This window comes from Bradyrhizobium sp. USDA 4452, assembly GCF_054063575.1.
In genome coordinates this window covers 6086635-6201977 of record NZ_JBSSGK010000001.1, presented here as the reverse complement: position 1 = coordinate 6201977, position 115343 = coordinate 6086635, and the positions used below count along the sequence as shown (strand labels likewise).

The following is a 115343-nucleotide window of genomic DNA, read 5'->3' as shown; positions in this document are numbered from 1 at the left end:
CGCCGTGGCATAACCCAGTGTTCCGGCGATCTTCCTGCCATGCTCGTTAAGGCTCAGCTCCAGGTCGAACTCGATCTGATCGATCTCTTCGGAGGCAGCCTCTATACTCAGCCCCGGCAGGTCCAGTGACCCAACCGCATTGTTCTCCCAGGCCAGCATCACCTGCAACAACGGCGTGTGATCAAGAGCCCGGGGCGGCTGCACGATCTCCACCACCTGCTCGAATGGCAGGTCCTGATGCTCCTGCGCAGCCAGCACCGTGCGCCGCGTCCGCTCCAGAAGATCCGACACGCTCGGCTCGCCCGACAGGTCCAACCGAAGCGCCAGGGTGTTGACGAAGAAGCCGATCAGCTCTTCGATCTCCCGGCGCCCGCGATTGGCGCTCGGCACACCGATCACAAGATCGTCCTGCCCCGACAGACGCGAAAGCACCGCCGCCCAGGCCGCCAGCACCGTCATGAACAACGTCGTGCCATGCTGCCTGCTCAACCGCTTCAGCGCCCGCGTCAGATCCGCATCGATGACGATCGGGACCGTGGCCGCGGCAAACGACTGCTGGGCCGGCCGCGCACGGTCGGTCGGCAAGACAAGACGGGTCGTGCCGGCCAGGGCGCTGCGCCAATACTGCGCCTGCTTCTGCAGCCGTTCCCCCGACAGCCATTGGCGTTGCCAGGCGGCGTAATCCGGATACTGGATTGCCAACGCCGGCAAAGGATCGTCCTGCCCGGCCGCGAATGCCCGGTAGAGCTGGCTGAGTTCACGCAGCAGCACGCCCATCGACCAGCCGTCCGAGACGATGTGATGCTGGGTCAGCAGGAAGACGTGCTCATCATCCGACATCCGCACCAGATGCCCGCGGATCAGCGGCCCGCGCGCAAGATCAAAGGGCGTACGCGCCTCTTCATGGCACAGATCCAACAGCGCCGCTTCCGCATCAGCACTGTGCCGAAGATCGTGGTCGACTATCGGCAATCCCGCATCCGGCGGCAGGACCTCGACGCGGGGCTTGCCTTGCGTCGCGACAAAGACGCTGCGCAGCGCCTCATGACGTGCAAACAGACGGTCAAGGCTGCGCTGCCAGGCGCTGCGATCGAGCGCTCCGCGCAGTCGCAGGGCCAGCGGAATGTGATAATTGGTGCTGTCTTCGTTTAGCTGCGCCAAGAACCAGAGCCGCTGCTGCGCAAACGACAGCGTAAGCGGCTCATGCCGCGACACGACTGCAATCGACGGCAGCTGTTGCGGACCGGAGCGGCTCAACAGCTCGACGATGCTTGCCGCCAGGTCAGTCAGCACCGGCCTTGCGAACAGTGTCGACAGCGGCAGTTCGACCCCGACAGCCTGTGACAGCCGGCTCGACACCTGCACGGCCAGGAGCGAGTGGCCGCCCAGTTCGAAGAAGTGGTCGTGGCGCCCGATGCGCTCGACACCGAGGAGCTCGGCCCAGATCTGCGCCAACGCGGTCTCGACCGCGCCCTGCGGCGGCTCATAGGCCGCCAGCGCATAGGCTTCATCGGCCGGCGCCGGCAGCGCGTTCCGATCGAGCTTGCCGTTCGGCGTCAGCGGCAGCGCCGCGATCGGCACGAACGCCACCGGCACCATGTAGTCCGGCAGCCGGCTACTCAAGTGCGCGCGCAAGGCGCCCGCAAGCCCGCCCCCATCGGCCTCGTCCGCAGCTTCCGGCGCGCAGACTACATAGGCGATCAGATGCTTGTCGCCGGCGCGGCTCTGGCGCGCCACCACCACCGCCTCGCGCACAAAGGCGTGCTCGCAAAGCTTTGCTACGATCTCGCCCGGCTCGATGCGGTAGCCGCGGATCTTCACCTGGTCGTCATTGCGGCCCAAAAACTCAATATTGCCGCCCGGCAGATAACGCCCGAGGTCACCGGTCCGGTACAGCCGATCGCCCTTGACAAAGGGACTGGCGACGAACCGCTCCGCTGTCAGTTCAGGGCGGTTCAAATAGCCGCGCGCCACCCCCGCCCCGCCGATGTAAAGCTCGCCCACCGCGCCAAACGGAACGGGCGCGCCATGGCCGTCCAGCAGGTACACAAGCGTGTTGGCGATTGGACGCCCAATGTGAGGCATCTCGGGCCAACCTGACGGATCAGCTGCAAGGTGGTGCTCGGAAATAACGCTGATTTCTGTGGACCCATATTGATTGATCAATCTCGCTTTCGGGTGTGCTTCGAAGAACGCCCTCAGCGATGGAGTGGCCTGCAATCGTTCGCCGGCTGTATAAAGCTCTCTTAAAGAGGGCAGCTGCACGCGCTGCGTGCTCCAGACTTCTGCAAGATGATTCAATGCCACGAATGGGAGGAAAAGCCGCTCGATTGCCTGCCGCTCGATAAACTCCAATAGGTCGGAGAATCGCCTCCGGGTTTCTTCCCGCAGGAGCACAAGTACTCCGCCGTCCTTCCAACAAATGAACAATTCCTGGCAGGACACATCGAAGTTCAGGGTCGCGAACTGAAGTGTACGCAGTTTTGACGTGCTGATCCCGGCAAGCGAATTCACGAGCGAGCCGTGGGACATTTCCACGCCTTTGGGCGTTCCGGTCGAGCCCGAGGTGTAGATCACATAGGCGAGATGACGCGATGTGAGACCAAGCGTGCGTGGGTCCGGGTCCGAAGGGGGGCGTTCGCACCAGGCCGGGGTGCCAGTATCCAGATCGACCACGCTGACATCGGCGAGCGCCTCGCCGCCCAATGCGGTTCGGCCGGCTGTATCGCAAAGCAGCAGTTGCGGTTCTGCATCGCCGACAATCTGCCGCAGCCGCGCCGGTGGATAGGCTGGATCCAGCGGCAGATAGGCGCCGCCCGCCTTCAGGATCGCCAGGACACCGACGACCATCGCCACGCTGCGCTCCAGACAGATCGCCACCGGCTGGTCCGGCTTGACCCCGCGTTCGATCAGCTGATGCGCCAGCCGGTTGGCCCGCGCATTGAGCTCGCCATAGCTCAATCTCTCCTTCTCATGGACCACCGCCACCGCCTGCGGCGCCTTCTGCACCTGCGCCTCGAACAGCTGATGGATGCACAGCTCCGACGGATACGGCGCCGCCGTCCGGTTCAACTCCTCCAGTAGATATTTGCGTTCGTCGGTCGACAGAATGTCGATGCGGCTGACCGGCTGCCCCGCATCGGCCCTCACGGCATGTAACAAACTTTGCAAAGGCTGCGTCATGCAATCTTCGCCTTGCTCAATATGCCGAGCCTGCCGGGTCATCGAGCTTGTGGCGCTCGGTTCCGTTAAGAGGCGGGTTGAAGATGCTGACGAGGATCAGGTCCTTGTCCCGTCCTCCGCGCAGAAGATGCTTGTCATGCTTGTCGAGCACATACATGTCGCCTTTACGAATGGAGAAGACATTGCCGTCCATGTCCTCGACCTCGCCCTCTCCGGCGATGCAGTAGCAGGCTTCGAGATGGTTCCGGTATTGCAGAAGCGAAACGGTGTTAGCGCGGACCACAGTGTGGCAGACGCTAAAACCCACGCCGTCCCTCTCCGTCAGAAGGCGGTGACTCGTACCATTGCCCCAATCGACGAAGTGATCGGTCGCTTCAACATCGTGCAGGCTACGCACAATCATAGGGTGCGACTGCCGAATACACGTTAAATTCATTGTCGCTGCAGCTGCTGGTGATGTTGCCGGGCAGACAAAGCGGTTTCGGTCGCAGATTTGGCAAGTTGTTTCCTTCCTTCGCTTTTCCTCGCGGCGCGAGTACAGCACCGCAGCCTCTCAGCGAACTGAGCAAACCTCATGCCATGGTCGCACGCAGATTAAGAGATGAATTTGTGGCTGTTTCAGCTGGCTAGCGAGCGAAAATCAGCAGAGCAGTGAAGCCAATCTGACAAACTGGCAACATCAAGCGAACAATTGTCCTTGATGCGCTGCGCGCTGCCTGAGATGGCCAGATGCAGCGCGTTGAGACCGCTGCAAAGGCCAGATGGCTTCACCGCGGACGAGATCAGACGTCGATCAGCGATGCGATTGTCGCTGCGCGCTTAGGGAGACGGCATGAGCCGACCGCTGCCCTCTGCAAAATCAGCTGCCGCCCTGGCATGCAGCCTCGCCGAATCGAACACTGGCAATTGTGTATGTTCGGGACCGATGAGAAGACCAATCTCCGTGCAGCCAAGGATGAGCGCGTCGGCGCCCCGGGCACGACCTCGCGCAATGATATCAATAACTTCCTGGCGCGAGTGATCAGAGACCGTGCCGCAGCACAGCTCATCGAAAATGACATCGTGGATCCGGCTCCGCTCGTCCTCCGCCGGTATGACCGGCGAAAGGCCGAACCGCTGCCGCAGGCGCTCACAATAGAACGGCTGCTCCATCGTATAGCGTGTCCCGAGCAAGAGTGGCCGCGTGACGAAAGCGGCAAGCAGAGCCGCAGCGGTCACATCGACGATGTGGATGAGCGGCACACTCAGCTCGGCAGCAACGATGTCGGCAATCACATGCATCGTATTGGTGCAGATCAGGATGTAGCTGGCGCCTGCATCGACCTACTGCCGGGCGATCCTCGCCAGATGAGCAGCGGCTTGCCTCCATTCTCCCGCCTTCTGAAGGGCGACGATATCGGCGAAGTCAACAGAGCGAAGCAAGATGTCTGCCGAGGCCAGACCGCCGCGGCGCCGACGGACGATTTCATTGATTTCCTTGTAATAGATGGCTGTGCTTTCCCAGCTCACCCCTCCGATCAGCCCGATGGTTCGCTGCACTTTACGATCTCCACTTGATACGAAGGCGACATCGGCGTGCCGCGCCTTCGGCGGCAAATAGTCGGCGTTGTTTCGCGCAATCTCTCTGGAAAGAGCAAATCAAAGGCCTTATCCCTGCGATGGAAAAGCTCTTCTCACCGGAGCTGCGAAGCCGGCTGAAAGGCATGCCGTCGCCTGAACGATTCTGGGCAAGTTGCAGCTCGACGCAACGACTCCCGTGACGCCGCTCGCCGAATCGAGCGGTCGCCTGTTGGCGGTGCATCAAGCACGGTGGAGGACCGCGGTTTGATCGGCGCGTCGCCCTGGTCGAGTGACGCGAAGCCAACGTCCGATGAGTGTGTTCATGGGTCTGCGCCGTCGCGTCACTCGATGGCTGTCTTGAGGATTTCCGTCGTGCCGTTGCGCAAATTCCGAAAATCCTCGAAGCCTCTCGCTTAATCGGCGGAACCGATAGTCTGCTCCGCCTCGTGGTGCCGGCTCTAGAGGTCTTTTGACGCAGTTTACAAGAAACTGATCGCCAGTCTCGACTTTGCTGACGTCAGCTCGTTCACCAGCATGAAGAGCTGAGCTAGGTCCACAGGGCCGTCGACCTATGCTTAGGGTGCGGCTCCTCGTGGCTCGGACGAAAGCCGCCTGGATGCGCATGTATATTCCAGAGCCAAATTTCGCGCATGTTCGATGAGATTGGCTGCGGCGCTGTGCCCCCCATCGGGGTCCTCAAAGTAAAAATAAGGTTGGCCAAGCGCAGCAAGCTTCGCGGCGGCCTTGCGGCCGTGCGCAGGATGGACGCGGTCGTCTTTGGTGGAGGTAAAAATGAAAGGCTCCGGGTAGCTCCTGCCCGGTACTAACTTTTGATAGGGCGAGTAGCCCTCGATCCACTCTCGTTGTTCGGGAATGGCCGGGTCGCCATACTCGGCGACCCAGGACGCGCCGGCGCCCAAGTGGGTGAATCGAAGCATGTCGAACAGCGGCACCTCTATGATCGCCGCGTTGAAAAGGTCTGGGCGCTGGGTCATTGCGGCCCCGACCAGCAGGCTCCATTGACTGCCGCCGATCACGCCGAGCCGGCGCGGACTTGTGACTTTCCGGCGGATCAGATCCTCGGCGACCGCGATGAAATCATCCCATGTCTTTTGCTTCGTTGCCCCTTGGCCAGCCTGGTGCCATGGTGGACCGAACTCGCCGCCTCCGCGCAGGTTGGCAACAACATATGCATTCCCCTGTTCGAGCCATAGCCGCCCCACAGTTCCTGCATAGGAAGGGAGAAGCGGAACCTGAAACCCACCATAACCATAAAGCAGCGTCGGGTTTGACCCGTCGAATCTTGCGCTCCTTGGTCGCACCAGGAAGTACGGAATTTGCGTACCATCGCGGGAAGTTGCCTTGCACTGCTGGACGACATGCTTCGATGCGTCGAACGCGGTAGGTGCTGTCTTCAAGAGCTCGAGCCGTTTGCTTTTGGCATCAAAGTACCAAAGCGACGTTGGCGCGAGATAGTCAGAGACGCTAAACATCATCTCGTCCGCTTGCTGGGAAACGGCTGATAGGCTGACGCTCGCATTCTCCGGCAGCGGGATCGACGTGGCATGCCATCTGCCCTGATCGTACCTGTAGATGAATGCCTTGCTTTGAACATTGTCCAAAATCGTCAGCACCAGGACATTCCTGTTGCTGCCAAATCCGCGGAGTGCCTGCCGGCAATTGGGCCGGAAAACGACAGATGGTTTGGCCCGCAGCGGATCCTGCTTCCATTCGGCGAAGTCATGCGAGATCATTGAGCCGGCCTTGAAGCTGCTCTCGCCGCTGGGCATCCAGTCTTCGTCCAGTTTCACAAGCAGGCGGCCACTCACGATGCCGACGATCGCCGACTTCTTCGGCAGATTGAGCTCGATCGGCCCCGCGGGCCCGAACAGCACATACTGGCGCTCGAAGCCGTTGATCCGACGGTCGACGCCGGTCACATTGATCCTCCCGTCACCAAGCACCAATGGCCCGATTTTAAAGTCGGTGCGCTGGCCACGAAAGACCGCGCGCGCCTGGTCGAGCGGCTGAGCGCGCCTGAGTTCCTTCAATACGAAAGGGTAGCCGGCCTCGGTCGTGGTCCCCTCGCCCCAATCACGTGCAACGAGGACAGTGTCACGATCGAGCCAGCTGACGCTCTGCTTGCCCTCTGGCAGCTCGAATCCACCTGTAACAAAGCTTTTGGCCTGGCGATCGAACTCGCGTATGGATACGGCGTCCTTGCCACCATCGGAAAGTTCGACGAGGCAGCGGCGTCTAAAGCAGCTGTGCCCCTTGTAAACCCAGTTCCTGTTCTCGGCGGCAGCGAGCGCATCGATGTCCAGGATGGTCTCCCATCGCGGATCCTCGCTTCGATAGCTCTCAAGGGTGGTACGCCGCCAGATGCCACGCACATGGCTCTCGTCCTGCCAGAAATTTTCGAGACCTCGTCCTCCCAGCGAAACGTACGGAATCCGGTCTTTTTCCTGGAGGATGGTTAGGGCGTCCCGATAAAAGCGATCATAGCGAGGATCCGACTGCAGCGAGCCGAGCGTCTTTTCGTTCTCGGCCTGGGCCCAGGCCAATGCGCGCGGCCCCTCGGACTCCTCGAGCCAGAGGAACGGATCGTCCGCCGGCGTCGCACCAGACTGGCCGTGGAGCAGCGCGACTGTCAGACATATGATCGAGAGCAAGCCGGCGCGCAGAACGGACTTTTTCACTGTCGTCTCCTCGATGGGCGCACGCAGGGCGAGCCCGCAGATTCTTGCGACCGGGCGACAGTCGCGAAATTCGTGTTTTGAGCGTGCACGTACTATGTCGCGCCGCCCGCACCTCGATTGTGCAAGCAGCATGCCGTCTGGAAAACAGCAGTATCTGACGCGTCGTACCGCATCGCCAGGTCAGCTTCCCGACATTGGGTCTGAAGCTGACAATCAGGTGTCTGCCGGACAAGCTTTCGGCATCAGACAGCCTCGCCTGCCCTTTGAGGCCGCTGGTTCGACCTGGGAAATCAGCAGTGCGATATCGCGGCGGGCTGCTTCTCGTTTGCGCTCGGACAGACGACGCAAGCTGTTAGCCGCCGGAGCTTTGGCGCGTTCGGGGCCAGCCTTTGCCGAGTTGAACCCGCCATAGTTCGGCCTGCCGCGAAGCGATGCGCTGGCGCCAGTAAGAGGATCTCCTGGAAAATGGAAGCGAGCCCGCCTTTTCGCTCGTCTTATGATCCAGACGCAATTCGTTCTTGAACTGCCATCCCTACGTTCAGCGGTCGCCACGTATGCGCAAGGCCGGTGTCCAATATCGCAAAGCGCATTCTGACTTTAGCGACATGAGCCAGACGCTCGCCTGCCTGTCGACACAACGCTAGCCATTGGCGGTCATCGCATCGATATAGGGTTGCATCGCTTTCCACACACCGGCCTTGCGCGCGAAGGCCGCGATCTCGGCAGGCTTGGCCTTGTGGGTACGCAGCACTTCGCGCAGACCTTCGAGCGCGAGATTGAGCCCGGTGCTGTGACGATAGCGTGTCCCGGCCCTCCGCCGATAGCGGAAAAGATCGACGACGGTCTTGGCCGGGCTGAAGATCTTCATCGGGCAACCCTCGATGATATGTGTCTCGACACCTTCCTGAAGCCGCTCCGGACTGAAGCGAACGAACTGCATGGGTGGATGGGTCAGACGCGGTTGCCGATCCTTGGGGCCGATGGCGAGCCAGACCATAGAGGTGATGGTATCGGTCAGATCGTGAAAAGCGAGCGCGGAAATCAGAGCGACGCCTCCTTTGGGTACGCGCTTGGCCGCCTCGGCGAGCGAGTGATGCGTATCGGTGGAAGCGTCCGGCAGTTGGTAGAGCCCACGTCCAAGTTGAACGACAAGGCCCTTTTGCTTCATGCGGGCAATTGTCGCCGCCGTGACGCCTGCCGTGGCAAGCTCGGAAGGGCGCGCAATACCACGCTGGTCAGACTTGGTGAAAAGCTTCGAGAGATTAATTCCATCCTCCGCGGATGGGCATACTACTACCGCTACTGTGCTTATGCGTTCGACGTGTTCACCAGCATCGACTGGTATGTCGGCGATCGAATATGGCGCTGGTTACGGTACAAACGCCCAAAAGCGGGAGCGCACGAGATTCTGGCCTCACGCAGGCCAAGTCGACTTCGGCGCACACGTAAGGTCTGGCAGGACGGACCAATCGAGCAATTTGTGCTCGCATGGACCCCGGTCTGCCGGTACCGCCTTGCTTGGATGGAAACACCTGCCTTCGCCACGACTTCCGGAGAGCCGGATGCGTAACGAAAGACGCAAGTCCGGTTCGGGAAGAGGCGGTGAGAAACCGATCGCACAAACGCGACGCGGCGCTCACCGCCTACTTTTACATATTCTGATTCAGCCGTTCCCCGGCCAGGATGTGAAAACCGGCAAAAACCAGAACAAACCGGCTCATATCAAGTCACGCAAGGACTTCTACGATTGGCTGGCTGGCGAGATCAAGATTGACGGCATCTCAACCGGAGCCGCGATTGGGCTCCATTGCTGAACGAGATACTTATGTGGAGCCTCCGCGATCGCGATCTGGCAAGATATCTATCCGGCTGGCTGCGAGGCCATTTCATCTTTCAGGCCGATCCAACCAACGCGATGGCGCCCGCCGCGCAGCCTCCTCGCCGGCGCAGGAAAGCAGCTTGACTGCCAGTCAACGCTGACTAGCCCGCTTCACGTCGGCGGATCGAACCTGGTCTGCTAATTTATCCCATTCGGATCCGGACCTTCGGGAAGCGGCGCTTCAGTTCGAGGGCGCCGTCTGCGGCACCCATTCTAGTGCTGAACTCGGAATTGAGGATCCCGTCCATCTCGATAGCATAACCGGTCTTTGCTAGTTCGACGTGTCGGCTGGGTATTCTCGTCTGTCGTCCTCGGTGAGCTTGCGTGGTTATGTTGAGGACCGCCGGGTCGGACAATCCCGGTCGCGACAAAAACGAGGGAAAACCATTCGCAGTTTCTCGTCCGGCCGTTTCGCGCATTCTGCCGACGAACCGCTTCGGACTTGGTATCGGGCACTTCACTGCGGGATGCCTCGATTAGACACCTTGCAGTAACGCCGAGAAGTTGTGGTAAGCTTGGGTTGTAAAGCCAGGGTCATTCGAATGAAAGAGATACTGATTGCTATTCTCGGCGTAGCTTCAGCCATTTTCGGAGCCAAATGGTTCAACCCGGACTTCGACCAACTTCCCACATCTGGAAGAACACCGACATAAGGATTTCCAGCGACTTCGTTTACGTACACTTCGATTTTTTCGCCGATCAGCGGAAAGATCAGCCAGTCGATAGCTTCAACGGCATAGCGGTCTTCGACAAAGCCACATATGTCGAGAACGTCGACATGCACCGGACGAGCGCCGCATACGCCATTCGCCTCACCAGCAGCGGAATCGAACCCGAAATCAAGGCGATCGAGCCGCAGGTCCGGCTCAAGACGAAGCGTGCGCCAGGTGAAGACAAGAACACGATCGAGTACACAGTCGAATCGGAAGCGGACCTCGACCAGAACAAGGAATACGCGTTGACCGGCGTGTCCCCTAGCCCGCGTATGATCTACGTCTTCCGGAACGGCTTTCAGGGCGCCAACTCCTTGGGAGGCAAAGACGTCAAGTATCCGACCGAAAAGCTCACCCTAGTCTACGATTTTACCTCGATCCGTTGGTCCGAATACGCCGAAACACCTGCGCCCTCCGCTTGCCTCAAGCACGTGAAAGAAGACGATTCGCGCACGGTGCCTGTCAACTGGCAGAACGGAATCGCGATCGTGGAAGCGATCAAGCTTCAGCCGGGCGATAAAGTTCGAATTTTTTGGACTTGGCGCGGTCAAAGCCCAGCCATTTCCTGCAGTGACGCTCTTTGAGCAATTCCGAGAACCCCAATGATCTCGACCTACATAAAGGACGCCGACGACCTCCTTAAGATGACCCCCGCTGACGTCGGGCGCATCATGCTGATGATCGCCAAACAAGTGCGGCAAGGCGCCGGCTTTACCTATGAGGCGATCACAACCGAGCCGTTCGGCACGGGAATGGCGGCCGAGCGCGGCAGCAACTACCCGTTCTTCAAGAAGGCCCAGATAGACGAACACCTAAACAAGGCATGGCGCCTGCTCGAGCGCGAAGGGTTTATCGAGTCCTCTCCCGGCATCAACGGTACTCATGGCTGGAAGACATTCACGGACGCCGGTCTGGCCGTCGCCAACGGTCACGACTTCGAGGCTACACGCGTGGCGATGCTCTTTCCGAAGGAACTGATCCATCCTGCGATCCGTGACAAGGTCTGGGCAGCGTTGGCAAGAGGCGATCTGGACGAAGCCGTGTTCGCCGCGTTCAAGGCCGTGGAAGTTGCGGTGCGCCAAGCAGGCGGCTACGAAGCTACGGACCTCGGCGCGGACCTGATGCGCAAGGCCTTCGATCCCAGCGAGGCGCCGAAGGACAATCGCGGACGACTGACGAACCTCACGCATCCACCGGGCGAGCGAGAAGCCTTGGCGCATTTGTTCGCCGGCGCGATCGGATCGTATAAGAACCCTCATTCTCATCGGACCGTGAACCTAGGTGACCCGGCGGAAGCGCGTGAGCAGGTCATGCTCGCAAGCCATCTGCTGCGCATCGTCGATGCGCGTCGGCCAACTTGAGAATGTTACGCGCGATCGCGCGCCCCGTGCTCTCGAAGGCGACGCAATGATCGAACGACTGTGGGGCTGCCAACCGGACGCTACTCGCAGTCTTTCATGTGACGAACAAAGGGACTAGCTCACATCACCGAGGGTTTGAATGACAGTCCGGAGCATGCCCGACTGATCGAAATCGCAAGCCGAGGTGTCCCAGTGCTAATGGTCGGCTGTTTCTACAAGCCGATGGGTTTGTCTGCTCCGAACTACAAGCTTACCCGCCGGCCACGCGCCGGGTGATAGGTTCCGCGTCGGTCAGAACAGCTAATCACGGGGGCCGCCATAGGGTCGTACGGAGCCCAAGTGATGCGCCTCGCAGCGGGTGCACCCGAGAAGCGTCACGGTAGGCCGCTGGTGAAGGGCGCGCTCCCGACGATCACCATCACGAAGCCGTTTAGCCTATACTGTCGGAAGCGCTAACCGGGCGAATAGGAGACCTCCGTCCTCGCGATGCCAGAGGCGGGTCTGCCGGTGTCTGTCGAAGTGGAGAAGGACAGCCTCAGTAAGTTTCAGGGATTGCCTGGCCTTCCAATGCCGAACGTGCATTCTCCGCTTCACCGCTCGGGCCAGGATAGCGGTCTGTGGCATCGGCAGGTGCCACCTTCTTGAGCGGCGCGCCAGACGAGGTGTTGAAATCCTCTATCCCCATGTCAGTTGAGCGCCGCATCTCGATATTGCGGCTGTTCGGACTACGGTGTGGGGTTACGGAAAAACCGGATTATCCGCAGATGGAAGGTATTGAGCCATCGGGGCCGGCCGCGCTCGTCGGCCGCCCGAGCCCAGCGCGTGACCCACTGCGCCCCTTGAAAAATGCTATCAAACGCTCGATTTGATATCATCGCTATCGATCCCCGGGAGGATGCTATCATGGCCGCCGTCACCATCCGTAACCTGTCCGAGGAGGCGCATCGCGCCCTGAAAGTCCGCGCGGCGCAGCATAATCGCAGCGCGGAAGCGGAAATGCGCGCCATTCTGGAGGCCGCCGTGCGTCCCGAGGGCCGGCTGCGGCTCGGCACCGCCCTTTCGGAGTTGAGCAGGAAGATCGGCCTCACCAATGCCGATGTCGAGGCGCTCGAGCATGGCCGCGGCACGCATCCCGCCGAGCCGATGCGCGTCGAATGATCCTGCTCGATACCAATGTGGTCTCAGAGGCGATGAAGCCCGAACCACATCCATCGGTCCGCGGCTGGCTCGACGCCCAGGCGGCCGAGACGGTGTTTCTCTCCAGCGTCACCGTCGCCGAACTGTTGTTCGGCATCGGCGCGCTGCCGCGCGGCAGGCGCAAGGACAGGTTGGCAGCTACGCTCGATGGTGTGCTGGACTTGTTCTCGGCCCGCATCCTGCCCTTCGACACCGCCGCGGCGCGGCGGTATGCCGATCTCACCGTCAAGGCGCGCGCGGCCGGAAAAGGCTTCCCCACGCCCAACGGCTACGTCGCCGCGATCGCCGCCGTGCAGGGGTTTGCCGTGGCATCGCGCGACACGAGTGCGTTCAAGGCTGCCGGTCTGACGATAATCGATCCCTGGACCGCCTAACAGGCATCCGGCTGCTTCGGCTGCGGATTAAGCGAATAATCGGACCTGCTCCACACCGTATTCCGAATAGCCGATATTGCCGAGCCTGCCATTCTTGTCGCATAGCCCTAGAAACTCAAGCAGCGCACGACAGTGCATCATCCCGGCTTCGATGCAGGGATTTGTGAAGCCGCGTAAGGTGCCTTCGATCACCAACTTGTCGCCCGCATAGAGTGTCATGGGGGCCGCACCCCAACTAGTGCTGAGATTGAGCGCTAAGTTGAGCGTTTCAATTGCCTGCATCCGATACGGAAGCAGTTCATTCAGAAGGTGACACGGTCCGTATTTGTTACTCCCTCCTGTGTCGCTAGTTGAGGCTAGGTCAGCGTCGGCCGCAGCATGCGGGGCGCACAAGCGATGCTCGCCACGCCCGGTCCAGAGTCTCGTCTCGGGCACTACCGGAACGTGTTGAGGCCAGCAAGATCAATCGATAAAATCGTGCGACTCGGAGGAGGATGACGCTCATTAGCTCGATACGATCAATAGACTTGCGCCTGGTAGATGACCTCGTCGACTTCGTCCGAGGCCCCGGTTTCGTGCTGGACTTTTCCGACGCTAGCTTTGCCGACTTCTTCGCCTCTGAACTTAAGGTCAACATCGACGCCCCCGAATATTCGGTCAACGGACGCTCGAAAGGCAAGCGCCTTCGGTGCTTCCTGCAAAGCTGCGATGACGCCACGGCCGTCCGTACATTGGGGGCTCTCTGGGAACATCGCTCCGAATATCTTGCCCGCACTGCCGGAACAGATCCCGTCGTCAACGCCGAAAGCCGCTACGAAGGTTTAATCAAGCGCCTCTCCGGTGCCGTCATGCCGCAGTCAACAAATGCCGCCGCGACCGCCAACGTGCTCGACCAGCAGAGCCTCGCTAAAATCAAAGCTGATCTCCTCAAAGTGGCGGCCCTCGGTCCACAGGAACGCGGCTTTGCATTCGAGGACTTCCTCAAGCGCCTCTTCGACGCGTTCGGTTTGGTCACGCGCGAACCTTTCCGCCTGCGCGGCGAGCAGATCGACGGCAGCTTCCAGCTAGGCGGCGACACCTATCTGCTTGAGGCAAAATGGCATGGACATCCCATCGGCGTCGCCGAGCTCCATGTCTTCCACGGGAAGATCGAACAAAAGGCGGCTTGGACACGAGGCTTGTTCGTCAGCAACAGCGGCTTTACCGATGACGGCCTGATAGCCTTTGGCCGCGGTAAACGTGTCATCTGCATGGACGGGTCTGGACCTATACGAAATGCTACACCGGGAAATATCGCTCGCCCAGGTCCTGGAACGCAAAGTTCGCCGAGCCGCCGAAACCGGCTCTCCCTTCATCCGGGTCCGCGATCTGTTTCCTTACTGACACGGAGCAAAAATACGTCACGATCTAGCGTTCGGCGCTTGCTCTTATGGCTAAACACAGGGACGAGCGCTTCACGATACAACCCAGACATCAGCGCTGAGAGACTGAGATATGCAAAGCGAACCTGACGTTTCAAATGTCCCGAGTGCGGCATCGAAGCTCATCTCGAGGGCGTCCGAGCAGCAAAATCTTTCGGATCTTCGAAAGCGAATGGCACGTCTCTGCAAACACAAGAGCGCTGATATCTGTCCTCACGTTCAGCGAGGATTAGACCAGATCAGGGACTCGATGGTCCAACGGGATGATCTGTGAACGTTGAGACCGATAGTACAACACCATGCGGTCGGGTGTCGGAATGTGCTCCGGCTCTAGATTGAGATCGCGGTCGCTCCATTTAGGTATCACAATTTTGCATAGCAAAATGGGGCCACGTTTTCAGCCTGTCCTTGTCGCGGGCTGGAACCGCGATTCGTCGAGTGCCTGGTGGATTAGGTGAAGGTATCCAACAACACTGGCGAGGAGTCGAAATGACCATCCAGATCATGGGCGCGGGTATTGGCCCGCTACACGTCGGGGGCCACCCTGGTCACTACGCTTGGCGCGTCAGCTACGAACGGGACGGCGGGCGCTACTTCCACGAGGTCGACAGCCGTCTGGCCCGGGATTCGATGGAGGCGATCGAGGTCGCAAAGCGCGAACTTGGGTTTTCTGACTAGCAGGTGATTGTCATGGAATTATTCCAGGAAATAGCCACGCGCGGGATGCTGCCGCTGCACGAGCTGTTCAAGAGATACGAGGACGGCGAATTCCCCCCGTCCCTATTTGTGCGGCTGTTCTTGGGCCAGGCCGCGCAGCAAGAGGCCGACGACGGAGAGCTTGATCGGTCGCGTCTTCTCGGCTTTGTCGAAGCCACAGAAGATTGGTTTCAGGACAAGATGCGCGAAACTAGACGCCATTCTCTGCTGACGGAACGCCGATTTGCCACCCCGCCTGGCCTCGCCGATGGCGCTTAACGCAACGTGAACTTTTGCGAGGCGCAGCTGCACCATAGCGAGGAAGTTGGCTGCAAGCTTGTCGTAGCGGGCGGCTACCCGGCGGAAGTGCCGGGATAAAGGCTTATTGAGCGAGCTGATCTCACGTTAGCCGGGGCGGAATGCGCAGTTGACAAGGATCCTCCCTTCGCCCGTGCCGCTGCAAGCAGCTTAGCGGCGAACTCAAGTCACCTTTGCGGAGATGCTGATCCCGAGCGATGTCGGTTCCGATATGGGCCGGTTCGCCCCTTACGTGCCCATGATCATGTCAGGTTCTCGAAAGTCAGCCCGAGTAGAAGACCTGCTCGGGTGAGCATGAACATGAGGCTAACGTGAACGCGCAAGACTTTAAGGCATTTAATGTGCCAGCTTCGTCGCAAGTGCAGCACGCGGTCCCCGAAGCGTCGCAGACGGACGAGGCCGTGCAATTTGAGCAGCACTTGGCCGAGGCAAGCCAAGCCTCTCCCATCGCCAGCAGGGACCCCGCCTATCCCAATCTGTCCACAGAAGACCAGAGCCTTATCGAGAGCGTGATTACTCAATATGCGGCTCAGAAAAAGCCAACACCTGGAACGGTTAGACACTATACGCAGGTACTTCATCGACTGGTGAATGATCTCCGCGCGCGCGGCCAAACGACCGATCTAGCAGACCACGAGTCCCTGCTCGAATACGCAAATACTTATTTTCCGAACGACTCAAATATTAAGGCGGGACTGAGCGTCCTTGGTGCGTATCATGACATTGACTCCAACTACCCTTGCCTGTCTCCGGAAGACCGGAGCCTTATCGATAGAATGATTACTCAATATGCGACTCAGAAAAACGTACAACCTGCAACGGCTACATATAATTCTACGGCACTTCGTCGACTAGCGAATGATGTCCGCGCTCGCGGCCAAACAATCGATCTAGCGGACTACAAGTCCCTGCTCGATCACGCTAATACTTACTTCCCGAAAGACGAATATATGAAGAGAGGGCTAAGCGTCCTTTGTGCGTATCATGGCCTCGACCCCGCCTATCCCAATCTGTCTACAGAGGACCGAAACTTTATCGATAGCGTGATTACTCAATATGCAGCTCAGAAAAGCCCAAAACCTGAAACGGTAAAACGTTATACTCGGGCGCTTCGTCAACTGGCGAATGATCTCCGCGGTCGCGGCCAAACGACCGATTTAGCGCACCACAAGTCCCTGCTCGAATACGCAAATACTTATTTTCCGAAAGACGGGCATATGAGGTCAGCGGTAGGAGTCCTTCGTGACTGTTATGCCCCTAATTCTGACGCCGCTCCTTCGAGAGCAGCGAAGAGACTGAGGACGCCGAACGATCTGGAAGAGGTTGTGGCAAACCGACAACCAAGTGCAAACGTCGCTTCAGAAGTAAGTAGCGCAGCACCGCAGGTTGCCTCAACAGGCGTCATAATCCGGGGGCAGTCGGACAAGCGGCCTTTTTATTCCGAGGATGCTGCCGCCGTCTTCGGGCTTGAGCAGGCCCTTATCCGGGGCGGCATGACCTCCAAATCGGCAAGGCAGCTTGGAAACGGCCTTGTTGGCTTTAGCCGTTGGCTGTTCGAAAACAACAGGCCGAGCATTGTTGCTCGGCTGGACAGCAAGTCGCTGAGCGACGATGAGGCCCTGTTCAAGTACTCCGGAGGGATTGATGCAAATCTCCTCAAAGCTTTGGAATATTTCCACACCTTTCGGAAAACGGGAGTGGTCGCGCCCACGCAACCTGGCCGCGCGAGCGCTAAGCTTAAGGCTTCCCACCAGAACGTGGCCCTCAATCCCGAAAGCGCTGTGCAGATGGTACCGCGTCGCACCGACGACGCCGCTGCGCAGCGCAGCGCGCGGCACGAAGCGAGTACTCGGCTAAAGGAGCTTCGGGAGGAACAGGACGGTCAACCCGCCGCCTCGCCTTTCGTTCAGGAGCAAGCCGCCTTCCATTCAGAGCAACTCCCTCAGGGGGAGCTTCGGCGAGTGCTGGATCATTCGGGTAATCAAGCCATGCCGTCCGCAGTCTCCGACTTTTCAGAGGAGCGACTGGAAAAGCAGTTCCATGACGAGTTTCAAGGATTAGGAGATAATCATCCTGCTCTGTCGTTTCCCATCGATCCGGAAGACCTTACTTTGGATCGCGAGCTGTTCTTTCCAGAGGAGCTCCTGCTAGCGTTTGATGACGAGCCAGCAGAGGAGCTTCAGGAATGGCGAGATGATCACCTCGCCCCATCGGCTTTTATGCAGGAGCAAACCGCATCCTGTTCAGAGCAGCTCCCTCGGGGAGAGCTTCGGCGAGTACTAAATCATCTGGAAGATGAAGCCACGCCGTGGGCAGGCGCCGCCGCTTCGGAGGAACTCCAGCGACTGGAAAAACAGTTGCATGACGAGCTTCACGGGCTAGGAGACAATCATCCTGATCTGTCGGTTTCCATCGATCTGGAAGAGTTTACTTGGGAGCCTGAGCAGTTCTCTCCACGGGAGCTTCGGCGACTACTTGATGACGAGCCCGCAGAGGCGCTCCAGGAATGGCGAGATAATCACCCGCGCATGTAGCGAATGACCGGCGCGACATTGCCCGATACGATCCCGTCTATAACTTCCGGCCCAGCGCAGAAATGCGGCGCGCTGATCGGAGCAGGCCGGGGGTCGCGTCACCCGCTCTGGGAAAGGCCCTGGTAGGACCAAAAGTGTTACAGCTCTGCGGGATGTTCGGCTCCATCCACGTATTCGACAACGGGGGCGAGCCCCAGGCCGACATCTATGACGAGCCGAACTCTCTCGGCTTCCGAACGGACGCGGCGCTCCGATGGTCCTTCAAGAACTTCCAGCCGGCCCACCGATCACGCCGATGCGCCGCCCAAAAGGGACGTCCTTTTTGCTGTCCTTTCCTGTCCCAAACCTCCGTCCGCTCGCGTTGCCGTTGATCGTGAAGGCCGGGAAGTCGATGACGAAATCGGCCTGCTGCTCCTGGCCGTCGACTTCGGCGGGGACAGCATTTCGAACGGCGCCCACGGCCGCAGGTCGCCGGCGCGCAGTCCAGTGCGGACGGCGTCCGGCAACTGCGGATTGGCGCCGCCTTCTTTCATGAGCACCGAGAATATTGGTGTGCCGTCGTCATAGTGCCGGCGTGACTAGCTGGAGCTGAAGCGCGGCCAGAACGCTGATGTCAGTGCGGTGTTCGATGGCCTCGCCCGCATCCTGGGCGGCTTGTACTAGGGCGGCCTCCTTGCGTTCGATCATCAATTTGTCAGCTTCGATTCTGGCCAGCTGCTTTTGACGCTCATCCGCCGGGACCGCGGCGGCATCGTCGCTGTTGGTGTCGATCAGTTCGTTCACCTTTTCGGTCAGAGTGTCACGAAGGACCCAACAGATCAGCCCGATCACATCGGGAACCTGGCCAGACGCTCTGCCCACAACCCGCGTGCCCGCATCGAGGACGGCAGCCATCAGATGGTGCTCCTGGAGGGTGACCGGCCATTTGATCTCACTCGCGTTATCATCAATCATAGCCGTGATACACGGCGCCCCACGTTCCGCCAGCCGTGCGATCAGCGCCGCCGCGTCTCGCTTCTTTGCCTCACTGGGAAATGGCGCATTGCGGATCCGGTGCGCCTCGGCCTCGAGTTCGCCAAGGTGCAGGCGCAGGCGGTTGAGAGCCTCACTGATCGGCTCGTCTCGATTTAGAATCTCCGACAGCGCGATTTGCGAGACCGAGGCAAGACGCATGCCCGACGGCAGGCTACCGCGAACCAGAAAGGCCCGGCAGCGGGATGCCAGGCTCCCACAGCTCCGCATGCGGGCGCCAGCGGTCGCCTCCCGACCGATGAGGCAACGCAACTTTTCAGCGAGTCCGGCGGCTTGCACGTCGAGGTCACGGATTTGCACGTCCTCCTCGTCCGCGCCGGGATCGCCGGCGGTGCGGGCCAATATCAGCCGTTTGCGGCGGGTCTCGACGCGATGAAGCTCGCCACGAGTCGCTCGCATCTCCTCGTCAAGCGGCACCCACGTTGATCGCGCATCCGCCGCACGATCCACAATCGCATCGAACCGCTGCCGAGCGCCCTCATCGGGCAGCAGGTCGACAGGGTCGATTTGAACGCAGCTTTTGGAATCTATGTGGTCATTCACGTGTCGTCTCGCAGTGTCGGATACCCAAGTATTGCTGGCATTGATTCGCAGCAGGCAATTTTTGCGTCGGCGCAATCGCGCGCGAGAGCGCCCGATGCAGCGCTCTGACGGCCGGCGTTCTTGGCTTCAGCAGCCGCCAGGCCTTCGCCCCGCAGCGCTTTCGCATACGAAACTTTCGGGTCTTCTCCTCCGGTTGGACGCAGGTCGATCTACAGATCTAACGGTCCAGAATCGGATCTAGAAGAAAGCGGGATCGAAATGAGTCCGGTCGTTTTGTCTCAGTGCAGGGAACCGAGCACTAACAACCAAGAGGACGTACCCCATCCGTTTGCGTCGCCACCACCCAGGCTCGTAGCGGGCATGGACATCTTGTGCGGCCGCTGCGATCGAGAGGTCGGAAGCAAGCCGCGGTGCAGTCTCGGCCATCGCGCGGCACAAGACCCGCAATGTCGAAGCCGTGCGATCGCGCGGGTCGCGTGACAAGCAGTGCTGGGCCATCGCCGGCGCGTAAGCCGCTTTAAATTCAACTCTTTACGTTGCCATCAACACCCACGCACCTTAAGCTCAATGGCCGTCGCATCAGCATTTCGCACAATGAAGACCTGACGAAGTCGCCCTCATTGCTGGACCGAGAGCGGACTTTCTAGGATGAAAAAGCGCCGGCAGAAGCGCTGAAGGAGTTGTTACAGTGAGAGGCGGAGCCGCGCTGGCCGCGTTGAAGCTGCTCCCTTCCAATCTCGATCGATATGTTCGGATCGGATGCGGAAACTCGGATTGTCGAACCCATGCTAGGCGAGGTAGCTGACGAGAAGCTGACAGGACGCCAAGTGTCTATGGCGCCGCTTTTATTGGGACCAGCTAGCGCGATCGCGCCAGATCAGTTACCGGCAATCAATCGCCCGCTCGCCGGATGCGACTAGCCCCCAGAATGACGAGAGACCCTTATCGAGCGCCAGAGACCGAGGGCAAATAGTCGAGACGCTGTGCGGCTCAGCTTCATGAGAGCACGGCGCAAGCCACACGCGCAAGAAACAGCGTGAAGCGAAAACTCTCAAGCAACTGGAAGTCGGTAGGCGGCGAAAGCCCATCGAGACCCGCATTCTCGATCGACAACCAGGCCCGACCTGCCCCTCCAAGGAGCGTCGCGCGCAGGTGCTGTCTAGGATGCCGCTGCACGCGCCACCGGCGGAGCCGGCGCATAGCGTCCTAGACAGTGACGAGCACGGCGCGACGGTTGTTTGGTCGGGTCGATGCGTTCAAATTCCAGTTGAAAGACAAGACGGTGTTTTTTCAGGCGACACCTGCGTTCCTTCCGCCGCTCGCTGACTTCGCGAAGGGAGCCAATTATCTCGTGCACGAAGCGTTGTACGAACGCGGTCTGGACGCCGCTGCGCGCCGCGTGCCGAACGCCGAAAGGTTGAAGGCCAGTATTCAGAGCCATTACACCCGCGCGGATGCGGTGGGCTGCATCGCAGCGATGGCGAACGTTAAAACACTTGTTCTCAATCATTTCGTGCCTGCGGGTGATAACAACGTGGCACCCGAGGTATCGAGGGACGCGGTTCGGACGACATTATGGAGGCAACATCGTTGTCGGAAGAGACCTGCTTCAGCTTCCGCTGTAAGTGAGAGGCTGGAGGACACTGGCCTTTTTCAACTTCCGCATGAAGCTCAGGGCTCGGGCTCCGCGCACCAGCATAACAAAGGACATGAACGCGGCGACAAGGAAAAACCCCGGCATTGGTGCCGGGGTTCTGTAATTCTCGTATTCTTCGATGCGGCTGGATCAGAAGTCCATGCCTCCCATGCCGCCCATGCCGCCGCCCGGGGGCATGGCCGGGCCGGCTGCGGCTTTCTTCGGCAGCTCGGCGACCATGGCCTCGGTGGTGATCAGCAGCGCCGCCACGGAGGAGGCGTTCTGGATCGCCGTGCGCACGACCTTGGTCGGGTCGATGATGCCCTTGGACACCAGGTTGCCGTACTCGCCAGTCTGCGAGTCGAAACCGTAGGCGTACTGTTCCTTCTCGAGGATCTTGCCGACGATCACGGAACCGTCTTCACCGGCGTTGATCGCGATCTGGCGGGCCGGCGCGGACAGCGCCTTGCGTACGATCTCGACGCCGGTCTTCTGGTCGTCGTTCTTGGTGCGCAGGCCCTTGAGCTGTTCGGCGGCACGGAGCAGAGCGACGCCGCCGCCTGGGACGATACCTTCCTCGACCGCCGCGCGGGTCGCATGCATCGCGTCATCAACGCGATCCTTGCGCTCCTTCACCTCGACCTCGGTCGCGCCGCCGACGCGGATCACCGCGACGCCGCCCGCGAGCTTGGCGAGACGCTCCTGCAGCTTCTCACGGTCGTAGTCCGAGGTGGTCTCCTCGATCTGCGCCTTGATCTGGGTGACCCGCGCCTCGATGTCGGCCTTCTTGCCGGCGCCGTTGACGATCGTGGTGTTTTCCTTGTCGATCATCACCTTCTTGGCGCGACCGAGCATGTTGAGGGTGACGTTCTCGAGCTTGATGCCGAGGTCTTCCGAGATCGCCTGGCCGCCGGTCAGGATCGCGATGTCCTGCAGCATGGCCTTGCGGCGATCGCCGAAGCCCGGAGCCTTGACGGCCGCGACCTTCAGGCCGCCACGCAGGCGGTTGACGACGAGGGTGGCGAGCGCTTCGCCTTCGACGTCTTCAGCGACGATGACCAGCGGCTTGCCGGTCTGCACCACGGCCTCGAGCAGCGGCAGCAGCTCGTTCAGCGAGGAGAGCTTCTTCTCGTTGATGAGGATGTAGGCGTCGTCCATCTCAACGCGCATCTTGTCGGCGTTGGTCACGAAGTAGGGCGAGATGTAGCCGCGGTCGAACTGCATGCCCTCGACGACGTCGAGTTCGGTTTCGAGCGACTTGGCTTCCTCGACCGTGATCACGCCCTCGTTGCCGACCTTCTTCATGGCGTCGGCGAGGAACTTGCCGATCTCGGCATCGCCGTTGGCCGAAATGGTGCCAACCTGGGCGATCTCCTCGTTCGAGGTGACCTTCTTCGAGTTCTTCTGGAGGTCGGCCACGACGGCCTCGACCGCGAGGTCGATACCGCGCTTCAGATCCATCGGGTTCATGCCGGCGGCGACCGACTTGGCGCCCTCGCGGACGATCGCAGCCGCGAGCACGGTGGCGGTGGTGGTGCCGTCGCCGGCCGCGTCAGCGGACTTGGAGGCGACTTCGCGCACCATCTGGGCGCCCATGTTCTCGAACTTGTCGTCGAGCTCGATCTCCTTGGCGACGGTGACGCCGTCCTTGGTAATGCGGGGAGCGCCGAACGACTTGTCGAGCACCACGTTGCGGCCCTTCGGACCGAGAGTGACCTTCACCGCGTTGGCGAGGATGTCGACACCACGCAACATGCGGTCGCGTGCGTCTACGCCGAATTTGACTTCTTTGGCTGACATATTGGTTTCCCTGAGTTGTCTTGGTCCCACCCTTGGCGAGGCGCCCGGCAGGCGCTCCTCAGGGGTGAGCGGTGCGAGCGGTTGGTTAGGCGGCTTTCTTCTTGGAAGCGGGGACGTCGAGCACGCCCATGATGTCGCTTTCCTTCATGATCAGCAGGTCTTCGCCGTCGATCTTGACCTCGGTGCCCGACCACTTGCCGAACAGGACGCGGTCGCCGACCTTGACGTCGATCGGGGTCAGTTTGCCGCTCTCGTCGCGGCCGCCGGGGCCAACGGCGACGACTTCGCCCTGCGACGGCTTCTCCTTGGCACTGTCCGGAATGATGATGCCACCCGCGGTCTTCTCTTCGGCGTCGATGCGCTTGACCACGACGCGGTCGTGAAGTGGACGGAATTTCATGCAGCCCTCCTAAGCATTTGCACGATTTGAGGATTTTCAGGTATTAGCAATCGATTCCCGCGAGTGCTAATCACGGGCCGAGCTGAAATAGGATTGGATTTTTGCGGGAGCAAGGGACTCTGGCAGAAAAATGCAGCTCACGTCGAATGCGACCCGGTACATGGCGCGCGTCGGCTTCGAATATCCGAACGATGTCGGCAGCCGGCTCGCGCAAGACGGAGTTCCAGCCTTCGCGCATCGACCTGCCGCCGCCTACCCCCTGCTCTCCAGTCGTGCTCGCGGTGAAGGATTCGGCGCCTTACCTTCCGGAGCCTCGCGACGTGATCAAAACCCCGCTTGGCCACCGAGTGACGCAACGTCACATTTCCCGCGGCTACCCTCATCCATGTCCTGTCCGTATTGTTACGATTAACTCCCTGTTTGCATTTGGGATCGGGCGATCTAAGCTTTAGTCGAGTATGGAGCTCCCTTGTCGACTAAGAACAGCTCTGACGAGGTCGCACAGACCTTCCGTCTCTTAACAGCCTTTCGTGCGCTGCGAACTTCTGCCGACCGTCGCCTTCGCACCTTCTATAGCCGGCCACGGCCTGGCCTGAAGTATTCGGAGGAATGGCGCTCTCTGGTCCGATCCAGCGAGCTCGGTGACGATATCAAGAACGCCATTGGCGATCTTCCCATCTCCATCCCGGGACGATCCGCAGTCGACGTCTTCGGTCGTCTGATCTCGATCCGCGCCCTATACGATGAACGAGAAAGCCTACATTTGCGGGAGGTATCAAGCCGAACGTTCTGGGGACTATCGAAGGTCCTCGACAACCGGTCCGACCTCATTGCGGCTTTGCTTGGAATGGCGGAATGTCCCTACCCCGCTCAGCCGATCCATCTGAACATTTATTTTTCGGGAGCTTTTTCCTGGATACTGTTCATCGAGAACAAGGCGTCATTCGAGCGCGCGATCCGCGACGCCAGAGAAGCGCTCACGCATGGACGATTCACTCCCTATGCCGGCGCTGCCTTGATCTATTCTAGCGGCTTCATGGGAACGGCCGGACGGATGCGAAAATCGTCCGGCTCTAGGGCGTTCTATTGTCTGGACGCTGTCTCTGCTGCAACCGAGTTAGAGGCCTTCGACGCGGCCTTCTACAGCGACATCGACGTCGACGCAGCCTTCTGGGGCGACCTCGATCATGCCGGCATGGCCATTCTCTGTAGCCTCCGGACCAACTTTCCTTCCGCGCAAGCGTGGGAGCCAGGATACGCGCCCATGGTAGTTCGCCTCGCTGCCGGGGATGGCCACGCTCCAGAAGAAGCCAAGAAAACTGGCCAAAAACCGATTCTATCGACGGGCTGTAAGTTCGCCGACAGTGTTTTGATTCCCGCCTTGACGAAACACGGTCGATTCATTGACCAGGAATGATTGGCTAAGGCCGCTTGTCGGCCGCAGACCTGCTGCCCTCTCCGGAATTCTTCCGATCGCCGCGGCCGAATTGCAGCGAGAAGCCGCCTCCCCGTTCGGCCATCGCGAACGACCGGCCCGGCGAAAAGTGCAACGACGCAAATTCACTCAACGTGGTTGACGGCTGCATGCCTTCAGATTTGGGTGCCGGCACCTCCGCTGAACTCGAGGAAGAGCGTCGACTGCTGTACGTCGCGATGACGCGGGCGAAGGATCACCTCCACTTGGTCGTGCCGCAGCGCTTCTTCACGCACGGACAGCATTCCCAAGGAGACCGTCACGTCTATGCGTCACGGACCCGCTTCATTCCGGAGAAGCGGCTAAATCTGTTCGAGAGGACGAATTGGCCCAGTATGTCGGCTGCGGCGGCCGCGCGCGGTGCTGGCCGAGGTCCTCGGATCGACATCGGTGCCCGAATGCGCGGCATGTGGCGCTGAGAACGGGCTTGACTGCAGCTTGACGAAACCCTCGCCAGGTCCTGAAAAGATGAGGCTGCATGCCGAGCGCCGCCGTCGACGGCTGCTGTATCGCTCAACGATCGCTTGGTACGCTTCGGACATTTCGGTTCGAGCGGCGAATTTCCCACGAGCGTCTTGGGAGACCGCATTTTGGCTCGATGACGGACTGGATTTGCCTCCCTAGCACTGGTAGCATTCGAAGCGTTTCACAACTTATTTCGCATCCGTAATCCCATTGTCGTACTTGCCCTCCAGACTGAGTGACATTTCCGAGGTCCTCGCATGGCCGAAGCACCCTCCACGACTGCCATTCCGGTAAAACCCACGGCTTTCCAGCACAGGATGTTAGCTCTGTCGGAGCACTTGGCCGGCACCGGCGCGATCAAGATGGTCGCCATAGGTTCGTCCACGACCGCCGGCGAAGGTGACATCGTTCCTTACCCGCAACGTCTCGAGAGCGCCCTGCGCCAGCGGTACCAAGGCCACGTCTTCGACGTCCTCAATCGCGGCGTCGGCGGCGAAGAGGCACCCGATGAAGCGAAGCGATTGCAGAGGGACGTCATCGCCGAGCGGCCGAGCGTGGTCATCTGGCAGGTCGGCACGAATGCTGCGTGGAAGGGATATGACCTCGGCGTAGTTGCCGAAGCGATTTCCGACGGCCTGGCGATGCTCTCGCAGCTCGGCGCGGACGTAATCCTGATGGATCCCCAATACGTGCCCGCGCTACTTACACCGGCCGATACGAAGGAAGCCGGCGAGCGAATGGTTGATCTGATCAAATCCGCCGCCGAAGCCGCGCGCTACCCGGTCAACGTATTCTACGACATGATGCGGCGTTGGCACCTCGTGGAGCACGTCTCCTTCGATCGCATCGTCGATCCGCGGGACGGCGACCGGCTGCATCACAGCGACTGGAGCGCGCGCCGAATGGCCGAAGCACTCGCCGACACGATCGTCACTGCCGCAGCCCGTCAGGCCTGACGTTTCACCAATTTTGACCAACGAACGAGGACCGCCGCATCATGTCGAGACTTGCAGCCACATTGTCGCTCCTGGTCGCCCTTCTGCTCCCGCAAGGGGCGTTCGCGTGGAACGCCACGGGGCATCAGATCGTGGGCTCCATCGCCGACCAGTTGCTGACCGTGAACGCGTCCCGGCAGGTGAAGCTGCTCCTGGGCGTCGGACTGCGCGAAGCAGGTCCGTGGCTCGACTGCGTGAAGAGCGTCCGCAAGCAGCCGGACGGAACCCTGTCCTATTCTCCACCTAAGGAGGAATACGACAAGCCCTGTAAGGCATTTTCGAACGACCATTCCGCGATGATCGACTACGTCGGAAGGAACTGGATGAATTGCGTGTATCCCGAGGTGCCGAACACCAGCGCCAACACCGGCTGCCACAACACGTATCACTTCGACGACGTTGCGGTTCAAAGGGACCGTTTCGACAGGAACTACGTCGGTACCAACGACCATGATCTGGTCGCGGCGATCAACGCCGCGATCGCCGTCCTCCTCGACCGACCCGCGCCGCCGCCGTTCGATATCAAGAACAAACGTGAAGCCCTTTTCATGCTCGCGCATCTTGTCGGCGACCTCGGCCAGCCGCTCCATGTCGCCGCGCCCTATTTGGGACCCGACGGCAGCCTCGTCGATCCGGACGTAACCCACACGATCGATCCGAGCACCGAGACCGCCGGCGGCAATTGGATCAAGGATGGCGCAAGCGACAACTTTCATTCCGAGTGGGATGACAATCCGAAGGACCTGACGGATACGGCGCCCCAAGCCCTGGTCGACGCAGCAAGAGCACTCCCGCCCCAGACCGGCGCGATTGAGGACTGGTCGGTCGCCTGGGCGAGCGACACGATCGCAGTCGCGAAGAGGGCCATGGCCAAGGTGAATTACACCCAGACTGGACCGAGACTATGGTCCATCGATTTCCAGGACGGCCACGACGCGTATTTCCGCGACGCGGACCAGACCAAGAAGGACCAGTACGTCAAATGCGGCGCACGCCTGGCCGCGATCCTCAACAAGATCTGGCCGTAACACCGCCTGGACTTCACGAAAGGATAGACGCAGATGTTCGACGCACCTCAAGGGCTGTACACCGCAACGGAGCTCCTCGACGGGTTCAATCCGGAACACACCCTCGCCTTCACCAAGACCTTCGATTTCTCGGTATTCCGGGCGTTTGTGAAGGAAGGTGGTGCCGTGCCGAAGACGCTGGATATCAGGCGCAGACAAGCGGAGCATGATTCATGCATCGGGGATGGCCTGCGCAGATTCTTGAAGGCGCACGACCGCCCTTTGGTCGGGATCATGGGCGGGCACTCGGTCCCTCGCGACGATGCTGCCTACCGCGATCTGGCACTCCTCGCCGGACATCTCAACGAGCGTGGCTACCTCATCGTGACCGGCGGCGGGCCGGGAATCATGGAAGCCGCGCACTTCGGGGTGGTCTTCTCCGGGCGGAACGCGGCCAAGTTCGACGAAGCGCTCGCTTTGCTGAAGGGTACCCCGAGATTTCCCAATCTTGACGGCCTGATCGACAGCGACGGTAACGTCGCGCCCGATATGGAAGGAAAGCTAATCCAGGCACGGGACTGGCTGGCGGCTTCGCTCAAGGCGAGATCGATGGCCGAAGGCGAGCTCCCCGTCAGCCTGGCCATTCCGACATGGCTTTATGGCGCCGAGCCCACGATGCCGTTCGCAAGCCACTACGGGAAGTATTTCCAGAACAGCATCCGCGAAGAGGCGCTTGTGAACAACTCCCGCGCGGGCATCGTCTACGGGCACGGCGGTGGCGGAACGCTGCGCGAGATCTTCCAGGACGTCGAATTGAACTTCTACGCCAAGGAGCCGAAGGATTTCACGCCGATGATATTCTTCGACAAGGCCGGCTTCTGGACCAGCGAGCCGGACATCAAGGGCACCGTCGTCGTGCATGACAGGATAAAGCTGGATCAGGTCGTACCGAATATCCTGCGCACAGCCCGCCTTAAGATAGATAAGGACGATGCCAAGGTGAAGGAGTGCCTCGACAAGATCTATTTCGGCGACGTCTATGACGACATTGACCGTATCCTGCGGGCCCACGCGCCTACCGCGCAGTCGAACCGCGCATTCGCATTGAACGCCCAGCCCTTGAAGGTTTCGATCTCACGGATCAATCGCGCCTAGGAACACGGCTAGCTGCCCTGAGCGTCAATTGCGAGGATGTCGATGAAGCGTCCTCCGGCGTCAAACTCGACGCCCGTAAGTTCTTCCTCCTCATAGAGACGCAAGCCGGGCTCGATCCGACCGAGGTTCTTAACGAGATAGTTTTGTAAATCGCGTTCGAACGCAAACCCATTCGATGTCTCGACACATCATGATCAAGCTCGTTGCCTGTTTGCGACGTTGGCTCCTCCTTTTCCATGTCCTTCTTGTAGAGAGGAGGGCTATCTATTTCCGAATTCCATAGTCGGTACTGATCCGGCCCCAACTTGTAGAAAAAGATCGTGGCCGCTTCCCGGCTTAACGTTGGAATGGTGTCTGCGATTATGATTGTTGACCGACATACCATCGACATGCATGATCGAGCAGGAGCCAAGCGATCAGAGCGCTCCCCTCATCCGACATCAATGGAACTCTGTTTTTCGAGGGAGAGCTTGGCTAAATAAGGGATGGGCCCCCGAGTATCTGTCGACGGCGTACACGACCATCTCATTCTTATGTCTCCGCCGATATTGACTGGCGCGGGGCGAAAATGGCTCGATTGCGTGTCAGTCACGGAGCGGTCATGCAGTTTCAATCGGGTCCCCAGCAAGCATCGGACAAAAACGCTCGACAGCGTGTGCGGATTCCGCTCGGTGTCGCCCGGCTTTCCGAGATGATCTCGCCCACCTTTCCGATTTGAAGTCGCCCACCATTCCGGGATGATGTCGCCCGGGGTATCGCAAGAGCGAATCCGGGTGACGAGGCCTCTTCTGGCTCCCTTAAGGTCCCCCTTTCGGCTTTGCGAAGGGGGACCCTGGATGCCGACGGAGAGGCTTGTGACGCGCCGTGTGCGCGATGTGATCAGGATGAAGGCGGCTGGACTGCCGAGCCGCGAGATTGCTCGGCGGATGGGCGCGGCGCCCTCGACAGTGCGGCTCACCATCCGGCGGTTCGAGGCCGCAGGCCTGAGCTGGCCGTTGCCCGACGAACTCACGGGTGCTGTCCGTACTTAAGCCCCAGTGTTCTAAGTTGATTTTTGCAGTGTCCTACTTTGGATTAAGCGAACGGAAACCAATACTTAGCCGTTGTTCTCGGTAACTACTGAGTCGCGCGGTGGATGTTCTGCACATAGCAATCGTTATGGTCCGCCAACTGTTCTCCATCCACAGCGATGGAGTGTTACCGGGGTTCTCCGTGGGGGAACGGAGTTCCGACAGAAACAAGTCTCGCGCGTGTGCGTTGATAGGTCGATCAATCCGGGTCACGGCCATGGTTGATAAACGCATCATCAACCGCATCTACCGATCGCACAACTTGGACTCCCGGATAGTCGAGGAAGCGATCAAGGTCTCAGGGCGAGCATTTCAGCTACTCAGGGACAATCCGGCGCCTGACACATTCATCGGTCGCAAGACGCAGGAGCCATTCCCGCAAGAGGAAAACCGGTATGGCTGGACCGAGAAAAGGGCGGCGCAACGACACTTCTTCCAAGCGAGCCCGAGCCAGGTTGCGCGAGCTGATCGCCAAGTCGAAGAAGATCAGGCCGCTTTCGGAAAAGAAGGCCGCGCCGCCCCCTGAGCCGCAGAACGAGCCAGCGAAAGAGTAAGGCCGCCTCAGTTGGCGGCCTCTTTCAGTATGGGGGCGGCTTTATGGGAGATTCGGACGTTTCTTGAGGCCCCTTATCGTCCCTTTTATCGTCGTCCTTCACCTTGAAGCTTCGGTTGGGGTACCACTCCTTAAAACCCCATGTACCGCGCCCCACGCGCACCACGTCACCGACGTCGGCCATACGGCGCGTAAGCACTGAGCCAATCGTATTGGCGGGCTCTTTCGAGTTCATATGAAGCCCACCAGCCTTAAACATCGCGGCAAGTTCCGGATTCTTAAGTGGGGTTCGCTTGGATGCCAGAAGGGCCTTAGCCGCGTCCACAATAGACATGCCAAGGAGGGCTCCCGGGTGCTCTAGGGAGCCATTAGGTACCGCAAGTAGTTGCCGCGACAACCTCTGGTTCTTGCATAGGCCTATGCCACTTTTTCCCGATCCCGTAGTCGCACGGACTGTTTCCCAATGTTTCATCGGCTACGAAGGAGGAACCGGCGCAGTTTGTGGGGACGCTTACATGCCGATCAATCGAGCCAAGCACTGGACTGCTGAGGATGACATTGCGCTGATCGCGCTCACCGGCGTACCCGGGATGACGCAGCGGGAAATCGCAATCCAACTTGGACGCAGCGAGGCTGCCGTTAGCGCCCGGCTAACGACCATCAGGAAAAGCGGCTGCATGAATACCGATCCCCAAGTGTCCTAGTTTGTTCTTCCGAGTGTCCTAACTAGGACAGCACCAACTCACGGACGCGGCCCTGGCGGCCCGCCTGTTCGCCAAGACCGGCAACGGTAATCGGCAGGGTCATCGCCGCATCGCCGAGCCCGACTGGGCGGCGGTGCACCGCGAGCTCAAGCGCAAGCACATGACGCTGTCGATCCTGTGGGAGGAGTACATCGGCGCGAGCCCGGCGGATACCGGTACTCGCGCTTCTGCGAGCTTTACCGCGCCTGGGAGGGACGCTTGTCGGTGACGATGCGCCAGGCGGACGCGGCCGGCGACAAGCTGCTCGTCGACTACGCGGGGGCGTGCCAGTGGTGGTCGACCGCCTCATTGGCGAGCGGAGGAAGCCGCAGATCTTCGTCGCCGTGCTCGGCGCCTCGATCTTCACCTACGCGCAGGCGACGTGGACGCAGGGCTCGCCGACTGGATCAGCGCCCATGTTGGCGCCCTCGCGGCGATCGGCGGCGTCCCGACGCTCTTGGTGCCTGACAACACCAAAGTCGCAGTCATCAAGGCGAGCCTCTGCGACCCGCAGATCAATCGCACCTATGCGGAGATGGACGCGCATTACGGCACGGCCGTCCTGCCCGCGCGGCCGCGCAAGCCGCGCGACAAGGCCAAGGTCGAGCAGGCTGTCCTCATCATCGAGCGCTGGCTGCTCGGCCGCCTGCGCCACCGCGTCTTCTACAGCCTCACCGAGGTCAACGCAGCGATCGGCGAGTTGCTCACCAGGCTCAACGAGGAGCGGCCGGTCCGACGGCTCGGCGTGACGCGCCGCCGGCTGCTCGAGGAGGTCAACCGGCCGGCGGTCAAGCCGTTGCCGGCAAGGCCGTACGTCCTCGCGGAGTGGCGGATCCGCCGCGTCAGCCTCGACTACACGTCGAGGTGGAGAAGCATTATTACAGCGTTCCGCATCGCTTCGCGCGTGCCGTTGACATGCCGCTTCGCTTGGACAACGCCAGGCGTTGCCCACATGCCCACAGCAACCGCAACAGAAGCAGAAGAAGTTCAAGCCGCGATTCCAGGTTGACCACGCGGCTCGCCAAATGCCAGAGAAGCTGCCGCCAGAACGCCTCGTCACCGGGCGAGATCAAATCGGAAAGGTGGGCGACATCGTCTCGGAATCCCCGAGCAACTTCACATCGGTATACCCGGGCGACTTCGTCGGAATCCGCATCACTGTTCTCAGATTCGGCTTCCGGCCCAGGGCAATGTCTGCTCTGGGCCGTCCGTCGGAGACATCTCGATCGCCGCATCAGAATACTGACCAAGATCGGCGACGTATGACCGTCACGCTAACCAGGCGGGTGGGCAACGGCATTTTCGTGTCAGGCCAAGCCCAGCACTGGCTTACGATCTGCCCCGCCGAGTTGGCGGCGCGCTCCTTAACTCGCCAAAGCGGTGGGCCTTCATCTTATCGAGTTCAGCTTCGATACGGTCCAGCGAGAGACCCGTAACGCCAAAGCGTTCAAACAACGACGCAATCAATGGATGAAGCCTGTTGCCAACCGGCAATGAAACCGGCAATTTCATGGACTTATTTTTATATAACCTATTGATTTATTTATATTACAACATGCAATGAAAGCGGCAAAATGACTTCCACCACAGCGATGGAACCTGTTTTTCCGGAGGAAAACAAGGCGCTATCAGACCTTGCAACCGATCTGGTTGCTAGAAGTAATGCCCTGATGGGACGCCTCCATCCGCTCATTCAGGAGGGCATCGGCGATCTGGTCCGCTCGATGAATTGCTACTACAGCAATCTCATCGAGGGCCACCACACCCATCCAGTCGACATTGATAAGGCTCTGGCCGGCGACTATAGCGCGGACCCCGAAAAGCGCGACTTGCAGCTTGAAGCGCGGGCACACATCGACGTCCAGCGGAAGATCGACCTCGGCCTGGCGCCGCAGCCTTCTACCTCCGCCGAGTTCATCCGCTGTGTGCACAAGGAGTTCTGCCAGCAACTGCCGGAAAACCTGCTTGTCGTGTCAGACCCCAAGTCCGGCAAGGAAGTGAAGGTCATTCCGGGCGAACTGCGACAGGTCCACGTACAGGTCGGGCGCCACATTTCACCAGCGCCAGAAGACCTGGCCCGCTTCCTGGCACGCTTTGCGGAGGCCTACGGAAACATCAAGCTTCCCAAAATACAACGCATCATCGGTGTGGCGGCGTCGCATCATCGTCTTTTGTGGATTCACCCGTTCGCCGATGGCAACGGTCGCGTTACGCGCCTCGTCTCGCATGCCTTTCTTAAGGAGCTAGGCATTGGTTCAAGCCTCTGGTCAATTTCACGCGGACTTGCTCGGGCTGTCGACAAGTACAAGGTGGGCCTGCGAGCCGCCGACGAGCCGCGCCGGGGCGACCTCGATGGTCGAGGCAATCTCACCCAAGCTGGCCTGGTGGATTTCTGCACGTTCTTTCTGTCGAGCTGCGTTGACCAGGTAGCATTCATGGAATCGATGGCCCGCTGGGCTTCTTTCACCTTGCCGAGGATTTCTGCCCCGCAACGGTGCTTTCTTGCAGCCGTGGCTTTGGCGCTCTCAATGCTCGCAAATACGAGCTCGTGCTCTATCATTGATAAGCATTCGATCGAACTGACGCTCAAAGCCGTCGCGTCCGTGTATTGAACAGTGTGTTCGGCGATGGTGCGGCCGCTATTTATCAGGGGGGCGGAGCCGGGCTCAACGACACAAAGCGCGGGATGATGCCCGTCAATGGCCTGGGCATACGACGCATGTTACGCAGCATCAAACTTGTTTGTTGCATCTCTTCCGTCCATCTTGCGAGCAGATGGGTGACAGTTGGCGTCAAGCCACTTCATGCTGTACGCCGATCAGACCGGGCCTTCCTGCGGCGCCGCCGCGACCTGCGACGGCGATCGCAGGGAGCAGGATGCGGCTTAGCGGCATCCAACGCCTGCGTATGAACATCGTTGGACGAGGGATCGATGGTTGATTGGGGCCGCTCTCTTTGATCGGCGACCGCTCTTTCGAGCGCAGAGAGGAATTGCCGGCCCTCTTGCGTGATTTGCCAGCCGAGAGCATCGCGAACGACAAACTTCGCCGAAAAGATATTCAGTTCCGGCGCCTGTTCGGCCAACCGCTTCATTCGATCGGTCCAGTCGCGGCCGCTGTTCATCAGGATCTCCACGGCGCGCCGGACTTCGGCAACAGAGGCGCGCCCGGCGGGCTGACCGGCCAGCACTTTCAGGACGGTCAGCTGGAAGGACACTTGTCGTGTCTCCGATAGGCTGTGCGGTGCAGTTCCCTGCAATGGATCAAGGCTTAGGCTGCATCGTCAACAACATGGCGCCGTTAACCTCAACTATTTTGGCTAATCCGGCGCGCCGCGTCCTGAAATCGCGCGCCGGCTCATGCGCGAACGGTCCTCGCGCGGGAACGGATGTCAGCGCCGCAGGCTCGTATCGTCCATAACGGACGAACTCGCCTCGGTAAGTTTCCTTCAGAAGCGACAGCACAGGCTTTGAGCCGTGAGCGATGTCGCGCAGCAAGACGCTGCGGGACATGGGCGGCGTACACCCCCTGCCCGCTCGGCAAGAGCGTACGGTTCGGACCCTTCATAACACCGGGGTTATCGTGTCAGGTCGGCACTGCACCAAGGGCAAAATCCGGAACTTGCCGTGCCATCGGCGAGCGATGCCTCGATTGAAGAGTGCCATGGGGCGCGCGGCAAAGCCTCAGTCGAAAGCGACGGTCGTAAAGGACCGTCCGGCGCACCATATACAAGGCATCGCCGGACAGGTGCGAGATCATAGGTTGCAGGAGGCAGCCCGGAGGTGCACTTCAATCAGCCAACCCGAAGATCCTCAGCTGACGTCTTGCCCGAGCGTCCGGCCTTGAGCTCGTAACTGACCCGAGCTCCCTCTTCGAGGGTGGTGTAACCGGCCTTTTCCACGGCACTGATGTGCACGAACACATCGGCACTTCCGTCCTCCGGCCGAATAAAGCCATAACCCTTGCTGGAATTGAACCACTTCACAATACCCATTGCCACGGCGGCATCTCCATCAGTGAACCTTCGTGATCTAGCGAAGAGTCTCGCAGCCATCAAGGTGGGCGGCAAAACGACGCTCGTCCGCGGCGGCAGTCACGTCCGCAACTTTCCTGCCCGATGACTGCGATGCTGACTCGTTTGTGCAGCGGCTGTAGCAATACCCTGACGTCGGAGATCTTCAGGGGAGCGGGATTCGGATGGCCGTTCAGCCTGCAGCTCAATCATCGCGCGCCACCTTCTTACAGGAAAGTTGCAGAGCCAAGGACGTATCGTGCGCATCCGGAGCCGAGCTGGAATGAATGCTGCGATCCCCCTTGCAGAACCAGGCGACCGCAAACTCCTTTGCGCACCCCGGCGCAGGATCGGCAATCCGTGCCGCCTCTGTACGAAACGTACACCCGTTCTTACCATCACACGCTTCTGCAAGTGCATCCGTGGTGTTGCCGCGCGCTGACATCCAGCGGCAATTGCCGCCATACGTGCCGGAAACAACCGAAATACCCGATTGCGTGATGGCATTGCCGGCCGCACCCCGCAGCGCATATGCGGCCGCCGCGCCAACAAGTGCGGCAAAGCCGACAGTTCCCAATCGCACCAGGAGCCTGCGCTGTCCCGCCGAGGCCGCCTGATAGGCGCCGCGAATTCGCCGCCGGGCCGGTACCTCGAAGCCGAAATGCAACAGGATCGCGGCGCAAGTCGCCAAGGCGAAAGCGAGAGCGAACGCACCGAGATGTCCAAGCAGTTCGCTCGCTGTTTCCCAACGCACCACCGGAAAACGCCGGAAGATGATGATGTGTATAAGATAAAGGGCAAAGCTGGCCTCGCCCAGAAAGACAAGCCACCTTGCCGACAACAGCCGTCCTGCAGTGCTGCCGGGCTGCGCCGCCGCAACAAGGATGAGCGCAACCGGTGCTGCGAGAGCGATATTGTTGCGTGTAATATCGAACAGGCTCATGGAAGCCTCAAATGGCGGCTTGTGGGCGGTAAACCAGAACACCCAGCTAATCGCACTGAGGCCAACAATTGCCGCGATGTCGAGCAGAGCGCGAGACGGCTTGAAGTCCTGCGCCGACCACACCTCATGGAGCCTTGCCAGGCAACAGCCGAGAACGAACTCCCACACCCTGCAAAACGGCGAAAAGTAGACGATCCATAGGATCAGCGTGTTCTTCCAATTCGGCAGGGCCGCCTCGGTGCCATAGGCATGAAGCGCAAACAGGTTGATGCGGCCCTGCAGCATGAGCACCGCAAGGTCGATGCCAAGCTCGATTGCGACGGCTCCGACGGCGCAAACGACCGCGGCGGGCACAGTTCTGATCTGCGCAAGCAGAGGGCAAACGAGCGGAAAAACGAGATAGAAAAACCACTCGGTGCTCACCGACCAGGAGATGATGCCGACCTCCTCGTACTGCCAGACGGGAGCTACTCCGGCGATATTTGCGAAAAACCAGGTTTGAACCATCCCGAGTTGAAACGGGACAAGGTGCGTTGAGAATCCTTCGGCCGGCGGCTCGGTTCCGAGGAGCCACGGCCAGACAAACGGTCCGGTCAGCAATTGAACGAGAAAGAGAACAACAAACAGAGGATAGATCCGCGCTATGCGCGCCACGAGAAAGTCCGGGATCGCTTTCCGCGGGCTGCTCACAATCGAGCTGCCATAATTATATTGAATGACAAAGCCACTCAGCGTGAAGAAAACCGACATTCCGAGCAGGCCGAGTGTCCCGACGCTGATATCGAGCCCGAGGCTCGGTCCCTGCAAGAACACGCTGCCGCCGTGAGACAATGCGACCGCTGCCGCCGCGACAAACCGGATACCGGTCAGCGCGGGTATCTGCTTAACCATCGATGTCGCTCGTCATTTGCGAGGTGGGTACAAATCTTGGCGATCGATGGCACCAAAGGCTGGCGGCTGAACACACCGCTAAAGGCAGGAAGACTGATCGCATCGCGCGAACTTGCCATGCGATCAGCCAAACTCCTGCGGAAGCTCAAATCGGTGATAAGAGCGCCCGTGCAGCTTAGTGGGTATCCGGCCAGCGCTGAAACTCTGACTTCTGGTAGGGCTCCTCGGATCCATATTGCGACCGGTTCTCGCCCAAGCTATGTCCCCTGACTGTCATACTTGAACCGCGCCATTGTCTCACCGGAAGCCTTCCCGAACAAGTTGGCGCCAGCCAATTTGCTCCGCTGCGAAGGGAGCTTAGGGCGCAAGGTCCCGATGAAAGTCCAAGGTCAAAGCAACAGGTTTTCGTCACCGGCAGCCTCACAACGGATACATGCACCGGTTCACGTCCCACGCGGAAAAGCCGCGAGCTATCATCAGCCAGCCAACACGAGATTCGCGTGCAGCGGCGGAGTTGCACAAGGTGCCCATCCTCGCGAGACTTTTACGACGAGGTTCGTCCTTACGCCTCCGCCACCAGCGCGTTCAATCTTTTTGACAGCGACTGCCAAGGAATCTCGCTGCGGATTGGTGCAGCAATTTACTATTCTCGTCCTGCACGACCGGACGCGCTTTCGCTTGAGTCTGGCGTGCCAGAGAAGGAAAGGAACGCGTGATGAAAAAGAAGATCGCTGAGATCAAGACCACGATCCGCACCACCACTCCGTACACGGGTACGCTCTAGGTTGGTGCGACGGATGCCTGGATGCATCTACCTGATGAGAGCATTGCAGCATCGGAGGGTGGTCGTTTCGACCACCCTCTTTTGCGACAGTTCGGGAGAGTAAAATGGTTGATCTGATCCAGCAGCGCGTGGTTTCAGCCATATCGGCATCCGTCGAGCTCAGTGCGATCACGATTTTGAAGGCGGAAGCGGGCATGGCACCAGTGCCAACGATCAAATCGGCACTCGCGAGCTCCAATTCAAATTTCTCGATCACTGACGGCGACTGGCGGACCGGCGGCTATCTTGCTGGGCTGCAACCCCTCATTGACGCCGAACTAAGGTGGGCCACAGAAAATAGGCCCAAACTGGTTGAGGCGGCACAACAATCCTTGAAGCGGCTATTTCCCCTCCTAGAAAGCGGCGCCTTTACCGTGCCGAAGGATCTCACCAATACCTCGAGCAAGGAGGAGCGTACCCGGTTCTATCATCATGAATATCAAAACAAGCTCCTGGTCGGCCTGGCCGAATTCCTGATCAACTGCGCCCGACAGCTCAACGAGCGCCACATCATCGTCATCGATCGGGCGGCGGCCCTGTCCGGCTCGGCCAAGAATCTGATCAAGCTACTCGTCAGGCTGGACGACGATGCGCGGCTGTTTCGGTTTGTCCTGGTCGATTATGAACAGCGCCTCTATTTCCCGGACGCCAACGAGGTCCATTTCGGCAGATATAGCTCGCAAGAGCTATGCTCGATCCTTGACCGAGACCTACCTGCCGAGAATCGACGGCAGATCTACGAGGCAAGTGGCGGCAATCCGTTGATTGCGGAGGCCTTGAGCAAATGCGCTGCGGCAGGATTACCAGTCGTCGGCTATCTCGACCCGACCGCGACCGTGGACCTCTATTTAGCCAGCCTCGATACCGGAGAACGCCACGCTCTTCTCAAATCATACATCGAATCCGACTGCACGACGCCTGACCTGATCGCACAGCGAAACTATGCGACCTTCGAGCCGGCGACCGCAGATCATCTGCACGAGCAGTTGCACCACGCTTGCCTGGAGCGTTATCTGGCGGGCAAGGCGCCTCTCGTTATGCTTCATGCGTTATCGGTACGGGACAAGTACAAGCGTCTGGAGCTGCTTGCAGAACCAAGTCAGATCCTCCAGAGCATTGGCCTGTACGATCTCTGGTTTGGCTATTTCGGAGAGATTTTCGCCGATCCCGCGCTTCGCACCTACGGCTCCGGGGATGCCAGCGTGAATGCCGCCTTCATCAACGCGGCTTTTGTGCTGTACTCACTCGGCTGCGGGCGGGTGTCGGTGCCCTATCTGGATGAATTCTACAAAACGTTCCCAAAGAGCCGATACACGCCCACCGTTCTCTATGCCCAATCCATGACGTATGGGCGCTATCAGCAGCCGGTCAACCTCACGCTGGCCGAAGAGTATGCGTTACGGAATTTGGAGACCATCGAGCGGGATTTCAGGGAGCACGACAAGTACGATTACATCAAGGTGTTTGCCGAGAACGCCTATGCCTACATCAAGGCCAAACAGCAGAAGTACGACGAAGCCCTCGCCCTTTGCGCCGAAGGCCTTGGCAAGATGCTCAAGGCGTATGGCGACGAGCGCTTCAAGCTTCACCAATCGATTCTGGTCTACAACACCAGTCAGGTCTATGAACTCATCGACGAACTATCTCGGGCCGAGAAGCAGCTGCGTGAGGCCATTGCCTATGATCCCTACTATGGAGAGTATCACAACGACCTGGGGAACCTGCTTTCGAAGGTCGCTGGACGGGAAGCTGAGGCTCTGGAGGCCTATGCGCGCGCCATTGAACTTTGCCCACCCTATTATGAAGCCCACCTGAACAGGGCCGCACTTCGCAGCAGAATGGGGGATGCCGCTGGCGCACTCGCCGATCTCGACAGGACACTTGTCGTCAAGCCAAACGAATGGCGGGGTCACTTCGAGAAGGGCAACATCTTGATGCGACAGGACAGGCCGAAGGCTGCTCTGGAGTCCTATCTGGCGGCGGCCGAGATCAATTCCAAAAACCCCGACCTACAGAGCAATCTCGGCCTCGCCTACTCCGAGCTTGGCAAGTCGAGCGAGAGCATCGCGCACTATGTTCGAGCCCTTGAACTCAACCCTCGGCATGCGCTCACCCACAACAATCTCGCCATCGAATACTTTAACGAGGGTCGGCCGGATATTTCATTGAATCATGCGACGGTCGCTGTCGAGATCGGGGGAGATCCAGACTACCTGCTCACCCGCGAGCACATCGAGAAAAGCCTGCAGGCCGACCTTGCCTCGCGGCGGGACCGGGCTTCTGCATCTTCCGCCAAGCCTAAATGAGCTTGGCTCATGGCACTCTTGCCATTCGAGCAGCGTGAGACAGGATCGCTCAGGAGTTGATGGCGGCACCTCAGAGCTTCGGTTTCGTCTAGCGGATGCGTCGCGGCAGGCGCGGCAACAGAGGCTGACCGGCAAGGAAGCGCCTAAGCCGGCCTTGTCGTAGCGACCGAACGCCATCGGGAAGTACAGGGACGTAGATAGGTAAATAGGATGCCTTTTGCCATACCGTCCTGTTGCCAGAGCATTCATAGATGGGCTTGTGGGCTCATCGCACCGATGTCGCATCCCGAAGCCCGCGCCCCCCACCTGTCCATCCGCGTCAAGCGATCCGATGATTCTCGATGAGCTAGGTCAACAATGAGCGGGGCGAGCACACGGCAGTTCATCTATCTCTCGCATCTAATCATCCAGATCGGCGGCTGGGCGTTCCGTATTGGCATCCTGATCGGCCTTCTGCGGTCCGGCATGAGCGCCGCGGGTCTTGGCATTGCGGTCACTTTTGCGCCGATCATGCTTGGCAGCCTCTTCCTGTCACCGTTGGTCGACAGGGGCGACCCGATCTCAGCCATGATGATCGTCAATGCTGTACGCATTTGCGCGCTGCTCGCCATCTTCGGCAGCGACGGGGCCGATTCGTTTCTGAGCTATGCTGCAATGGCCGTCCTGAGCTTGGTCCAGCCGGTCTATTTGTCTGCAGAGATTGCTTTCTTTCGTCGTATTACATCGGAAGACGGCATGATCGCGGTGCTGCGCAATATCGCCAATATCGACTGGCTGACCTATCTTTTGGGAATGTTTGCTGGTGCCATGCTGACCGACCAATTGCACTTGCCTGGCGTCTTGGCCTTCAACATATCGGCGATCATGCTGTCCTTGGTCGTGCTCCTTGGCATCAAGCAGCAGTTCAGAAGGACGCCAGCCGTGCTTGAGGCGCGGCCTTCCGGAACCGTCCTGGACTTGGCGCCCCTCTATCCCGCATTCTTGGCTGTCTTTCTGCTCAACCTAGGCGCCGGCATCATCAACGTCTATCCTGCGATACATGCCACAGCTGACGGCGTTCTCGACAAAAGCGTTCTACTGACGATCGTCATGACGAACGGCGTTTTTGCCTTGCTGGGCGCGCTCGCGGTCAAGCCAATTTACGAACGGATGGGCGCTTTGCCAACCATCTCTGGCGCCGCAGTCCTGCTTGCGGCATGTCTTGGAATGATGTCACTCGATGCGGGCCTGCTCGTGGTGATCGCGTCCAGCAGCGCAATGCTTGGTTTCGGCCAGATATTTGCGGCTGCCGCTCACGCGCACATGGTGTCTGCAGTGGCTCCGGACCGCGCCGGTCGCCTCTCCGGGTTATTTCAATGTTGCACCTATAGCGGCGTTGCGGGAAATGGCATTGCCTTGTCGCTTCTAGGTGATTGGCCTCTTGGAACAATCCTTCTCCTATGCGCGGCGAGCGCCTTTGTTGCCTTCGCCGTTGCGGCCTTCGCGGTGGTCAGTGCAAGGGATACTCAAGCTTCACGTCCCGCCGATCGCTAGATCAGGGATCCACACCATGCCATGGGATCAGCTGTTCCTGTTGGAACACCCTTTTGAGGATCCGGCCTTGCCGGGGCGACAATTCTATTGCTGGCAATGCATGCTATTGGACGGGTTGCTGTCCGCGTTTCCAAGCCGCGCTGCGAGGCTCGACGTTCGTCGGATTTCCTGGGCGAGACCACGAACCGCACTCATCGAGAAGCTTGGCCGGGATCACCAGTCCGCGCCGGTTCTGATTTTGGAAAAGAAAGGCCCTTTACCTGAGAATGCGAAGTACGCCAACGGGCTCGCCTATGTTGACGATGTATTTGCAATCCTTGATCTTCTGGCCGCGCGCCACGGATTTCCGGCGCCTTACCCTCGAACAGTCGGCACCTTTTAAGTCATGCTTTTAAGTCATGGTGGTCATCAACGACTTGATGCCAGCAGGAACCGATCGGGGCGCTTCAATCGAGCGGCTTGCTTGATCTGCCGGGCTGGGGCCTCTAAAGGCGATTGCTGATGATCCCGGTCCAGTATTTCTGACAGCGCCCACCCCTCAAACTGTTTGACGGCGGCGCTGTTACGGGCTTGTCCGCTAACAAACATGTAGATCGACCGATTGACCGGCACGAAGCCGAATGGAGCTATAAGCTCCCCTTTCTCAAGGTTGCTTCTGACCAGAATCTGCGAGGATATTGCGGCTCCCAGCCCACTTTTTGCTGCCTCCATCGTCAAGGAAAATGTATCAAAGATGACCTTGCGCGATTCCCGCAAGCATATTGCAGCTGCGCTGGCCCATTCGCTCCAGGCGTCCAGCCTGTCGGCCTCGTGCAACAGATAGATCGACAGAATATCTTCCGGGTTTTTGATGGCGTCGAGCGCAGCTGGCGCACAGACTGGGCCAATCATCTCATTTGAAGCGTGCACCTCGCGGACGGGAAGCGGCCCCTTCAGCGGGCCGGCGACAAATAATACGTCCAACGCACCAACAGCCAGCGCGTCAAGATCGGCTTCGGTTTCAAAGACAAGGTCAATGTCCGGATAGAGTTTGCGGAATCGACCGATACGGGGGAACAGGCCGTGCGATAGAAACGTGGTCGAGCACCCGACCACGACGAAGGGTCCCGCATGGCGCCTTCGCAGCTCGTAGCACCCCTTCTCGAGCATGGTGAACGCGCTCGCGCAGCTGCGCTTGAGCTGCTCGCCGTCGGATGTCAGCCGCACGCCCGAACTATGGCGCACGAATAGTTTCCTGCCGAACCAATCCTCAAGCAGGCGCATCTGGTAGCTTACCGCGCCGGTGGTCATATTTAGCCGCTCGGCCGCCCGTGAGAAACTTGGAAACTCGCTGACTGCCTCAAACAGATGGAGGCTTTTCAGGATCGGTAGCTTGCGCATCTTTCTTTCCTGCCTCTCTCACTGGGATAGCTGCTGTGGAGCCGTGCAGTGTGTGCCGATTTTCTCCAGCAGCGACGACCGCTGTCGTTCAATGCCGGAACTGGCCACGACGAGACCTCCTAGGTATTGGCCCTGTCACGGCGAACTCAACGACCTGGCTCCCTGCCCAGCCGGTCGACCAGCCGTCGATCTAGGCACATACCCCTTGAAATTCGGTGCCCCTGAGGCACGCTTGGATTCCGTATTCGGTGCAGGGTTCATCGCTGCGCGATCTCTCAAGCAAAGCCAAAACCGAGCTTGAGATTTAGAACACCGACTCATGGCCATTCTGACTCAGCAAAGGTCGATCCTTCATGAGGGGGTGCGCCTTGCCAGTTAAATTGCATGACGAACCGCAAACTGCGGGCTTGTGTTCGAGCACCTCTAGCGCTGCGGCAATTCGTTTAATTCCCGTTGAAATCTGCAGCATCTGGTCCGTCGATTGGCCCGTTCTGTGTATCGCCTCGCATCTCGCCTCGATGATTGAGCTGACAGACGTGGTGACCAGGCATCATGAATGGTCTGGAGCCTGGTTCGATTGGCCCGTCCGCCGGTTTATTCAGAACAATAGCCGCCTCGACGCGTAGGTGTATTCAAGGGCTAGTCGACGCGCCGTTTCGATCAGGTTGGCCGCCGCGCTGTGCCCCCCATCGATGTTCTCGTAATAGAAGTAAGGCTGGCCCAGGGCGGCGAGCTTTGCCGCGGCCTTGCGACCATGCGCGGGATGCACACGATCGTCCTTGGTGGAGGTCAGAATTAGAGGCGCGGGGTATGGCTTGCCCGGCACTAGTTTCTGATAGGGCGAGTAGGCTTCGATCCAAGCCCGCTGCTCGGGAAAAGCGGGATCGCCGTACTCGCCGATCCAGGAGGCGCCGGCACCCAATTTGGTGTATCGAAGCATGTCAAACAGCGGCACCTGAATGATCGCCGCGTTAAAGAGCTCGGGACGTTGGGTGATTGCGGTGCCAACGAGTAGCCCGCCCTGGCTGCCGCCAATGACACCGAGCCGGCGCGGACTTGTGATCTTCCGGCGGATCAGGTCCTCGGCAACAGCGATGAAATCATCCCACGTCGTCTGCTTCGCGGCCCGCTGGGCTGCTTGATGCCATTGCGGGCCAAACTCGCCGCCCCCGCGCAGATTTGCAACGACATAGGCATTCCCCTGTTCGAGCCACAGCCGCCCCACAGGGCCTAGATAAGAGGGCAGAAGCGAAGCTTGGAACCCGCCATAGCCATAAAGTAGTGTTGGAATGGCGCCGTCAAATCTCGCGTTTTTCGGTCGCACCAGAGAATATGGAATTGACGTGCCATCACGCGAAGTCGCTTGGAACTGCTCTACGACATGCTTGGAGGCATCGAACGCGGTAGGTGTCGTCTTCAATTCCTCGAGTTTTTGAGTTTTTGCATCAAAATACCAGACTGACGTTGGCCTGAGATAACTTGAGACAGCGAACATGGCCTGATCCGCCTCGTCGGAGGCGGCTGTCACGCCGACACTGGTATGTTCTGGTAGCGGGATTGGCGTGGCCGACCAAGCTCCCTGATCGTACTTGTACACGAACGCTTTGCTTTGAACGTTATCCAGGATCGTCAGGATCAAGAGGTTCTTTGTGAAGCTTAGCCCACTCAGGGCCTGACGAGCCCCAGGTTTGAAGACAAGCGAGGCTTTGGCGCGCAGCGGATCGGCTTTCCATTCGGTCAGGTCATACGAGATCAGCGAGCCGGCAGTGAAGTTGACATCCCCCGACGGCGTCCACTCCTCGTCAAGTTTCACAAGCAGGCGATGGCTCAAGAGGCCTACGATCGCCGCTTTTTTCGGCAGATTGAGTTTGACGAGCCCATCGGGGCGGAAGAGCACGTACTCATGCTCGAAAAACCCGATCGCTCGGATGACCCCGGTCGCATGAACATGACCTTCATTGTCTCGAAGTACCAAGGGCACCGCCCGAACATCGTTGGGTTCGCCGCGAAAGACCTCGCGCGCCTCGCTGAGCGGCTGAGCGCGTTTGAGCTCCTTGACCACGAAGGGGTAGCCGGCCTGCGTCAAAGAGCCCTCGCCCCAGTCCCGTGCAACAAGGAGCGTGTCTCGATCGACCCAGCTGACGCTCTGCTTGCCCTCTGGAAGATAAAAGCCGTCCGCAACGAAGCGCTTTGCCTCGCTGTCGAACTCGCGTATGGACGCGGCATCCTTGCCGCCGTCTGAAAGGCTGATCAGGCAGAGGCGCTCTTCTGGCGGAAGGCAGCTGCCGCCTTGAAAGATCCAGTTCTTGTTCTCGGCAACCGCCAAGGCGTCCACGTCAAGGATGGTTTCCCACCGTGGGTCTTGGCGACGATAGCTTTCAAGCGTGGTGCGCCGCCAGATGCCGCGCACATGGTCCTCGTCTTTCCAAAAATTCTCCAACCCGCGATGTCCCAAGGAGACGTATGGAATTCGATCCTTGGCCTGCAAGATTGAGAGCGCCTGCTCGTAGAACCGGTGATAGCGAGGATCCGATTGGAGCACGCCAAGTGTCTTCTCGTTCTCGGCCCGGGCCCATGCCAATGCGCCCTGTCCTTCGATCTCCTCGAGCCAGAGGAATGGATCCTCCGTGACCGCGGCCACGTTTCGCTCCTGTGAAATCGCAGCGGAGGTGACGCAGGCAATCGAAAGCAGCGCTGCAGAGAGAAGTGACGTGTTCATGGACTTGCTCCGGCTGAGGTCGAGCGGCCACGTTGGCCTGACGCGTCAAGCAGAAGCTGCAGAAAGTACGCAACGCATGACATGGTTCGGCTCGCGCTATCTCGCGAACCGTTCACTGCAAGCTGCATGCCGAGCAAAGCGCCGCAAGTTTCAGCCGCTCAGGGCTGCACGATCATGTTCGCTTGCCGACATTGGTTGCCAAGCAGACAGGGCAATGTCGGCACGACATGTGTCTCAGACAGCACCGGTACTATGGATCTTCAGCGGCCAAGAGCCGGAACAGAGGGACGCTTCCGACCCGCCATCGGAACGCTTACTCAAAATATGAGGTCCGCTCTTCTGATCCGGATCATCGGGCAGACTTGTCGCCGCGCATCAGCATGACATAGAACAGCGCGTTGATCAGCAGCCAGATCGCGATCAAGCTGATGGCAGTGCGCATGGCGATCTCCAATTCGTGACTGTAAGTATCTGCCGCGACATTCCGCTCATCATGTGAGCCAGCGCGGATCGAAAGAACCGCGCCAGCTGCCAGACCTGTATTGTGCCTCTCGCCTGCCGCAGAAGCGCAATCTGCCGTGTGCTGTTTTCTCCCCGGCACGGGACTGCTATGCGACCAGAACTAGGCGATGCTGTCCGGTGTCGGCAGGACCCAGAGTCTGTCCTGCGTACGCATCAGTGGAGCCGCTAGCGCCTCAAAGCTTGACTCAACATCTGCATAGGCAGCCTCCTTCAAGGCGGTATCAGCGGGGTCGACTTGGTTGAAAGCAGTCAAAGCCGTGGCATAATTCTGGTACAGCGGCATTTGAGCTTCGTTGGTCCAGCCGAGACCGAGACGATGGAACTGATCAGCTGGGACAGTGACACGGCTCTTATCCAGCTCTCGAATATAATCCGCCGACCAGTCGTGGATGGTATAGGATTCAATCTTGTCCATCATCGAGCGCCACCGGGTGACACGCTCCTCAAGCGGCATGCGGATCGCCTTCGAGATAGCGGCTGCGATCTCTTCAGGGTTGTTCGGATCCACCAGAAGTGCCTCGTTCTCGTTGAAGTCTTCAGCGGCGCCCGCGAACTTGGATAGGACCAGAACGCCGGGATCCTTCGGGTCTTGTTCCGCAACATATTCTTTCGCCACAAGATTCATGCCGTCGCGCAACGGGGTCACGACGCCGACATGGGCGGCGCGGTAAAGCCGCGCGAGTGCCGCCTGGCTGAACGAATCGTTCTTGTAGTGGATCGGGCTCCACCTGTCGGTGCCATGCTCGGCATTGACGCGGTTGATCGCGCTCTCGACCTCTTCTTTATAGTTCTGATACTGCTCGACATCGGCGCGTGAGAACGGAGCGATCTGCAATAGGGGGATGCTGTGGGGTTCCGTCCTTAGCAGCTGATTGAGCCCTTCGACCCGTTTGTCGATGCCCTTGGTGTAATCGAGCCGGTCCACGCCGATCGCAAACTTGGATCCTTCGAAGTTTTGCAACAATGACGAGACTTTTTCTTGCTCTGCAGCAGAGAGATCTGCAGCGAGATAGTCTGCGAACTGCTTGGGATCGATCCCGATTGGGAACTTTTTCAGTCGCGTCTGACCGCGCTCCGTGGTGACGACGCCATTCTCAGTCTCCAGTCCGAAATGGGTTCGGAGGTACGCCGAGAAGTTATTCAGATCCTGGTTCGTCTGGAATCCGATCAGGTCATACTTCAGCGTCGCCTTCACCAGTTCGCGATGATTGGGTACGCTATCGACCATATCGGGCGCCGGCCACGGCGTGTGAAGGAAGAAGCCGGTCGGCCGGTCGATGCCGAGTTCGTGCAGTCGGGCTCCGAGCGGGAGCAAATGATAATCATGCACCCAGAATAGGTCCCGATCCCGTACGTCGAAGACGGCACCCGCAATATAACTGTTGGTCCTTTGATAGCTTTGGTAATCGTTTTCATAATCGTCTTCGGAGACCGACATCCGGTCCGGCAGGGAGTGCAGTGCCGGCCACAACGTCGAGTTCGAAAAACCACGATAATAGCCAGCATGGTCAGCGGCCGGCAGATCGAGCCTGGCGACAAATCCCGCCCCAGTCTCGACCAGCGGCAGGGGCACCTCGGTCCCATCGCCGCGGTTTTCCGAAGAGCCGACCCAGACCGCGCCGGACCGTTGCACGACCGGTTCGAGGGCGGCGGCAAGGCCGCCGGTCTGGGGTTTACTGGGGTCGAAGGGCGCAACGCGGTTCGAAATGACGACAAGCTTCAAATCAGGTTGCTGGTTGATCACATCTGCCACCTCGTCCGAGGCAATAGAATGGGCGGGGCCTGCACTGGCTTGTTCATTCAGCTCTGGCGCTATCCGGTCCAACTGTTGGCCAAAGACATGCCGGTTTTTGGTTTCATCTTGCTGGGTAGCGCCTGATGTACTGCTGTAGGCCAAGGCTGCCATGTAGAGCGCATCATATCGAACCATCTCAAAACTCCGTTTGACGATGTTTGCGTTTGATTCAGTCGCAGATCAGCCCCGAGAAGTATCCCCACGACGCAGGATGGCAGGGCCAGCTTTCGGGAAGCTGACCAGTCGCGAGCCAATCGCCGCAGCAGGGACGTATTCATGTCCAGGGCCGCGCGGTGCGCATTGGATGAGGCTGTCTGCTGGCCCGCACAGGATCCGACGGTGATCCCGGATCGTTGTCTTCGCAGGGAGAACGCCGCGGCATCCTGCGTGGCAAGTCGGGAGCCCGCCACATGGAGCGGGCCACGCAGCGAAGTCATGAAGTGTCGTCCCTGTCCTTGCGTTTGTAACGGAGCAAGTCACGATAACCACCTCGCATCAGGTGCAGCCCCATCCGGACAAGGCGAATGGTCCGGCTGCGCAGGTCGTGTGTTTTCCAGCCTCGATCCGGGATGCGGGTCTTGCCGAACAGGCCTTCGGCGATGTTGCGGTAGCTGTTGCCTTCGAGCCACCCGTCGAGTGCACGCAGGGCGAAGATGTGCCGGTTGCGGGTACCGATCGATTGGGCAAGAGGTGGCGGTCCAACAGGGCGCTCTTCGAGCGCCAGCCAAAATCGATAGGCAGCCTGCAAACGAAGATCGAAGCTGCGGTCAAGGGGCAAGTCGATGCCAACCAGCGATCCGCGCCGCGGAAGTTCATTCAGCCAGAGCCGGTGTTTCGCTCCTCCAAGCGGAACAATGGCATGCCAGCCATCGGCGGCTTGTCGAACCTCGCCGCCAGCCAGTTCAGTGAAATCAAGCCTGTATCGATCGGACGCGACCGGGCGGACCGCCCGCGCCGTGTTACGCACAAGGCTGCAACGGCTAGCGCCTTTCTAACTGCTTCCTTAAGAGGCAGCCGTTGAGCGAGCGATGCTGCAAATGCGGCCAAGCCTGAGACTTCGCCTGCACAGATCGTAATTGCCTCAGTGCGAACGCCGGCTTCCATAAGCGATTTTAAAAGCGACTGACCGGCATCATCATCACCGAGATGCGTGTAGAAGTGTGGTTTTAGGCCGAGCCGGGCGGCCGCGACGGCCTGGTTGGCGCCCTTTCCTCCGGGGTTACGGGTCAACGCACCCATCAGGCTTTCACCCGGCGTTGGAAGCCGCTCGACATTGAAGCACAGATCGAGATTCGTCGTTCCGAAGAACATCAATGGCCTGGCATTCATTTTACCGCACCGAAGGTTATGCCGCGTTCGAGGTGATGCCCGTCAGCTTCTCGAATTCCGGCAACTGGGCTGCCACCGCGTCGGCATACGGATGAATGCCATAGGCCCAGACAATCGACGCGCCTTCAACCTGACGCCAGTTGATCTCGTCCGCCTTGACTTGGGTGAATCCTATGACCGTTCCAGCCAAAGGCGCAACGCAGATGAGAACGTTACGGGCAAGCCCCATGTAATAACCGTGAAAGGTGGTAAGCTTCCTTGTCATCATTCCCCCTCTGGGCTCGTTGGCCCCTAAACTCACGCGCCCTCCTCGTCCGCGGCCGAGGCGCAGGGATGCTAATCCGTCATTTTTTCGCCCTATGCGGCTTTTCAAACGAACGTTGGGTAACATTGGGTAAGATGAAAGTTCACGCTCGGTGTCGACGATCGACTCAACTCGCCGACCGGCATCACGGTCGCATTCCGTGAAACAGGTCTCTTGCCGTATCTGGCCGCCGAGACATTGTGTGACCAGCGATCTCGGTATGATACTTCGCGGCGACCAACGCGAGAACTGCCCCACGAGCGCTCGAGTCGCTTAAGCGTCGCGATATAGGCGACCACTAACCACCCGCGCGCGAAGGCACACGGCCACGTCGTGTACGTAAAGGCGATCCGCATCGTCAGGCAGCCGGCTAGGAAGCATAACAATGTCTTTTGCCACGCATAATGGTCAGTATGAATAAGTTAACCAGACAGGCCCGTGCCCGAATCCTTCGTCTACTCTGCAATGGATATTTTGCGCTATCAAACGTTTGACGGGTGGCTAGCAAGAACACGGTGGCAATGTTGTTGGTAGATAGAGGCCACGCCGCGCGGCTTATCAGGACAAGACCCTCGAGAACATGCCGTGAAAGCCCGTCCAGATGGATGAAATCTGGAACTTCGTTAGCCAAGGCCGCGCACCAAGAAGGCTGTTGCCGCTCCCGGGCCGTTGGCGACAATTGGACATGAACGGCGATCTGCGCCGCAACCAAGCCGATTGTGAGCTGGTTGCTTGGCGCTCGTGATCCGGACGCCGCTCTGACGTTCGTCCACGAGGGGCCTAGCCAATCGCGTCCAGCTTACCAGTGATGCTTACAGGCCGTACTTGCATGCCGTTCAGGCGGCATTCGCGGACCAGGTTGACCATGCGATGCTTATCTGATTTGCGGCTCTGATCCGCAGGCGGAAGTCCGCTATAGGCCGGCCGAGTGCCTTGGCGCGGAAAAGACGAAGATTGGCAACCCTGATCCGAACCATTTCAGCACATCTTACGCCGAGCGCAGCAACCACGCCATGCGCCGGTTCACGCGATCGACGGACGCCTTCTGAAAAGGTCGAGAACCATGCCGCGGCGATTGCGCTGCACACGATGCACGATAACTTCGTGCGCAGCCATCACACGGTCAAGGTTACGCCCGCGATGGCCACTGGCGTGACCGACAAGCTCTGAGAGATGGGAGACTTAGTTGTGATGCTAGAGCGATGGGAGCTAGCGAACTTCAAGCCGGAATATCAGTGGTCCGTCAGTACGCCATCGGCAAGGGCATTCTGTCAGCGTCCTGTGACGTCGCGCAAGGTCGATAGCATCTTCGGATACCAGACGAGCACGAGGCTCTGGAATGCGTGTGGAAGAAGTCGTAAGGCTGGCTGCTAGGCCATGTACCATAAACTCGGCGGCGTGATGCGACTAAAGCCTAGAAGTGGGCGTTACTATGCGGCGGGTGCATATGACACCTGGGAGAGCTTACAACCCTCAAGCACCGACAAGACGCTCGTATTCGCGCAAGATGATTTTGTAACAGCTACATGAGGCAGCCTCTAACCCTTTGCGATTCAATATCGTTACCTGACCTCTGTCGTAGTTGATCAAACCCGCCTTTTGCAGAACGCCAGCAGCCACCGTCACGGTCGGCCGGTGCACGCCAAGCATCTGCGACAAAAATTCATGAGTAAGTGGAAATACATCTCCTTCAACCCGGTCGTGCGTTTGCAGCAGCCATCGCGCACATCGCTCCTGGACTTCGTGTAGACGGTTGCACGAGGTGCCCTGCGCGATCTGGTTCATCAGCGCCACCGTATAACGCATCAGCATCTGGTGCAGCTTCGGAATCTTATCGAGCGAGGAGGCCAGCGATTTGATTTCTGCGCGACGAGCAGACCCGGGGATTTGCACAAGCATCGTGCTCGGGATGGAAGCAACGCCAAGCAGCGCGTGGATGCCGACCAATCCTTCAGGTCCAACGGTTGCGAACTCAACGACTTGTCCATCATCCGGTTCATTGACCATGGACACGACGCCGCTATCCACGAAGTAGAAATGCTTGATCGGCTCATTTGGCCCAACCAAGACCTGCTTGCACTTCAGTTCCACCGTTTCGAGCTTGGGTTCGACGAGCTTGAGTTCCTCAACAGGCGCTTTCAGCAGCAGGCGGTTGGACATGGGCATGATTGCCTCCACGGGCAGGCTATGTCATCCAGATGACAGAATGCGCTTCGGTCCAACCAACGCCTCGGTTCGACGTTCCTGCGCCGTTGGCGTTATCGCCTCGGCTGGCGGGATCGGGGCAACTATTGAACTTTTGAGTTCCCTTCCTGCTGACTTCTATCCTCCGATCGTCCTGGCTCAACATCTCCCGAGATCATCTACCAGCAACTTGGATCAGGTGCTGGGGTGGCACACGAAGAGAAAGGTCTGCTGGGCCGAAGAGGAAGGCTGGCCCGTCTTCGGGCAAGTTTATCTCTGCCCTCCCGGAGCTTCGGTGCAACTGACGCCGGACGGCTTTCGCGTCCGTCCACTTCCCGAGAACCCAATCAGTTGGCTTCAAGTGCCGGATGGCCTGCTGGGGAGCATGTCCGAGACTTATGGCAACCGCTTAGCAGCCATCGTTCTCAGTGGCGCACTACCAACTGCGCTAGAGGGCCTCAAGCAGGTTCGCGCCGCGGGGGGGATTTCGATGGCTCAGAGCAGGACGAGCTCGCGCGATTTTGCGATGCCGTGCGCGGCAATCGAAATGGGAAAGGTGGAAATCTTCACGTCACCCGCGCGGATGGCCGGAATGCTGCAAATCATCTCCGAGCAGTGGGACGCGCATCGGTGCGGGCAGTAACGTCCTTTCTTACTCCTCTAGCTCGTGGAGGATGCGGTCTCGGTGCTGAATATGCTGCGCTTGGGAAGCATAGAAGTGATCCAGCAGCCTCTGAGCCTCCTCTGTATCATAGCCCGCCGCAACATGAAGCGGATCCGCTCCTCTTGTTCAGCAATGTGTCGCACGCCTTACGCGATGTGCCGCTCGGCCTCTTCCAGATGTCTGAGCCACATGGCCCGGTCCATACAACAGCTTAGCCCAAAAGTGGCCAAGCCGTTTGGAAAATCGCTCGCTCACTGACTGTCGTCGGTCCTCACCGCGGTATTGTATCCGGCGAAGCTATTGGGAGATGAACGCTGCAAGAGTTCCAAGCACCGCTCGATATTTTCGAGGGAGCGCATTATCATCTGCTGGTCCATCGCCCGATTAGGTCTATAGATCGGCTTCCGCTGTTTATCCATGTATCCGCTTATAGCGGTAACTGCATAGATCGTCTGTCATGCAGATGACGAGCCAAGAGCCTGAAGCGCGCGGCCCGCTTCGGATCATTTTCGACGGTTTCGAGAAGGATTGTCGGCGGGCTGATTCCAGCTTCTGCCGGTAAGCGCCCCCACCGGCGCCTGCCTCAAAGCGCTGCGTCGGAGCAGATGGCCGTGATACAAGCTTCCAAACTGGGCTCACTCATGCGCTACGAACTCGCCGATCATGAATTGATCGCCATCAAGCCCATGCTGCCGAACAGCCGCTTGGCGTTCCTCGGGTGCACGACCGTCACGAGGTCGAGCGGTTCTTCAACAGGACGTCGGGTGGCGACGCGCTGCGACAGGCTCGCCGCCAACTATCTTGCCTTCGTTCAACTCGCGTCGATCACGCTATGGCTGCGCCCTAATGAGTCCGCGTCTTAGCCTTGAGAGTAGGATCAAACAGGGCCGCCAACTGCGACGGCCTATTTGTTGAATCGTTCACGGCGCGAACATCGCTATGCCGATGATGAGGAAGGGGCTCAGTCCGAACAGGACGATACAAACACTTTTAAGGAGTTCACTTTCCATAACACAACTCCAGCGTTAGTACCGGACCTTACACCCAATCGAACTCGATGGCACGTGCAATTTGTGCCACCGCAACGTTTTGTTGCGATCGGCTGCCAACTCCGGCCATGATTAACCAATGGAATACTTTCGGGGTCAGCTTTGAAGCTGACTACTCATCGGGGGATTGCTCGACACTCCGCTGGCGTCGTATCCACCCGATGCGCTTTCTGAAAGAACTGAAGCGCGTTGCCGCGCATGATCCGGTCGATCAGGTCACGGGTGGCCTCGAGCGCGATCCAGCCTTCGGCCACCAATTGCGAGAGAGCTTGTGCGATTCCACGGCGCGCTACGCACGCATGACCATAAATTGGCTCGACAGAGACATAGTCGCCGCCGAAGGTGAATATCTTGTTGGACGGAACCGCCATCAAAAACTCCTTCAAGAAGCGAACGCCCGCCACCGGATTGATGATCCATGCCCAGCACATGTCGATCGCCGCGTTAGGATAATGTTTGGCCAACGCAATAAACTCGTGCTCGTATGGGTAGCCAATATGCATGAGGACGAATCGGATTTCGGGAAAATCCTGCAGCAGACGGCACACATCTGCTGCATTGCTGCGAGTACGCGCGAGTTGCATCACGCCGTGGCCCGCCAAAACGCCGGTGTGCAGTTTGACCGGCAAGCCGTACTCGCCGGCCTTGCCGACGCAATAGCGGAATAGATAGTCTTGCAGCGCCTTAAGATCCTCAGGACCGAGGGCGTGCAATGCGCCTACCCTGTCGGCATGGTGCGGGAATAGTCTTGCGGCATGCGCCTTGGTGACCGGCTCGAAATCGAGAGCGCGAGAATAGGCGATTTGCGATTTTACAGCCACGGCCTTGGCTCCGTAAGTCGCGAAATAAAAGTCTATGACCCCGAGCCATTCATCGAGAGTGGTCGGGCGTTTGCCCGTCTCGACCTCCACCCACGCAAAGTCAGCAGCACTACACCGGCACAATTGAAGGATGCTTATGTCGTGGTCGAGCAGCCCTGGCTGCTCGGTCTCCATAAAGATGCGCTGAAGCGAATTGACGTGACAGCCTTTGATGTTTGCCAGCTCCAGAATCCGTGCGTAAAAACCCGGCTGTACGGTCTGATGGTATTTCTCGGCGATGCGGGGCAGGCTTTCGGCGGTCAGGTCCTCTTCACCGTAAACGCCACGAAACGTATGGCGTAGCGCCTGGGCGTAGCCGGTGTGGCGGATGCGTTCCCAATAAGGCGCGATCAGCCGATATTTGTCCTGGCTCGCAAGGTCCGGCCCGAGAAACGCCCGTAGGTCGGTCGCTGGCAGGCCCGCAACCACCAGATCCTCGGCAGCATAGGATCTGAATAGATAGGCCCAGTCGTTGCACGGCAATGTCCGTGGATGGATTGCTCCGGAAAGGCGCTGGCTTTCCTCGATCAGGTGTTCATGGGTGTCCACAAATGGCGTCTGCTCGACCCATTGCGCGATTTGTCGATCCACGTCTGTCATCGACTTCCAGTCCACTGCTCCGCTTGTCATTTCGCGCTCCCTTTGGGTGACGACAGTTGCTTGCGTCCGCGTTCGCAATCACGCCAGCATTGGACCATGTTGCCAGGTCTGGCGTTGATGTCCTGTCGCCGCGGCGGCTTCGGCTCGCCGCGGTCAAGCTCAGTAATTGACCACATCACTGGGGTGAGCGACGCGCTCCTTGAGCGCATCGGTCATTGGGAAGTTCAGGTTGATGTTTTTCGGCGGAATCGCAGCCACGAACCATTTGTCGTAGATTCTGGTGAACTCGCCGGAAGCCATGAGCTTGGAGAGAACGTCGTCGACTAACTTTTTGAAGTCGGGATCATCCTTCGAGAACATCAGGCCATAATAATAAATGGTACCATAGTTAGCATTTAGAAAGATGAGGTCGGCCGGCTTCGCATAATCCGCCTTCATGCCGGCCAGGAGAATGTCAGCTTCCACCCACGCCGTCACACGACCGGTCGTGAGTAGCAGCAATGATTCCGCATGGTCTTTGGCTTGCGCGATGGTCAGGTTGAGATCGTCCTGCTGCGAAATGCCCTTGGCAATGCCGAGAGCATCGGAACCCTGTGTTACAACAACGGTCTTCCCTTTCAGGTCTTTCGGCGTCTTGAGCCCGCTCGACGCCTTTGCGAGCCAAGCCGTTTGACTGGCGAAGGTTGCAACACTGAATGAGACCTGTTCTAGACGCTGCTTACTGCTGGCAGTGCCGCCGCACTCGATGTCGATCGTGCCATTCTGGATAAGTGGAATCCGGTTGGACGAGTTGACGGGCGTAAGCTTTGTCTGAATGTCCGGAGCGCCGAGATCAAGTTTCAGACGATCGACGACGTGCGCGCACAGGTCGAGGGAAAAACCAACGGGCTTCTGATCAGCGCCGAGATAGGAAAAGGGAATCGAGGCCTCGCGATAACCAATGGTGATCACCTTTTTCGATCTGATGTTGTCAAGCGTTGGCCCCGCGTGCGCCGTGGAAATCGCAGTTGCGGTGATCGCGATCGCTGAAAGCAGTGCAAACATTTTGGCCATAGGAATTCCTCTGATTCAGATGAAGCGCGCTTTTTGCGCTTTTGATCTTGGGCAGCGCGGGCGCTCCCAGGCGATCCGTGCGCGATCTGGCGTCGCTAACATGACCGCTTCCGACTCCCGAAGCTGGGCAGCGTACGATCCGCTCATTCCGCACCGCACATGAACCGGGCAGCGTTCAGCCATGGCTAAATGATAGGCCTCACGAGCCATTTGGTACCACAATAATTTCAGTTTACGAGTACCTAGATTTCGAAATATGAGAATTTATCGAAGGCAACATCATGAACCCGATGGGAGCCACCTTCCCCGCTTGTGTGAGCGCTCCCGTCCATCGGCAATCAAGCTCAATCGGAAAACACGAAATCCGGGCATACGCATTTTCTATATTTTGGTTGCCCGAGTTCGCAATCTGCTCCATCGCCGGGAATCAGAGCGTCTTTCCGCAGCACAAAGCTTGTGGTTTTTAGAGCAAGCGGCGCCGACCAAGGCTAGGGGACGGTCGAGGCCGAGCCGAATGGGATGCCGGTCCGAGGCGGCGCGATTTGCAATCACCTCGTTCATATTCATCTTGGTCGACGTTCTCGCCCCTCTCTGGAAGACGTCCAGCGGAAATTCTCTCCGCAGCACTCCTCGCGCAATTTCGCCGCAAAACCGCGCAGATTACATCGGCCTTATCCTTCTCAATATCGCCCGAGGCGCGCATTTGCCCTGGCTGCGGCCATCTTTACGAATGCCAGCGCCTATATGAAGTTGGGAAAGTGACTAATCGGAATACCTCAGATCGAGAAATTTGCGATCCCGCGCGCGGTCTGCGGACCATAGTAGGCTTTCAGCGGGATCGTCGCCGGGCCAAGCGAGTCGCTTTCGATACGCTCTGTTGGCGATGCGTTGGTCATATCAAACTGTCATGTCTGATCACGGCATTTCAGGGAAACCCGCGTGGGCCGCGATCTCAGTGAATGATCTGATTGAGGAACGCCTTCGCGCGTTCCGTATTCGGCGCGCGAAAGAATGTGCTTGGATCGCCCTCTTCCACGATTGAGCCGCGATCCATGAAGACCACGCGATCCGCAACTTCGCGCGCGAAACCCATTTCGTGCGTGACGCAGACCATCGTCATCCCATCCTGCGCGAGCTCAACTATGGTTTCGAGCACCTCCTTGACCATTTCCGGATCGAGGGCAGAGGTCGGCTCGTCGAACAGCATGATCTTGGGCTGCATGCAGAGGGCACGGGCTATCGCGACACGTTGCTGCTGCCCGCCCGACAATTGAGCGGGATATTTGTTGGCTTGGTCATGGATCCGGACTTTCCTCAACAGCGCCATCGACCGCTGATGCGCCTCGGACTCAGCAAGGCCCCTGACCTTCATCGGAGCCAGCATGCAATTTTCGAGCACCGACAGATGCGGAAACAGGTTAAAGCTCTGAAAGACCATGCCGACTTCAGAGCGAACGTTGTTGATGTCGCAAATCCGGTCTGTCAGTTCGATCCCATCGACGACTATGCGTCCGGAATCGTGCTTTTCGATATGATTGATGCAGCGGATGAGAGTCGATTTCCCGGAACCCGATGGTCCGCAGAGTACAATCTTTTCTCCTTTTGCGACTTTGAGGTTGACGTCGCTCAGGGCATTGAAGCTGCCGAACCGCTTGACGAGGTGCTCGACGACAACCATCGCAAACGGGTCAGCTGGGCTAACGGTGCGTTCTTGCTGCATGCTGATCTCCAGGTTGTAGCCCCAGGGAATGACGGGCCATCGGATTATGACTGATTATCGGCGGGCGCCCGCGATCGCGTACTTCCTGCGGAGCGAGGCGACGAATTGGGACGCGGCGCAGCCTATGATGAGATAAACACCAGCCACTGCGAGGTACATCTCGACCAGACGACCATTGAGCTGTGCAAGCTTGGAAGCCGCACCAAGGAGATCAGTGAGCGATAGAACGTAAACAAGGGACGTATCCTGAAACAGGATAATGGTCTGGCTCAGTATGATGGGGCTTGCGACCCGAAACACCTGCGGAAGGACGACATGACGATACGTATCGAACGTCGACAGGGCGAGAGCCTGGCACGCCTCGAATTGTCCTTTGTTCACGGCGCGCAATCCGACACGGATGATTTCCGAATAGTAGGCGGCTTCAAACAGGCCGAAGGTGATGAACGCTGTGTAGGTGGCACCGACTGGAACCGGGCGACCGTTGCCTGACAGGTGCCCCAGAACGATGGGCACCAAGAAGAAGAACCAAAACAGGACCAGAATGAGCGGAATCGATCGCATCAGAGCGACATAGCTACGGACGAGCTGGCTCAGAATGCGGAGCTCAAAGTGCTGCACGAGGGCGAAGAGCGTTCCAAGAAACATTCCAACCAAGAAGGCGGCTGCCGTCAATGAAAGCGAGAACAGCAATCCTGACCACAGATAGGGCCATGCCTGTACGACAATCGAGACATCGAGACTGTTCATTTCACGACCTCCATACCGTTAGGGACGGGGCTTTCCAGCTTCACAGCGTCGAAATCTGACCCGCCGGCCTCCCTACCGGGTGCGGTACCGGGTATGCGCAGGGCTTTGTCGATAAGCATCATCGTCTGGTAGGCGATCAAAGCCAAAGCAAGATAGATGAGCGTGGCGGCACCGAATGCCGCGAAGGTTTGGAACGTCGCATCGCTGATTTGGCGCGCCTGGGCCGTCAGCTCCATCACACCGATGGTTAGAGCGACGGATGTATTCTTGTAGATGCCCATCACCTCGCTTGTCAGGCTTGGCACGATCAGGCGAAGTGCCTGCGGCAAGATAATATGGCGATACGTTAGATAACCGCTCAGGCCGAGTGCGGCAGCGCCTTCGTCCTGTCCCTTGGGCAAGGCTTCGATGCCTGCGCGAACCTGTTCTGCGATGCGCGCGGCGGTGTAGAGGCCCAGGCACCACAGGGCCGGAAGGAAAGTTCCCCAAGGCGGAGGTATTTGCTTTATCCCGTCGCCCATGGTCGTTGGAAGAAGCTCGGGCAGGACGAAGTACCAGAGAAACATCTGCACGAGAACGGGGATGTTTCGGAAGATCTCAACGTACAATCGAGCTAGGGCCCGGAAGAAGGGATTCTGCACAGTTCGACCTATGCCGACGACGACTCCGATTGCGAATGCAATCCACCAGCCGAAGAAGGCAAGCGCCAACGTCCAACCGAGACCCGAAACAAGCCAGTCGATGTAACGCTGGCCATCCACGGTCTTTTCAAGGAGAACTGTGAACATCGCAAACCTCACGATTGCGGGTGCGCACGGCGACCGCGCTTGGCATGGTCGCTCATCGTGCACGTTGTGCCGGTACTAATCGACCGCGTCAGCTGAATGCACGATCTCTCCTTCAGCGTATCGGCAAGCGCAAAGCCATGATCTTCGCTTTGGCTCGATCAGGCCGTCCGCCTCGAGCGCTTTTTCTCGAACTGCTCCCATGCCTAAACCTACGCAGCCTTGAATGACTTTTTTGACAGCCGTCCGCGGATAAAATGCACTAAGCGATCCACATCGTCGATCGTGTTGAACATGCCGAACGATATACGGATGCCGTCGCGCTCTGGGGAAACACGCACGCCATTCTCTTCGAAGAAGCTAAGCCATTCTGTCGCAGGAAGACCGATGACGTAGATATGAGGCGAGCGATGTTGCCGCTGACGCGGACCGATGAGACTGACGCCGAGTTCGTCCAGCTGGGCGAGCAGATGATCACCTAAATCGAAGCAATGATTCTGAATGTTCTTCACCCCGATCTGCTCGATCATGTCGAGCGAGGCTCCGAGCGCATGAATTGCAGGAAGGTTGAAGTTGCCTAACTCGAAGCGTCGCGCGGTGGGAGACGACGCCAAACGATCGGGACGAGCGATAAGGTCGTCAGGAATTTCCGCCAAACTGGCAGCTGCAAGATAGGCGGGCTCCAGCTCCTTCAGGGTTTGGTCCCAATAGAGCAATCCGAGACCTTGAGGGACGAGCAATCCCTTGTGACTTCCACAGCCCACGAAGGTCGCCTGGATGGCCTTCACATCGATCGGAACGACCCCGATTGCCTGCATGACGTCGACAACGAAGTAGAGCTTCTTATCCGCGCAAAGAGCGCCGATACTCTCGATATCGAAGCGATGTCCTGCGTGGAAGGTCACGTGCGACAGCGAAATCGCGCGAGTCGTATCTTCGATGTAAGGAAGAAAAGCCTCGGCGTTTACGACATTCGTCATGGGAAGGAAGTCGATCCGGACCCCCTTCTTCTTCAAATTGAGGAAAGCATAGGTGTTGTTTGGATGATCGCCATGGATCATCAAAACGCTATCGCCGGCTCGCAGAGGCAACGCGTTCGCCGCGATGTTCATGCTTTCCGATGTGTTCTTGGTAAAGGCAATTTCGTCGGCCGACACCCCTAGGAAACGGGCTACTTTGGCACGCGTTTGCTCAACCCGGTCGAGCCACACGCCTTTCGGCCCGGCGCTCTCCAGGCCTTCACGAAGAAAGGTTTCGATGGCGGCCATTACGGGACGCGCGAGCGGCGCCTGAAAACCGGAGTCGAGGTAGACCATCGTTTCGGCTGCAGGGAACTCCTTGCGGACAGCTTCCACGTCGTAATGACGAGACATTCCCACTCCCCTTCAAAACGCTTCGACCATATTGCCAAATTTGCTGGGCTTGATCGCCATACCGAGCCTGTGCAGCGCACAAAAACCGATCAACGACCGACGACGCCAACGATATGAGCAAACCTAAGCCTGATCCAGGTGGCTTTTCATATTTCAGTAGCAATAGTTCCGAAAAATGATAATTTTCTTCGACCGGGGAGATTAGGATGGCCGACCAAAAAAAGACTGCTGGGCCCCTCGACCGAGCTTTCGCGATAGTTGGCCATGTCGCTCACCAGACAAAGGCCGTCTCGGTCGTTGAGATCGCGAGCGCCCTTTCGTTACCCGTTCCGACGGCGCATCGACTTGTCGGAAACCTGGAAGAACGCGGCCTTCTTCAGAAAGCGCTTGGATCGAAGCGCTACGTGGTAGGCAATCAGTTGGTGATGCTGTCCGCCAGAGTCATCGGCGCGGCTTTTCGCACGGCGCGACGCCATGCGGTGCTGCGCGCGGTTGCTGGCGAGATCGGCGAACAGTGCGAGATCGGTGTCGTGCGCGACAATCTCGTCACTTACGTTGACAGCGTACGCGTGTCCCAACCACAGGGGCTTCAATTCAATCCCGGCGAGGCGGCTCCACTTCACTGCACCTCGACGGGAAAGATCTACATGAGCCGACTGCCCAAGAGGCCGCGCGAAAAGCTATGCCGCTCACTCGCTCTGACCCAGTACACTGATAACACCATCGTGGATTGCGAGACGCTTCTGAAAATTCTCGAGGAGACGCGCCATCATGGATGGGCCAAGACCAATGAGGAATACGTGAAAGGCGTGGTCGGCTGTGCGGTCCCTATCGTTTCTCCGGACCGGGAGCTGATAGCCTGTCTTGGCGTCTCGGTGCCCGCGGCGCGAGTCAGCTTCGCAGAGCTTGACCGGTTCATTCCCCCACTCCAAAGAGCGGCCGTGCTCCTATCGCAAACCATTCTTCAAACCGACAGCGAGGATGAAACGCTTGAGGCTACTTGAGTTAAAGGATCCCTCGGCTTCGCACCTTCTGGTCGGCCCGGATCTACCTGTTCTCTCTGGCGGGCTCAATCCTAAGGGGACCGCGACTACGCTGTCTTCAGCACTGAAAGTTAGCGGCGACGTGACGACGCGCCCGTCGGTATCGGCCGAGCAGACACCGTCCTTTCCTCATGTCACGCGCCGCTAACCTCAGTGGCCAGCCACGGCCTCAACTTGCGATGGTAGCCATGCCTGAGGGAGGGAGGTCCTCCAGGCACGCCCAAGAACCTGCATTCTTCGTGCCAGCCGGTAGTAGCGGGTTCGCTGTGCTTTTGTGTTAGCTTTGGCGATTTTCCGACATGGTCAGGTCCCGATCCCTGCACTCAGGCCTGTCCACAGCGCGTCAATATCGATGTTGTCGTCTAGGTAAATATTGACTGCGGACGCGAACCCTCGCCGCCAGCCCTCACAAGATGAAAAGCGCTTCGGTTACCGTCATCGGCGTGGTTTTCGTTCCGCTCCTTGATTGGACCGGCTTCTACGTCGGCATCGAATGCCGGCGGCGGTTCAGCGCATCGATGCTGGGACATGGTCAACGCCGCGGATCTGATCTTCTTAGAAGCTCCAACGCCAATCTCGCTTTTCATTGAGTCGCCTTTGCTCCGCCCCGGCTACTCACCAACGTCGATCGCGCTCCCGCTTCGATAGGCCGAAGATTGGCGCTGAATTGTTGGTGCCTGCTCATAAGCTCAAGAAATCGCCGAAGAACGCGCGGAAGATGCCGCACACCGAGGCCGATATTGAGGCGCTCGCGGCCAGCATCGCCGCCCGCGGCCTGCTGCAGAACCTTGTGGTGGGGCCGGAGATCGACGGGAGCAAACCGACCGGCTCTCATCCCGTAAACATCGGAGCCCTCCGCGCGAAAGGCTTGGCGCGATGCGTCGCGTGAATAGAACATGAGGCGGCCTGCCCAATCAACACGCGTCCCTCGCGAAGATGCCGCGCAGTACCGATGGCGACTGCGGGCGGACTATCGTTGCGGAAGGTCCAGTGCCGCTAGACCGCGCCGTTGAGCAGTTCCTAGGAACCGTCCGATCGCCAGTTGAGCCTGCGCGTGAGGACATTAACGGCCGCGCCCATATGCTTGGCGGGCTTTCTTTCCTCAAGGATCGCAAGAAGCCAATGCCCCTCAGGGGTCTATGACATGCCACCTAGAAAGGCAGAATGGTTGCTGCCGGAACATCGGGCGAACAGTCTATTGTTGGGCAAGGAGTCTGTCGAGCGCGCGAGTGAGTTCATCCACTTCGACGTCATCGTCGCACGACTCGGTCGAGATACTTGCAACACTCTCGTCATCGCTATCGCTGGTGTCCCGTGCTTTAGAAAGGTACAGTTCGGGTTTATTTGCACGCTGCCATTTACCGTCAGCATTCCTAGTCCACTTATCGGGACGCTGGGCAGGATCAAGCACCATATTGGCTTCATCCACCTCAACAAACCCCATCGCCGCGAGGCGGGATTGCGCTTCCAGACTGACCGGAGTGGAATTGATCAATGGTCGCTCGCCATCGAGCCGAAGTTGATATTCCAGCAGAATATCCCCTGCGTTGTCGACAAGCGGATGACTAACCCGAAGAGCTGTGGTGGATGTGATTTCAGTTCGCCCAGGAAACAGGTCCCGCCACTTTTCGCCTTCGAATACCTCATTCATGCAAAATCCGGCTTCTGTTCTTAGAAGCCCAACGCTTTCGTTGCCTAACTCATAGCTGAAATATCGCGCGTCGTGTGTATGTCTTCTCGCTGTACCGGAACCTTCAGCGAGACTCGCTGTGCGCGCAGCTTTTGAGGATACGAAAGGCGAGTACTCCTGTGAATTCGCGGCGATATGTTTGATTTCAGCGCTATGAAACTCCCTCATTTTTTTCTTGAATTGAGACCGTGTGATCTCGATGACAGGAGGTCGGTGAGTGAGGAAGTACGACGGTGCTGCCGCCGCAGACGAACTAGCGTTCGGATTCGGCGTCGACTGAATGCCTGCAAGCACGTCTACGAACCTGGGGGCATCTGTAACAGGTTGCGCGGTACTGCTTAGAGGTTGATCGATCTCATTAACCTCCGTTGCATACGAGAGCGATCCGAGACTCGACGAGCTGATAGTCCGGTTATGCATGGTAAGTCGTACTCTTATGCGCGGCGTTCTTGTCGCATGGAGCCGTTCCGAGCCCGGCCGCAAACAACGAGTTGAGACTGTACAATATGACGCGACGCACGATTCAAGCCCCTGCAGTGGTTGGTTGCGTGAAAACCTGCGGCTCAACCCTGAGCGCCGTCAGTCGTCGGTGGCGGTAACCGTCGATCCTCGAGCATCTTTGATTGGTTCTCCGGCGCTCAGGATGCGCCATTGATAGGGCTCCTCCTCCCACATACGGTCGGAGACAACCCAGATCCACTCCTCGAACGGCGAGACGACGAATGCAACGAAACAACGGATATGCCCGAAGTCAGAGTTAGTGCCGACCGCGCAGGCGCGGAAGAACTCCGCTCAGCGCAGTGCTTGAGTGACTTTTTGTCGCGTCGACGATTCTCCTCTGAAATCGTTGCGGTTTTCGCGATTTCGTAATTGAAGGGCCGACCGCTCGATACGCACTCGAACAAATGCAGTTCGTCCCCGATCGTCACTACGGCGTCCAAGTTTCTGGGCGAACCGATAATCGCCTTCTGTCCTCACGTTCAGTGAGGGTAGCTAACCAGCTCCCTCAAGGAACAGCAGCTGGACGCAGGATTTAACCGCCGACGAGCCGCTCATCGCACGAATCGGGATCAGAACATTCGCTAAATTGATGGTTCTCGATCAGGCTGATCCGCATGGCGAGATGTACCGGACAAGGCTCGATGATGGTTGAACGGGGCTATAGGCAACGAGAAGGCATTTTCCTCGGAGATGGTACAGTAGCTCAGGATGGTTTGTCAGGAGCGAGGAAAGGCGGTTGCGCGCATAAGGCACGCACAAGACGGGGCAACCGGGTCGCCGCGTTGATGGTCGCCTGGCTGCACCGAGCCGCCTGCCTCAGGCCGCGCAAGTTCGAGCAGTATCCCTCACGGCCATGGCTACGAACCGATATCGGCTTGCCCGATAACACTGGACAATCGGCGGCCGGTCGTGCTGACGAGATGAGACTGAGGTACGGGGGATGGTTTTAGCTCCTACAATTGGCTGGCAACTAATTTCGTAACTGCGCAGAAATATTCAGTCGGCCTGATCGCAAGTCTGAAAATCGTCAGCCTAACAACGTTGCTGTATGGGCGGAAGGGATCGCTTCTTCGTCGCTGTGAACGACGTTACACCTGCTTGTCCCAATCATCAGGATATAGTTGAGTACCGCACTGGGTCACACCGATCACATTGGAAATTGGGCAATTGGCATTGCGCAGCGGGTTCTCTCATCTCTGAATGGTCGCGTAGCTCGGCCTTCGCGCTTGTCCTCCAAAGCAGGCTAGGTTGAGCTCGTTTTGCTCTGGCAGAGGGAATGGGCGGATGGAGTAAAGGCACGCCGATATGCGATAAGAAATTTCGGTTCGTGCCTTTCCAACGGCGACCCGCAGCAGTCGCATCGATAGTTGTCGGCTCGCGACAGGCACGTGTACCGCTCCGATTCGGCGCGTTCGTATGCGGCACCGCATCGACACGTAACATCACAGATCAGCATCGGGCGGCCTACAAGAAAGTTGGGGCCAGACTAAATGGTGGCGCTTTCAATTCCAAGCGCTTTCATATACTCGTCACTTCGTACGAAGCGGACAAACGCGCATGCGCTCAGCAAGTGAATTCCTTAATATGTTGCAGTTCTACGCGCCATGCCCGCAGGCTAACAGCGTGTTTCGTACGTTGCGCTAGACGTCAACTCACTTGAATTGGTGCAATCACGATACAATGCACGATCGCACATCCAGCGATCTGTCCCGTACGGCGAGTTGCCGAGCCTGAACGGATCAACGCGACTGAGCACCCTGCAGCCCCTGACTGGTCGCGATGCGACGGCGGCCGCTCTGACCACGGAGATCCGCTCGCTCTTCAGAGCGGTCGCATCTCCTTCGCATTGCTGTAGCAGCCTGCGCGCAGCGCACCAGCCGCGACAGACTCGCGGCGGCCCTTTGCATCACCAGATTTCAGACCAGAATTGAGAGCCATGATGGCAAAACAATCGCGTCGATTTGCCGGGCGCAAATTTGATAGCTCACGCGCTCGCGAACCTCTCGGCACTGCCCGCAAGTATCGCGTTCGCTTTGCGATCGCCCACCAGTATTTCCATCAACTTGAGCAAAATTGACCGCATGTCGTTCTCGGCAATGCTGCGACGATCATTTCTGCCGGGTCGGCGCCGACACGGCGCCATACCTAGCCCACCAGTTTCACTCCGCTTTTCGTTGTTATCCCCAGCCTCGAGAATCATCACATGTATCCACAAGCTCATGATCGATGGCATGCCAAACCGGCCATTCAGTGCAGTGATAATAGGGGCGTAGCAGTGAAGCGTTTCAGATGTCGTTGCGTAAAGCGCATCACCTGATGTGCCTCATGCGTCACCAAAACTATTCCACAATCGGAGGATACTGCGACTTCGCACCAAGCGCGCGACGATCCCCTCGTTGCCCCTAAAGCTGCCCGGGAGACCTTTCAGTGCAGGAACCGCTGCTCGATTTGACCGTCGATGACATTGCACCATCGGGTGCGAGCCTGACCGTCTATGACGAGGAGCATTTGGCCACATACTGGCGGCTGCTTGACGCTGAAGCTGAGGGTGCAGATTGGCGCGAGGTAGCGCGCGTTGTTCTTCACGTTGACCCTGCTCACGACTGGGATCGGGCGCGTCGCGCTTTTGACAGCCATCTCGCTCGGGCAAAGTGGATAGCAGATGACGGTTATCGGCAGCTTCGCAGTGACGCTCGCGACTAGACGAGTGGATCACCTAGCAACCCATGACGCGTCAAGCCGGCTGAACCGCAATGTCGGCCTTTAAAGAGCCAGACTCAATCAATTGAGCTCCAATAAGAACAACAATCACCGTCCCTGGGTGCGCCCTCGCACGGATGGGAATGCCTTTACTGTGAGCCCTTGCGGCCTGCACTAGGCACCTGCTCCGGCGGCGTTGCGGATAACTGGTTCCTGACAGGCTCACGGTCGTGCTGGCATCGCCAAATACTTGGCGACGACCCGAGCCGATTTCGTCCGACATGTCAGCTACGCGAAATCCCGGCACTGTATCCGACGCCTGCCAGGCGTATCGACGATGGCAACGCGGCTTGCCGCGACGAACCCATATGAGTCCGCACATAAGAAGACGAGCCATTCATTCGCAGAGGCGGACACATTATTTCCAGTCACCTACCAACCTTATGAATTGATCAAGAAGACAGCCACATGGCATGCATCCGGTCTGTGAACCTCTCAAGAACGTTGACCCCGGATTGGGTCGAGAAGAATGAAACGGCTGCTCCTGGGCACGATAGCCATCGTCTTGCTGGCCGCAGCTGTCGCCGGTCTGGCCGCGCGACTCTGCGAGCGAAGCGGTTCTGATGTCGGTCTCAATCGCGGCGATGGCTGTCGATGCTGGGAATTCGTCAACGCCGGAGATGTGGTCCGTACGCCACCTCCTGCCCTGACGTGTCCTGGTGCAACAGGAAGTCCGCTCGGCGGCGAAATCGGCTTCCGCTGGCAGATCGCCAACTCGGTGTTTGGAATCGCGATGAACGGCAACTGCGCCAGTCCCAAGGGCTCAAACGCTAAACTCATTCTGCCGGGCCTTCGGGATGAACGCAAAACTGCTACCCGCAACCCCGTTAAGGATCCGCTCGGTCACGCCTGGAATGATGTCCTCCTGGATGCAAAAGGCGCCACTGCGGTCGTCATCAATAAATATCAGACCTGCGACCTTGCGACTCCGCTGCTGCCCGTCAACGGCAGCGACGGCCAACAGGGCGGTGCAGCAGGCGTGGACATAAAGTCTTCTTTTCTTCCCACTTGGCCGTCAGCGCTGAGTACGACTGCGTGCTCATGGGCCCTCCGATTGTTGGCTTTTGCACAACCGGAATCGCAGGCATTCCAACGAGCGGCTCAGTAGGAACTGCCCGCGTTGGGCAGAACATCAACGTCGGCTTGGTCCACGTGCACTAACGGCAGGATGTCGCGGGGGTCCTTGTTTGGTGTGAATTCCATGTCGAGCGATAAGAGGCACTGATGTCCAGAATTTTGGCTGTTGGGACGGCTTTGCCACCGTTTCGGTTCTCTCAGACCGACCTCAAGGCTTTAGCGGGTCACCACTTCGTATCCAGAATGGAGAAGCTGAAGAGATATCTCACCGTATTCGATCATGCGCTAGTCGATCAGCGGTTCTTTTGTGTTACGCCCGAATGGCTTCTCCGCGAGCATCGCATAAGTGAAACCAACCAGGTATATTTGGATTGGGCGAAGGAGCTCGCGTGCAAAGCGACCGTGCTCTGTCTCGACCGGGCTCGGGTTAAGCCCGAGCAAGTCGATCGGGTCTTGTTCGTCTCGACGACAGGGATAGCGACTCCTAGTCTCGACGTGGACCTGATCTTCAAAGTCGGGCTGCGACCAGACGTGGGACGGACACCGATTTTTGGCCTCGGATGCGCTGGGGGAGCATCGGGAGTTAATTTAGCAGGAGCCCTTTGCCGAGCAACCAACGAACGTATTCTCCTCGTTGCGGTGGAGCTGACCTCCCTTACATTCCAACCGAATGATCTCACGCCAAAGAACGTTGTCGCCTCAAGCCTCTTTGGAGATGGCGCTGCCGCGTTATTAATCGGGCCAGCTGAATGCGGTACTGGCAAGCTGGATATCGTGAGAAGTACGAGTTTGCTTCACCCGGACTCGACTTCTCTAATGGGCTGGCATTTTGGCGACTCGGGATTTGAAGTCGTGGTCTCCGAGCGCATTCCGTCGATGATTAGCGAATTGATGCCACGTGCAATGAGCTCGTTGCTCGCGGAGGCTGGCGTCCTTCCTGGCCAAGTAAGGAGCTTTATCTTTCATCCTGGCGGAAGAAAAGTGTTGGAAGTTTGTGAGCGGGGCCTTGGCAGGTCCTCTGAGAGCTTTTTTTCCAGCTATGAGACACTTCGCCTTCATGGAAATATGTCGAGCGCAACTGTGCTATTCGTGCTGGAACACGTGCTAGCGCATGAGGAGCAAGCGGCTGGATCATACGGTATCTTAGGCGCCTTCGGGCCAGGCTTCTCAGCCGAACTGACGCTACTGAAATGGGCTGATACGGAAGCAGCACAGCCAAAGCCCGTCCACCTCGAGCCGACGGGCAACCAATTGCAGCGGTCTGCCTAGTCGTGATCGGCATCACTAAACTGTTCGCTTGGTGCTGTCGAGCGCTCGCGCGCCCGAGATGCTGCCGCTGGTCAGGTCTGCTCAACGGCACCCAGCAGCGTCCGCGAGACCCCTTGCAGTTACAGCATCGCTCCTGAACCGCCCTGGCTGTCCCCTGTTAGGTAACCTCAGACGCCGATTTGATCAATTTCGAATCTTCGTCACGGTTTAGTCGCTCATGCACCGCCCTGATGGGCCTTGAAGACCGGAAAGCGCTTTTGCTCGATTTTCAGGTACTCGCCCGTTCGATGGATGACGCCTTGCGAGTACAATAATTCAAGCCCGCTCCTGGCGACACGCAACATGTCGCACATCACGTCCACCCACACATCAGTCGTATGCAGAAATTTCTGCACTGTCCGCACCGCGACACGTGCCAAGATTGCCGGATCCGATTCATCCTTTGCGGCCAGAGTCCAGGCCTTCTCGGCAAAGCATGACTTCAACGAACAGGTCCGCCTCAGTTTAGGCACCATCCGGTCGGCATCGTCAGAGCACATCCCAACTCAGTACACACTTCATTTGGGACGATTTTGTAGGTCCCATGATGCTACTCAAAATAGAACCTGTTCGTGCCGGCTCCTACTCAGCCGAGCCAGTGTTCCCGAAAAATGCAATCCGGCATCCTTGGCGCGTCCCTCTGGTGAGTGTGGCAGCGGGCTGGCCAATTTGGCTCTCTCTTAAGTCTCTAAGTGCGTCAGCTTGTCGACAGCTGAACCTAATAGAGCGAGAACAGAGAGTGACACTATCTGCTCGGGATTGCGACCGACTCAACCGGGAAGTGACATGGACCCATTTAACAGCATCAACCCATTCAACCAAGATCGCGCTGCTCACAACGCCGCGGAGCCACAACCGCAGCAGCAGCAAGCGGAGTTTGAGCCGTACTTGGATGAAGTGCAGCAGCTTGATCCCCGTGCCGTCGCAAGGGTTCCTGTTTCACCAGATCACTACTATCCTCGTTTGTTCGACGAAGACCGTAGAGTCACCGAGGCGTTGGAACTTGTGCACCATAGGGCCCAAGGTCCTCATCCCGAAGACGCAGTTGCCAGACGCCTCGGGGGTGCCGCCGCGCAGCACAGCGCGCCGCGAGAAGCTCTAAGTTGGCCGAAGGAGCTGACTGCGGAACATCACGATCAGGATCCGCTGCGAGGGATGATGGGCGAAGCCATCCCAGCACCGTCTCTCAACCCAACCGCGCGCGATCACCAGGCGTCGGATCCCGGAGAAGCCGTTCGTCACTTCAACTGGAGCGACGGTTACCAGCCGGCTGCGAATGAACAGACGCGGAGCGCCTCCCATTCAAGTCACGCGGCCCTCATGGGTGAGGATTTGAGCGGGCAGTTGAGTCCTGCGAAGAGGCAGAGGACGCTAAGCCATGCGGAACTGGATGCTATTGAGCGCCAGCTGAGCGAGCCGGGCAATTCAATGGCTCGTGTGCTGATGGAAAGCACCGGCGCACCGTCGCCTTTCGGGCCAGCGGTCGGTTCGCCATTGGTCCTTGCTGAGGAAGGTTGCGATCAGGATCAGCTGTGGGTGATGGCGGAAGACGCCGGCCCATCATCGTCAACCGCGCGCCATCAGCAGCCCCTGGATTTAGGAGCGGTCGTTCGTCCCTTCAACTTCCGGCAGGGCGACCAGCACGCGTCGGCTGCGCTTGACGGTAGCAGCATCCCGCCGAGCCAGGACAGCCGACCCAACAGTTTCGTGGTTCACACTGACCGCTACACCGCGCTGTTCGTGCCCGCGGCGACGATGAGGCGAAGCAGCCCACTCAATCCGCCAGGCGCTGCCATGCGTCCCGGCTTTCGACCGGAAGGCGTTCCGCACCCCAGTGCGCAGCCGGAGAATCGGGCCTCGCAAGCGCAGCTTGGACGGTCGACGGAAAACGCCGCTCCGGCGTCCTCCAAAACTGAGACGACGTCCCCCGCGGTCCGCGAGATTTATGCTGCATCATGGGCCGTTCCCGAGGGCTTTTCCCACGGCACCCAACCCGCCCCGGGCACGATGCTCTCGAAGCTCGGCCGCTGGGGCCTCTTGCCGGACGCGGCGCAGCCGGAAAAACAGTACGACATTCGTGGCGAGCGCTACACCGCCCTCTTGGGCCCGGGAGGGCCCAATGACGTTCGGCTCATCCATCACCCCACGAATGGAGACGCCGACGGACACTCCCGACGCTAGGAGCCCGTCCAGATAGCTCTGGTATCGGGCTTGTTCATGGACGATAGCTCGCTCCAACGACTCTTACGAGCTTGGCGACCTTTGTGGGCGATGTAGATGAGCGCTACCCGTCCCGATGAACTTGCGCGCATCATCGCACAACGACTCCTCGTTCAGCCGAACGGCTATCACCTCTTATTATTGAAGAGCCGGCCGCCAAAGCTGCGAAGAAAAACCTACGGTGTTCTTGACGGCACGTTTGGCGGCATTGCCCTTTGTAAGGCCCTGCTCAAGCCCCGAAATAAAGGAAGCATCCTCGGAGTAAAGAGGCTGCTTCCTGCGTTCCATTGAAACCCCGGTCGACTGAACTGTTGACAACTGATGACGGCGGGCCTGGTGGTCCATCACCCCCAGATGCGCATCCTTGTCGTGGCCTTGCATAGCTCCTCTGGCCAACGCCGTGTGCGGCGTCGTCGATCCGCATCGAGTCTATCAGTGCCGTATCTTCGGGATCAGCAATAGCCGGGATCCGACAGCAGTAGCACCGAAAACAATACAGAGATCGAAGAAAATCGAAATTGTGGCGGAGGCGCGATTAAACAGCCCTCCCAATTCTTGGAGGAGATTTGCGGGACTTAGGTCAGTTAGCTTGCTGGGTGTTAGTCACCTTTGGAGAATTTCAGTGTTGATTGTTGAAACCATTTTGAAGCCAGACCGCTTTGGCGGCATCGGACTTTTCTCTGCTAATTTTTTACCTAAAGGCACATTAGTTTGGATTCATAATCCAGTCGTTGACATTGCCGTGACGCCTCAACAGTACGAAGCCTTACCTCCAACATTTCAAGCTTTACTTGACAAGCATGCCTATCCAAGAGACCGCGATGTTGATGATGGTGTTGTAGAGTACAATGCTGACAATGCCCGTTTCATGAATCACAGCAGTCAGCCAAACACATATCAAGGGGATCATTGCCGAATTTTCACAGCCCGCAACGTACAACCCGATGAAGAACTGACTTGCGATTACTCGTCTTTCGATCCACGGTGCGACTTATCGTGGGTTAAAGAGCTGGCGCCGAATCCTGGAGCCGGAAGGCGCCTGGCAGCGTTGGATTGAGTCTGCGGTCTGGCGACGTTGATTCCGTCGGCAAATTTACACCGGGCAGAGTTTCGGCAGCGGCGTCTCCATCGAGACGACGCGAGTTGAAGATCATCGTGAGCACGGTCTTGTTCGACGTCCTTGGACGCGCACGAAAGCGCCTTCGATGACGTTGGTAACCCCCGACGTGTAGTTCACTACATCTGTAGTACCAACTTAAGGCTTCGTTACTAATTCGCTTTTTTACTCGCTAATGTCCGCAACGCGTCCTGGCAGCGAAAACACTGGGCTGCTGTTACGATTCCCCCGTGGGTCTTTAAAGGAATTGGTGCGGCGTTCATGCAGAAGCATATCGTGGGAGCCGGACGCTGCTGTCCCGAATGCCTCGACGACTTGATTGACGAGAGCAGCCCGGTTCGCGTGATCGACGTATTTGTCGATGCGCTCGGTTTGGCTGAGATAGGTTTTGAGGTTGCGGAGCCGGCGGCGGTTGGCCGTCGTACCATCCCTCCGTGCTCATCAAGCTTTACCTTACGGCTATCTAGACCGGGTGCAGTCGGGCCGGCGGCTGGAACGAGAGGCCGGGCGCAATGTCGACGTGATGTGGCTGCTGGTTCGGCTCGCCCCCGATCACAGACGATTGCGGACTTCCGCAAGGACGACGGCCTGGCGTTGCGCAAGGGGTTTGCGAGCTTCGTCAAACTCTGCCAAAAAACAGGTCTTCTGGCGGCGGCCAGCCGTCGCCATCGATAGTAGCAATTTCAAGGCCGCGAACAACCCGAACAGAAACTTCACGCACGCGAAGATGGAGCGACGGCGTGCTCTGTTGGAGGAGAGCGGCGCGCTACTTGAGCCAAATTGACACGGCCGAAGCCAGGAGCCGACAAGCCGCCGACCCACGAAGGTGACGAGGCTTACCCACAAGCTCACAAAAGCTGAAGGAAGGAAATGGACATGCTTGCTTTCTGCGAGAAGCAAATGCTTGCTTCACCAAGTGACGTGCCACTGAAGTTTGATCCAACAGCGGTCAGGTGCGCCAAGTGGCTGCAGTGAGACTGAAGTTTGGACCACCGAGAACTAGAGTTTTGCGCCTTGGTGCAGCGAGACCGAACTTTGGACCACCCAGAACTAGAGTTTTGCGCCTTGGTCACGTTGGCGGGCTGGTTGCGCCGACGTGGTTTTGCAGCAAAATCGACGGTCGATTGCCAATCGCTCGTGAGCGGCAGGTCCGCCATGGCAGCCACCGCACTTTATTGGCATCGGCGAGGCGTTGATGTGGAGCTTCGAGTGCAAACTCGGCGCTCCCCCCACCTCATTCCGACCGAGAAGGCCGAGCCGAGGTAGAGGAAACAGCATGACGAGGAGATCGTCGCATCCTTGCCGGGAGTGAAAAGGATCATCCTCGCCGCGCTGCTCACAGAGCCCTTCGATGCCCCGCAGCAACGTGCCTACGCCGCCTTGCGCGGTTGACAGGAGTCGCGCCAGTCACCAAGCGCTCGGGTAAGAGCTGCCTTGGATCAGATGGCAAGCTCCGTGCTTTTTGTCTTTGTTCCTGCACAGTGAGGTTTGGCATGCGAGCTGCTGAGAGGCTCATCGGCTTGGCTGTTTATCCTCGCGCGTCTCCATACAGGCCAAGCTTGGCGTAGAAAACTCAGCGCGGGTGGTTGCTCCAGACACCCGCGCGGCTTTTCCCATTACCCCCGGGCCGCGGCTTAGCCAAAGACGCTGTGGAAACCATTCCATGAACGTGAAGCCTTCCGAACGTGGCGAGTATCTGCGCCCGTTGCCAAACTAGCGCCTTGACCTTGTTTTCCACCAGCGCCTCGTGCTGTAGCTGGCGGCATAACGCTTCGGTCGCGACCCGGGTAGTATTCGTATTTTGTCGGCCTTCAGCTCGACACTTTTTGCAACCTCGCCGCCAAACCATTCTACGGCAAAGGCGACGAAGCGGCACGCCGCAGATGCGCGGTACAATCTATAATGTCTGACGAGCTCACATCGCGCTGCGTTCGCACACTGAGCCTCTTTCGACACTTAATGTAAGCGGTTTAACGTGCGAGCTGCTCGATGAACCAACAGCGTTTTCGTGCAAGATCGCGGGACCAAACCGGCTCGGAAGCACAACGCATAGCCACCCCCTAAGACTAGCGAAGCGGCCGACCGCGTTGAGCGACACCTCACTTCGCGTGGACAGTTGGAAAAGAGTCACTTCGAGGTCACGGCCCAAGGGTTGACTTCGAAGTTTAATCCGCCTGGAGACGAGGTTATCTCAACGCCGTATTGGACGATGGTTCGCATGGTGCCGCCGGCCTATTCCGGGCGGCACGCCGCAAGGGGCTCCAGCCGCTGCCGCTGCTTTTCCAGAGTTCGTCCGCAGCGCGCGAGCGTTTCTCCGGAGCCTCGACCTTGGCCAGGATGGCCGAACCCGTTGCGCGTACTCGCTCCCGGCTTTGTCCAGCGCTCCCTGCCCCGAAGCCATTGACTTGTCGCGCCGGTCGCGACCCGTTGCGTCGAGGTTTCCTTCCCGCAGGCGCTCGGTCCTTCGGCCCCAATGTTCCTTGTAATTCAGCTGGGACCTCCGGCTCACGCTCGGTGATCATGCGAGCGCTTCGCTTCACCGGCTTTGCGGGAGACTTTTCCCGCCGACGCCTGTTTGCGCCTGCGCCGCGTCGGCCCGAAAAATCGCACTGCCGGCGGAGCGGCCGCTCGAGCCCACCCGACGCTTGAGGCGCTTAAGACGATGTCGGATAGATCGTCAGCGTTGATAAAAACGCTGCTTGCCCTCGAGCGAGTTCGCTCCGAGATCCCGCGTAGACGCCAGCAACGGCGTTCAGGCAGGCTGACCTCGATCGGCGGCGCCAAGTTCTTGTCGACGAGATGTGGACGGAAATCAACGTGATCTCATTGCTGTGCAGCACGCGGGCCAAAATGCATTGCGTGCGTATTAGAACTTCACGTTGAAGGTGGCATTCAGTCCGTTCTGGGTGATGCCTGAACCGAACTGCCCCTGGTAGGCGATGCCAAGGGTGCTGTTGTTCGAAAGCTGGAAGTCCAGACCGGATTCGACGAGTGCCACGTCCTTGCCAATGGATAGGCCTGAAGCTGCAAATGGGCTGGATCCAGCAGCAAAGCTGGCGGTCGACAGCGGAATGAGGTCACCTATGGCATGACGCCAGCCAATATCGGCTCGCGCAGTCGTGGCGGTTTGGCCAACTTGAAAACGGGTGGTCGCGTAAACGCCGAGCGTGGAGAGCGTCGTATCCATCGTGTCAGCGCGAACACTAAGCGCCGCTCCGTTCAATCCCCTCTCGCTAAAGCTGTCCGTCGCCGCACGAACATGGGCGAGATTGGCATAGGGCTCGATGACGGAAGACTTGCCGAGATCGATTTTGTAACCCAGTTCTCCAAAGATCTGGAACGTGCCTGCCTTGTAATCCGAGATCAAGTTGTCGTTGAAGCCCGGGAACCGAACGTTGCGGCTCATCTCAAGATCGTGCCATGTATAGGCAAGGCCTGAGCGGAAGGCGATGGCCCCTTCGGGCACGGCCCACTCGGTGCCGGCATAGGTCCCGAACGTGTAATTGTCGCTGCGGCCTGACGAGGAAGCAGCGCCAACCTTGAAAGTGGAACGGCTATAGCCCGCAAGGACACCGACGCGCCAGTCATCAAAGACCGGCGTGTCGATACCGGTCATGAGGCCGCTGATGGTGGATCTGGTGCTCGCACCATTGCTATCGCCCGATTGGGTCGTCCATCCGCCAAAGGCGGAAGCCCACGCCGCATAACCTTGCAGGTCATAAGAGGGCAGGTCAGAAGAAGCCGGGCCGACCAGGCCTGTGGCAGAGGCAGAATTGCCGCGCGACCTCTTCTGCTCAGGACCATACCCCATCACCGCCATGCCTGAGGTTGACGCGCCGCCAAACGCTTGTTCGAGACGGTTGTAGACTGCCGAACGCGCATAATAGCTGTCATTGACACGTCTGCCATGCTCCGAGGCATAGATGGACGGGGAAATTTTACGCAGCCCAGATGTCACCGCCGTGCCGTCCGGCGCGGAAAAGTCGAGCGCCGCGAGAAGCGGGTGCAGCCCTACAGCCGCGTTGCCAGCCACTCGATCGAGCGCCGCGCCCACCTGGCGGCTGTTGGCATCGGCTCCATAACGCGAATAGGCACCGGATGGGCGGGAGAGTGTCAAGGCGTAGGTGTTGCCGCCTTGAGCCGTTGCACTCGCCAGCAACGTTGGCGATTGCAGGGCTGTCGTCACGTTCGCGAACGAGCCTGTGAGATTTGTTGCATTCAGCCACTGATCGGAGGAGACGTTAAAACCGCTACCATACCAGCCGCGCTGCGGGGTGATCGTGAGCGTACCGTCGACCGTTGCATTTCCGTTCACGATGAGGCGGCTGAACCCGCCAGCATCGTTTACGGCGACCTGCAAGCGACCGGTCGAGGTTTGCAGATAGTCGCCATACACTTTGATGCTGTTGTCCAGACCGCTGATGAGGGGCGCGACAGCACCGCTGTTGGTGAAGCGACCATTAGCATTGAGCAGATAACTGCCGTTACCGGACAGGGTTGCACCTTGCGCGACACTTGCGTCGTACAGCTCGTGATTGCCAGTCAATGTCGCGGCGCCACCGGCGAACTGCAGCGAAAGATTGTTGCGTCCAACGATATTACCGTCATAGCGGGCTGCAAAGCTTGCGTCCGACTGTTGCGTTGAGTGACCGCTCGCGTCAGGCGTCAAACCGAACGTTAATTTGGTCAGACGCGGAGCACCGTTCTCGTCAAGCTGGTTGTAGTCAGACAGGATGTCCCCTGACAACGCAGAGCCACGCATCACATTGATCTCGCCGACGTAACCATTGTTCGACATGTACATCGCAGCATGACTGCCAGCCAGGCGACCGGTCAGATCGAACTTGCTGACGAGCGGACCTGCGATCTCGTTCAGCATCGGGGCCGCGTTATCGCCAATCGTGCGGATATACGAGCCACGATATTCATCGTCATTGCCCAACACATTGTTGCCAAAGTCGAAACTTGCCGCGATGCCATGCTCGCCGAGAGCCTGCACGTCCCCGCGTTGAGTCAGTGTGTGATCCTTACCATAGGCGAACATGACACCGCGCCCATAAGCGCCGTCGGCGTATACGCGGGTTCCGGGCGGAATTGTGATCTGATTGTATTCGCCGTCGACGCGGATGCCGGCGCCCCCCGCTCCTTTCGAAAGCAGGTCGGCGCGCTGGACCACAGTGTTGCCGCTGCCATAGACGTGCAATCCCAGTCCGAGCGTAGCTGTGTTGTATGTATTTGGCAGATAGGCGGTACCCTCAGCACTGCGAGCGAAGAAGGGATTGTCGTTGACCAGATTCTGGCCGTTTCCGTAGATGGAGAACCCGAACAAATTGCGCCGATCGATAGTGTAACCTATATCTTGAAACGCGGCGATCTCCGCCTCCATCAGGACGGTGTAGTTCTGGTATCTCTGATGGCTCATCGTGCCGTTCTTAAGCTCGCTATGCCCAGCGAAGGGTGCATCCAGCTGGCCGTCCTCAGTCATCACTCGCACCGGAATACCTGGCATGGCACCGGCCAGCACTTCGCTCACTTGCTTCCCGACGAAATAGCCCCGATCGCGGCGCAGGTCGAAAACGTCCTTAGCTGGCAGGTTCACGCACAGCGAGCAATAGATCGTCTGTCCAGGCTTGGCTTGTTTGCCGTTGTCGTCGTGCAAATGCTCCGTCCAGGCGTTTAACTTTTCAGGGAAATGCGCTGATAGCGCCCCGTCGGGATATCGTTCATAGCTGATGGTGCTGAGCATACCGTGCCCATGGCCGAGCTCGTGGATCACAACGGGTGTAAGACCAATCTCTGGAGTCCTTGGCAATTGCGAAGGAATGTATGCTTCGGACGAAAACCCCATCTGGCCGATTGTAATCATGCCGTGTGCGCCGTATTGCAGCTCGCCCGGCTCCTGCCCCGTGAGTGCCGCCTGAACCTTGGCGACGCCACTAGGAGACGTATCACTATAGGCAAATGCGTTGCGCTCGCTATCCCCACCGATGTTGACAATGGCCGGCAATTGCCCCGGAACAACCTTGATGATTTCCGCCCAATACCGAATCGCCGCCAGTGAATGATCTATTTCTGATTGTGGCAAGCTCCGCGTTGAACGCGTATCACCTTCCGCGTAAGGGCCATCGCCGGGACCAAATATCCGCGCCCGCATGAAGGGCATGCCATTCGGGTCCATGACGTCGTAGGTTTCAACCGCTCTACTGGGGGATTCCAGCAAGGCACTGGCCGCAAGCACGATGGTCGCAATTGTCTTCGTCTTCATTTACGAATTCTGTTCGATGTCTTGATTGCCGGCGTGCTTCGCCGTTCAACTTCGAGCGCGCGTGCACGCAGATGCGCCCGCGAAGCGCAGCCGTCATTGATCGGACATCGGCCTTGCGCCTTCGTAGCCAGAGTCTGACGGTAGAACTTCAATTCAAGAGGAAGGCTAAGTCAGCCTTGATAAAGTCAAGTCAACTCACAAGCATGTCCCTCATTGCTCGTGGCTTTGATTTCAACTTCCTCAAGCTCAAACTGGGGCACTTCACGCTTGCCATTGCGATCCGCCGAGCCGTGCCTGAGCGAATATGACCGCCTGATGCTTCGCGGCCGTCCGATGCCTGGCGCTGGCGATGTCGATCGTTTTATGGGCCCCGTCAACAATGCGACCTCCTATTGTCTTTTGATCGCAGACAGATCCTGCATTCTGCATCGCAGACAGATCCTGCATTCTGCAGCGCCAATCCCGACAAAGCAGTCGGCTGCACGCAACTAACAAGCAGCGGAGCAAAAGCCGGGCCAAATCGCCTGATGCGTTCGCCGTGCGCAACCAGATGAACGCAGCAACGCCGCGCGGTGGCCCTTCTGCGTGAAAGCAGGCGATGCCTGTTCGTCGCCCGCCAATGTTGTCGCAAACTCGCCATTGCACGGGAGCAAAACGACTGCGCCGCCCGACAATTGCCGCGCGCCTTGTTCATCTTTGCTGGCGATCGCCGTGACCGGTTCAAGGTTTGATTGAGGGCAAGACGCAAGCATTTTTGTTGCACCCATCGTCGTAAGCCATCGTCCTGCCATGCGTCAGGCAGATGTAGAGCAGCGGGACGCGAGCCCGGCCACCTCACGCTAGACGACGTGTAGAGCAACTGAAATGCAGCGTGCGCGACCTGGCTGCTCAAAATGCTCAGGACAGCGATCGCGCCTCAGACGGATCCAGGATGGTCAAGCAATTTACGCAGGAGACGCCGGAGCCCGTCCTCGTTCCGGCAGAACGCTTGACCGGCCGCGCCGTGAGGGGAGCAACCATCGGCAATATTCTCGAATTCTACGACTTCGGAACCTATAGCTGTTCGCGATCCAGATCGGTCATCCATTGTTTCCGGCAAGCGACCCGTTCGCCAGCCTCATGCTGTCGTTCGCAACCTTCGGCGCTGGTTTTGTGACCAGTCCGATCGGGGCCATCGTGCTCGGCTCGTACTCGGATCGGGCCGGCCGCCGATCCGCGATGAGCGCCAGCTTTACCTTGATGAGCGTCGCCGTCCTCGGACTGCACTTACGCCCTCGTACGAGACAATAAGAATTGCCGCTCAGCTGCTGGTCATTTTCGCGCGTTTAGTGCGGGGTTTCGCGCTGGGCGGTGAGGTTGGTCCAACAACCGCCTGATGGAAGCGGCCCCAGCCGAAACGCGCGGTCATGCTGTGTCGTTTCAGTCAACCAATCATCAGGTCGCTGCAACAGCCGGAGGAGCGCTTGTTGGAGGAATACTCTCCCTCAGCATGACAAGCGAGGCACTCAATGCGTATGGATGGCGGGTCGCGCTCGTGCTTGGTGCCGCTATGCTGCCGTTCGGATTTTGGCTGCGGAGCGCGCCAGCCGAAACGTTGCACCGCCCTGAGGCGCCGGCTCTGGTCATCCAGACTGTAACGAGATCGCCTGGTGCTCGCGCATCATGAGCTTCGGATTTGTCATCTTGGCCAGCTGTACGATCATTACTTATGTCACGGGAGTGGGCGAGCGCAGGATCGAGGCCTTCGCGTCCGAGTTCGATCCGCAACCTTTCCATCTGGATGGAGAACTCGCGAAGGGCACGCTGTTCGGCGGCTGGCACACCGCGGCGCTCACGATGCGGCTTCTCGTCGATGGGGCCTGCCCATAACCGGAGGGCTGATCGGCGCAGCGTCGAGTTCGAATGGCCGCGTCTCCCCGGCCAGGCGATGTGCTGCATGTCGACAGCGAAATCGTCGATCCTCCCGCGCGTGCGCATTCTGGCGACTGCGCCCTTTAGTACGTCGGAGCTGAAAGCGTTGGCCAACCGCTCCGGTCAAGCTCGGTATGAGTTTTAAGTCATGTTTGCGAATTATGAATTAAAACTAATATCCCCGGGATATGGCGTAAAACTCATGCTTGGACTATATTTCTTAAAACTCATACAGGGTACCGGCATGATTTTGAAGACAATCAGCGACGCAGGGCTGGCCGTCCGGGAAGCCCGTCATCGGCGGAAGCTGACCCAGAAGCAACTTGCCCAGATGCTGGGGACAACCCAAGAGTGGATTTCGCAGTTCGAGACCGGCCGCCTGGAGAACCCGAGCCTCGGAACGGTGCTCAACGCCTTCGCCACGTTGGGGATCGACTTGAATATCGACAGCTTGCCGGGGTCCGCCCGGAACGACGACTTGGACACCGGTGATCTCGCCCTCGACAAGCCGAGCTTCCTCAAGGGGCGGCGGCGATGAGCAAATTCATGAACGTCCTGATGGGCGGCGTCCCGATCGGACGTCTCGAGCAGATGGACACCGGTGTCCTCGCCATCGAGTACGCCGATCGTTGGCTTGCGGCCGACAGGGTCCAGATTCCGCTTTCGATGTCCCTGCCTCTCGCCGCCAAGAAGCACTCCGGCGCGAAGGTGGCCAACTATCTCTGGAATCTGCTTCCGGACAACGACCGGACCCTGCAGAAATGGGGACAGATCTACGGCGTGTCGCCAAACAGCGCGTTCGCTCTGCTGTCGAAAGTCGGAGAGGACTGCGCGGGCGCGATCCAGATCGTCACCGACGAGTGGATGGCCGCCAACGCGGATTCGCCCGGGGAGGTCCAGTGGATCGACGAGGCGGAGGTCGCGAGCCGCCTCAAGCGCCTGCGCGAGGAGAGGACCTGGACAGGACGCCGCGAGGGCGACCGGGGGCATTTCAGTCTCGCCGGCGCGCAGCCGAAGATGGCCTTGCTGTTCGACGGAAAGCGCTGGGGCGTACCGAGCGGCCGCCGGGCGACCACGCACATCCTCAAGCCGCCGATGCCTCACCTTCGAGGCACGACCGAGAACGAGTACGCGTGCCTGCGTCTCGCGAACCACGTCGGAATCACGGCGGCCGAAGTGAAGGTCGGGACGTTTGGCGAAGAGGTCGCGATCGTCGTCACCCGGTACGACCGCGAGATCGACAAGGACGGCGTCGTCAGACGATTCCACCAGGAAGACATGTGCCAGGCGCTCGGCGTGCATCCCGCCGTCAAGTACCAGAGCGAGGGCGGACCCTCGATCGAGCAGATCTCCAACGACGTGCTGCGCTACGCCACCGATCCGGAGGCGGACAGGGCGGCGTTCGCTGACATGATCGCCTTCAATTTCCTGGTCCTCGGTACCGACGCGCACGCGAAGAACTTCTCCGTCATCCACCTCCCGGGGCGGCGGATGTTTCTTGCGCCGCTCTACGACGTCCTGAGCTTCGTGCCTTATGACGACGACGAACATCAGCGGCGGCGGCTGCGCATGGCGATGAAGATCGGCGGCTACTACAAGCTCTCAGAAGTTCTGCCGCGGCATTGGAGACGCCAGGCGGAATTGATGAAAATGGATCCCGACGAGATGATCGCGCGATTGGTGGCCCTTGGCGAGAAGATTCCCGACGCGCTGAGCGACGTCGTGAAGGAGGCGAGGATCGAGGGCCTGAAAGAGCCGGTGCTCGACACGATGCTGGACGGAATCTCGGCGCGCGGCAAAGCGATTGTGCAACAATACTCGGCGTGAACGCGCTGCGCCCGCAAGCGTCGACGACGTCGGCGCGATGCCGATGGACGCCGTCCGGACGCTGAAATCCGATGACCGAATGATCGTTAAATCCTGCGGGGCTACCGCGGCCCAATCCGATCGATCAACTACGCATCGGCTGGAACGCGCATCCGCATGCGTGCCTGCCTTATAATCCGAGATCAAGTTGTCGTTGAAGCCCGGGAACCGAACGTTGCGGCTCATCTCAAGATCGTGCCATGTATAGGCAAGGCCTGAGCGGAAGGCGATGGCCCCTTCGGGCACGGTCCACTCGGTGCCGGCATAGGTCCCGAACGTGTAATTGTCGCTGCGGCCTGACGAGGAAGCAGCGCCAACCTTGAAAGTGGAACGGCTATAGCCCGCAAGGACACCGACGCGCCAGTCATCAAAGACCGGCGTGTCGATACCGGTCATGAGGCCGCTGATGGTGGATCTGGTGCTCGCACCATTGCTATCGCCCGATTGGGTCGTCCATCCGCCAAAGGCGGAAGCCCACGCCGCATAACGTTGCAGGTCATAAGAGGGCAGGTCAGAAGAAGCCGGGCCGACCAGGCCTGTGGCAGAGGCAGAATTGCCGCGCGACCTCTTCTGCTCAGGACCATACCCCATCACCGCCATGCCTGAGGTTGACGCGCCGCCAAACGCTTGTTCAAGACGGTTGTAGACTGCCGAACGCGCATAATAGCTGTCATTGACACGTCTGCCATGCTCCGAGGCATAGATGGACGGGGAAATTTGACGCAGCCCAGATGTCACCGCCGTGCCGTCCGGCGCGGAAAAGTCGAGCGCCGCGAGAAGCGGGTGCAGCCCTACAGCCGCGTTGCCAGCCACTCGATCGAGCGCCGCGCCCACCTGGCGGCTGTTGGCATCGGCTCCATAACGCGAATAGGCACCGGATGGGCGGGAGAGTGTCAAGGCGTAGGTGTTGCCGCCTTGAGCCGTTGCACTCGCCAGCAACGTTGGCGATTGCAGGGCTGTCGTCACGTTCGCGAACGAGCCTGTGAGATTTGTTGCATTCAGCCACTGATCGGAGGAGACGTTAAAACCGCTACCATACCAGCCGCGCTGCGGGGTGATCGTGAGCGTACCGTCGACCGTTGCATTTCCGTTCACGATGAGGCGGCTGAACCCGCCAGCATCGTTTACGGCGACCTGCAAGCGACCGGTCGAGGTTTGCAGATAGTCGCCATACACTTTGATGCTGTTGTCCAGACCGCTGATGAGGGGCGCGACAGCACCGCTGTTGGTGAAGCGACCATTAGCATTGAGCAGATAACTGCCGTTACCGGACAGGGTTGCACCTTGCGCGACACTTGCGTCGTACAGCTCGTGATTGCCAGTCAATGTCGCGGCGCCGCCGGCGAACTGCAGCGAAAGATTGTTGCGTCCAACGATATTACCGTGGTAGCGGGTTGCAAAATTTGCGTCGGGCTCCTGCGTTGAGTGACCGTTCGCATCAGGCGTCAAACCGAACGTTAATTTGGTCAGACGCGGAGCACCGTTCTCGTCAAGCTGGTTGTAGTCAGACAGGATGTCCCCTGACAACGCAGAGCCACGCATCACATTGATCTCGCCGACGTAACCATTGTTCGACATGTACATCGCAGCATGACTGCCGGCCAGGCGACCGGTCAGATCGAACTTGCTGACGAGCGGACCTGCGATCTCGTTCAGCATCGGGGCCGCGTTATCGCCAATCGTGCGGATATACGAGCCACGATATTCATCGTCATTGCCCAACACATTGTTGCCAAAGTCGAAACTTGCCGCGATGCCATGCTCGCCGAGAGCCTGCACGTCCCCGCGTTGAGTCAGTGTGTGATCCTTACCATAGGCGAACATGACACCGCGCCCATAAGCGCCGTCGGCGTATACGCGGGTTCCGGGCGGAATTGTGATCTGATTGTATTCGCCGTCGACGCGGATGCCGGCGCCCCCCGCTCCTTTCGAAAGCAGGTCGGCGCGCTGGACCACAGTGTTGCCGCTGCCATAGACGTGCAATCCCAGTCCGAGCGTAGCTGTGTTGTATGTATTTGGCAGATAGGCGGTACCCTCAGCACTGCGAGCGAAGAAGGGATTGTCGTTGACCAGATTCTGGCCGTTTCCGTAGATGGAGAACCCGAACAAATTGCGCCGATCGATAGTGTAACCTATATCTTGAAACGCGGCGATCTCCGCCTCCATCAGGACGGTGTAGTTCTGGTATCTCTGATGGCTCATCGTGCCGTTCTTAAGCTCGCTATGCCCAGCGAAGGGTGCATCCAGCTGGCCGTCCTCAGTCATCACTCGCACCGGAATACCTGGCATGGCACCGGCCAGCACTTCGCTCACTTGCTTCCCGACGAAATAGCCCCGATCGCGGCGCAGGTCGAAAACGTCCTTAGCTGGCAGGTTCACGCACAGCGAGCAATAGATCGTCTGTCCAGGCTTGGCTTGTTTGCCGTTGTCGTCATATAAATGGTTAGTCCAGGCATTTATCGCTTTAGGGAAGTACGGTGATATCGGCTCGGTGGGCCAACCATCATAGCCGTCAATGGTACCGGCCATTCCCAGCTGATGAGCGAGCTCATGAATCATAACAGGGGCCAGGCCGATCTTCGGCGTCATTGGCAATTGCGAAGGAATGTATGCTTCGGATGAAAATCCCATTTCGCCGATCGCAATCATACCATGTGCGCCATGGTTCAACTCGCCCGGATTCTGACCGGTGACTGCCGCCTGCACCTTGTTCTCACCATCAGGCGACCACTGGACTGAGGCCCATGCCGTGTTGCCCTGAATTCCGCCGATGTTGACGACGGCCGGCGACTGTCCGGGTTTGACCCTTATGATTTCGGCCCAATAGCGGATCGCTGCGAGCGAATGGTCGGTTTCCCATTGCGGTAGCTTCCGAGCTGAATACGCCGGCTCGCTACCTCCGTCACAACAGAAAGGGCCATCTCCGGGACCGAATACGTGCTCGGATGAAGGACACGCCGTTCGAATTCCTAACATCGTAAGTTTCAAGGGCTCTACTCGGCAAACATAGCAACGCATCCACCGCAAGCACGATGGTCGTAATTGTCTTCGTCTTCATGCTACACGTTCTATTCAAGACATTGATTGCCGGCTTGCTTCGCCGTCCAATTTCGAGCGCGCGTGGGCGCAGATGCGACAGCGAAGCGCAGCCGTCATCGATCAGACCCCAGCTGCGCGCCTTCGGTGCCCAATCTGACGGCAGCACTTCAATACGGAAGGCTATTTCCCTGGTCGATCTCGATGAAACCAGATCTACTCACGCAGGTGTGTTCGCCATTGTTCGTGATTTTGATTTCGACTTGCTGGAGCTCAAAATCTGGTGCGTTACACTTTCCATTTGCGACCGCCGAGCAGTTTGCGCCTGATCGAAATGATCGCCCGAAGCCTCGGCGCCAGGCGATGTCGATCGCTCTCATGGTACCGCCAATTATGCGCTCCTATTGTCCTTTGATCGCGCAAAGACCGCGATTTGTGCAGCGAACCAATCCCGACAAAGCAGGCGGCTTGCGCGCAACTAACAACGAGCGGAGCAAAAGACGGGCCAAATAGCCTGATGCGTCCGCCCGCGCGCAACCAGCCGAACGCCGCGTCTACGCGCGACTGCCCCTCTGTGCGAAAACAGGCACTTCGTGTTGGGGCGCCCACCAATGTTGTCGCACACTCGCCATGCACACGAGCACAACGCCCCCTGACAGTTGCAGCGCGTTCCTTTGTTCATCTTTACTGGCGATTGCCGCGATCAGTTCAGCGTTTGAAATGGGGCTGCGACAGGCAGGCATTCTTATTGCACTCGTCGTGAGCTTCGTCCTGGCATGCGTCAGGCATATGTAAAACACCCGGGATGCGCGGCCGGCCACCCCATGCTAGATGACGGGTAGAGCAGGTCGAATGCAACGCGCGCGACCCGGCTGCTTGAAATGCTCAGGACGGCGATCGCGCCTCGGACGGATCGGGGATGGTCAAGCAATTTACTCAGGAGAAGCCGGACCCAGTCCTCGATGCCGCAGACGAACGCTTGACCCGCCGCGCCGTGTTAGGTGCAACGATCGGAAATATTCTCGAATTCTACGACTTTGGGACCTATAGCTTTTTCGCGATTCAGATCGGTCATGCATTCTTCCCGGCAAGCGACCCGTTCGCCAGCCTCATGCTGTCGCTCGCAACCTTCGGCGCGGGTTTTGTGACCAGGCCAATCGGGGCCATCGTGCTCGGCTCGTACTCGGATCGGGCCGGCCGCCGACCCGCGATGACGGTCAGCTTTGCCATGATGAGCGCCGCGATCCTATTGTTGGGTATTACGCCCTCGTACGAGACAATAGGAATTGCCGCCCCGCTGCTGGTCATTTTCGCACGTTTGGTGCAGGGCTTCGCGCTGGGCGGTGAGGTTGGGCCGACGACCGCCTTTTTGATGGAAGCGGCCCCGGCCGAACGGCGCGGTCTTGCTGTCTCGTTTCAGCCTGCCAGCCAACAGATCGCTGCGACGGCCGGAGCGCTTGTTGGAGAAATACTCTCGCTGACCATGACAACCGAAGCACTCAATGTGTACGGATGGCGGATCGCGCTGCTGCTCGGCGCCGCTACGCTGCCCTTCGGACTGTGGTTGCGGAACTCCCTGCCCGAAACGTTGCACCGCCCTGAGCTGCCTGCTCTGGTCGTCCAGACTGTAGAGAAATCGCCTGCCGCGCGCCGCATCATGAGCTTGGGATTCGTCATCCTGGCCTGCTGCACGATTACTACCTACGTCACGGGATATATGACCACCTATGCACTGAACACGCTGCACGTTTCCGCGCCTCTCGCCTTTGGCACTACGCTTGTCAGCAATACGGTAGGAATTGCTGCCGCACTGCTGGGCGGCTGGCTCGCAGACCGCGCGGGCCGCCGGCACATCATGATATGGCCGCAGATCGCTGCATTGTTGATGACCTATCCCGTGTTCTTCTGGATCTCAGAGAGCCGCAGTGCCCTCGCACTTCTCGGGGGTCTCGGCGCGCTCACCCTCATCGGAACGATTCCGTATAGCGCCTTCTATGTGAGCATGGCCGAAGGTTTGCCCAAGAACATTCGTGGTGGCGCCTTCGCGACGATCTACGCCTTTGCCATAGCGATCTTCGGAGGCACAGCTCAACCCGTCGTCACCTGGCTGATCTATCTTACCGGCAGCGCGCTGGCGCCCGCCTGGTACATGCTAATCGCTAGCACCGCCGCGCTCTGTGCCATGCTCACGATGCCGGAGACTGCACCGCTCAAGAATAATAGCGCTGTAAACAAGCAAAGCCCGCCATAACGCTGGACAATATGATCACGAGTGTCTTTCTGCCGATCGCGCGACGCCTCATGCCGCCTGACGAGAACGTCGGAATGCTGCCTTTTACGCAGGTCGATCGCGCGACCATCGAGAGCGCCGATAGCGCGGAGTACTCCAAGAGCACCCATGACCTCGTCGATGGTTACCAAGCCCATCAGACTGTCGGTGCCCGCAGCCCTTCACACGACGCGATCGACGAAGCACCTGGCCGCCACGAAGCGAGGATGGGCTGTTTGTCCGAAAGCCAAGCCAGGCTCCGAGCAGCGGTCCTCAGGGTGGTCAAATGATCCTGGTGAGGTCGAATTCGTCAAGGATCTTCGGTTAAGCGTCTCGATCCCTGCGCTGTGCCTGGTCCATTGATACGATCGCACTTGTCAGAAATTCCAGGCCGCAGGTGACCGCGGCAGCCGGCCAAAGCTTGGGTTCCGGCTCACCTCAGGGTTGCTTGGATGGCCATTCCAACAGGCGCCGACGCAAGGAGCGCGAGAGCATTCCGCCAAGGCGGCCGACTAGTTAGTCCAATGGGACAACACTTGACGCTAGCAGAGCAATTGACCCTTCACCTAGCCACGCTTCAAACGGGCGGCCAACCTATGGTCGACCCAAAGTGCGATGACACCGTGGGCATCTAGATACCCCTCGCCCTTCCTTGGTCTCGTCGCTGATGGCTGATGAACTCATAAGTGGTCTCGCCACTTAAGCGGCATCGACCGCGAACGCGACCTATATTCTAAGTCCCTCGACCATTGTCGTTAATTGGATCGATCAGGGCGTTCCAAGGCGGCTTGGAATTTCAAGGAATGATCGATCTCTCGGGACGACCCAAGTCGCCTGATCCAGCGGCCCCGAAACCCGAACCGCCTGCTCGCCCAAATCCGATGCGCAGATTCACATATTACAATTGACTTGCATGCCGATGGCGGGGCCAAATTGTGGATTGCAACGGCTTGTAGAGAGCACCGGTGAATTTTGAAACACCTGCGCAGGCCAGATTCCTCGTTCGAAGGGGGACCTCTGGATGGATGGTTTATGATCGGGAGCGCAAAGGGCCAGCGCTGACCAAGAATAGCCGCCTAGCCGAGAAACTGACGAGGGAAGAGGCGGAACATATAAAACAGGTCCTGGCGAATACTCCGCACAACGACCGAACATAGTCGGTGGTCGCGGCATGAGTGTTCTTTCGCGCTCGCAATCTAGTGAGGTCAAGTCCTTGCGCCTCGATTGGGCAAAAGCAGTCGCGCTTCTCATGATCGCTGCTGGCACCCTGCTGGTGCTTGTCAGCCTCATGACCAGAGCACGGCGCCGACGCTCTGACGGAAGCCGTGAAAACGCTGATGTGTCCGGATCTAGCCCACCGTCAAGATCAACAAGCGCCGTAAAGCGTCCTAAGAAAGCGCCATCTACGGAAGAAACGTCCCCGGAGAACCAGGAGGTTTCAACTCGACCGCGAGCCCGGCCGACCAATGAAGAACAAAGTTAAGCGGCGCAAAATATCTAACCTCGGAGCCGAGACCGCCCGCCCCTCGCAGACTGCAGGGGGAACGTACCTCGCAATCGTAGACACCACGATTCTCCAGGGTGCCTGAAGCCAGCCCCGATCGTGGGTAATCGCCGCACGGGCACAGCCCGCGCCACTTGACCTGACCGGATGATCGACGGCGGCCAGCAGATTGCCTTTTTGGTGCTACGCCGGCCGGCGGCGTCAGTAACCTCCCAACGTTTGACACGATGACCGTTACTTTCTGGCAACCGTGCCGATCTAACAGCTTTTCAATGGGGAGAGCTTGGGGGCTTTTGTCTCATTGGACAACATAGCTTGCCGAAGCTCTTAGAGCTGCCATTCTCCGAAGACTGAACCCTGCCTCGAAGCGCCCCCACCCTCAGGCTCGACAGCTTCCCTTCGACAAGCTATACACGAACATACAGGGAACAAAAATCTTCTAGTTGCGATTGCCTTGAGATACATCTCGACTGAATTATTTCCTTGATAGATCATAAGGTTATGGGCAACAGATCGTCTGGATGACGCCGACGCAGGAGCAATAGCGATTGTCCTTGTTCCGCCATTTGCATGACGAGGCTTTTTTGGCCTTCTCGCGCGATCACAAGCACCTGTACGCGGCTTGTCTGCTCGACCTCCTTGAACGCTTCTTTTCAGGCGCGCCGTCGTTCCCGACTCCGCAGCAGGTCGTCCACGCCATCTACGACGTCATGCGCGCCAACCCGGCCCTCTGGAGCGAAGGCGATGACTTCGGCACCCTGCCGGAAATGATCTCGGCAGGTCGCCGCCGTATCCGGAAGGCCGACGTCGCGCTCGCGTCCGAGAAGGGCGACAAGGCGCTCGGTCTGGCGCGGCAACTCTACGCGCGCCTGCTCGCCTGGGGTTGGCTTGAGGAGGAGGAATACGGGCTCCGTGTCACGGTCGACATGGCTATGGGACCGCTGCTCGTGATCCAGCGGCTCGCGAGCCTCAATAGGATCTCTCGCAGCGGTTCGGCGGCTTGATCGTGCAGATCCGCCTCAATCTCGAAGCCGTCGAAAAGCTGAGGCCCGAGATCACCGACCGCAAGCAGCGCGAAGCCGCGCTCGCCGTCCGCGAGGCACGCAACCAGGCCGACCAGTTTACCAAGAGCCTGCGGGCCATTCTAGCCGACCTGAAGCGGATCCGACGGACCGTCATGGAATCGAAGACGGTGGCTACCCGGCTAGAAGCCTTCTTCGAAGAGTTCGTCGACCAGCTCCTGCTGAAGGATTTCGAGTCCATCCTCACCGTCAACCATCCGTACCGCTTCCGCGATGCCATCGTCGATCTCGCACGGCGGATCTCCTATACACCGGACACTATGCAAGTCCTCGCCGAGGAGTACACCGCCTCCAGCATGGCCGCCGACGTCGAGGACGGTCGAATGGCGGCGGCCGACGACCTGCTCGCAATCGAAAACATCTTCGAACAGATCGGCGAGATGTTCGAACGGATCGAGGCCTTCCGCAGACAGCTCGAAGCCCGGGTCCGCAACACCATCAAGTATGCCGAGCGCGGCGGGCAGGGACTGGTCGGCCGGGCCGGCGACCTGGTGCGGCGGCTCGACGCTCTGCTGAGAGACGGCAGACGCGACAAGGCGACCGTCGAGTGGAGCATCGAGCCGCCGCGGTCGCCCTGGTCGGAGCACCATCAGGCGCCAGCCAGGCAGCCGCGCCGCCCGGTCGAGGCGAGGGAGCTCGCCGGCCCGCCCTCGGACCCGTTGTACGAGCTGAGGAAGAAGCTCCGTCTCGAGTACATCGCTCGCATCGCGCCCCGGCCCGAGGATGTCAGACGATTCCTCGAGGGCCAAGTGCCGCCATTCGCGACCAAGGAAGCTCGCTTCATGGAAATCGACACCGTAGACGACTTCCTCGCCTTCGATTGCGCCCGCCGCTATGCGCTGACGGGCGAGGTTCCGCCGCAGGTCGCGGCCGGATTCGATCTGGAGCCGCGCCCAGACACGCCGCCCCACGATAGCGAATGGCTTTGTTGCTCGAACTTCGTAGTCAGGCGATCCGGCAGGCTCCGGAAAGCGGAGGCGCCCCATGCTCAGTGAATTCGAACACGTCGAGCGCTCCTTCGGTGCGGAAAAGGCGGCCGACCTCCGCAAAGCGCTTCACTTCCTGCTGCGGCGGCAGTTCGTGTTCGCGGGAGATCCCAGAACCGGAACCGTCTACAACGTGATCACGGACGGCCGCTTCCGCAACGTGGTCGATGACTTCTTCGATAGTTGCGGATACCGCGTCCATCGCGATCCGGAGGCGCAGTGGGCCGGCATCGTCGCCATGGACGAGGACGTGCCGCTGCCCCGGATGAAGCTCGACGAAACCATCGTCATTCTGGTGCTGGCAGCGTACTGGCAGCAAGAGGTGAACGTCGGAGCGGTCGAAGACCGGGCCGTCGTGGTCGCCACCTTGAATGACCTGTTCGACCGCTACCGCGAGATGGCGCAACACGGCGGCGGAGGCGCGATTTCGGCCGCCCGCTTCCGCGATATCCTGCGCGAGGCCGCCCAGCGCAGCCTTGTCGAGATCGGCGACTTCGACGACGAGCAGCAGGACTGCGAGGTCAGAATCCGCCCGATGATCAAGCTGATCAGCGGCGGCGACGCCCTGCAACGGCTCGAGCGCTACGTGCGCAGCGAGGAGACCCGCTTTCCGCAGCCCGCGAGAGACGAGGCATGATGGAGCTACGCCACCTGACGATGGTGAACTGGCACCTGTTCGACGTCGCGGACATCGACGTGACGGGGCACGTCGGCGTCCTTGGCGAGAACCGTTCCGGCAAATCGACGATCCTCGATATGGCCCAAGTCGTGCTCACGGGCGGCAGCCGGCGGTTCCTGCGCCTGAACGCAGTCGCCGGCGACAGCGGAAAGTCGCGTAGTGGCTCGAAGCGCAGCGTCGTCGACTACTGTCTCGGCACGCTCGGCGAGGACCAGCGCCGGCGCGACGAGGCGCGCACCTACATCGCGCTCGGTTTTGAAGACACGGAAGGCGCGCGGCCGCCGGTCACAATCGGCATGGCGCTCGAGGCGCGGAAGTCGGACAGCAGGGAAACCGTGCTGGCGCTGTTCGTCACCGTCGGCGCCGTTCTAAGCTCCAACGACTTCGTCGAACAGCGCGGGAAGTTGCAGTTCCCGGCGCAGTGGGAAGACGTGCGCGCGCGGATCGTCGCGGTGGTCGGCGAAGGCAACTTCGTGAACCACCGCGATCGGGCGGGCGACTACGTCCGCGAGTACATGCGCCATCTCCTGCCGCATTCGCCCTACGGCGAGCAGAACGCAAGCGCCCTGCAAAAGTCGATCGTCAATGCGATGACGCTCGATCACAACCAGACGGCCACGCAGTTCGTGCGGAACTATATCCTCGAGGACAGTCCGATCGGGATCAAGGAGCTGCGCGAGTCGATCCAGACCTACCGCAATATCAGCGAAACGATCCGGAAAATGCGCCTCAGGCTCGAAGCCCTGAGGGCACTTCGGGAGGTTCTCGCCGCACTCGAAGAGGCGCTCGAGACCAAGTTCAGGGAGGAGTGGATCGCCAAACGCGCGGCCTGGCTCGCGGCGCGGGCGATCAACCTGGACTTTAAGACCAAACGGCGTACCGAAATGGCGCGCCGAGATGCAGCAGCAAAAGAACTCGAATTCATAGAGGAGGACGTCAAGGCCATAGATCAGGAGATCGAACGCCTGACGGCGGCGATCGCCGAGCACGATGCCAAGATCGGAAGAAAGTCGCTGCAGCAAAGCGCCGATGTGGCCGCGCAGGCGGCGCAGCGCGCCTCGGCCGACTTCAAGGCACGCCTGGATAACATCCGTCGCCTGCATCCGCTCCGGGCGATGTGCGCGGACTCTTTCGAAGACTTCGTCCCTGCTCTGGAGCATCTTCTAACCGCCGCCGTCGAGGCCGACATAGCGGGCGTCTCAGGTGAGCTCTCCGCGGCCGAGAAATCCTTCGCGACCAGCGGTGCGAAATGGCTGCCGAAGGTCGACGAAGCGCGTCAGGCGATCATCGCGGAGCTTTCCGGGCTGCGAGGCCGGCGCGACGAGGTGCTCGAACGGGTCCGACAGCACGCCTCCGGAGGGGCGCGGGCCTATCTCGGCGACGACACGGAACTCCTCTGCCGAAGGCTCCGGCAGAAGGGAATGGCCCCGCGCGTGCTCTGTGACATCATCGAAATCGCTGAACCCGAATGGGTGGGGGCTGCCGAGGCGCTCCTCGGCCGCGACCGGGAGGCGGTGTTCGTGGACAGAGCGGACATCAGCGCCGCCACGGCGATGTTCAAGGAAGGCCGCCGCGAGTTTCGCCACGCGTCCCTCGTGAGCCTGAACAAGCTTGAGCAGTTCAGGGCCAAGCCGGAACGCGGCAGTTTCCCCTCCATCTTCCGGAGCCAGGATCCGGACGCGATGGCGTTCATCATGCGCCGCTACGGCACGGTCCGTCTCGCCGACACGCTCGATCAGTTTAATAGGCCCGGCCGGGCCATCATGAAGGACGGCCTCTACGACGATGGACTCGTCAGGACCCATCGCTGGATCGAAGCCTCGCAGCACAAGATCGGAAAGGCGGCCCAGGCGAACGCCCTGCGCTCCCTGCAAGATCAGGCCGAGGAACTGGATCGGCTCCTGGCCGACAAGAGTAAGGAGGCCCAAGCCGTCGAGCAGGCCTTTGCCGCTCTGAAGAACATCTGCGAGGGGCATGACGACCTGAAGGTTTTCGCTGCGGCCTTTGCGGCCGCGCAGACCGAGATCGGCGAAGCGCATGCCAGGCTCGATGCGCTCGACGGCGCGGGCGACGGCGGCCTTCGCGACAAGAAGCGAGCGCAGCAGAAGCTGAAGGACAAGAGGCTCGACGAGAGAAAGACCCAGCAGAAGGCGTTTGGCGAGCATGACGGCGAACTCAGATCGGCCGAGAGGAGGCTCAAAGATGGGGAGAACGTGCCGGGCTCCGAGCTGAACCTCCGGGTCGCCCGGTCGATCTACCGCAAGACCTTCCCGCTCTACTCCGCAGCGAAAGGCAGGCTCGTCTACCGCGAGCGCCTCGATGGCGCAGCAAAAGGCGGTTTTGCTGAGAAACACCGTGCCATCGCAGACAAGGCGGTTAAAGATGCCGACGCGTCGGAGGTCGAGCGCGTCCGGATCGAGCGCCGGGTTCGCGAGTTCCTCTACGATTATTTCGACCAGTTCGGGATGAGCTCGCAAGTTGGCGCCGAAAGCGAGCCGCTACGCGAGGTGAGGCCCTGGATGGAGCAGCTCATCTCGGATATCGAATCCAACGAGCTGCGCCTGTACGAACGGCAGGCCCGAGAAGCGGCAGAAAAGGCCTCGACGCTGCTCCGCGGTGAGTTCATCAACGCGCTCACGGCCCGGATCGGCAAGATGGAGCGGGAACTGCAGTCGCTGAACCGTAGCCTCTACGCACATCCCTTCCACAACGAGAGATATTCGTTCCATCGCACCCAAGTGGTGGAATTCCAGCCCATCCTGAAGATCATCGAGATCGCCAAGACCTCTCCGGAGGCGCTCGACATGCTGTTCCGGGGCGATGTGCCCGATGACTTCCCGCACAAGGATACGATCCTTGCACTCGAGGCGCTGCTCGAGGATCCCGACAAGGACTTCACCCAGTTTGAGGACTACCGCAACTTCTACACCTTCGAGATCCACATGGAGGATGTCGCTACCGGCCGCTCGACCCGCTGGGAGCAGCGGCGCGGCACCGGATCGGGCGCCGAACAGCAGGTCCCCATCTACGTCGCCATCGGCGCTTCGCTCGCCGCCGTTTACGGCAGCGCCGAGCGTCGTACGGGCAAGCCCGCCGGCTTCGCTCTCGCCATGTTCGACGAGGTCTTCTCGAAAATGGATGGCAAGAACCAGCGGCAGATGATGAGCTTCTATAAGAATCTCGGGCTCCAGTTCGTGATCGCAGCGCCGTTCGAGAAGCGGGTCGCCGTGCTCGAGCACATGGATACGATCGTGGAAGTGGACCGCATTGGCGAGCAGTCCAGAGCCACCGTGGTGCAACTGAAAGAGAAGGCCAAGCGCGAGCTGATGGCTATCGATCCGGATCTGATGTCCGAAGATGAGCTCGCCAGCCGCCTGGCCGCCGAGTAGCCATGGCGCGGCGTTTCACGGACGCGAACGGCCTCTTCAACGACCTGCTCGATCGCTTCGAGGCCGGCGCCGCAAGCCCGATCGCCCACCCGGATTATGCCGCCTTCGCCTCGGTCGTCGCGGCGGACGCCTTCCTCAAGCAGATCAGGGAAGCCGAAGGTACCGGCGCGGTGTCCGTTGGCTGGGGCCGAGGCGCCAAGCGGGATCAGGTCGCACACGTGCGGCTGGCCTCGGCGGAGATCCTATACCGATATCTCGACCGCACCCCCGCGTCGCGGATTGCGCAGGACGCTGCGGCAAGGCTTGCCGCTGGATCAGCGCTGCGCGACTCTCTGAAGAACAGCGCTTCCCAAATCGCCGAGGTCTGGGGACGGGGCAAGACGTGGCACGGATTCGCTTCGTCCGACGTCGAGATGCTGCGTGACGCCTTCGTTCTCGCCCAGGCCATCCTGGATAACAAGCATCTCGACGTCGACTACAAGACCTTCTCGCGACGGACAGTGGGTCACAGCAAGACGCTCGAACGCATCGAGGGTGCGGTCGTGCGGCTCCTGAGCGGCATCCTGGAGTTTCCGCCCGGCGCGCGGCCCCGCGAGGCACTGCGGGCAATCGGACTGGAGCGCTTCGCGCCACCGCTGCTGGTCGCGGGAAAAATCGACCTCGAGGAAGCAGACCTCTCCAGGATTTCTCCACATTATCTTGGAATCACTCCCAAGGAAGCAGATCGCGTCCGTTTTCGGGAGCCGCCGGCGTACATTCTGACGATCGAAAACTTCGCAAGCTTCAACCGGCATATTGCCGAGGCGGACCCCCGTCGACTGGGAACGACGATATACGTCGGCGGTTACCCCTCGTTGGCCACCCAGCAGGCGCTGCAGACGATCGCAGGGTCGGTATCCGAACAGACGCCGATCTTTCATTGGTCGGATATCGATCCCGACGGGACCTGGATATTCCACACCATCGAGCGCGCCATCGGCCGACCGATCCACCCCCACCTGATGAGCGTCGAAATTGCCGAGCGCTCGGGACAAGTGCCGTCCAAAAAATCCGCACCCGCCAGATGCTCACCAGAGTCCGGTATCGCGCGGCTGGCAGCGTACCTGGCAGAAGATGGAGCCAAGACGCTTGAGCAGGAAGAACTCGATCCCGTTTTGCCGGAGCTTCGTTAGAAAGTCAGTGTCGGTGTGGGGCCGACATCGCACCGTCCGCAGTTCAAGGATCTCGGCCGGCGATGATTGAACAACACCTGCGATCCGCAAAGCGGACGCCACGAGTAAGGCGGCTGCTTGTCGGGACAAAAAACGCCGTCGGCACGCGCTCGGCACGCCCCGAAGCACCGCCGGCCCTCCGGAACACATCGCGTCCACGGCTTTTCCTGAGCTGCATACCCACCCTCGTGGTCAAGCGCATGCGTGCAAGGGCGGCAGCTCCGATCCGGGTGACGGCGCAGGACCATGGCCGCCTCGCCAATGCCCGCGAAGACATCGTGGCCGATGTTGGCGTCCGGACGCAAGTATTGGTTAGTGGGTCGACGTCTGCCTTGTCGACGAGCTCATCAATCTCGGCACATAGAATTCCGGTCTGGTGCAGCCTGATTCAGGACGAAGGAGCCTGCTCCGACCGCAAAGCCGGCCGATCGCCAACTTACGCCCGCCCTGCCGCCTGGCGTCGCAGATTGCCAATCGGCACCTAGAATGCTTCACGTCTATCGGAGCACAGGGCGCCGATTCCTTCATAGATGCCGAGGATCGTCTCTATGACGTGGGTAGCTCCTTGAACGGCGACTGCATCTCGTCCGGCGATGCACCTTCTGTGCGGCGTCAACGCGCCGGCCAATCATTCCCCTCGCCTATGTCACTGACAAGCCGCAGTTGGTCAGATCGACCACGACGTCGCTTGTAGAAACGACGCCCTTGCGGTGAGTGATCGCCAGCACGGTCACGTCTTTGGCTAGCGTACGGATATGGTTCATAATGTCCTGCTCGGTTTCTTCGTCGAGCGCGGAGCTGGCCTCGTCAAGAAGAAGGATCGCCGGCTCGCCATAAAGCGCGCGGGCAATGGCAATACGCTGGCGCTCCCCGCCGGAAAGCTTCAAACCACGTTCTCCAACGGCTGTTTCAAATCCTTCAGGCAAGGCCTCGATCAAGGGGAGAATAGCGGCTTTTTCCGACGCAGCGCGAAGGCGCACTTCGTTGCGGGGCCGCCCTAGCAGGATGTTGTCGGCTAGCGACTCATTGAGCAACATCACGTCCTGCGGTACGACAGCAACTGCGGTATACCAATCCGCGCGTTCGATGCACGCTATATCGGTTCCATCTACCAGAATACGACCGCGGTCCGGTTCAATCGACTTCAAGACAAGCTTAAAGATTGTCGATTTTCCCGATCCCGATTCACCGACAAGGAAGGTGATCCCCCCCAGCCACAAACGAGACGTTCGTAACACCACGACCGTTGTCGTAGGCGTAACCAATGCCCTCGAAAGAGACCTGGCCAGCGGAGGGCGTGAAATCTTGAGCGTGAGATGGTCGCCGCTCTTCGGGTGCGGCCCATAGTCTAGCCAGGGGGATGAGGTCGGCTCGCGAGCGCGCCGCGTCAGAGATGGCACGCGCAACCATCTCGAATGGCATATTGAGCTGGAGTAGAAGCGTGTTGAATAGCACCATATTCCCGATGGTGACCGCCCCGACCTGGTATTCAGGTATGAGAAGGAGAAACGTGACCGCAAATTGTAGCGCGACGGCAGGGCCGAGCACAGCGATGTAGGCAACGCGTTGCAACACATAGGCGCGCCAGTTATCACGCACCTCCCGCGCCGTCATCGCAAAGCGCTGGCTCATCCAGGAATGACTGCCGAAATAGCGCAGGGTGTCCATTGAGCTCATGACGTTGCCAACGAAGCGCGCATTGTCTTGTCCGGCTTCTCTGGCCCGTTCCAGGAACACGTACGCCCGACGCGTGGAACTCCACGTCAATGTAATCAGGACTGCCCCATAGACAACGACGATTGCAGCGATCTGGATATTGAGGAGCGCGCCGAGAGTGACGAACGTAAGTAGAAGTTGTGTTGCAGCAGGGATGAAGACGACGATCCCAAGTTGGACCAAAGCCGTCAGGGCGCTGCGCCCGCGCGCGGCCGCACTCTGTATCTCTACGGGATTGTGCTCAAGGAAAAAAGCCGCGGTTTTCCTCAGGATGCGATCAAAGAAACCCGTTGCAGCGATGAAACCCAGGTTCTCAGCTGTCATGAAGGACAGATACTGCAGCATGCGCTGCAATGCGGAGGCGACCCCGAGCAGGACCGCATAGCCTGCGACCTCCCACGCGAGCGCCGACATGTCTTTCTCGCGCGGGAGACGGTCAATGAGAGAGGAAAACACGTAGGGCGCTGCGACGCTGGTCGCGCTTGAGATCAGCACCACTGCGACAACGACGAGAAGCAACCACCGATCGGAGCGCCAGTACGCATGCAAAATTTCGGAAACCGGTGATAACTTGCTGCCGTTCGACATATCTAGCGGATAGATGAATGGGCTTTGCTTGGGATATAGCCGACATAGCCCTGTTCGCACGATGCTTCCGTGCGAGCGCACATGAAGATGCTCGATGAGGGCTCGCCGGACTTTCCGTTTACCATTGCTTGGCTTCAAATCAATCGATCCAGCACGGTCATCAACTCACCAAGGCTGGTAGGTTGTCGTCCGCCTTCTCACATGAGAGATCATGTTTTGTAGCGAGGCAGCTGAACGCCAGCTGCGAATTTTGCGCTTCTTGTTTGGCGATTGCGAACTCGACGGTGCGCTATCGGATCTCGCCTTGAAGCGCGCCGAAGCAACATTAGGCAAAAGGTTAGAACTCAACGATTTTAACCGCGTTTAAATCTCGTCCCGGCCTTAGTGACAAAGTGGAGCTCAGCAGTGCGCGTCGCCTGATAATTGTTAAACAGTCCGCTGTAGCAAGAGGAGGAGGACGCGGCCGCTGTTCAGCGAGCGGCCGGCGCCTCTTTCCTCGTTTATGCTTGGTTTGTCTTCCGTCGTTAGTGCCGCACGCACGACGGGTCGGTCAAACAGAAAAATAAGTCGCAGATGCCATCCAACGGGTCATCCGCGCATTGAGGATATGACGTATCGGCTACCTGCACCTTGGTGCCGACCGGTTGGGCGGCAACCTCAGCAACAAAGGTCGGCGCCGCCGCCATTCCCAGCGCGAGGGCGCTCGCAGTCACAATCACGAATTTTTTCATTCTAGAGTCGCTTCCCTAGGTTGGCCCCAGCCGTCCACCACGTCTATATGACCGCACCGCAAGTGGTAAAATTGATTTTCTTGATTGGGTCTATCTACGGAATGGATACGTTCGGATATCTCGGCAGAACCTCGCCTTAAGCCAATCGGAGTCAGCGAGGCTGTTTATGCTCGAGCTCTGGCCCAGCATCGAAGCTATCGATGCATCTGTCGAAGCAATCGAAGCACCGCGCGTTTGTTGATCATGGCACACTGTGCGTTGCCATGGTTGGGACCGCCTGGGTTTCCCGACGGCCCCTCCATCCCTTCCGATTAGTGGATACGCGATTTCTTCACGGCCGATACGACCGATTGCGGAGATCGCCTTGGTTCCTCTATTTGTGGCTGCGCTGCGGGCCACACCGCAAGGCTCGGCAATTCAACGTCTCGGTCGTGGCGCCTTGGCCTTGGACGCTTAAGCTATTCGCCGTGTGTTAAGGATGCCTGGCTCGAAGTTGCACCGCGCGAATCTTGTTCGAACCAATGCCCACGTGGGCCCACGCGAATCCTCGCGCTCCGTCAGGAGTCTTAGCAGAGCACAATCCGCTTCCGCCCAACGCCAAGCGGTCACGACCCCGATAGCTGTGACAGGATCGGCTAATCGGACCAGAGCCAGCGTCTCGACTGGCACTTCGGGGCATCGATTCACGATCTATGTAGGCCTGCCTCGGCAGCCCCCTCACGCAACTCAAGCTCAGGATTTTTGTACCTCCGCCGGGCTGCGTCTGCCGGCCTTTCGCACTGCCGGATAGCGACGTGACGCCATCTCGCCAAAGTTGGCTCTGCGATGAACAATGGACAGCCCGCACAGTCGCAAGGGCTGGATTTTCTTCCAGCAATGAGGCCCGTCAGCTGCTCGACAGCTAAACCCTCTAGCATGAGACCCGTCTCTATCCGGACAAGGCTGGGCTTGATGGGCTCAAAATCTGGAACAGAAGAAAAAGCCGGATCTCCTCAACATACCGCCCCGTCGACAACCAGATCCGCTTCTTTTTTATAGCCGTTTGTGCACGTCTCGGTTTCCCGACCCTCGCGACTCGCTCAAATCGGATCAACTTGTCCGATTAATATCGACAAGGCTACCAAAAGGAAAATGGAATGAACCCGTTTGACAATATCGGCCCGTCTGCGGCTTTTACGAATTGCGTCGAGCAGCAACAGGAAGAAACGGGGCAAGCAGATTTTGAGCAGCGGCTTGGAGAGCCTCAGCCGAGCCCCCAAACATCAGATGCGCCCGGGACCGGATCGTCCCGGACTGACACGGAAGGCAATTTGAGAGCGCAGGCTATTCAGGGGGACGAACGGTGCGCAGCTGCATCCTTTATCAGGACGCGCGCTGAGCTTGCCGCGACGCTGACCTGCGCAACCGTTGCGGAACTCAGAAGAGAAATCGAACTCGCTGCGCAAAAATCGGCACGATGGTCAAAAGCAACTGGGCCATCAGCCGGCGGCATCGATAGTGGCCGCGTTTACGACGAGGTGGTGGCATCGTCGTACGCTGAGCTGCAGCGCTTTCAGAATCACGCCAGCCATTGCAAGCCACATGTACTGGACCGTCAAAGCGCGATGGACCATCTGCGTTCCATGGCAGCTTTGCGTTACGACGCCGCCCCCTGGAATATTTGGGGAGGCCAACAACTTGAACTGGGTCGCGCAGCGGCAGCGCACATGAGAGGGGGCACCTATTCTTCGCCTTTTGTATCACTGTCCGAGGAGGCCTCACAACTGCTCCTGTCGCCGGACGATGACAACGAGTATGGCGCCAAAGCAATTGCGGAGAGCGCGAACGAGTTGCACACCTACACGGTGCCACGGGTCACCACCTGGACGGCCGAACAGATCGTCAGTATCCTTGAGGACGGAACTGAGGATGATGAACCCAATCTTGCATGGGTGAGCGATACCCCAACCGAGGAGCGCGAGGTACTGTTTCTGGGCGGGAATCTGGATGACTATCGGACCGCTAGCGAATCGAATCCGTACAGAAAGTCAGAGACGAGACGCTGAGGCTAAAGGGTGCGAGAAAGCGCGACATCTCTTGTCGCGCTGCTCGGGAAGAATCGGAAGCAGCGCGGCATCTATAATGACTGATCTGGGTGGCTAGCGGGGGAGCTGGTCGGGTAGCGTACGTCGACCATCAAAGTGTCCGCCGAGATCTGCACCGTCTTCAAATTCGTCGCACTTGTCGTCGGAGGGAAGCGAGGGTATTTCGCTCGCCGATAGCCCAATATGGTCCAGTTATAATCGCCAGAGCTCCACGCTTGAATCTGACAGCAAGCCAGCAGAGCACCACAGTTTCCCGCCACGCCGACGCGATCGTGGCCGTCACAGGATCAGTATTTGCAGAGAAGCAGCTCCGCCCTCACCGGCTGGGACACCCGGAAGAACGAAAAGCCCAGCACCTTCTGGGGGCCTGGAGGCTTGGATGCTGGGGCTCTCGTCGCCTTATCCAAGAGAAGCAAACGGATAGGCAGACTCATTGTGCATTGCGAAGTCGATTCGTCAAACCAGAGGGCATAGTTTTCTATCGGCATGCCAACCATCCGAAGCAATCCCTCGTGAGGTTTACTTGTCAGTTGGCGGCGCACATGCAGGCAGGCCTTTCGCGACACACGCGACGACATCCGACCGTTTCTCAGGCTGCCGCGCTCGGCGGCTGGCTTCGTGCCCACGCGCCCGATTTTCGGCGCACCAATGGCCTCATAGTGAGCGCGAAAATGATCCCGCTCTCCGGCCGACGAGCCTCTCGTGGATTTAATGCGCGTGCTCTTCCTCCGAGCTCCATCCTTTCGAAGAAGAGCCGGTGCGGCTCAGGTAATCCGCCGAGCCGACCTGGAGGCATGAAAGCTGCTATCGAACGGCATGCTGCGCACGACAATTAGCTCATTAGATTCCTAGTCGTCCCATCTGCGCTGACGCGTGCCCAGCATCGGTAAGGTGGTACAACGCCTGGCCGCCAGCTGCGGTGCTCAACAAGGACTTGCAAAACGCAGGTGTGAGTTTGCCGCGGTGGATCACGACGTTGTTGTGCCCCTCGGCGGCTCGAGCGTTCTGCCAGTGCTGATTATAGCCCCGCTGTTCATCGGACTTCACGTGGCAAGCGGCGAAGTCACGGTCCCCGAGCATTGGCAATTGCCAGGCGTGCACCGACTGCTTGGTATGGATGTGCACCCACATCGGGCTTGGCCTCGCACCACTGCTCAGCGCCTTGGGCTGCAGCTTGACCTCGAACAGCTTCCCTGGCTCTCCATGCAAGGCGCGCGGTGGATCGACTGGCGCCAATTCCCCCTCCGCCCGCAATTGTTCAAGGTACCTTTGCGACGGAAACGCATAGGTCTTCATGCAATCGCTCGTGATCGCCGCCCTTCGCACGTTCAATGAGTTTGCCTGCCCCTGCACGTCGGACGACATCGTCCTGAGCCGCATTATTTTTTCGTGCACTTCCGGCAGTTGCGCCGGCGTGAGCAGGCCCCGACGGAGAGGCTCCTCCAGTGCGACTATACAGGCCTCAATCTCAGCGGCCTGCGTCTGCAAGCGCTTACTGACGAGATCCAAGACGTGGTCGGCGTCCTCGGGCTTCATCTGGCGCGCTTGCGAGACGGCCCTTTGTTGAGCCGGCAGATCGAATTGCACCAGTTCGTCCAGTCGCTCGAGTAATCCCGCCAGCGCTTTTCTGGAGGGCGGAGCCTGCCACATCTGGAGGTGCTCGGTAGCAGAGGTTGACGCGCACGCCCGTGCCTCCTCCGCGGTCACGAGTATTTTGGTACCGAGGTCCGAGAGCACGATAACCTTGCCGGTCGGCGTCGTGGCCGCATCGGGCCTGGCGAGTTGCGGCTCGGGCGGGCGCGCCGTCGAACTCCCCTCGCCTTCGGCCACTGCGCGTCTTCCTTTGCCCTTTCTGCGCGCTCTGCTGGTTTCTCCCACCGTGGCGGTATTTTCTGGCAGCGTAGCCCGAGCTGGCGGTTCAATTGTGGCTGCCAACATTGGCTGCACCGCCAGCAACCGCATGACTTCGTTCGCCGTAAGCCACGCACCTTCCACGATCTGGTCCAGCAACTGCAACGGCAGGTCAGCTCCTGATCCGGCCTCCCTCAGCGTGGCAACCATGGAACTCACTCCTGAAGCGAATTCCGAAAGCCGCTCCATGACACCTTCCAGAACGGCGCGATGCTCGGCGTCGAGCGGTGCCCCGTTGCTGTTCAGAACGGCATGGCCGGTCGAGACGAATGCTGGAAAAACATCTTCGATGAAGGTCCCGAGCAGACGCACCTGCCCGTTCTCGTCCATGAGGGCTTCGTGCGCGTCTGATCCCAACGTGCTCGCTTGCGAGTCAATCAAGAGCTCCGCGAGAGCTATCCGGGTTTGCAGATACATGCACTTCGTATTGAGCGCATGGCCGGTATGCAGCCTTAGTGCGGCCTCTTCGGCCTTACGCATCGCGGGCGTAGCGCTTGGCAAGCCCGCAGTAGCCGCGCAGACGGATTGCATCCGCTCCAAGCGCAGTGTCTTCTTTCCCCACCACTCCATGTGGGCCGCATAATGTTCCGCCACGCTTGCAACCGAGCGGCCCAGCTGGTGGGGCGTAGCGATGCCTTTCAACCTCTCGAGGCATCTTAGCGCTTCTTTTCTCTTCTTCTCCACTTGGTCAACAATCTGCCTAGCAACGGTGTTACATTGGGTGGCTGCGTCAAGCACGTCATCGCGGAGAAAACGGGCCCGATCGTCCGGCAGAATGCGACGCGCCAAATTTGGGGGCAGATCGGCGTAGTAGTCCAGAGCTGCTGAGCCTGCCCTGACGACTTGGTCGATCAGCTCTTGCGCCTCGGGCAAGTCCCGGGTCTGCATGGCCGCTCGACGACAAGTTTCAAGCTCCTCAAGGAGGCTCTCCAATCTTCGCTTTGCTGCTCTGATCTCGTCTCGCGTTGGCGCCACCACATCTGAATCCGCTGGCTGCCTCGCGAGCGACAGGGCTCGCTCGTGAGGCCCCGAGCGCATCCGCTCCACGACGGCGTCGAAGGATTGACTGCGTTCCCCAGGGATGACAACGAGCTCCTCAGCGCTGTCAGCTCCTGCCGCCCCAACGTGCGAGTTCCCGGATCGGCCAATGCCCGTCATCTCTTTATCTCCGATTAAGTCGACGATGTGCAGCCTGTCTGGATAGACCGCTTGGCTGACGAGTAGCTGACCAAGAGCGTTCTCCGGGGATGCGCAAAAAATTATGTGGCCTGTGGCTTCATTTCCCGTCGCACCTCCTATGTTGCTGAAGTGCGGGGATGACCGCGTAGGTTGCCGAATAATCAGCTGAAGCACATGACCGCGGACTGACCTGTCCTGGTCTTGATCTGCTTTTCCGAATGCGACAGTACAGGCCGCGAGGCGATCCGTGATCATCCTGCCTCCAGAGCAGTGGTGAGTTCACACGAACTGGATCCAAATGCTGGAGAACACCAGGCAACGACTGTGGTCAGGCAGAAATTGGCCAGCGTAGATCGATCAAGATCTACGACCCCGCACGCGTCTCACTATCCGGCAAGGAGACTTCGAGAAGAGTTTACGAAGCCAACGGCAACGCACCGACCGTGATGAAACGTTGAAAGCCGATCAGCAACAACATTAGCCCCCGTGCGAAGCGAGCAGAACCGACGTTGCGCAGGTCCCTTTCAAACTACATCTCGCCGAAGCCAGCACCCATCCAGGCTCAATCAGAATACCCTCATAGACATATGGCAGCGAGCGTACCAAGCGCACCGAGCATCAGCCCGATCAGCGAACCGGTTGTCGGAACGTCTCTAAAGAGGAGAAGAGTGAGTATCGGCTCCACCACCAGAATAGCTCCCACAGATATTGCGACAATGATCCAAATATTCTTCAGATGCATGTAGCCCAGCGCGTATCCGAAAACGAGAAGGATGCCACCGAAAGATATCAGCAGAAACATCGGCAAGAGCATTGTCACATCCCCGCCGGCTTTTCCAAACCGCCTTGAGGCAATCAGCTCGGCGATGATCGAAATCGCTTCTCCAACGAAAATCGCTGCCACCGCTACAATCTTCAATATCAAGCTCATCGGCCTTTACCGTTGCAGCTATCCAGGAGGCCCGGAGATAGGGCATTTGGGGGGCACCGTTGGCGTTGCCTTTTTCGCTTATCCGGCGCCTGCAGGGCGCCGGGCCGGCTCAACTGTCACTCCTTACGCGGGCTCGTCAACGCCTGCCTGATTGCCGACCGGCTCGCGACATGCAGCGATTGTTTGGCGCCGATCAAGCCGCTTTCGCTAGCGGCGTCAACGAATGCGGTTCAAGACGAGCCCAACCGCACCGCGTGCCGCCGGCCGCCGGCCGCCGACGCGATCAGGGACTAGGCTGCAATCCGCACTGGAAGTGAGGAATAGCCGCGCACGAAATTAGATGCGATTCGCTCGGGTTCGCCGACAACGCTTACGTCTAGCCCTGCACGCAATATTTCGTCCCAGAGGATATTCAACTGCAATTGCGCAAGGTGCCGACCAACGCACCGATGGATACCAAATCCGAACGATAGATGCTGCCGCACATTCTTGCGGTCGATCACAAAGCTGTCGCCATTCTCGATAACTTCTTCATCTCGGTTGCCAGAGATATACCACATAACGACCTTGTCGCCCTTGCTGATCTGCTTGCCACCCAGAATGCAATCTGCCGCGGCGGTACGGCGCATATGGGCGATCGGTGTCTGGTATCGAATAATCTCCGACACGGCGCTCGACACGAGCGCAGGGTTATCGCGCAGTTTTCGCAGCTCGCCGGGGTACTGATTCATGAATAAGACGCCGCCGGTCATCGAGTTGCGGGTGGTGTCATTGCCTCCGACGATCAGCAGGATCAGATTGCCGAGAAACTCATCCGGCTTCATATGGCGCGTGTCGGGCGAATGTGCCATCAAAGAAATCAGGTCCAGCCGCGGCTCGGCATTAATGCGCTCGTTCCAAAGTCGCGTGAAATACTCAAGACATCCGGACAGGATTGTCCTTCGCTTTTCCCAGCTGTCGATGGCATGGCCGGCTCTCGGAGGTGTGACAGCTACATCTGACCAATAGGTCAGGAGCCGTCGGTCTTCGAAGGGAAAGTCGAAGAGCGTGGCAAGCATCTGCGTCGTCAGCTCGATCGAGACCATATTCACCCAATTGAACGGATCATTGCGCGGCAGCCCGTCCAGAATCACCCTGACCCGCGAGCGGATCAGACTTTCAAACTTCGCCAGGTTATCCGGTGCAACTATCGGACTTACGGTATTGCGCTGCCCGGCGTGTTTTGGAGGACCCATCTTAATGAAGCTCGGGGTCCAATGCTCGTCAGGCACATCGACGATGGTGACACCGTGTTCTGACGAGAATGCCTTATGGTTTGTATCCACCGCGACAATATCGCGGTACTTCGTGACGGACCAATAGGGGCCATAGCAGCTATCTTGGCAGTAGTGAACGGGATCCTCCCTTCGCAGCCGCTCGAAGTACCCCCATATGCTATCATCCTGAAAGCGCTTGGCTTCGCTAACATCCAGCTTGCTCAGCGGGATACTCGACGCCTCATCGGCTCTACGTGCCGATCTCGCTTTCATGATGGTCTCCGCAGATTTTGTTCATTCGAGAGCATACGGGTCCGCATAGTCGCTCTCCACGACCGTCCTCTTGTGTTGATTGCGAGCATGTCCTCGCTCCAACAGAGTATCTCAAAGCGCGAGCCGGCCTCTCCTACCATTTCCGGCAGTCAGAACCGCATTGACTTTCCATATCGATCTGCTTGTGGCTGGCCGAGAGCCATCATCCCATGGTTCGGCGCCAGGGCTGCGCTGTAAAGGGGCGCAAGCTCAGAACGCAGCTCCGCCACCCGCATGCCGCGAGGCTAAGCTTGTCAAACTCGCAACACATACGCGTTTGAGCACCGACCGAGTGCGCAGGTTCACTATCGACTGCCTGCTCTGTCGACGCCAGAACGGCCGATCCTCCACAAGCATAAGGACTTGAGCGACTGATGGTGAGTGGCGCCAGATCCAGCGGCTTTGCTGTCACGGGTCCGCGATAATCATTTCGAGCGGACCAGATCGATGTCACGCGATGTGGCCTTCCTGCGCGGTCTCCAGCGGATTTTCGCGAAAAGTCCTAGGTGCACCAGAATCGAAGAGCAAAAGCGTTGTTGCGTTCGTGCTAGATACGGCCGAAAGTAGCCCATACTCCCTCTTCGCCGTCCCAGCTGCCGCGGCTCGCTGCCTTGGAGTACTCCGTAGCGCGCTGCTCGAAGAAGTTGGCGTGCTCGACCCCATTGAGGATCTCGACCAGCCAGGGCAATGGATGCGGCTTGAGCTGGGTAAACCCGCTCTGACCAGCCTCAAAAAAATCGAAGACCGGGGCAATCCCGAGCTGGGTCAGCCGCCAATCGGCGACATAGCGGACATAGGCATGGATCTGCTCAGGGCGCATGCCATCGATCTCGCCGAGACCAAAGGCGAGATCAACGAAGTTTTCCTCCAGCTTCACCATGGTCCTGGCGACGTCGATGATGTCGTCGCTAACGGAGCGCGTCACCGCGCCAGTTTCGCGGTGCCATTCGTGAAATAGCTTGATGATGCCCTCGCAGTGGAGACTCTCGTCGCGCACTGACCAGCTCACGATTTGTCCCATGCCGTTCATCTTGTTGTGCCGCGGAAAGTTAAGCAGCATGGCAAAGCTCGCGAACAAAGCCATGCCTTCAGTAAAGGCGCCGAACATGGCCAGCGTGCGAGCGACGTCGGCCACAGTATGGACGCCGAATTGGTGCATGTAGTCAGCCTTGGCGCGCATCTGCGCATAGCCGCGGAATGCCTCAAACTCGGCCTTGGGCATGCCAAGCGTCTTGAGCAACAACGCATAGGCGTCAATATGGACGGTCTCCATATTGGTGAAGGCAGCCATCATCATCTGCACGGTGAGCGGCTGGAAAATCGGGATGTAGCGCTTGAGATAATTGTCACCGACCTCGATGTCCGATTGAGTGAAGAAGCGGAATATCTGGGTGAGCAGCGCGCGCTCGTTGGCAGTGACACGATCCGACGCCCAATCCTTGAGGTCGGAGCCGAGCGGAACCTCCTCGCCCATCCAATGGGTCTGCTGCTGACGTTTCCAGAACTCGTAAGCCCAGCCATAGCGATCAACGTCATAGCTTCCGGTCGAGTCCAGGAGGCCGACCCGTCCCTTGCCGATCAACGTGCGCGGATCGACAGCCGAGAGGTCAATCACTGACATGCAAGGCACTCCTCATAGTCGGTGCGCTGCGGCTGCGGTCGTTCCGCCTCGTCACGGCCGCTGATTTTGCCGGCGAACGCTGCGCGCGAGATCGACTTCGAACGGCAGTAATAGAGGCTTTTCAATCCGCGCTCCCATGCCGTCCAATGCAGCATATGGAGATCCCACTTATCGACGTCGGCCGCCAGATAGAGGTTGATCGATTGGCTCTGGCAGATGAACGGCGCGCGGTCGGCGGCGAGCTCGATGATCCAGCGCTGATCAATCTCGAAAGCGGTGCGAAAGATCGCTTTCTCGTGCTCCGAGAGGATGTCGAGATGAGCGACCGATCCCTCGTGCGCTATGATCGACTGCCATATCGCCGGGGTGTTGGCGCCCTTGGCCGTGAGTACCCTGGCGAGATGCGGATTGCGCACCGAGATGGCGCCAGACAATGTCTTATGGGTGTAAATGTTGGCCGGGACTGGCTCGATGCAAGCGCTCGTGCCGCCGCAGATAATGCTGATCGAGGCGGTCGGCGCAATTGCGATCTTATGGCTGAATCGCGCCATCACGCCGCGTTCCAGCGCATCCGGGCAAGGGCCGCGCTCGCGAGCGAGCGTCACCGACGCCGCGTCGGCATCACGCCGGATTTTCCGGAACATGTTCAGATTGAACGACTTGGCCAGGACGCTCTCCATCGGAATGCCCTTGGCCTGAAGGAACGAGTGGAAGCCCATGACACCTAGGCCGACGGAGCGCTCGCGTAGGGCAGCATAGCGGGCACGCCTCATGCCCTCCGGCGCCACCGTGATGAAGTGGGTGAGCACGTTGTCAAGGAAACGCATGATGTCTTCGATGAAGCCCGGCTCCTCGCTCCACCGGTCCCATGTCTCGAGATTGAGCGATGAGAGACAGCACACCGCGGTGCGCTCCTCGTCGCGATGATCGATGCCGGTCGGCAGGGTAATTTCGCTGCACAAATTGGACGTTGAGACCTTGAGGCCGAGGTCGCGCTGGTGCTTGGGAAGGGCGCGGTTCACGGTGTCGATGAACAAGAGATAAGGCTCGCCGGTCTGCAGCCGGTTCTCAAGGATACGTTGCCACAGCTGGCGAGCGTCGATCTCGCGAACCATTTCGCTGGTCTTTGGACTGCGAAGCGCGAACGCTGTCCCGGCTCGCAGGGCATGCATAAATTCGTCAGTAACGTTGATGCCGTGATGCAGGTTGAGGCTCTTACGATTGAAGTCGCCGGACGCCTTCCGGATCTCAAGGAACTCCTCTATCTCGGGATGTTGGACATCGAGATAGACTGCCGCCGAGCCTCGCCGCAACGAGCCTTGACTGATCGCCAGCGTCAGGCCGTCCATGACGTGGATAAACGGGATGATGCCCGAGGTGACACCGCCCTTCACCTTCTCGCCGATCGAGCGAACATTCCCCCAGTAGGTACCGATGCCGCCGCCGTTGGAGGCAAGCCAGACGTTCTCGTTCCAGACGCCGACAATACCTTCGAGCGAATCCGAGACCGAATTGAGGAAGCATGAAATGGGTAGACCACGCGAGCTGCCGCCATTCGAGAGCACCGGCGTCGCCGGCATGAACCACAGTCGGGACATTGCATCATATAGACGCTGAGCATGTGCAACATCGTCCGCAAACGCGCACGATACCCGCGCAAACATGTCCTGGACGCCTTCGCCCGCGAGCAGATAACGGTCGGTCAATGTCAGCTTGCCGAACGATGTCAGGAGGCTGTCGCGCGATCGATCAAGGGCAAGGTCAGACGGCTTTGGAGCTGGCGCGAGGGGACGCGGCAGCGGGGCCAGCGATGGAGGCTGCGCAACAGACCGCTGAAGCGGGGCAAGCTCTGCCTGTGCGTGCGCTGCCCGCACACTGGATGGTGTAACGAGATGCCCCTGTTGATCGAAATCAAAAGACGGCGACATCGGCAACCCCGCGATGTTTGGAGCCGGGGCCGCGGACGACTTGCAGGGAGACAAACGTCCCTCAGTGCAAGCGCTCCACCGGGGCACCCCGCCCGAGGACGTTTGTTCTGTCGCGGCAGGTCTCCTGGCTTGCGGGTCGCTGCGGCTGTCGACCTTCCCGGCGCGTTTCTGCGCCAGTGGCCCATGATGACAACCGCTCACCGCCTACAGTTGCGGGGGCAGCCCCGGAGTAGCCGTTCGGCGCACCGGGTTCCCTCTTAGCTTCCTGTCCTACAAGATAAAGGGTGGAAGAACCATGACAGATCTACATCTAGGCGTCACATGCCGAGATTCGTCAAGTCTCGTTTGGGGTACATCAAGCTTCAGAAGAGGACACCGCGAAGTCCATGAATGGAGCGGCCGGCGCCGAGCACCGGTATGTTCCGATATCCATACACGTCCACTTGTGGCTGTTCAGGCAAATCAATCCAGAAATCCGGCCGACCATTCATCAGTCTATGCTGATCTGGAACGTAGATCCTACCAAAGGCTCTGAGACCGTTTTTTCCGTTCCGATGAGTATGAGCGGATCTTCAGCTCAAGATCTTCGAAGCTATCAGCGTCAACGATCCAGATGAAATCGTGTCTAAGGCGCTGGAAAGCTATCATGGACGTAGCCGACGCAGTCAGCTCCTCGACGCACGACGCTCCCCGCGCGATCTCGCTGCTCGAACGGCTGAGGGCCCTGAAGAACACGAAAGCTCATCGAGCTCGCAGCGGCTAAGCCGCTGTAAGCGCGACGAAACCGGCTCCCTTCGTGAATTTACCGTCGGCGCAAGCCTTGTCTCACAATGAAGGAGCAGGTCCGTCCCACCGAGATCGCCTGGTCAATATCTTTCTAGCCAGTATAGCTGCTGTTCGGCGCGCATAGCAGATCGATTTGGTCGCGGCGCATCTAGGTCGCCGCCCTTCTGATCAATTCGGCACGTGCCCGGTGCATGTTTGTAGCGGACCAATTGTCTGGCCCATTCTCGCGATCTGCCGATAAAGGCTTCGCCTACTGTTCGGTGCCCAAAGAAGTCAGGTTGGTCCTACTCGGCCGCGTCCATCAGGATTTCCGGATCGTTCGCGCCTCTCATCGCGACCCAGAGCACTCTTCGCAACACGCGAAAGCCTCCAGGGCCGTGCTGGATCACGCCCGACGCGCTTGAATCGTACCCGACGTCATGTTGCAGGATTCGGCGCAAGCCACGACTGTTTGGCAAACAAGCTTGGCATTTCGGACCCGATCGGAACAACGTATGTCGCCTCTGGGCCGTCCCATGTCGGCGATTGACTGCCCGGTCCGGCGACACGGAGATGATGTGGTCCTCAGGATCGAGCACCTCCCGGAGCCCGATTTGCGGCTCTCCTCGACAACATTAAGAGCTGTCGAGCTGACGTGTTTCTGGAGGAAAGGAGGATGCTAGGCGCAGACATGGTGGTAGGCGGCAATCGACACCCAGAGAGAGGAGCGCCGTACGGGTCCTCCTGTACCCTGTTGTCGAAACCAGCGTGGCAAGGCACGGGCTTCATTCAAGGCATCTGGCCCAACGTCCAAACTCCGGTTGCGATCGTTTCAGGCAAGGCGCGACGCTGCGTTAGCTGCGCTCGATCTGCGGCAATTGCCTGCTCCGGCACCTGAAAGGACCAGATACATGACGGCATACCCTAGGGTCTTACAAGAGTTGCGTGTGGTTGAGCCCGGCCATCGGGTATTGGAGATAACCACGACCACCGGCTGCATCGTCAGATGTTCTTATTGCTCCCAGGACAAGTTTGCAGATCGCCAAAGGCCCGTATCCCAAGCCAAGCATCTGGGTGTTCAGGATTTCAAGCAATGTCTCTCACGCGTACCGACAGCTACTGGCATTAGTTTTTCCGGATATTCGGAACCCTGGTTGCATCCGCATTGCAGCACGATGGTTGAGCATGCTTACGCACGCGGCCACGACGTCCGGATCTTCACGACCCTTGTTGGAATGAACAGGACTGACGTTCGACGTCTGCAAATGCTCCGATTCAAGACTTTCGTCGTGCACGTTCCCGACGATGGCACTTATATGAACAGCCGCCTCGTCGGAAAAAACTACATCAATGTCATGCGCCGACTGATTGAGGCAAACATTCCCTCGATTCAATTTGTGATCTTGGGTAAAATCCATCCTGATCTAGCCGATGTAATCCCCGCCAAAAAGCTGCAACGCTTGCGGCCGCTGAGTAGCAGGCGAGGACATATAGATCCGAAAATGATCACCCCGCGGCAGCCGATCGCCGGCACTCTGACATGCAATGGGAAACAGCAACATCGGAATGTCCTTCTTCCAAACGGCGATGTTACTTTGTGCTGCATGGATTTTGAGCGGCGTCATGTCATTGGGAATCTTTTGCGCGACGAGTACGAAGATCTGTTCGAAGGCCGGATCTTTAGCGAAATCGCCGACCGCATGAACGGTACGGATGGCTTTCTACTTTGCAGGACGTGTGAATTTGCCAAACCGGAGCCGGAATGCTGTAGGGCCCCTGCCCGCGCGCTGTGAGGAATGGCGATACCAATGGAAGCTCGCCGCACCAGCTGGACTAGTGCCAGAAGGCGGATCAGAGCGCGCTTCGGCGAAATGCACGAGCCGGGGCCCGCCGTAAGAGAGCCCCGAGGATCGCCTATGTTCAACTGGTGCGACTGGAGGTGGTAGATGCTTTTCCGGCAGGATGACGAACGATTCGGCCTCGCGGTTGATCTCGTGCCTCTCGATTGATCCAAAAGCCCTTGCCGTGTTCAGTAATTCAACACCGCTCTCCAATGGAAGTTTCGAGAGTACAAGAGAGCGTAACGGGCCTGCCCCACATGCCCGCCTTGACGCGACCAACGTTGCGCTTGCAATTCAGCAAGGTGAATAGCTACAGAATATTTCATCCACGATCGATCACAACGACATCGACTTGCGGATCGTCCCAAGAAAACCCGCACACGGCGGCGCCGGTGCCGTCAGCTCCCACAAACCGTGCGATGTGGGCATCCGACAACTCGTTCCCCGGAAGGTCATCACCTGCGCATCGTGAGATGCTGCCGCAGAATCAACTGCGACATTGTACGCTGATCTTCCGCTCAATAGGACGCTCATAGCGCAAACAGTATTGGCCGACGACCGTTCTCATGGGGGGAGGGATTATCCGGCTGAAGGAGCGATACGCTCTCCTCTCATCAATCGCGAACTCGGCCAATGGCAGACCGATCATCACGATGACAGGCCTGGGATCCTCGCGATCGCGAGCTGAGCGTTGGATCGAGGTCCTCGCATCGCATTTCAGTTCGAACCTCAGTTGAAGGATTTGTCATCCTGCGCTCTCCTTTTCGCGACGCGAACACACACCATCGCCTTGGGTGCCGCCCTTGTTCGCTATCATTCTCTGTCGTGCTTGGGGGCCACGTCAGGTTTTGGACAGCCACCGCTAGTACCGAGGCGCCGAGACCGATGCAAGCGGAGACGCGACCATGAACCAATTTGACAATATCAACCCTGCCGGTAATCGTCCCGCTGCGTCTGAGACAACCGTGGAACAACCGCAACCGCAGCAAGTCCACTTTGAGCAGCAGCTCGCAGACGCGCAACAGCTGGGGCCTATATATGATCACAGGCAGCTTTACGATGTTAGTGAGGAAGACGATCGCCTGATCCAGGCAGCGTCTGGTGTGGCCCTCGAGCGAGGACCACTGCCCGGGCCGACAACCATCAGCATTTACGATCGCCGCCTTCGCAAGTTGGCTGAGGCTCTGAAGGAGGATGGCAAATCTATGGCAGCCCTCGATGATGATACGTTGCTCGATTGCGCCAAGAAGCTATTGCCAAACGATAAGGTTATCGCCCCAGCATTGTCGATGGTCAGCCGCTACCGCAAGCCTGGCGCCGCCGCTCGGATCACCGCGACACATTACCGTCCATCGGACGAAGACGAACGCCTCATTAGGAAGGCTGCCGAGGCAGGCTTCGGTCGAGGGATCGACGCGAAAACGGCCGGAAATTACGCAAGCAGTCTTCGGAAGTTGGCGTCAGCTCTCCGCCCCCTGTCCATTGCCAGGCTCAGTGCCGACAAGTTGCGCGGTCACGCCGATACTTTGTTCCCGAAAGACACGAAACTCCGCTACGCTTTGAACAGACTCCGCGACTATCGCGCGGGCGTCAGGCAGGACAATTTAGAAGGACAAGGAGGTGGCTCGCATCCGCCAACTCAGCCGGCCGTGCGTTCGTCCATGCTGACTGTCGAGAACCAGCTTTTGGAGAATGCTGCGGATCAGGGCGTATTGCTGGCTGGCAATCTCAATGCTCCGGAGGTTTGGCGTGAAATGGATTTGGCCGCTCATTCTCCCCCACAAAGTGTCGCGCAGGATCTGCTTTTCGACAACGCGGCGCGGAGCGGAGAGCTTGCGGTCTCCTGCTTCGATGCACCGTTACTTTGGCAGGGAATGCGCGCCCCCGCTTTCTCGTCCGTACAGAGTTTTGCTCAGGAAGAGCTTTTCGATGCTACGGATCGCGAGAGCCTGATGGCAGCCGCACCCTACGATCAATCGGCGCTTTGGCGAACGATGAGCTCAGCCGCCCGTTCGAACCTGCAAAGCGCCGACCAAGGGGCGCTTTTCCATGGCATCGATCGAGATGATTTGCTGCCGGGGATGGCCTTCGATGCACCGGAACCGGCGTCGCGGGTGAATCTGGTCGTCCCTTCGCCCGTGCAAAGCATAGCCCAGAAACAGCT

At 59.0% G+C, this 115343-nt stretch carries 83 protein-coding genes, 7 pseudogenes and 1 riboswitch (2 of these 91 only partly in view); of the genes and pseudogenes, 50 read left to right on the top strand and 40 right to left on the bottom strand.

The features are described 5' to 3' along the window. The 4 genes and pseudogenes from ACVISU_RS29310 to ACVISU_RS29295 all read right to left on the bottom strand — a co-directional run. A pseudogene (locus tag ACVISU_RS29310) lies at positions 1 to 3189 on the bottom strand (amino acid adenylation domain-containing protein) (its annotated part extends 5116 nt beyond the left edge of the window); the annotation flags it as partial. A 10-nt stretch (positions 3190 to 3199) separates the two neighbouring features. After that, positions 3200 to 3586 (bottom strand): ectoine synthase, encoded by a 387-nt coding sequence (locus tag ACVISU_RS29305; protein ID WP_456709224.1) that lies wholly within the window; start codon positions 3584 to 3586, stop codon positions 3200 to 3202. A gap of 416 nt (positions 3587 to 4002) precedes the next feature. Next, on the bottom strand, positions 4003 to 4464 hold the full coding sequence (locus ACVISU_RS29300; protein WP_456709223.1) for an aspartate/glutamate racemase family protein: 462 nt from the start codon (positions 4462 to 4464) through the stop codon (positions 4003 to 4005). 42 nt (positions 4465 to 4506) lie between these two features. Next, the gene (locus ACVISU_RS29295; protein ID WP_456709222.1) at positions 4507 to 4722 is read right to left on the bottom strand and encodes an aspartate/glutamate racemase family protein; all 216 of its coding nucleotides are present in this window, start codon (positions 4720 to 4722) and stop codon (positions 4507 to 4509) included. Positions 4723 to 5057: 335 nt separating this feature from the next. On the opposite strand from ACVISU_RS29295, the gene ACVISU_RS29290 reads away from it, so the two are divergent. Further along, entirely contained in the window at positions 5058 to 5216 is a 159-nt protein-coding gene (locus tag ACVISU_RS29290; protein WP_456709221.1) for an Lrp/AsnC ligand binding domain-containing protein, read from the top strand. Positions 5217 to 5318: 102 nt separating this feature from the next. Here ACVISU_RS29290 and ACVISU_RS29285 read toward each other — a convergent pair whose 3' ends face one another. Both ACVISU_RS29285 and ACVISU_RS29280 read right to left on the bottom strand, forming a co-directional pair. After that, positions 5319 to 7442: a prolyl oligopeptidase family serine peptidase gene (locus tag ACVISU_RS29285; protein WP_456709220.1), complete on the bottom strand. Its 2124-nt coding sequence runs from the start codon at positions 7440 to 7442 to the stop codon at positions 5319 to 5321. Between the two features lie 640 nt (positions 7443 to 8082). Beyond that, positions 8083 to 8709 (bottom strand): type IV toxin-antitoxin system AbiEi family antitoxin domain-containing protein, encoded by a 627-nt coding sequence (locus tag ACVISU_RS29280; protein WP_456710930.1) that lies wholly within the window; start codon positions 8707 to 8709, stop codon positions 8083 to 8085. On the opposite strand from ACVISU_RS29280, the gene ACVISU_RS29275 reads away from it, so the two are divergent. From ACVISU_RS29275 to ACVISU_RS29250, 6 genes are all read left to right on the top strand, one after another. Beyond that, positions 8602 to 9012: a group II intron maturase-specific domain-containing protein gene (locus ACVISU_RS29275; protein ID WP_456710929.1), complete on the top strand. Its 411-nt coding sequence runs from the start codon at positions 8602 to 8604 to the stop codon at positions 9010 to 9012. The genes ACVISU_RS29280 and ACVISU_RS29275 overlap by 108 nt on opposite strands. Continuing rightward, positions 9005 to 9256, top strand: coding sequence for a hypothetical protein (locus ACVISU_RS29270; RefSeq protein WP_456709219.1), 252 nt, complete (start codon positions 9005 to 9007; stop codon positions 9254 to 9256). The genes ACVISU_RS29275 and ACVISU_RS29270 overlap by 8 nt, the downstream gene beginning before the upstream one ends. Positions 9257 to 9919: 663 nt before the next feature. Further along, a complete protein-coding gene (locus ACVISU_RS29265) occupies positions 9920 to 10618 on the top strand; it encodes a hypothetical protein (RefSeq protein WP_456709218.1) in 699 nt (232 codons plus the stop codon). 18 nt (positions 10619 to 10636) lie between these two features. Beyond that, positions 10637 to 11395 carry a TIGR02391 family protein gene (locus ACVISU_RS29260; protein WP_456709217.1) on the top strand — a complete coding sequence of 253 codons (759 nt, stop codon included), beginning with the start codon at positions 10637 to 10639 and terminating at the stop codon, positions 11393 to 11395. A gap of 903 nt (positions 11396 to 12298) precedes the next feature. After that, entirely contained in the window at positions 12299 to 12553 is a 255-nt protein-coding gene (locus tag ACVISU_RS29255; protein WP_456709216.1) for a FitA-like ribbon-helix-helix domain-containing protein, read from the top strand. Further along, positions 12550 to 12966 carry a PIN domain-containing protein gene (locus tag ACVISU_RS29250; RefSeq protein ID WP_456709215.1) on the top strand — a complete coding sequence of 139 codons (417 nt, stop codon included), beginning with the start codon at positions 12550 to 12552 and terminating at the stop codon, positions 12964 to 12966. The genes ACVISU_RS29255 and ACVISU_RS29250 overlap by 4 nt, the downstream gene beginning before the upstream one ends. A gap of 27 nt (positions 12967 to 12993) precedes the next feature. On the opposite strand, the gene ACVISU_RS29245 is transcribed toward ACVISU_RS29250, so the two are convergent. Then, positions 12994 to 13185, bottom strand: a complete 192-nt coding sequence (locus ACVISU_RS29245; RefSeq protein WP_456709214.1) for a hypothetical protein — start codon at positions 13183 to 13185, stop codon at positions 12994 to 12996. A gap of 308 nt (positions 13186 to 13493) precedes the next feature. Between ACVISU_RS29245 and ACVISU_RS29240 the strand changes: the two genes are divergently transcribed. The 4 genes from ACVISU_RS29240 (at position 13494) to ACVISU_RS29225 (ending at position 17935) form a co-directional block, all read left to right on the top strand. After that, positions 13494 to 14477, top strand: coding sequence for a restriction endonuclease (locus tag ACVISU_RS29240; protein ID WP_456709213.1), 984 nt, complete (start codon positions 13494 to 13496; stop codon positions 14475 to 14477). A gap of 399 nt (positions 14478 to 14876) precedes the next feature. Continuing rightward, complete coding sequence (locus tag ACVISU_RS29235; protein WP_456709212.1) at positions 14877 to 15065, top strand: hypothetical protein; 189 nt, start codon at positions 14877 to 14879, stop codon at positions 15063 to 15065. Positions 15066 to 15077: 12 nt separating this feature from the next. Continuing rightward, positions 15078 to 15362, top strand: a complete 285-nt coding sequence (locus tag ACVISU_RS29230) for a hypothetical protein (protein ID WP_456709211.1) — start codon at positions 15078 to 15080, stop codon at positions 15360 to 15362. A gap of 350 nt (positions 15363 to 15712) precedes the next feature. Further along, positions 15713 to 17935 carry a hypothetical protein gene (locus tag ACVISU_RS29225; protein ID WP_456709210.1) on the top strand — a complete coding sequence of 741 codons (2223 nt, stop codon included), beginning with the start codon at positions 15713 to 15715 and terminating at the stop codon, positions 17933 to 17935. Positions 17936 to 18496: 561 nt separating this feature from the next. Here the strand turns inward: ACVISU_RS29225 and ACVISU_RS29220 are convergent. The 4 genes from ACVISU_RS29220 to groES all read right to left on the bottom strand — a co-directional run bounded on the left by ACVISU_RS29220 (position 18497) and on the right by groES (position 23346). Then, positions 18497 to 19510, bottom strand: coding sequence for a hypothetical protein (locus ACVISU_RS29220; protein ID WP_456709209.1), 1014 nt, complete (start codon positions 19508 to 19510; stop codon positions 18497 to 18499). 1159 nt (positions 19511 to 20669) lie between these two features. After that, positions 20670 to 21020 carry a hypothetical protein gene (locus ACVISU_RS29215; protein ID WP_456709208.1) on the bottom strand — a complete coding sequence of 117 codons (351 nt, stop codon included), beginning with the start codon at positions 21018 to 21020 and terminating at the stop codon, positions 20670 to 20672. 276 nt (positions 21021 to 21296) lie between these two features. After that, positions 21297 to 22946, bottom strand: coding sequence for a chaperonin GroEL (gene groL, locus ACVISU_RS29210; protein WP_456709207.1), 1650 nt, complete (start codon positions 22944 to 22946; stop codon positions 21297 to 21299). 85 nt (positions 22947 to 23031) lie between these two features. Then, on the bottom strand, positions 23032 to 23346 hold the full coding sequence (gene groES / locus ACVISU_RS29205) for a co-chaperone GroES (RefSeq protein WP_456709206.1): 315 nt from the start codon (positions 23344 to 23346) through the stop codon (positions 23032 to 23034). A 469-nt stretch (positions 23347 to 23815) separates the two neighbouring features. Here groES and ACVISU_RS29200 point away from each other — a divergent pair, with 469 nt between their 5' ends. The 7 genes and pseudogenes from ACVISU_RS29200 to ACVISU_RS29170 all read left to right on the top strand — a co-directional run bounded on the left by ACVISU_RS29200 (position 23816) and on the right by ACVISU_RS29170 (position 30038). Continuing rightward, positions 23816 to 24763, top strand: coding sequence for a hypothetical protein (locus ACVISU_RS29200; protein ID WP_456709205.1), 948 nt, complete (start codon positions 23816 to 23818; stop codon positions 24761 to 24763). Between the two features lie 143 nt (positions 24764 to 24906). Beyond that, positions 24907 to 25239 (top strand): annotated as a pseudogene (locus ACVISU_RS29195) (3'-5' exonuclease); the annotation flags it as partial. A 303-nt stretch (positions 25240 to 25542) separates the two neighbouring features. Further along, on the top strand, positions 25543 to 26241 hold the full coding sequence (locus ACVISU_RS29190; RefSeq protein WP_456709204.1) for an SGNH/GDSL hydrolase family protein: 699 nt from the start codon (positions 25543 to 25545) through the stop codon (positions 26239 to 26241). Positions 26242 to 26303: 62 nt separating this feature from the next. Next, on the top strand, positions 26304 to 27308 hold the full coding sequence (locus ACVISU_RS29185) for a S1/P1 nuclease (protein WP_456709203.1): 1005 nt from the start codon (positions 26304 to 26306) through the stop codon (positions 27306 to 27308). A 33-nt stretch (positions 27309 to 27341) separates the two neighbouring features. Further along, positions 27342 to 28442 carry a hypothetical protein gene (locus ACVISU_RS29180; RefSeq protein ID WP_456709202.1) on the top strand — a complete coding sequence of 367 codons (1101 nt, stop codon included), beginning with the start codon at positions 27342 to 27344 and terminating at the stop codon, positions 28440 to 28442. Positions 28443 to 29296: 854 nt separating this feature from the next. Continuing rightward, a complete protein-coding gene (locus ACVISU_RS29175) occupies positions 29297 to 29473 on the top strand; it encodes a helix-turn-helix domain-containing protein (RefSeq protein WP_456709201.1) in 177 nt (58 codons plus the stop codon). Between the two features lie 256 nt (positions 29474 to 29729). After that, positions 29730 to 30038, top strand: a complete 309-nt coding sequence (locus tag ACVISU_RS29170) for a hypothetical protein (RefSeq protein ID WP_456709200.1) — start codon at positions 29730 to 29732, stop codon at positions 30036 to 30038. A 52-nt stretch (positions 30039 to 30090) separates the two neighbouring features. On the opposite strand, the gene ACVISU_RS29165 is transcribed toward ACVISU_RS29170, so the two are convergent. After that, positions 30091 to 30399: a winged helix-turn-helix domain-containing protein gene (locus ACVISU_RS29165; protein WP_456709199.1), complete on the bottom strand. Its 309-nt coding sequence runs from the start codon at positions 30397 to 30399 to the stop codon at positions 30091 to 30093. 181 nt (positions 30400 to 30580) lie between these two features. Between ACVISU_RS29165 and ACVISU_RS29160 the strand changes: the two genes are divergently transcribed. From ACVISU_RS29160 to ACVISU_RS29150, 3 genes and pseudogenes are all read left to right on the top strand, one after another. Next, a complete protein-coding gene (locus ACVISU_RS29160) occupies positions 30581 to 30769 on the top strand; it encodes a sigma factor-like helix-turn-helix DNA-binding protein (RefSeq protein ID WP_456709198.1) in 189 nt (62 codons plus the stop codon). Positions 30770 to 30806: 37 nt separating this feature from the next. Continuing rightward, positions 30807 to 31714 (top strand): annotated as a pseudogene (gene istA, locus ACVISU_RS29155) (IS21 family transposase); the annotation flags it as partial. Between the two features lie 668 nt (positions 31715 to 32382). Then, positions 32383 to 33420, top strand: coding sequence for a Fic family protein (locus ACVISU_RS29150; protein WP_456709197.1), 1038 nt, complete (start codon positions 32383 to 32385; stop codon positions 33418 to 33420). Between the two features lie 190 nt (positions 33421 to 33610). Here the strand turns inward: ACVISU_RS29150 and ACVISU_RS29145 are convergent, their stop codons facing one another. The 3 genes from ACVISU_RS29145 to ACVISU_RS29135 form a co-directional block, all read right to left on the bottom strand. Beyond that, a complete protein-coding gene (locus ACVISU_RS29145; protein ID WP_456709196.1) occupies positions 33611 to 34024 on the bottom strand; it encodes a hypothetical protein in 414 nt (137 codons plus the stop codon). Between the two features lie 576 nt (positions 34025 to 34600). Further along, complete coding sequence (locus ACVISU_RS29140) at positions 34601 to 34807, bottom strand: cold-shock protein (protein WP_050424578.1); 207 nt, start codon at positions 34805 to 34807, stop codon at positions 34601 to 34603. A 217-nt stretch (positions 34808 to 35024) separates the two neighbouring features. Further along, on the bottom strand, positions 35025 to 36653 hold the full coding sequence (locus ACVISU_RS29135) for an acyltransferase family protein (RefSeq protein WP_456709195.1): 1629 nt from the start codon (positions 36651 to 36653) through the stop codon (positions 35025 to 35027). Positions 36654 to 37541: 888 nt separating this feature from the next. Here ACVISU_RS29135 and ACVISU_RS29130 point away from each other — a divergent pair. From ACVISU_RS29130 to ACVISU_RS29120, 3 genes are all read left to right on the top strand, one after another. Continuing rightward, positions 37542 to 39782 (top strand): tetratricopeptide repeat protein, encoded by a 2241-nt coding sequence (locus ACVISU_RS29130; protein WP_456709194.1) that lies wholly within the window; start codon positions 37542 to 37544, stop codon positions 39780 to 39782. A 357-nt stretch (positions 39783 to 40139) separates the two neighbouring features. Next, positions 40140 to 41315: an MFS transporter gene (locus ACVISU_RS29125; protein WP_456709193.1), complete on the top strand. Its 1176-nt coding sequence runs from the start codon at positions 40140 to 40142 to the stop codon at positions 41313 to 41315. A gap of 16 nt (positions 41316 to 41331) precedes the next feature. Next, on the top strand, positions 41332 to 41697 hold the full coding sequence (locus ACVISU_RS29120; RefSeq protein ID WP_456709192.1) for a DUF3088 domain-containing protein: 366 nt from the start codon (positions 41332 to 41334) through the stop codon (positions 41695 to 41697). 26 nt (positions 41698 to 41723) lie between these two features. Here the strand turns inward: ACVISU_RS29120 and ACVISU_RS29115 are convergent, their stop codons facing one another. The 6 genes from ACVISU_RS29115 to ACVISU_RS29090 all read right to left on the bottom strand — a co-directional run bounded on the left by ACVISU_RS29115 (position 41724) and on the right by ACVISU_RS29090 (position 49325). Further along, positions 41724 to 42695, bottom strand: a complete 972-nt coding sequence (locus ACVISU_RS29115) for a LysR family transcriptional regulator (RefSeq protein ID WP_456709191.1) — start codon at positions 42693 to 42695, stop codon at positions 41724 to 41726. A 598-nt stretch (positions 42696 to 43293) separates the two neighbouring features. Continuing rightward, positions 43294 to 45414, bottom strand: a complete 2121-nt coding sequence (locus ACVISU_RS29110; protein ID WP_456709190.1) for a prolyl oligopeptidase family serine peptidase — start codon at positions 45412 to 45414, stop codon at positions 43294 to 43296. 622 nt (positions 45415 to 46036) lie between these two features. Continuing rightward, positions 46037 to 47866 carry an alpha,alpha-trehalose-phosphate synthase (UDP-forming) gene (locus tag ACVISU_RS29105; protein ID WP_456709189.1) on the bottom strand — a complete coding sequence of 610 codons (1830 nt, stop codon included), beginning with the start codon at positions 47864 to 47866 and terminating at the stop codon, positions 46037 to 46039. 298 nt (positions 47867 to 48164) lie between these two features. Beyond that, on the bottom strand, positions 48165 to 48509 hold the full coding sequence (locus ACVISU_RS29100) for a DUF2285 domain-containing protein (RefSeq protein ID WP_456709188.1): 345 nt from the start codon (positions 48507 to 48509) through the stop codon (positions 48165 to 48167). A 38-nt stretch (positions 48510 to 48547) separates the two neighbouring features. Next, complete coding sequence (locus ACVISU_RS29095; RefSeq protein WP_456709187.1) at positions 48548 to 49060, bottom strand: PfkB family carbohydrate kinase; 513 nt, start codon at positions 49058 to 49060, stop codon at positions 48548 to 48550. Positions 49061 to 49076: 16 nt separating this feature from the next. Continuing rightward, the gene (locus ACVISU_RS29090; RefSeq protein ID WP_456709186.1) at positions 49077 to 49325 is read right to left on the bottom strand and encodes a hypothetical protein; all 249 of its coding nucleotides are present in this window, start codon (positions 49323 to 49325) and stop codon (positions 49077 to 49079) included. Between the two features lie 452 nt (positions 49326 to 49777). On the opposite strand from ACVISU_RS29090, the pseudogene ACVISU_RS29085 reads away from it, so the two are divergent. Further along, positions 49778 to 50725: pseudogene (locus ACVISU_RS29085) on the top strand (IS1 family transposase). Between the two features lie 112 nt (positions 50726 to 50837). On the opposite strand, the gene ACVISU_RS29080 reads toward ACVISU_RS29085, so the two are convergent. Continuing rightward, positions 50838 to 51530 carry a Crp/Fnr family transcriptional regulator gene (locus ACVISU_RS29080; protein WP_456709185.1) on the bottom strand — a complete coding sequence of 231 codons (693 nt, stop codon included), beginning with the start codon at positions 51528 to 51530 and terminating at the stop codon, positions 50838 to 50840. On the opposite strand from ACVISU_RS29080, the gene ACVISU_RS29075 reads away from it, so the two are divergent. Together ACVISU_RS29075 and ACVISU_RS29070 are read left to right on the top strand one after the other, a co-directional pair. Beyond that, a complete protein-coding gene (locus ACVISU_RS29075) occupies positions 51523 to 52191 on the top strand; it encodes a chemotaxis protein CheB (protein ID WP_456709184.1) in 669 nt (222 codons plus the stop codon). The genes ACVISU_RS29080 and ACVISU_RS29075 overlap by 8 nt on opposite strands. A gap of 748 nt (positions 52192 to 52939) precedes the next feature. Continuing rightward, positions 52940 to 53075, top strand: a pseudogene (locus ACVISU_RS29070) (IS5/IS1182 family transposase); the annotation flags it as partial. A 302-nt stretch (positions 53076 to 53377) separates the two neighbouring features. On the opposite strand, the gene ACVISU_RS29065 reads toward ACVISU_RS29070, so the two are convergent. The 6 genes from ACVISU_RS29065 to ACVISU_RS29040 all read right to left on the bottom strand — a co-directional run bounded on the left by ACVISU_RS29065 (position 53378) and on the right by ACVISU_RS29040 (position 60402). Further along, on the bottom strand, positions 53378 to 54751 hold the full coding sequence (locus tag ACVISU_RS29065) for an amidohydrolase family protein (RefSeq protein WP_456709183.1): 1374 nt from the start codon (positions 54749 to 54751) through the stop codon (positions 53378 to 53380). Between the two features lie 129 nt (positions 54752 to 54880). Then, positions 54881 to 55774 carry an amino acid ABC transporter substrate-binding protein gene (locus ACVISU_RS29060; RefSeq protein ID WP_456709182.1) on the bottom strand — a complete coding sequence of 298 codons (894 nt, stop codon included), beginning with the start codon at positions 55772 to 55774 and terminating at the stop codon, positions 54881 to 54883. A 952-nt stretch (positions 55775 to 56726) separates the two neighbouring features. Continuing rightward, on the bottom strand, positions 56727 to 57494 hold the full coding sequence (locus tag ACVISU_RS29055; protein WP_456709181.1) for an amino acid ABC transporter ATP-binding protein: 768 nt from the start codon (positions 57492 to 57494) through the stop codon (positions 56727 to 56729). Between the two features lie 54 nt (positions 57495 to 57548). After that, the gene (locus ACVISU_RS29050; RefSeq protein WP_456709180.1) at positions 57549 to 58244 is read right to left on the bottom strand and encodes an amino acid ABC transporter permease; all 696 of its coding nucleotides are present in this window, start codon (positions 58242 to 58244) and stop codon (positions 57549 to 57551) included. After that, positions 58241 to 59032, bottom strand: a complete 792-nt coding sequence (locus tag ACVISU_RS29045) for an amino acid ABC transporter permease (RefSeq protein ID WP_456709179.1) — start codon at positions 59030 to 59032, stop codon at positions 58241 to 58243. Before ACVISU_RS29045 ends, ACVISU_RS29050 begins: the two co-directional genes overlap by 4 nt. 209 nt (positions 59033 to 59241) lie before the next feature. Continuing rightward, complete coding sequence (locus tag ACVISU_RS29040; RefSeq protein ID WP_456709178.1) at positions 59242 to 60402, bottom strand: aminotransferase class V-fold PLP-dependent enzyme; 1161 nt, start codon at positions 60400 to 60402, stop codon at positions 59242 to 59244. 206 nt (positions 60403 to 60608) lie between these two features. Here ACVISU_RS29040 and ACVISU_RS29035 point away from each other — a divergent pair, with 206 nt between their 5' ends. Together ACVISU_RS29035 and ACVISU_RS29030 are read left to right on the top strand one after the other, a co-directional pair. Beyond that, complete coding sequence (locus ACVISU_RS29035) at positions 60609 to 61406, top strand: IclR family transcriptional regulator (protein WP_456709177.1); 798 nt, start codon at positions 60609 to 60611, stop codon at positions 61404 to 61406. A 694-nt stretch (positions 61407 to 62100) separates the two neighbouring features. Further along, a pseudogene (locus tag ACVISU_RS29030) lies at positions 62101 to 62295 on the top strand (hypothetical protein); the annotation flags it as partial. 345 nt (positions 62296 to 62640) lie between these two features. On the opposite strand, the gene ACVISU_RS29025 reads toward ACVISU_RS29030, so the two are convergent. Further along, the gene (locus tag ACVISU_RS29025) at positions 62641 to 63096 is read right to left on the bottom strand and encodes a hypothetical protein (protein WP_456709176.1); all 456 of its coding nucleotides are present in this window, start codon (positions 63094 to 63096) and stop codon (positions 62641 to 62643) included. Between the two features lie 2967 nt (positions 63097 to 66063). On the opposite strand from ACVISU_RS29025, the gene ACVISU_RS29020 reads away from it, so the two are divergent. The 3 genes from ACVISU_RS29020 (at position 66064) to ACVISU_RS29010 (ending at position 68742) form a co-directional block, all read left to right on the top strand. Next, positions 66064 to 66339 carry a DNA -binding domain-containing protein gene (locus ACVISU_RS29020; protein ID WP_456709175.1) on the top strand — a complete coding sequence of 92 codons (276 nt, stop codon included), beginning with the start codon at positions 66064 to 66066 and terminating at the stop codon, positions 66337 to 66339. Between the two features lie 526 nt (positions 66340 to 66865). Beyond that, positions 66866 to 67504, top strand: a complete 639-nt coding sequence (locus ACVISU_RS29015) for a hypothetical protein (RefSeq protein ID WP_456709174.1) — start codon at positions 66866 to 66868, stop codon at positions 67502 to 67504. A 116-nt stretch (positions 67505 to 67620) separates the two neighbouring features. Continuing rightward, on the top strand, positions 67621 to 68742 hold the full coding sequence (locus tag ACVISU_RS29010) for a type III polyketide synthase (RefSeq protein ID WP_456709173.1): 1122 nt from the start codon (positions 67621 to 67623) through the stop codon (positions 68740 to 68742). Between the two features lie 215 nt (positions 68743 to 68957). On the opposite strand, the gene ACVISU_RS29005 is transcribed toward ACVISU_RS29010, so the two are convergent. After that, a complete protein-coding gene (locus tag ACVISU_RS29005; RefSeq protein ID WP_456709172.1) occupies positions 68958 to 69227 on the bottom strand; it encodes a hypothetical protein in 270 nt (89 codons plus the stop codon). A 340-nt stretch (positions 69228 to 69567) separates the two neighbouring features. On the opposite strand from ACVISU_RS29005, the gene ACVISU_RS29000 reads away from it, so the two are divergent. The 4 genes from ACVISU_RS29000 to ACVISU_RS28985 all read left to right on the top strand — a co-directional run bounded on the left by ACVISU_RS29000 (position 69568) and on the right by ACVISU_RS28985 (position 72793). Then, positions 69568 to 70962 (top strand): hypothetical protein, encoded by a 1395-nt coding sequence (locus ACVISU_RS29000; protein ID WP_456709171.1) that lies wholly within the window; start codon positions 69568 to 69570, stop codon positions 70960 to 70962. 96 nt (positions 70963 to 71058) lie between these two features. Further along, the gene (locus tag ACVISU_RS28995; protein WP_456709170.1) at positions 71059 to 71292 is read left to right on the top strand and encodes a hypothetical protein; all 234 of its coding nucleotides are present in this window, start codon (positions 71059 to 71061) and stop codon (positions 71290 to 71292) included. 331 nt (positions 71293 to 71623) lie between these two features. Continuing rightward, a complete protein-coding gene (locus ACVISU_RS28990) occupies positions 71624 to 72058 on the top strand; it encodes an SET domain-containing protein (RefSeq protein WP_456709169.1) in 435 nt (144 codons plus the stop codon). A 321-nt stretch (positions 72059 to 72379) separates the two neighbouring features. Next, on the top strand, positions 72380 to 72793 hold the full coding sequence (locus ACVISU_RS28985) for a hypothetical protein (protein WP_456709168.1): 414 nt from the start codon (positions 72380 to 72382) through the stop codon (positions 72791 to 72793). Between the two features lie 2191 nt (positions 72794 to 74984). Here ACVISU_RS28985 and ACVISU_RS28980 read toward each other — a convergent pair. After that, complete coding sequence (locus tag ACVISU_RS28980; protein WP_456709167.1) at positions 74985 to 78383, bottom strand: autotransporter domain-containing protein; 3399 nt, start codon at positions 78381 to 78383, stop codon at positions 74985 to 74987. A 1662-nt stretch (positions 78384 to 80045) separates the two neighbouring features. On the opposite strand from ACVISU_RS28980, the gene ACVISU_RS28975 reads away from it, so the two are divergent. The 3 genes and pseudogenes from ACVISU_RS28975 to ACVISU_RS28965 form a co-directional block, all read left to right on the top strand. Further along, entirely contained in the window at positions 80046 to 80252 is a 207-nt protein-coding gene (locus ACVISU_RS28975; protein ID WP_456709166.1) for a hypothetical protein, read from the top strand. Positions 80253 to 80538: 286 nt separating this feature from the next. Next, positions 80539 to 80832: a helix-turn-helix transcriptional regulator gene (locus ACVISU_RS28970; protein WP_456709165.1), complete on the top strand. Its 294-nt coding sequence runs from the start codon at positions 80539 to 80541 to the stop codon at positions 80830 to 80832. Continuing rightward, positions 80829 to 81914 (top strand): annotated as a pseudogene (locus ACVISU_RS28965) (type II toxin-antitoxin system HipA family toxin); the annotation flags it as partial. The gene ACVISU_RS28970 and the pseudogene ACVISU_RS28965, both read left to right, overlap by 4 nt. On the opposite strand, the gene ACVISU_RS28960 reads toward ACVISU_RS28965, so the two are convergent. Continuing rightward, on the bottom strand, positions 81897 to 84866 hold the full coding sequence (locus ACVISU_RS28960) for an autotransporter outer membrane beta-barrel domain-containing protein (RefSeq protein ID WP_456709164.1): 2970 nt from the start codon (positions 84864 to 84866) through the stop codon (positions 81897 to 81899). The pseudogene ACVISU_RS28965 and the gene ACVISU_RS28960 overlap by 18 nt on opposite strands. 326 nt (positions 84867 to 85192) lie before the next feature. On the opposite strand from ACVISU_RS28960, the gene ACVISU_RS28955 reads away from it, so the two are divergent. From ACVISU_RS28955 to ACVISU_RS28920, 8 genes are all read left to right on the top strand, one after another. Beyond that, complete coding sequence (locus ACVISU_RS28955) at positions 85193 to 85525, top strand: hypothetical protein (RefSeq protein ID WP_456709163.1); 333 nt, start codon at positions 85193 to 85195, stop codon at positions 85523 to 85525. Between the two features lie 590 nt (positions 85526 to 86115). Further along, positions 86116 to 87447: an MFS transporter gene (locus ACVISU_RS28950; RefSeq protein WP_456709162.1), complete on the top strand. Its 1332-nt coding sequence runs from the start codon at positions 86116 to 86118 to the stop codon at positions 87445 to 87447. An 11-nt stretch (positions 87448 to 87458) separates the two neighbouring features. Beyond that, positions 87459 to 87755 carry a hypothetical protein gene (locus tag ACVISU_RS28945; protein WP_456709161.1) on the top strand — a complete coding sequence of 99 codons (297 nt, stop codon included), beginning with the start codon at positions 87459 to 87461 and terminating at the stop codon, positions 87753 to 87755. Positions 87756 to 89517: 1762 nt separating this feature from the next. After that, a complete protein-coding gene (locus tag ACVISU_RS28940) occupies positions 89518 to 89973 on the top strand; it encodes a Wadjet anti-phage system protein JetA family protein (protein WP_456709160.1) in 456 nt (151 codons plus the stop codon). A 2-nt stretch (positions 89974 to 89975) separates the two neighbouring features. Then, positions 89976 to 91046: a Wadjet anti-phage system protein JetA family protein gene (locus ACVISU_RS28935; RefSeq protein ID WP_456710928.1), complete on the top strand. Its 1071-nt coding sequence runs from the start codon at positions 89976 to 89978 to the stop codon at positions 91044 to 91046. Continuing rightward, positions 91036 to 91674 (top strand): DUF4194 domain-containing protein, encoded by a 639-nt coding sequence (locus ACVISU_RS28930; RefSeq protein WP_456709159.1) that lies wholly within the window; start codon positions 91036 to 91038, stop codon positions 91672 to 91674. The genes ACVISU_RS28935 and ACVISU_RS28930 overlap by 11 nt, the downstream gene beginning before the upstream one ends. Further along, entirely contained in the window at positions 91671 to 95105 is a 3435-nt protein-coding gene (locus ACVISU_RS28925) for an SbcC/MukB-like Walker B domain-containing protein (protein WP_456709158.1), read from the top strand. The genes ACVISU_RS28930 and ACVISU_RS28925 overlap by 4 nt, the downstream gene beginning before the upstream one ends. Positions 95106 to 95107: 2 nt before the next feature. After that, positions 95108 to 96277: a Wadjet anti-phage system protein JetD domain-containing protein gene (locus ACVISU_RS28920; protein WP_456709157.1), complete on the top strand. Its 1170-nt coding sequence runs from the start codon at positions 95108 to 95110 to the stop codon at positions 96275 to 96277. A gap of 680 nt (positions 96278 to 96957) precedes the next feature. Here the strand turns inward: ACVISU_RS28920 and ACVISU_RS28915 are convergent. From ACVISU_RS28915 to ACVISU_RS28905, 3 genes are all read right to left on the bottom strand, one after another. After that, entirely contained in the window at positions 96958 to 97554 is a 597-nt protein-coding gene (locus tag ACVISU_RS28915; RefSeq protein WP_456710927.1) for an ATP-binding cassette domain-containing protein, read from the bottom strand. Beyond that, positions 97502 to 98758 (bottom strand): ABC transporter transmembrane domain-containing protein, encoded by a 1257-nt coding sequence (locus ACVISU_RS28910; RefSeq protein WP_456709156.1) that lies wholly within the window; start codon positions 98756 to 98758, stop codon positions 97502 to 97504. Before ACVISU_RS28910 ends, ACVISU_RS28915 begins: the two co-directional genes overlap by 53 nt. A 386-nt stretch (positions 98759 to 99144) precedes the next feature. Beyond that, positions 99145 to 99351, bottom strand: a complete 207-nt coding sequence (locus tag ACVISU_RS28905) for a hypothetical protein (protein ID WP_456709155.1) — start codon at positions 99349 to 99351, stop codon at positions 99145 to 99147. Between the two features lie 1136 nt (positions 99352 to 100487). Here ACVISU_RS28905 and ACVISU_RS28900 point away from each other — a divergent pair. Further along, positions 100488 to 101396 (top strand): hypothetical protein, encoded by a 909-nt coding sequence (locus ACVISU_RS28900; protein ID WP_456709154.1) that lies wholly within the window; start codon positions 100488 to 100490, stop codon positions 101394 to 101396. A gap of 879 nt (positions 101397 to 102275) precedes the next feature. Here ACVISU_RS28900 and ACVISU_RS28895 read toward each other — a convergent pair. From ACVISU_RS28895 to ACVISU_RS28875, 5 genes are all read right to left on the bottom strand, one after another. Further along, positions 102276 to 104504: a hypothetical protein gene (locus tag ACVISU_RS28895; protein ID WP_456709153.1), complete on the bottom strand. Its 2229-nt coding sequence runs from the start codon at positions 104502 to 104504 to the stop codon at positions 102276 to 102278. Between the two features lie 598 nt (positions 104505 to 105102). Next, entirely contained in the window at positions 105103 to 105456 is a 354-nt protein-coding gene (locus ACVISU_RS28890; protein ID WP_456709152.1) for a hypothetical protein, read from the bottom strand. A gap of 290 nt (positions 105457 to 105746) precedes the next feature. Then, positions 105747 to 106985: a cytochrome P450 gene (locus ACVISU_RS28885; protein WP_456709151.1), complete on the bottom strand. Its 1239-nt coding sequence runs from the start codon at positions 106983 to 106985 to the stop codon at positions 105747 to 105749. A gap of 586 nt (positions 106986 to 107571) precedes the next feature. Then, entirely contained in the window at positions 107572 to 108645 is a 1074-nt protein-coding gene (locus ACVISU_RS28880) for a ribonucleotide-diphosphate reductase subunit beta (protein WP_456709150.1), read from the bottom strand. Then, positions 108636 to 110573, bottom strand: a complete 1938-nt coding sequence (locus ACVISU_RS28875) for a ribonucleoside-diphosphate reductase subunit alpha (protein WP_456709149.1) — start codon at positions 110571 to 110573, stop codon at positions 108636 to 108638. The genes ACVISU_RS28880 and ACVISU_RS28875 overlap by 10 nt, the downstream gene beginning before the upstream one ends. A 97-nt stretch (positions 110574 to 110670) precedes the next feature. After that, a riboswitch (cobalamin riboswitch) is annotated at positions 110671 to 110886 on the bottom strand. Positions 110887 to 112285: 1399 nt separating this feature from the next. On the opposite strand from ACVISU_RS28875, the gene ACVISU_RS28870 reads away from it, so the two are divergent. Both ACVISU_RS28870 and ACVISU_RS28865 read left to right on the top strand, forming a co-directional pair. Beyond that, the gene (locus tag ACVISU_RS28870) at positions 112286 to 113131 is read left to right on the top strand and encodes an SPASM domain-containing protein (RefSeq protein ID WP_456709148.1); all 846 of its coding nucleotides are present in this window, start codon (positions 112286 to 112288) and stop codon (positions 113129 to 113131) included. A gap of 953 nt (positions 113132 to 114084) precedes the next feature. Beyond that, on the top strand, positions 114085 to 115343 hold the 5' portion of the coding sequence (locus tag ACVISU_RS28865) for a hypothetical protein (RefSeq protein WP_456709147.1). The gene runs 1069 nt beyond the window's last position; 1259 of the gene's 2328 nt are visible here — the first part of the coding sequence; the start codon lies at positions 114085 to 114087; its stop codon lies beyond the right edge, outside the window.

Coding starts and splice junctions, on each gene's coding strand:
- ACVISU_RS29265 (WP_456709218.1), top strand. CDS start 9,920: ATGGTTCAACCCGGACTTCGACCAACTTCCCACATCTGGAAGAACACC.
- ACVISU_RS28975 (WP_456709166.1), top strand. CDS start 80,046: ATGAGCTTCGGATTTGTCATCTTGGCCAGCTGTACGATCATTACTTAT.
- ACVISU_RS29065 (WP_456709183.1), bottom strand. CDS start 54,751: ATGACAAGCGGAGCAGTGGACTGGAAGTCGATGACAGACGTGGATCGA.
- ACVISU_RS29130 (WP_456709194.1), top strand. CDS start 37,542: ATGGTTGATCTGATCCAGCAGCGCGTGGTTTCAGCCATATCGGCATCC.
- ACVISU_RS28895 (WP_456709153.1), bottom strand. CDS start 104,504: ATGACGGGCATTGGCCGATCCGGGAACTCGCACGTTGGGGCGGCAGGA.
- ACVISU_RS29105 (WP_456709189.1), bottom strand. CDS start 47,866: ATGGTTCGATATGATGCGCTCTACATGGCAGCCTTGGCCTACAGCAGT.
- ACVISU_RS29075 (WP_456709184.1), top strand. CDS start 51,523: ATGGGCATGATTGCCTCCACGGGCAGGCTATGTCATCCAGATGACAGA.
- ACVISU_RS28925 (WP_456709158.1), top strand. CDS start 91,671: ATGATGGAGCTACGCCACCTGACGATGGTGAACTGGCACCTGTTCGAC.
- ACVISU_RS28955 (WP_456709163.1), top strand. CDS start 85,193: ATGGTCGTAATTGTCTTCGTCTTCATGCTACACGTTCTATTCAAGACA.
- ACVISU_RS29230 (WP_456709211.1), top strand. CDS start 15,078: ATGGAATTATTCCAGGAAATAGCCACGCGCGGGATGCTGCCGCTGCAC.
- ACVISU_RS29045 (WP_456709179.1), bottom strand. CDS start 59,032: ATGTTCACAGTTCTCCTTGAAAAGACCGTGGATGGCCAGCGTTACATC.
- ACVISU_RS29255 (WP_456709216.1), top strand. CDS start 12,299: ATGGCCGCCGTCACCATCCGTAACCTGTCCGAGGAGGCGCATCGCGCC.
- ACVISU_RS29115 (WP_456709191.1), bottom strand. CDS start 42,695: ATGCGCAAGCTACCGATCCTGAAAAGCCTCCATCTGTTTGAGGCAGTC.
- ACVISU_RS28950 (WP_456709162.1), top strand. CDS start 86,116: ATGGTCAAGCAATTTACTCAGGAGAAGCCGGACCCAGTCCTCGATGCC.
- ACVISU_RS29090 (WP_456709186.1), bottom strand. CDS start 49,325: ATGACAAGGAAGCTTACCACCTTTCACGGTTATTACATGGGGCTTGCC.
- ACVISU_RS29035 (WP_456709177.1), top strand. CDS start 60,609: ATGGCCGACCAAAAAAAGACTGCTGGGCCCCTCGACCGAGCTTTCGCG.
- ACVISU_RS28905 (WP_456709155.1), bottom strand. CDS start 99,351: ATGAAAAAATTCGTGATTGTGACTGCGAGCGCCCTCGCGCTGGGAATG.
- ACVISU_RS28985 (WP_456709168.1), top strand. CDS start 72,380: ATGCAGAAGCATATCGTGGGAGCCGGACGCTGCTGTCCCGAATGCCTC.
- ACVISU_RS28885 (WP_456709151.1), bottom strand. CDS start 106,985: ATGAAAGCGAGATCGGCACGTAGAGCCGATGAGGCGTCGAGTATCCCG.
- ACVISU_RS29270 (WP_456709219.1), top strand. CDS start 9,005: ATGCGTAACGAAAGACGCAAGTCCGGTTCGGGAAGAGGCGGTGAGAAA.
- ACVISU_RS29050 (WP_456709180.1), bottom strand. CDS start 58,244: ATGAACAGTCTCGATGTCTCGATTGTCGTACAGGCATGGCCCTATCTG.
- ACVISU_RS29040 (WP_456709178.1), bottom strand. CDS start 60,402: ATGTCTCGTCATTACGACGTGGAAGCTGTCCGCAAGGAGTTCCCTGCA.
- ACVISU_RS29080 (WP_456709185.1), bottom strand. CDS start 51,530: ATGCCCATGTCCAACCGCCTGCTGCTGAAAGCGCCTGTTGAGGAACTC.
- ACVISU_RS28995 (WP_456709170.1), top strand. CDS start 71,059: ATGAGCGCTACCCGTCCCGATGAACTTGCGCGCATCATCGCACAACGA.
- ACVISU_RS28970 (WP_456709165.1), top strand. CDS start 80,539: ATGATTTTGAAGACAATCAGCGACGCAGGGCTGGCCGTCCGGGAAGCC.
- ACVISU_RS29150 (WP_456709197.1), top strand. CDS start 32,383: ATGACTTCCACCACAGCGATGGAACCTGTTTTTCCGGAGGAAAACAAG.
- ACVISU_RS29000 (WP_456709171.1), top strand. CDS start 69,568: ATGGACCCATTTAACAGCATCAACCCATTCAACCAAGATCGCGCTGCT.
- ACVISU_RS28875 (WP_456709149.1), bottom strand. CDS start 110,573: ATGTCGCCGTCTTTTGATTTCGATCAACAGGGGCATCTCGTTACACCA.
- groES (WP_456709206.1), bottom strand. CDS start 23,346: ATGAAATTCCGTCCACTTCACGACCGCGTCGTGGTCAAGCGCATCGAC.
- ACVISU_RS29015 (WP_456709174.1), top strand. CDS start 66,866: ATGAAACGGCTGCTCCTGGGCACGATAGCCATCGTCTTGCTGGCCGCA.
- ACVISU_RS29060 (WP_456709182.1), bottom strand. CDS start 55,774: ATGGCCAAAATGTTTGCACTGCTTTCAGCGATCGCGATCACCGCAACT.
- ACVISU_RS28880 (WP_456709150.1), bottom strand. CDS start 108,645: ATGTCAGTGATTGACCTCTCGGCTGTCGATCCGCGCACGTTGATCGGC.
- ACVISU_RS29180 (WP_456709202.1), top strand. CDS start 27,342: ATGTTCGACGCACCTCAAGGGCTGTACACCGCAACGGAGCTCCTCGAC.
- ACVISU_RS29235 (WP_456709212.1), top strand. CDS start 14,877: ATGACCATCCAGATCATGGGCGCGGGTATTGGCCCGCTACACGTCGGG.
- ACVISU_RS29165 (WP_456709199.1), bottom strand. CDS start 30,399: ATGTCTATTGTGGACGCGGCTAAGGCCCTTCTGGCATCCAAGCGAACC.
- ACVISU_RS28945 (WP_456709161.1), top strand. CDS start 87,459: ATGATCACGAGTGTCTTTCTGCCGATCGCGCGACGCCTCATGCCGCCT.
- ACVISU_RS29120 (WP_456709192.1), top strand. CDS start 41,332: ATGCCATGGGATCAGCTGTTCCTGTTGGAACACCCTTTTGAGGATCCG.
- ACVISU_RS29300 (WP_456709223.1), bottom strand. CDS start 4,464: ATGCATGTGATTGCCGACATCGTTGCTGCCGAGCTGAGTGTGCCGCTC.
- ACVISU_RS29245 (WP_456709214.1), bottom strand. CDS start 13,185: ATGACACTCTATGCGGGCGACAAGTTGGTGATCGAAGGCACCTTACGC.
- ACVISU_RS29170 (WP_456709200.1), top strand. CDS start 29,730: ATGGTTGATAAACGCATCATCAACCGCATCTACCGATCGCACAACTTG.
- ACVISU_RS29160 (WP_456709198.1), top strand. CDS start 30,581: ATGCCGATCAATCGAGCCAAGCACTGGACTGCTGAGGATGACATTGCG.
- ACVISU_RS28900 (WP_456709154.1), top strand. CDS start 100,488: ATGAACCCGTTTGACAATATCGGCCCGTCTGCGGCTTTTACGAATTGC.
- ACVISU_RS29260 (WP_456709217.1), top strand. CDS start 10,637: ATGATCTCGACCTACATAAAGGACGCCGACGACCTCCTTAAGATGACC.
- ACVISU_RS29135 (WP_456709195.1), bottom strand. CDS start 36,653: ATGGTTAAGCAGATACCCGCGCTGACCGGTATCCGGTTTGTCGCGGCG.
- ACVISU_RS29190 (WP_456709204.1), top strand. CDS start 25,543: ATGGCCGAAGCACCCTCCACGACTGCCATTCCGGTAAAACCCACGGCT.
- ACVISU_RS28980 (WP_456709167.1), bottom strand. CDS start 78,383: ATGAAGACGAAGACAATTGCGACCATCGTGCTTGCGGCCAGTGCCTTG.
- ACVISU_RS29125 (WP_456709193.1), top strand. CDS start 40,140: ATGAGCGGGGCGAGCACACGGCAGTTCATCTATCTCTCGCATCTAATC.
- groL (WP_456709207.1), bottom strand. CDS start 22,946: ATGTCAGCCAAAGAAGTCAAATTCGGCGTAGACGCACGCGACCGCATG.
- ACVISU_RS29250 (WP_456709215.1), top strand. CDS start 12,550: ATGATCCTGCTCGATACCAATGTGGTCTCAGAGGCGATGAAGCCCGAA.
- ACVISU_RS28920 (WP_456709157.1), top strand. CDS start 95,108: ATGGCGCGGCGTTTCACGGACGCGAACGGCCTCTTCAACGACCTGCTC.
- ACVISU_RS29025 (WP_456709176.1), bottom strand. CDS start 63,096: ATGAATGAGGTATTCGAAGGCGAAAAGTGGCGGGACCTGTTTCCTGGG.
- ACVISU_RS28930 (WP_456709159.1), top strand. CDS start 91,036: ATGCTCAGTGAATTCGAACACGTCGAGCGCTCCTTCGGTGCGGAAAAG.
- ACVISU_RS29010 (WP_456709173.1), top strand. CDS start 67,621: ATGTCCAGAATTTTGGCTGTTGGGACGGCTTTGCCACCGTTTCGGTTC.
- ACVISU_RS29215 (WP_456709208.1), bottom strand. CDS start 21,020: ATGATTGAGAACAAGTGTTTTAACGTTCGCCATCGCTGCGATGCAGCC.
- ACVISU_RS29305 (WP_456709224.1), bottom strand. CDS start 3,586: ATGATTGTGCGTAGCCTGCACGATGTTGAAGCGACCGATCACTTCGTC.
- ACVISU_RS29110 (WP_456709190.1), bottom strand. CDS start 45,414: ATGAACACGTCACTTCTCTCTGCAGCGCTGCTTTCGATTGCCTGCGTC.
- ACVISU_RS29095 (WP_456709187.1), bottom strand. CDS start 49,060: ATGAATGCCAGGCCATTGATGTTCTTCGGAACGACGAATCTCGATCTG.
- ACVISU_RS28890 (WP_456709152.1), bottom strand. CDS start 105,456: ATGAGCTTGATATTGAAGATTGTAGCGGTGGCAGCGATTTTCGTTGGA.
- ACVISU_RS29055 (WP_456709181.1), bottom strand. CDS start 57,494: ATGCAGCAAGAACGCACCGTTAGCCCAGCTGACCCGTTTGCGATGGTT.